Annotated in this window: 114 protein-coding genes and 1 riboswitch (1 of these 115 running past the window's edge); of the genes, 48 read left to right on the top strand and 66 right to left on the bottom strand. The window is 66.9% G+C overall.

The window, feature by feature from the left end:
• Window positions 1-13: 13 nt before the first annotated feature.
• On the bottom strand, window positions 14-1714 hold the full coding sequence (locus tag C507_RS22695; RefSeq protein ID WP_169508947.1) for a DUF262 domain-containing protein: 1701 nt from the start codon (window positions 1712-1714) through the stop codon (window positions 14-16).
• A 354-nt stretch (window positions 1715-2068) separates the two neighbouring features.
• Between C507_RS22695 and C507_RS23010 the strand changes: the two genes are divergently transcribed.
• From C507_RS23010 to C507_RS0105140, 3 genes are all read left to right on the top strand, one after another.
• Window positions 2069-2215, top strand: a complete 147-nt coding sequence (locus C507_RS23010) for a hypothetical protein (protein WP_018698598.1) — start codon at window positions 2069-2071, stop codon at window positions 2213-2215.
• Between the two features lie 890 nt (window positions 2216-3105).
• Window positions 3106-4086, top strand: a complete 981-nt coding sequence (locus tag C507_RS0105145; RefSeq protein ID WP_018698597.1) for a magnesium transporter CorA family protein — start codon at window positions 3106-3108, stop codon at window positions 4084-4086.
• A gap of 397 nt (window positions 4087-4483) precedes the next feature.
• Window positions 4484-4768 (top strand): GIY-YIG nuclease family protein, encoded by a 285-nt coding sequence (locus C507_RS0105140; protein WP_018698596.1) that lies wholly within the window; start codon window positions 4484-4486, stop codon window positions 4766-4768.
• 144 nt (window positions 4769-4912) lie between these two features.
• Here the strand turns inward: C507_RS0105140 and C507_RS0105135 are convergent, their stop codons facing one another.
• Window positions 4913-5539: a class I SAM-dependent methyltransferase gene (locus C507_RS0105135; protein ID WP_018698595.1), complete on the bottom strand. Its 627-nt coding sequence runs from the start codon at window positions 5537-5539 to the stop codon at window positions 4913-4915.
• A 211-nt stretch (window positions 5540-5750) separates the two neighbouring features.
• Window positions 5751-6371 carry a pyridoxamine 5'-phosphate oxidase gene (gene pdxH / locus C507_RS0105130; protein WP_026318861.1) on the bottom strand — a complete coding sequence of 207 codons (621 nt, stop codon included), beginning with the start codon at window positions 6369-6371 and terminating at the stop codon, window positions 5751-5753.
• Between the two features lie 30 nt (window positions 6372-6401).
• On the opposite strand from pdxH, the gene C507_RS0105125 reads away from it, so the two are divergent.
• Together C507_RS0105125 and C507_RS0105120 are read left to right on the top strand one after the other, a co-directional pair.
• On the top strand, window positions 6402-6890 hold the full coding sequence (locus C507_RS0105125) for an RT0821/Lpp0805 family surface protein (RefSeq protein WP_018698593.1): 489 nt from the start codon (window positions 6402-6404) through the stop codon (window positions 6888-6890).
• Window positions 6891-7005: 115 nt separating this feature from the next.
• A complete protein-coding gene (locus C507_RS0105120; RefSeq protein ID WP_026318860.1) occupies window positions 7006-7971 on the top strand; it encodes a DnaJ C-terminal domain-containing protein in 966 nt (321 codons plus the stop codon).
• Here C507_RS0105120 and C507_RS20395 read toward each other — a convergent pair.
• From C507_RS20395 to C507_RS20390, 4 genes are all read right to left on the bottom strand, one after another.
• On the bottom strand, window positions 7964-8656 hold the full coding sequence (locus tag C507_RS20395) for a pyroglutamyl-peptidase I family protein (protein WP_018698591.1): 693 nt from the start codon (window positions 8654-8656) through the stop codon (window positions 7964-7966). The genes C507_RS0105120 and C507_RS20395 overlap by 8 nt on opposite strands.
• Before the next feature lie 68 nt (window positions 8657-8724).
• Window positions 8725-9747 (bottom strand): methylmalonyl Co-A mutase-associated GTPase MeaB, encoded by a 1023-nt coding sequence (gene meaB / locus C507_RS0105110; protein WP_018698590.1) that lies wholly within the window; start codon window positions 9745-9747, stop codon window positions 8725-8727.
• Between the two features lie 58 nt (window positions 9748-9805).
• Window positions 9806-10354: a DUF1131 family protein gene (locus C507_RS0105105; RefSeq protein WP_018698589.1), complete on the bottom strand. Its 549-nt coding sequence runs from the start codon at window positions 10352-10354 to the stop codon at window positions 9806-9808.
• 92 nt (window positions 10355-10446) lie between these two features.
• Entirely contained in the window at window positions 10447-10857 is a 411-nt protein-coding gene (locus tag C507_RS20390; protein ID WP_051089700.1) for a DUF3574 domain-containing protein, read from the bottom strand.
• A 270-nt stretch (window positions 10858-11127) separates the two neighbouring features.
• Here C507_RS20390 and C507_RS0105095 point away from each other — a divergent pair, with 270 nt between their 5' ends.
• Entirely contained in the window at window positions 11128-11676 is a 549-nt protein-coding gene (locus C507_RS0105095) for a glyoxalase superfamily protein (protein WP_018698587.1), read from the top strand.
• 20 nt (window positions 11677-11696) lie between these two features.
• Here C507_RS0105095 and cdd read toward each other — a convergent pair whose 3' ends face one another.
• The 5 genes from cdd to C507_RS0105070 form a co-directional block, all read right to left on the bottom strand.
• Window positions 11697-12179, bottom strand: a complete 483-nt coding sequence (gene cdd / locus C507_RS0105090) for a cytidine deaminase (RefSeq protein ID WP_018698586.1) — start codon at window positions 12177-12179, stop codon at window positions 11697-11699.
• A 4-nt stretch (window positions 12180-12183) separates the two neighbouring features.
• Window positions 12184-14346, bottom strand: coding sequence for a methylmalonyl-CoA mutase (scpA, locus tag C507_RS0105085; RefSeq protein ID WP_018698585.1), 2163 nt, complete (start codon window positions 14344-14346; stop codon window positions 12184-12186).
• 85 nt (window positions 14347-14431) lie between these two features.
• Entirely contained in the window at window positions 14432-16396 is a 1965-nt protein-coding gene (locus C507_RS0105080; RefSeq protein WP_018698584.1) for a methylmalonyl-CoA mutase family protein, read from the bottom strand.
• A gap of 169 nt (window positions 16397-16565) precedes the next feature.
• On the bottom strand, window positions 16566-16976 hold the full coding sequence (locus tag C507_RS0105075; RefSeq protein ID WP_018698583.1) for a DUF4332 domain-containing protein: 411 nt from the start codon (window positions 16974-16976) through the stop codon (window positions 16566-16568).
• A 124-nt stretch (window positions 16977-17100) separates the two neighbouring features.
• Complete coding sequence (locus tag C507_RS0105070; RefSeq protein ID WP_018698582.1) at window positions 17101-17484, bottom strand: DUF2267 domain-containing protein; 384 nt, start codon at window positions 17482-17484, stop codon at window positions 17101-17103.
• Between the two features lie 179 nt (window positions 17485-17663).
• Between C507_RS0105070 and C507_RS0105065 the strand changes: the two genes are divergently transcribed.
• The 5 genes from C507_RS0105065 (at window position 17664) to C507_RS0105045 (ending at window position 22906) form a co-directional block, all read left to right on the top strand.
• Window positions 17664-19271 (top strand): helicase HerA-like domain-containing protein, encoded by a 1608-nt coding sequence (locus tag C507_RS0105065; protein WP_018698581.1) that lies wholly within the window; start codon window positions 17664-17666, stop codon window positions 19269-19271.
• 84 nt (window positions 19272-19355) lie between these two features.
• Window positions 19356-19565, top strand: a complete 210-nt coding sequence (locus C507_RS0105060; protein ID WP_018698580.1) for a hypothetical protein — start codon at window positions 19356-19358, stop codon at window positions 19563-19565.
• 116 nt (window positions 19566-19681) lie between these two features.
• Window positions 19682-21064, top strand: a complete 1383-nt coding sequence (locus C507_RS0105055; protein WP_018698579.1) for a M20/M25/M40 family metallo-hydrolase — start codon at window positions 19682-19684, stop codon at window positions 21062-21064.
• Window positions 21065-21136: 72 nt separating this feature from the next.
• The gene (locus C507_RS0105050; RefSeq protein ID WP_018698578.1) at window positions 21137-21727 is read left to right on the top strand and encodes an HdeD family acid-resistance protein; all 591 of its coding nucleotides are present in this window, start codon (window positions 21137-21139) and stop codon (window positions 21725-21727) included.
• A gap of 102 nt (window positions 21728-21829) precedes the next feature.
• A complete protein-coding gene (locus tag C507_RS0105045) occupies window positions 21830-22906 on the top strand; it encodes an NAD(P)H-dependent flavin oxidoreductase (RefSeq protein WP_156829166.1) in 1077 nt (358 codons plus the stop codon).
• A gap of 14 nt (window positions 22907-22920) precedes the next feature.
• Here the strand turns inward: C507_RS0105045 and C507_RS0105040 are convergent, their stop codons facing one another.
• Window positions 22921-23583 (bottom strand): haloacid dehalogenase type II, encoded by a 663-nt coding sequence (locus C507_RS0105040; protein WP_018698576.1) that lies wholly within the window; start codon window positions 23581-23583, stop codon window positions 22921-22923.
• A gap of 295 nt (window positions 23584-23878) precedes the next feature.
• On the opposite strand from C507_RS0105040, the gene C507_RS0105035 reads away from it, so the two are divergent.
• Together C507_RS0105035 and C507_RS0105030 are read left to right on the top strand one after the other, a co-directional pair.
• A complete protein-coding gene (locus tag C507_RS0105035; protein ID WP_018698575.1) occupies window positions 23879-24733 on the top strand; it encodes a branched-chain amino acid aminotransferase in 855 nt (284 codons plus the stop codon).
• Between the two features lie 176 nt (window positions 24734-24909).
• Entirely contained in the window at window positions 24910-25509 is a 600-nt protein-coding gene (locus C507_RS0105030) for a superoxide dismutase (protein WP_018698574.1), read from the top strand.
• 263 nt (window positions 25510-25772) lie between these two features.
• On the opposite strand, the gene C507_RS0105025 is transcribed toward C507_RS0105030, so the two are convergent.
• The 6 genes from C507_RS0105025 to msrB all read right to left on the bottom strand — a co-directional run bounded on the left by C507_RS0105025 (window position 25773) and on the right by msrB (window position 30765).
• The gene (locus C507_RS0105025) at window positions 25773-26090 is read right to left on the bottom strand and encodes a hypothetical protein (protein WP_018698573.1); all 318 of its coding nucleotides are present in this window, start codon (window positions 26088-26090) and stop codon (window positions 25773-25775) included.
• Window positions 26091-26239: 149 nt separating this feature from the next.
• The gene (locus tag C507_RS0105020; protein WP_018698572.1) at window positions 26240-26599 is read right to left on the bottom strand and encodes a hypothetical protein; all 360 of its coding nucleotides are present in this window, start codon (window positions 26597-26599) and stop codon (window positions 26240-26242) included.
• Window positions 26600-26899: 300 nt separating this feature from the next.
• Window positions 26900-27205, bottom strand: a complete 306-nt coding sequence (locus tag C507_RS0105015) for a hypothetical protein (RefSeq protein ID WP_156829165.1) — start codon at window positions 27203-27205, stop codon at window positions 26900-26902.
• 77 nt (window positions 27206-27282) lie between these two features.
• Window positions 27283-28020, bottom strand: coding sequence for a DUF1194 domain-containing protein (locus C507_RS0105010; RefSeq protein WP_018698570.1), 738 nt, complete (start codon window positions 28018-28020; stop codon window positions 27283-27285).
• Window positions 28021-28222: 202 nt separating this feature from the next.
• Window positions 28223-30343 carry a S9 family peptidase gene (locus tag C507_RS0105005; RefSeq protein WP_018698569.1) on the bottom strand — a complete coding sequence of 707 codons (2121 nt, stop codon included), beginning with the start codon at window positions 30341-30343 and terminating at the stop codon, window positions 28223-28225.
• Complete coding sequence (gene msrB, locus C507_RS0105000; protein ID WP_018698568.1) at window positions 30340-30765, bottom strand: peptide-methionine (R)-S-oxide reductase MsrB; 426 nt, start codon at window positions 30763-30765, stop codon at window positions 30340-30342. Before msrB ends, C507_RS0105005 begins: the two co-directional genes overlap by 4 nt.
• 292 nt (window positions 30766-31057) lie before the next feature.
• On the opposite strand from msrB, the gene C507_RS0104995 reads away from it, so the two are divergent.
• The 8 genes from C507_RS0104995 to C507_RS0104960 all read left to right on the top strand — a co-directional run bounded on the left by C507_RS0104995 (window position 31058) and on the right by C507_RS0104960 (window position 37740).
• Window positions 31058-33448 carry a putative monovalent cation/H+ antiporter subunit A gene (locus C507_RS0104995; protein WP_018698567.1) on the top strand — a complete coding sequence of 797 codons (2391 nt, stop codon included), beginning with the start codon at window positions 31058-31060 and terminating at the stop codon, window positions 33446-33448.
• The gene (locus C507_RS0104990) at window positions 33445-33864 is read left to right on the top strand and encodes a Na(+)/H(+) antiporter subunit B (RefSeq protein ID WP_018698566.1); all 420 of its coding nucleotides are present in this window, start codon (window positions 33445-33447) and stop codon (window positions 33862-33864) included. Before C507_RS0104995 ends, C507_RS0104990 begins: the two co-directional genes overlap by 4 nt.
• Entirely contained in the window at window positions 33864-34241 is a 378-nt protein-coding gene (locus C507_RS0104985) for a Na+/H+ antiporter subunit C (RefSeq protein ID WP_018698565.1), read from the top strand. Before C507_RS0104990 ends, C507_RS0104985 begins: the two co-directional genes overlap by 1 nt.
• A 40-nt stretch (window positions 34242-34281) precedes the next feature.
• Window positions 34282-35811, top strand: coding sequence for a Na+/H+ antiporter subunit D (locus C507_RS0104980; protein WP_156829201.1), 1530 nt, complete (start codon window positions 34282-34284; stop codon window positions 35809-35811).
• Window positions 35811-36284, top strand: coding sequence for a Na+/H+ antiporter subunit E (locus C507_RS0104975; protein ID WP_018698563.1), 474 nt, complete (start codon window positions 35811-35813; stop codon window positions 36282-36284). Before C507_RS0104980 ends, C507_RS0104975 begins: the two co-directional genes overlap by 1 nt.
• Entirely contained in the window at window positions 36281-36607 is a 327-nt protein-coding gene (locus C507_RS0104970) for a cation:proton antiporter (RefSeq protein WP_018698562.1), read from the top strand. Before C507_RS0104975 ends, C507_RS0104970 begins: the two co-directional genes overlap by 4 nt.
• Window positions 36604-37008, top strand: a complete 405-nt coding sequence (mnhG, locus tag C507_RS0104965) for a monovalent cation/H(+) antiporter subunit G (protein ID WP_018698561.1) — start codon at window positions 36604-36606, stop codon at window positions 37006-37008. The genes C507_RS0104970 and mnhG overlap by 4 nt, the downstream gene beginning before the upstream one ends.
• A 297-nt stretch (window positions 37009-37305) precedes the next feature.
• Entirely contained in the window at window positions 37306-37740 is a 435-nt protein-coding gene (locus C507_RS0104960; protein ID WP_018698560.1) for a Ros/MucR family transcriptional regulator, read from the top strand.
• A gap of 110 nt (window positions 37741-37850) precedes the next feature.
• Here the strand turns inward: C507_RS0104960 and C507_RS0104955 are convergent, their stop codons facing one another.
• Complete coding sequence (locus C507_RS0104955) at window positions 37851-38138, bottom strand: hypothetical protein (protein WP_245559650.1); 288 nt, start codon at window positions 38136-38138, stop codon at window positions 37851-37853.
• A gap of 261 nt (window positions 38139-38399) precedes the next feature.
• On the opposite strand from C507_RS0104955, the gene C507_RS20385 reads away from it, so the two are divergent.
• Window positions 38400-38810, top strand: a complete 411-nt coding sequence (locus C507_RS20385; RefSeq protein WP_018698558.1) for a helix-turn-helix domain-containing protein — start codon at window positions 38400-38402, stop codon at window positions 38808-38810.
• Window positions 38807-39367, top strand: a complete 561-nt coding sequence (locus C507_RS0104945; RefSeq protein ID WP_018698557.1) for a DUF6456 domain-containing protein — start codon at window positions 38807-38809, stop codon at window positions 39365-39367. The genes C507_RS20385 and C507_RS0104945 overlap by 4 nt, the downstream gene beginning before the upstream one ends.
• A gap of 13 nt (window positions 39368-39380) precedes the next feature.
• On the opposite strand, the gene C507_RS0104940 is transcribed toward C507_RS0104945, so the two are convergent.
• Both C507_RS0104940 and C507_RS20380 read right to left on the bottom strand, forming a co-directional pair.
• Window positions 39381-39818, bottom strand: a complete 438-nt coding sequence (locus C507_RS0104940; protein ID WP_018698556.1) for a SufE family protein — start codon at window positions 39816-39818, stop codon at window positions 39381-39383.
• A gap of 62 nt (window positions 39819-39880) precedes the next feature.
• Window positions 39881-40315: a DUF5330 domain-containing protein gene (locus tag C507_RS20380; protein WP_018698555.1), complete on the bottom strand. Its 435-nt coding sequence runs from the start codon at window positions 40313-40315 to the stop codon at window positions 39881-39883.
• Between the two features lie 299 nt (window positions 40316-40614).
• Between C507_RS20380 and C507_RS0104930 the strand changes: the two genes are divergently transcribed.
• Both C507_RS0104930 and C507_RS0104925 read left to right on the top strand, forming a co-directional pair.
• Window positions 40615-41349 (top strand): peptidoglycan-binding domain-containing protein, encoded by a 735-nt coding sequence (locus C507_RS0104930; protein WP_018698554.1) that lies wholly within the window; start codon window positions 40615-40617, stop codon window positions 41347-41349.
• Window positions 41350-41393: 44 nt separating this feature from the next.
• Window positions 41394-41729 (top strand): DUF1491 family protein, encoded by a 336-nt coding sequence (locus tag C507_RS0104925; protein WP_018698553.1) that lies wholly within the window; start codon window positions 41394-41396, stop codon window positions 41727-41729.
• A gap of 69 nt (window positions 41730-41798) precedes the next feature.
• Here the strand turns inward: C507_RS0104925 and C507_RS0104920 are convergent, their stop codons facing one another.
• The gene (locus tag C507_RS0104920; RefSeq protein WP_156829164.1) at window positions 41799-42557 is read right to left on the bottom strand and encodes an EAL domain-containing protein; all 759 of its coding nucleotides are present in this window, start codon (window positions 42555-42557) and stop codon (window positions 41799-41801) included.
• A 153-nt stretch (window positions 42558-42710) separates the two neighbouring features.
• Here C507_RS0104920 and C507_RS0104915 point away from each other — a divergent pair, with 153 nt between their 5' ends.
• Complete coding sequence (locus C507_RS0104915) at window positions 42711-43190, top strand: YcgN family cysteine cluster protein (protein ID WP_018698551.1); 480 nt, start codon at window positions 42711-42713, stop codon at window positions 43188-43190.
• A 10-nt stretch (window positions 43191-43200) separates the two neighbouring features.
• On the opposite strand, the gene C507_RS0104910 is transcribed toward C507_RS0104915, so the two are convergent.
• Entirely contained in the window at window positions 43201-43674 is a 474-nt protein-coding gene (locus tag C507_RS0104910) for an Lrp/AsnC family transcriptional regulator (RefSeq protein ID WP_018698550.1), read from the bottom strand.
• 150 nt (window positions 43675-43824) lie between these two features.
• Here C507_RS0104910 and ald point away from each other — a divergent pair, with 150 nt between their 5' ends.
• Both ald and C507_RS0104900 read left to right on the top strand, forming a co-directional pair.
• Window positions 43825-44961 (top strand): alanine dehydrogenase, encoded by a 1137-nt coding sequence (gene ald / locus C507_RS0104905; protein ID WP_018698549.1) that lies wholly within the window; start codon window positions 43825-43827, stop codon window positions 44959-44961.
• Window positions 44962-45521: 560 nt separating this feature from the next.
• Window positions 45522-45986 (top strand): PaaI family thioesterase, encoded by a 465-nt coding sequence (locus tag C507_RS0104900; protein WP_018698548.1) that lies wholly within the window; start codon window positions 45522-45524, stop codon window positions 45984-45986.
• 63 nt (window positions 45987-46049) lie between these two features.
• Here C507_RS0104900 and C507_RS0104895 read toward each other — a convergent pair whose 3' ends face one another.
• From C507_RS0104895 to ampH, 3 genes are all read right to left on the bottom strand, one after another.
• Window positions 46050-46685 carry a LysE family translocator gene (locus C507_RS0104895; protein ID WP_018698547.1) on the bottom strand — a complete coding sequence of 212 codons (636 nt, stop codon included), beginning with the start codon at window positions 46683-46685 and terminating at the stop codon, window positions 46050-46052.
• Window positions 46686-46815: 130 nt separating this feature from the next.
• Window positions 46816-47976, bottom strand: a complete 1161-nt coding sequence (locus C507_RS0104890) for an iron-containing alcohol dehydrogenase (protein ID WP_018698546.1) — start codon at window positions 47974-47976, stop codon at window positions 46816-46818.
• A gap of 211 nt (window positions 47977-48187) precedes the next feature.
• Entirely contained in the window at window positions 48188-49318 is a 1131-nt protein-coding gene (gene ampH, locus C507_RS0104885; protein ID WP_026318856.1) for a D-alanyl-D-alanine-carboxypeptidase/endopeptidase AmpH, read from the bottom strand.
• 246 nt (window positions 49319-49564) lie between these two features.
• Between ampH and C507_RS0104880 the strand changes: the two genes are divergently transcribed.
• From C507_RS0104880 to C507_RS0104865, 4 genes are all read left to right on the top strand, one after another.
• Window positions 49565-51262, top strand: a complete 1698-nt coding sequence (locus C507_RS0104880) for a ShlB/FhaC/HecB family hemolysin secretion/activation protein (RefSeq protein WP_018698544.1) — start codon at window positions 49565-49567, stop codon at window positions 51260-51262.
• Between the two features lie 160 nt (window positions 51263-51422).
• Window positions 51423-53006, top strand: coding sequence for a serine hydrolase (locus C507_RS0104875; RefSeq protein ID WP_018698543.1), 1584 nt, complete (start codon window positions 51423-51425; stop codon window positions 53004-53006).
• 107 nt (window positions 53007-53113) lie between these two features.
• Window positions 53114-54709: a serine hydrolase gene (locus C507_RS0104870; protein ID WP_018698542.1), complete on the top strand. Its 1596-nt coding sequence runs from the start codon at window positions 53114-53116 to the stop codon at window positions 54707-54709.
• Between the two features lie 45 nt (window positions 54710-54754).
• The gene (locus tag C507_RS0104865) at window positions 54755-55957 is read left to right on the top strand and encodes a serine hydrolase domain-containing protein (protein WP_083923368.1); all 1203 of its coding nucleotides are present in this window, start codon (window positions 54755-54757) and stop codon (window positions 55955-55957) included.
• Window positions 55958-56075: 118 nt separating this feature from the next.
• Here C507_RS0104865 and C507_RS0104860 read toward each other — a convergent pair whose 3' ends face one another.
• Window positions 56076-56594 carry a copper chaperone PCu(A)C gene (locus C507_RS0104860; protein ID WP_018698540.1) on the bottom strand — a complete coding sequence of 173 codons (519 nt, stop codon included), beginning with the start codon at window positions 56592-56594 and terminating at the stop codon, window positions 56076-56078.
• Between the two features lie 663 nt (window positions 56595-57257).
• Between C507_RS0104860 and C507_RS0104850 the strand changes: the two genes are divergently transcribed.
• Together C507_RS0104850 and C507_RS0104845 are read left to right on the top strand one after the other, a co-directional pair.
• Window positions 57258-59615, top strand: coding sequence for a mechanosensitive ion channel domain-containing protein (locus C507_RS0104850; RefSeq protein ID WP_018698538.1), 2358 nt, complete (start codon window positions 57258-57260; stop codon window positions 59613-59615).
• Between the two features lie 33 nt (window positions 59616-59648).
• Window positions 59649-60161 carry a P-loop nucleotide/nucleoside kinase family protein gene (locus C507_RS0104845; RefSeq protein ID WP_018698537.1) on the top strand — a complete coding sequence of 171 codons (513 nt, stop codon included), beginning with the start codon at window positions 59649-59651 and terminating at the stop codon, window positions 60159-60161.
• 55 nt (window positions 60162-60216) lie between these two features.
• On the opposite strand, the gene C507_RS0104840 is transcribed toward C507_RS0104845, so the two are convergent.
• A complete protein-coding gene (locus C507_RS0104840) occupies window positions 60217-61047 on the bottom strand; it encodes a sulfite exporter TauE/SafE family protein (RefSeq protein ID WP_026318854.1) in 831 nt (276 codons plus the stop codon).
• A 356-nt stretch (window positions 61048-61403) separates the two neighbouring features.
• Between C507_RS0104840 and C507_RS0104835 the strand changes: the two genes are divergently transcribed.
• The 5 genes from C507_RS0104835 (at window position 61404) to C507_RS0104815 (ending at window position 65930) form a co-directional block, all read left to right on the top strand.
• A complete protein-coding gene (locus tag C507_RS0104835; RefSeq protein ID WP_018698535.1) occupies window positions 61404-62132 on the top strand; it encodes a PIG-L deacetylase family protein in 729 nt (242 codons plus the stop codon).
• Window positions 62132-62824, top strand: coding sequence for a 4-carboxy-4-hydroxy-2-oxoadipate aldolase/oxaloacetate decarboxylase (locus tag C507_RS0104830; RefSeq protein WP_018698534.1), 693 nt, complete (start codon window positions 62132-62134; stop codon window positions 62822-62824). Before C507_RS0104835 ends, C507_RS0104830 begins: the two co-directional genes overlap by 1 nt.
• A 7-nt stretch (window positions 62825-62831) precedes the next feature.
• Window positions 62832-63890, top strand: coding sequence for a 4-oxalomesaconate tautomerase (locus C507_RS0104825; RefSeq protein WP_018698533.1), 1059 nt, complete (start codon window positions 62832-62834; stop codon window positions 63888-63890).
• Window positions 63891-64060: 170 nt separating this feature from the next.
• Entirely contained in the window at window positions 64061-65308 is a 1248-nt protein-coding gene (locus C507_RS0104820) for a LysR family transcriptional regulator (protein WP_018698532.1), read from the top strand.
• Window positions 65301-65930, top strand: coding sequence for a class I SAM-dependent DNA methyltransferase (locus C507_RS0104815; RefSeq protein ID WP_018698531.1), 630 nt, complete (start codon window positions 65301-65303; stop codon window positions 65928-65930). The genes C507_RS0104820 and C507_RS0104815 overlap by 8 nt, the downstream gene beginning before the upstream one ends.
• A 10-nt stretch (window positions 65931-65940) precedes the next feature.
• Here C507_RS0104815 and C507_RS0104810 read toward each other — a convergent pair whose 3' ends face one another.
• The 4 genes from C507_RS0104810 to C507_RS0104795 form a co-directional block, all read right to left on the bottom strand.
• Window positions 65941-66621, bottom strand: coding sequence for a dienelactone hydrolase family protein (locus tag C507_RS0104810; RefSeq protein ID WP_018698530.1), 681 nt, complete (start codon window positions 66619-66621; stop codon window positions 65941-65943).
• Window positions 66622-66674: 53 nt separating this feature from the next.
• Window positions 66675-67571 carry an amidohydrolase family protein gene (locus tag C507_RS0104805; RefSeq protein ID WP_018698529.1) on the bottom strand — a complete coding sequence of 299 codons (897 nt, stop codon included), beginning with the start codon at window positions 67569-67571 and terminating at the stop codon, window positions 66675-66677.
• A complete protein-coding gene (locus tag C507_RS20375) occupies window positions 67568-69295 on the bottom strand; it encodes a thiamine pyrophosphate-requiring protein (RefSeq protein WP_018698528.1) in 1728 nt (575 codons plus the stop codon). The genes C507_RS0104805 and C507_RS20375 overlap by 4 nt, the downstream gene beginning before the upstream one ends.
• A gap of 121 nt (window positions 69296-69416) precedes the next feature.
• A complete protein-coding gene (locus C507_RS0104795) occupies window positions 69417-70406 on the bottom strand; it encodes a DODA-type extradiol aromatic ring-opening family dioxygenase (RefSeq protein WP_018698527.1) in 990 nt (329 codons plus the stop codon).
• Window positions 70407-70617: 211 nt separating this feature from the next.
• On the opposite strand from C507_RS0104795, the gene C507_RS0104790 reads away from it, so the two are divergent.
• Complete coding sequence (locus C507_RS0104790; RefSeq protein WP_018698526.1) at window positions 70618-71391, top strand: siderophore-interacting protein; 774 nt, start codon at window positions 70618-70620, stop codon at window positions 71389-71391.
• Between the two features lie 178 nt (window positions 71392-71569).
• Here C507_RS0104790 and C507_RS0104785 read toward each other — a convergent pair whose 3' ends face one another.
• The 8 genes from C507_RS0104785 to C507_RS0104750 form a co-directional block, all read right to left on the bottom strand.
• Window positions 71570-72115 (bottom strand): methylated-DNA--[protein]-cysteine S-methyltransferase, encoded by a 546-nt coding sequence (locus C507_RS0104785; protein ID WP_018698525.1) that lies wholly within the window; start codon window positions 72113-72115, stop codon window positions 71570-71572.
• 99 nt (window positions 72116-72214) lie between these two features.
• Window positions 72215-73282 (bottom strand): ABC transporter ATP-binding protein, encoded by a 1068-nt coding sequence (locus tag C507_RS0104780; protein WP_018698524.1) that lies wholly within the window; start codon window positions 73280-73282, stop codon window positions 72215-72217.
• 116 nt (window positions 73283-73398) lie between these two features.
• Window positions 73399-75003, bottom strand: coding sequence for an SDR family oxidoreductase (locus tag C507_RS23585; protein WP_018698523.1), 1605 nt, complete (start codon window positions 75001-75003; stop codon window positions 73399-73401).
• Window positions 75000-75878, bottom strand: a complete 879-nt coding sequence (locus tag C507_RS0104770) for an ABC transporter ATP-binding protein (RefSeq protein WP_018698522.1) — start codon at window positions 75876-75878, stop codon at window positions 75000-75002. The genes C507_RS23585 and C507_RS0104770 overlap by 4 nt, the downstream gene beginning before the upstream one ends.
• The gene (locus C507_RS0104765) at window positions 75875-76750 is read right to left on the bottom strand and encodes an ABC transporter permease (protein WP_018698521.1); all 876 of its coding nucleotides are present in this window, start codon (window positions 76748-76750) and stop codon (window positions 75875-75877) included. Before C507_RS0104765 ends, C507_RS0104770 begins: the two co-directional genes overlap by 4 nt.
• Entirely contained in the window at window positions 76743-77750 is a 1008-nt protein-coding gene (locus C507_RS0104760; RefSeq protein ID WP_018698520.1) for an ABC transporter permease, read from the bottom strand. The genes C507_RS0104765 and C507_RS0104760 overlap by 8 nt, the downstream gene beginning before the upstream one ends.
• Before the next feature lie 156 nt (window positions 77751-77906).
• Window positions 77907-79457 (bottom strand): ABC transporter substrate-binding protein, encoded by a 1551-nt coding sequence (locus C507_RS0104755; protein WP_018698519.1) that lies wholly within the window; start codon window positions 79455-79457, stop codon window positions 77907-77909.
• A 131-nt stretch (window positions 79458-79588) separates the two neighbouring features.
• Window positions 79589-80824 (bottom strand): dienelactone hydrolase family protein, encoded by a 1236-nt coding sequence (locus tag C507_RS0104750; RefSeq protein WP_018698518.1) that lies wholly within the window; start codon window positions 80822-80824, stop codon window positions 79589-79591.
• A gap of 130 nt (window positions 80825-80954) precedes the next feature.
• Between C507_RS0104750 and C507_RS0104745 the strand changes: the two genes are divergently transcribed.
• Window positions 80955-81509, top strand: coding sequence for a helix-turn-helix domain-containing protein (locus tag C507_RS0104745; protein ID WP_156829163.1), 555 nt, complete (start codon window positions 80955-80957; stop codon window positions 81507-81509).
• 57 nt (window positions 81510-81566) lie between these two features.
• On the opposite strand, the gene C507_RS0104740 is transcribed toward C507_RS0104745, so the two are convergent.
• Complete coding sequence (locus C507_RS0104740; protein ID WP_018698516.1) at window positions 81567-82001, bottom strand: 6,7-dimethyl-8-ribityllumazine synthase; 435 nt, start codon at window positions 81999-82001, stop codon at window positions 81567-81569.
• Window positions 82002-82177: 176 nt separating this feature from the next.
• Window positions 82178-82357, bottom strand: a riboswitch (FMN riboswitch).
• A gap of 46 nt (window positions 82358-82403) precedes the next feature.
• Window positions 82404-83546 (bottom strand): FAD-dependent monooxygenase, encoded by a 1143-nt coding sequence (locus tag C507_RS0104735; protein ID WP_018698515.1) that lies wholly within the window; start codon window positions 83544-83546, stop codon window positions 82404-82406.
• A gap of 252 nt (window positions 83547-83798) precedes the next feature.
• Here C507_RS0104735 and C507_RS0104730 point away from each other — a divergent pair, with 252 nt between their 5' ends.
• Window positions 83799-84641: an IclR family transcriptional regulator gene (locus C507_RS0104730; protein ID WP_051089711.1), complete on the top strand. Its 843-nt coding sequence runs from the start codon at window positions 83799-83801 to the stop codon at window positions 84639-84641.
• A gap of 5 nt (window positions 84642-84646) precedes the next feature.
• On the opposite strand, the gene C507_RS0104725 is transcribed toward C507_RS0104730, so the two are convergent.
• Entirely contained in the window at window positions 84647-85471 is an 825-nt protein-coding gene (locus tag C507_RS0104725) for an IclR family transcriptional regulator (protein ID WP_018698513.1), read from the bottom strand.
• A gap of 106 nt (window positions 85472-85577) precedes the next feature.
• Here C507_RS0104725 and C507_RS0104720 point away from each other — a divergent pair, with 106 nt between their 5' ends.
• Complete coding sequence (locus C507_RS0104720) at window positions 85578-86528, top strand: cupin domain-containing protein (RefSeq protein ID WP_018698512.1); 951 nt, start codon at window positions 85578-85580, stop codon at window positions 86526-86528.
• Window positions 86529-86609: 81 nt separating this feature from the next.
• Here the strand turns inward: C507_RS0104720 and C507_RS0104715 are convergent, their stop codons facing one another.
• The 16 genes from C507_RS0104715 to C507_RS20355 form a co-directional block, all read right to left on the bottom strand.
• Window positions 86610-87398: an IclR family transcriptional regulator gene (locus tag C507_RS0104715; RefSeq protein ID WP_018698511.1), complete on the bottom strand. Its 789-nt coding sequence runs from the start codon at window positions 87396-87398 to the stop codon at window positions 86610-86612.
• Window positions 87399-87468: 70 nt separating this feature from the next.
• Entirely contained in the window at window positions 87469-87930 is a 462-nt protein-coding gene (locus C507_RS0104710; RefSeq protein WP_018698510.1) for a flavodoxin domain-containing protein, read from the bottom strand.
• A gap of 2 nt (window positions 87931-87932) precedes the next feature.
• A complete protein-coding gene (locus C507_RS0104705; RefSeq protein ID WP_018698509.1) occupies window positions 87933-89204 on the bottom strand; it encodes an FAD-dependent oxidoreductase in 1272 nt (423 codons plus the stop codon).
• A 20-nt stretch (window positions 89205-89224) separates the two neighbouring features.
• On the bottom strand, window positions 89225-89998 hold the full coding sequence (locus C507_RS0104700; protein ID WP_245559649.1) for an SDR family oxidoreductase: 774 nt from the start codon (window positions 89996-89998) through the stop codon (window positions 89225-89227).
• 23 nt (window positions 89999-90021) lie between these two features.
• Entirely contained in the window at window positions 90022-91515 is a 1494-nt protein-coding gene (locus tag C507_RS0104695; protein WP_018698507.1) for an aldehyde dehydrogenase, read from the bottom strand.
• A 7-nt stretch (window positions 91516-91522) separates the two neighbouring features.
• Window positions 91523-92353, bottom strand: coding sequence for an aspartate dehydrogenase (locus C507_RS0104690; protein WP_018698506.1), 831 nt, complete (start codon window positions 92351-92353; stop codon window positions 91523-91525).
• Complete coding sequence (locus tag C507_RS0104685; RefSeq protein ID WP_018698505.1) at window positions 92350-94059, bottom strand: thiamine pyrophosphate-binding protein; 1710 nt, start codon at window positions 94057-94059, stop codon at window positions 92350-92352. Before C507_RS0104685 ends, C507_RS0104690 begins: the two co-directional genes overlap by 4 nt.
• Window positions 94025-94816 carry an SDR family oxidoreductase gene (locus C507_RS0104680; protein ID WP_018698504.1) on the bottom strand — a complete coding sequence of 264 codons (792 nt, stop codon included), beginning with the start codon at window positions 94814-94816 and terminating at the stop codon, window positions 94025-94027. Before C507_RS0104680 ends, C507_RS0104685 begins: the two co-directional genes overlap by 35 nt.
• A 4-nt stretch (window positions 94817-94820) precedes the next feature.
• A complete protein-coding gene (locus C507_RS0104675; protein WP_026318852.1) occupies window positions 94821-95735 on the bottom strand; it encodes a VOC family protein in 915 nt (304 codons plus the stop codon).
• Window positions 95736-95768: 33 nt separating this feature from the next.
• Window positions 95769-96632: an alpha/beta fold hydrolase gene (locus tag C507_RS20365; RefSeq protein ID WP_018698502.1), complete on the bottom strand. Its 864-nt coding sequence runs from the start codon at window positions 96630-96632 to the stop codon at window positions 95769-95771.
• Between the two features lie 158 nt (window positions 96633-96790).
• Window positions 96791-97591: an ABC transporter permease gene (locus tag C507_RS0104665; RefSeq protein ID WP_018698501.1), complete on the bottom strand. Its 801-nt coding sequence runs from the start codon at window positions 97589-97591 to the stop codon at window positions 96791-96793.
• Window positions 97592-97662: 71 nt separating this feature from the next.
• Window positions 97663-98655, bottom strand: a complete 993-nt coding sequence (locus C507_RS0104660; protein ID WP_018698500.1) for an ABC transporter substrate-binding protein — start codon at window positions 98653-98655, stop codon at window positions 97663-97665.
• 31 nt (window positions 98656-98686) lie between these two features.
• Window positions 98687-99466 (bottom strand): ABC transporter ATP-binding protein, encoded by a 780-nt coding sequence (locus C507_RS0104655; protein WP_018698499.1) that lies wholly within the window; start codon window positions 99464-99466, stop codon window positions 98687-98689.
• 38 nt (window positions 99467-99504) lie between these two features.
• A complete protein-coding gene (locus C507_RS20360; RefSeq protein ID WP_018698498.1) occupies window positions 99505-100134 on the bottom strand; it encodes a pentapeptide repeat-containing protein in 630 nt (209 codons plus the stop codon).
• A gap of 13 nt (window positions 100135-100147) precedes the next feature.
• Entirely contained in the window at window positions 100148-101197 is a 1050-nt protein-coding gene (locus C507_RS0104645; protein ID WP_018698497.1) for a Rieske 2Fe-2S domain-containing protein, read from the bottom strand.
• Window positions 101198-101224: 27 nt separating this feature from the next.
• Window positions 101225-101485, bottom strand: a complete 261-nt coding sequence (locus tag C507_RS20355) for a recombinase-like helix-turn-helix domain-containing protein (protein ID WP_018698496.1) — start codon at window positions 101483-101485, stop codon at window positions 101225-101227.
• Window positions 101486-101610: 125 nt separating this feature from the next.
• Between C507_RS20355 and C507_RS23005 the strand changes: the two genes are divergently transcribed.
• The 3 genes from C507_RS23005 (at window position 101611) to C507_RS0104625 (ending at window position 103264) form a co-directional block, all read left to right on the top strand.
• Window positions 101611-101934 carry a hypothetical protein gene (locus tag C507_RS23005; RefSeq protein WP_018698495.1) on the top strand — a complete coding sequence of 108 codons (324 nt, stop codon included), beginning with the start codon at window positions 101611-101613 and terminating at the stop codon, window positions 101932-101934.
• Window positions 101931-102326 (top strand): RidA family protein, encoded by a 396-nt coding sequence (locus C507_RS23000; protein WP_018698494.1) that lies wholly within the window; start codon window positions 101931-101933, stop codon window positions 102324-102326. The genes C507_RS23005 and C507_RS23000 overlap by 4 nt, the downstream gene beginning before the upstream one ends.
• Window positions 102327-102565: 239 nt before the next feature.
• Window positions 102566-103264, top strand: a complete 699-nt coding sequence (locus tag C507_RS0104625) for a TIGR00266 family protein (RefSeq protein ID WP_018698493.1) — start codon at window positions 102566-102568, stop codon at window positions 103262-103264.
• A gap of 83 nt (window positions 103265-103347) precedes the next feature.
• On the opposite strand, the gene C507_RS22995 is transcribed toward C507_RS0104625, so the two are convergent.
• The 6 genes from C507_RS22995 to C507_RS0104595 form a co-directional block, all read right to left on the bottom strand.
• Window positions 103348-103518 carry a hypothetical protein gene (locus tag C507_RS22995; protein WP_018698492.1) on the bottom strand — a complete coding sequence of 57 codons (171 nt, stop codon included), beginning with the start codon at window positions 103516-103518 and terminating at the stop codon, window positions 103348-103350.
• A gap of 78 nt (window positions 103519-103596) precedes the next feature.
• Window positions 103597-104574 carry an aldo/keto reductase gene (locus C507_RS0104615; protein WP_018698491.1) on the bottom strand — a complete coding sequence of 326 codons (978 nt, stop codon included), beginning with the start codon at window positions 104572-104574 and terminating at the stop codon, window positions 103597-103599.
• A 40-nt stretch (window positions 104575-104614) separates the two neighbouring features.
• Complete coding sequence (locus C507_RS0104610; protein WP_018698490.1) at window positions 104615-105925, bottom strand: TRAP transporter large permease; 1311 nt, start codon at window positions 105923-105925, stop codon at window positions 104615-104617.
• Window positions 105926-105927: 2 nt separating this feature from the next.
• Entirely contained in the window at window positions 105928-106437 is a 510-nt protein-coding gene (locus C507_RS20350) for a TRAP transporter small permease (protein WP_018698489.1), read from the bottom strand.
• 88 nt (window positions 106438-106525) lie between these two features.
• Complete coding sequence (gene dctP / locus C507_RS20345) at window positions 106526-107533, bottom strand: TRAP transporter substrate-binding protein DctP (protein ID WP_018698488.1); 1008 nt, start codon at window positions 107531-107533, stop codon at window positions 106526-106528.
• Window positions 107534-107612: 79 nt separating this feature from the next.
• Window positions 107613-108503, bottom strand: a complete 891-nt coding sequence (locus C507_RS0104595) for a fumarylacetoacetate hydrolase family protein (protein ID WP_245559648.1) — start codon at window positions 108501-108503, stop codon at window positions 107613-107615.
• 60 nt (window positions 108504-108563) lie between these two features.
• Here C507_RS0104595 and C507_RS20340 point away from each other — a divergent pair, with 60 nt between their 5' ends.
• Window positions 108564-109346: an FCD domain-containing protein gene (locus tag C507_RS20340; RefSeq protein ID WP_245559647.1), complete on the top strand. Its 783-nt coding sequence runs from the start codon at window positions 108564-108566 to the stop codon at window positions 109344-109346.
• On the top strand, window positions 109346-109728 hold the 5' portion of the coding sequence (locus tag C507_RS0104585) for a sulfite exporter TauE/SafE family protein (protein WP_026318848.1). The gene runs 364 nt beyond the window's last position; only the first 383 of its 747 coding nucleotides appear in the window; its start codon is at window positions 109346-109348; the stop codon falls past the right edge of the window. The genes C507_RS20340 and C507_RS0104585 overlap by 1 nt, the downstream gene beginning before the upstream one ends.

Genomic DNA, 109728 nt, shown 5'->3' with positions numbered 1-109728 from the left:
AATCACTAGCCAACTAGGGCTCTCTCTGGAGATTCCAAATCTGTTTGTATCCAACTTCTGCGAGTTCAACGCCTCGATCCGCAATCGATTGGTCGTTCCAGGTTGTCGCCGCTTTTAAGAAATCGTCTAGATATACATGATTATTTGTGGAAAACAATTCTTTCTTCTTTGAGAATTCCTTATCTCCCAACTTTCCATTTAGTTTTTCTCCCACAAGTAATAAATTTCCAATCGCCCCATAGTCGAATTCATCATTGGTCTCTTCTCCTTTTGATTGCGGAAGGATGTGCTCTATCGTAAGCAATGATGAATCAATTACGTTGGGCATGCCGTAATGTTTGGCAATTTTGATTAGAACGTATTTTACAAGGTTTCTTTCTCTGGTATAGTTTGTTCTATAAGTAAGGCGAGAGAACGGGACGGAGAATTCAGTTCTATCAGGTATGCGCTCTGTGAATTTCTCTTTCATATCCCCTAGTAAGTTTGCGAATTCTTGCGAATCTCTGCACGACATGGTGGTTTGGGCGAGTTTGGCATACATATTCGAGACTCCGCCCCCGCCGCGAGATTGAGTGAGGGCGTTAAACTGGAAGGTAAACTTTTCAATCAACTCAAATGCTGCTCGGGTCGTTTTCATGGATATAGTTTGTTTATTGTATTGGGTCATGATTGCCAGCATAAGTGGCGCGGCCTGAGCGACCCCAAATATTCTAATCGCATTTAGGGATTCTTGTATCTGTTTTTCCTGTTTGCTGAATGTCACTTCATTCGGAGCGACGCACTTTATATAAATAGACGATGCGTCTTTGATATCAGAGAGCCAGGCCTTGGCATTTGTTTTCTTGATTGATTTCTTAAAGCTAGAAAAAAGCTTTGCCTTCGAGACTGAAGATTGTCGTGAAAGCCAATAGTGAAGAAGGAATGAGTCGGGATCGATTGATGTCGTCACGCTATTGAGATTCTCGATTATATAATGCCAATCGTCTTTTGCTAAATCAAGGCTTTTCACCGATGGCGTCATTAACCGCATAAAATGATTCTTCAACAAATCAGAAACTCTTAGATCTTTCCCTCTTGTGTTGAGTGTCTCAAAAATTATGTATGCGTCATCTTCGTTGTCTAGTTCGATTGAGATAAAATGCATCTGAAGAATGCAGTCACGAAGATGTTTTAGATAGCTAACAATATCAGTTTTCCGAGATTCGTATTCCGATTTTAGGTGCTGTTGAAGGGCGTTTTGCAGAAAGCGATGTGCGGCCGAAATGCTTTCTTGCTGGGGACCGTCTGGAATTATCGAATCATCAGTTCGTTTCGATTGAATCGCTGATTGCATGTAGCGATCTGGTGGGTCGTGCTCGAGGACAAACCTTTTCTTATTGTCCAAACCTCTTGATTCAATAAGTTCATTAATGGCCTCAGACGGGCCGAATTCGCTATAATCTGCCAGCTTGTCGCGAATTATAGACAGCATAATTGTTATTGTTGTTATTCTTTGTTGGCCATCCACGATTAGTAGGAGGTTCTTTTCCTTTTTGTCTGCGAACACAACTAAGGACCCCATAAAGTATTCAGGATCTGAGCGGTCTTTGAGGTCGTTCCAAAATTCGGTCAGATTGTCTCGATCCCAGTCGTAGGGTCGCTGGAAACGGGGAATCTTGAGAAAATGGCCCCGTAAAACTTCGGAAAGGGTTTTGGAGACGGGAGTAATTTTCATGAAAAGTTGTTCCACTGAATCGGCCGCGCTCATCCGTGTGGAGTATTGCGCGCGTCCCTTCCCCCCTCAACCCTCCCTTAACCCTCCCCTGCTATCCGGGAGTATCGGGTTGATGCCCGGTGTGCCGGCCGCGGGTCCGGGCCGTAACAAAGTGCGGTTGTTCGTGAACAGAAAAGGCGGGGTTCGCGCAAGGCACGTCCCCGATCCTGCCGCAATTGGAACCGAAGCCGGTTGTGCGCGTAGGTCCTTCTGGCGGTTCGTCCGACCGGGCCGTCGCGGATGCAGGAGTAGGGGCCTGGTGCCGACCGGCGAGACAGAGACCGGCGGCGGGTCCCAGTTCAGGGAAGACGACCGATGGCCAGCACCCAAAGCCCCCAGACCGGGACTGCCAAGCCAAACCTTTGCGATCACTACAAGCCGGTGGGCATCCAGGCGGTTTCCGCCGCCGCGTCCTGCCGGGCGCCGGCCCAGCCGGTGAAGACCAGCTCCTGGGTGAAATAAGGGGGAGTATTCTCCCTTTTTTGCCCCTCACGCGGAGCGCGGCTTTTTTCTCGCTCACGCCAGTTCGCTTGCGCTCACGGCTGCGCGGGCGCGGCCTGGCTTCTTGAGCCGCAAAGCCGGACGGAAAACCGCAAGGGCACTTTCCCTGGCTTTGCTCAGGCGGCCCGCGGTCGCGGGCTGGTTGGTGCCATAGCGCCAGGCTGCGCAAAGCGGAGTGCGGGGCTTGTTCCGGCCCTCTTCAGCCTCGCCGTATCCCTCTGCCAGCGGACGACCGTCCGCCGCCCGGTCAGGGCGCGCCCGCGCAGCGGCGAACGAAGTGAGCTCGCGTGAGCGAGAAGCAAACCAGCCCCATCCTCCGCTCATCCCCGCGAAGGCGGGGATCCATAGGGCCTTTCGGCAGGCCCGGGCGGAGTGCTGGTTCACTCCGCCATCAGCCTTATCCTCCGCTCCTTCCAGCTGAAGGCTGGAATCCAGTTGCTGAATCCGCCGCAAGCCGGACGCGGGATGAAGCGCGGGGCGGGTGGCTGCGCCCGTCCATTTCCAGCGTCGCCCCGGTCGATTGCCGTAGCTGGATCCCAGCCTTCGCTGGAACGAGCGGAGAGAGGGGCGGAGGCACCCGTCCCGATCTCCCGAAGGCGCAAGCAGACACGCCCCATGGATCCCCGCCTTCGCGGGGATGAGCGGAGTGTGGGGTTGGCTTCCGGGTGAAACAGCTCCCGCCTCTCCGGACCGCACCAACCAGCCCGCTCCGCGTGAGGGGCAAACAAACCAGCCTCTCCGCCTTCCCCCCATAACCCTCCCCCCACACCCCAATTTCCCCGGTCACAAAAAGCCTTTAAGCAGGTGGGGTTGGCCGGTTCGCCGGCGGGGGCTCATCCGGGGGACTGGTCTTGCTTACCTATTTCGTTCCAGACGGTACCGCGCTGGCGCGCCATGACGGCGCCGAGCACAAGGGGCCGCTGCCGCGCGATGCCATGTGGGTGGACCTGGAAAACCCGACGCCGGCCGACGTGGCCCGGGTGGAGGCCATGGTCGGCGTGTCGCTGCCCTCGCGCCAGGACATGGAAGAGATCGAGAGCTCCAGCCGCTTCTATGTGTCCGACGACACGCTGTTCCTCACCGCGATGCTGGTGCGCATCGTGGAGGGCGGCCAGCCGGCCATCGCGCCGGTCACCTTCATCGTCCGCAAGAAGCGGCTGGTGACGATCCGCTTCGAGGGGCCGCGCGCCTTCGGGCTGGTGGCGGCCAAGGTGCAGCGGCCGAACTGCGGCTGCCATTCCGGCTGTGACGTGATGTTCGAGCTGCTCAACACCGCCGTCGACCGCACCGCCGACATCCAGGAGGTGGTGGCCTCCAGGCTGGAGGAGATCGCCCGCACCGTGTTCGAGACCGGCGTGCGCGAGCGCCGGGGCGATCCGGACGTGCCGGAGGCGATCAAGTCCATCGGCCGGCTCGGCGTCGTCACCCTGCGCATCCAGGACAGCCTGATGAGCCTGGAGCGGATGACGGTGTTCATCAGCCACCACCTCAACGTGGCGGGCCTGTCCGAGCACGACCGCGACGTGGTCGACACCATCCTGCGCGACGTGCGCTCGCTGGCCGAACACGCCGACGCGCTGGATTCCAAGGCGAACTTCCTGCTCGACGCGACGCTCGGCCTGGTCAGCCTGCACCAGAACCAGATCGCCAAGATCTTCTCCGTCATGGCCGTCCTGTTCCTGCCGCCGACGCTGATCGCGTCCGCCTACGGCATGAACTTCGTCGACATGCCGGCCCTGTCGTGGAAGCTCGGCTTTCCCTTCTCGCTGCTGATGATGGTCTCCTCCGCCCTCGCCTCCTGGGCGGTCTTCCGCTGGCGGAAGTGGCTTTAACCTCCTGAACTGGATTTGGCTGCGGAGCCCGCCCCATCCTCCGCTCATTCCAGCGAAGGCTGGAATCCAGTTGCCGAGTCTGCGGCAGGTGGCCGTGTCGGATGAGGCCCGTTGCCGGCGGCTGTGGATATCCTCTCGAGCCCCGGTTCCTGGCTTCCGCCGTTTCTGGATTCCAGCCTTCGCTGGAATGAGCGGAGTCAGGGTTTAATCGGGGCGTTTCAACAACGGTCTCAGACACACCCCGGGACAGGAGGCCTTAAGGCTGAGTCGGCAGATCCGATCGACGGGTCCGGTTTCTCATGCCTCGCCCCACCCGCCGCCCATTCCAGCGAAGGCTGGAATCCAGTCTTTTCTTTCTCGTGCCAGAGGGGATGATGGAGGCGAAGCGGGGTCGAACATGGCCTTCTACGTATATCTTCTTGCAAACCGAAGAAACGGCACCCTTTACCTCGGGATGACCGACGATCTTGCGCGTCGCGTTCACGAGCACCGGGAAGCGATCAACAGGGGTTTCAGCCAGCGCTACGGCGTGAAACAGCTTGTCTGGTACGAGGTGCACGACAGCCGGGAGGCCGCATTCACCCGTGAAAGGCAAATGAAGGCCTGGAAGCGCGGCTGGAAGCTTCGGGCCATCGAAGAGATGAACCCGGATTGGGCCGATCTTTACGAAACGCTCCAGTAGTCGATCTCGTGCGCCGTCCTGTCCCCAACCTCCGCTCATTCCAGCGAAGGCTGGAGTCCAGGGTGTCTTTCGGCAGGCTCCCAGCGCAATGATGGCTTACTCCGAAGCCCGGCGCGGAAGGCTGCTCCTTCCGCCGAAGGCATCTCACCCCGGCTTGCGGGCGACGACGAAGCGGGCGGGGGGCGATTTCGGAAACACCCCCGTCTCGACGATCTCCAGCCCGGCGGCCGAGATCTGCCGGTCCAGCTCCTCGATGGAGACGAACGTCACCTTCGGCGCCTTGCCCACCAGCCCCATGGCCGCGACGAGCACGCCGATCAGCGGCTTGCCGGCCAGGCACGCGGTCTTGGAGATCAGGTGGCCGCCCGGCTTCACCAGGCTGGCGGCGGCGGCCAGGCTCTCCGGCAGGTCTTCGGTCAGGTGGAAGAGGTTGAAGGCGAGCACCGCGTCGTAGGTGGCGCCCGCGGCCGCCGCCTTGTGGATGTCGGCGTGCAGGAAGTCGACGGTGTCCGCGCCGGCCTCGGCCGCCTTGCGCGCGCCGATGGCGAGCATCTCGGAGGAAATGTCACTGGCGGTGATGTGGGCGACGTCGCCGGCGAGCTTCAGCGCCGTCGTGCCGGTGCCGCAGCCGAGCTCCAGCACCCGGTCATCGGCGGAGAGATAGGCGCGGGTGCGCTCCAGCGTGTGCTCGTAGCTGGCCGGGTCGGAGACCGGCCGGGCGGCGTATTTTGCCGAAACCTTGTCCCAGAACGCCTCGGAGTCGCGTGGCATGGTTCCCCCCTCTGCCCGTCACGTGTGTCTGGCCCCAAACCCCTCACGGATCAAGCCATACCTCCTCCACCAGCGCACGACCGTGCGCCGGCCGAGCGAGCGCAGGAAAAGTGGCAACCGGTTTTCCGTTCGCGCTCGCGACGCAGAAAGTCAGGCCGCCCTCGCGGAGCCGGCGAGCGCGAGCGAGCTCGGCGTGAGCGGAATGCCCCCCTCAGGGATAAAGCCGGTCCTTCGTCCAGTCCGCGCCGTCGTCGGCCCGCGAGAACACGATCCGGTCGTGCAGGCGGAACGGCCGGTCGTGCCAGAACTCGATCTGCAGCGGCGTGATGCGGAAGCCCGACCAGTGCGGCGGGCGGGGGATCTCGCCGATGCCGAACTTCGCCGTGTAGCGCGCCACCGCCTTTTCCAGCGCGAAGCGGCCCTCCATCGGGCGCGACTGCTGCGAGGCCCAGGCGCCGATGCGGCTGCCGCGCGGGCGCGAGGCGTAGTAGGCGTCGGCCTCGGCCTCCGACACGGTGGAGACGGGGCCGCGGATGCGCACCTGGCGGCGCAGGCTCTTCCAGTGGAACAGCAGCGCCGCCTTGCCGGAGGCGGTGAGCTCGCGGCCCTTGGCGCTCTCGAAGTTGGTGTAGAAGACGAAGCCCGCCGCGTCGAAGCCCTTCAGGAGCACCATGCGCACGTTGGGCATGCCGTCGGGGTCGACGGTGGCCACCGCCATGGCTGTGGGGTCGTTGATCTCGCTCTCGGTGGCCTCCGACAGCCACGCGCCGAACAGCGCGAACGGGTCGTCGACCTCGGAGAAGTCACCCGCCGTTAACTCCTCGGCCGGCACAGTGTCGAAATCGGTCATGAGGACGGCTCCGTGTACGGTGGCAATGCTTTCGCCCGTTATATAGCGCTGCGGCGTCCGCGCCATCCGGCTGCGGCGATGGCGGTGGCGGTGTGCGTCGCGCTCGGCGGCTGCGGCATGTTCGGGCCGCGAACTGCCATGCTCGCCGGCAACGACGTGACCGGGTCCGTGGAGCCCCAGGTGGAGCAGCTGGCCGAATCGTCGGGCCTCAAGGAGGGCGATCTCGCGGCCCTGGCGCTGGCGCTGGGCGAGGATGCGGCCGGGCCGGACACCGGCCGGACCTGGAACAACGCCGCCCAGGGCACTGGCGGACGCCTCGTCGACGTCACCGACGTGCCGGGACCGGACGGCCATCTCTGCCGCACCTTCACCACCACCGTGAACGCCCCCACCGGCCTGTCGCTTCTCTCCGGCATCGGCTGCCGGCGGGCGGGCGGCGTCTGGGTCATCGACGGCCTGGCCACCGGTCCGGGGTCGGTACCGGAGGCGGCAGAGGGCTGATGCCCTTTCTGGCGAAAGCCGGCGCAATCCCCTATATCGGAAGGCAAGGCGGGCCGCGCCGCGTGGCGCCGGTCGCGCATCCGTTTTTCCAGACCTGGTTTGATCCGAAGCAGCGATGAGAGATCCGTATCACGTCTTGGGGCTCTCCAAGACGGCGAGCGAGGCCGAGATCAAGTCGGCCTATCGCCGGCTTGCGAAGACCTACCATCCCGATCACAACGCCGACGATCCGCGCGCCAAGGAGCGTTTCGCCGAGATCGGTCAGGCCTACGAGATCCTGGGCGACAAGGACAAGCGCGCCCAGTTCGACCGCGGCGAGATCGACGCGGAAGGACGGCCGAAGGGCCATGCCTTCTCCGGTGCCGGCGGCTTCGATCCGTTCGGCGGGGGCGGCGGCTTCGGCGGGTTCGGTGGCGGTCGCGCCCGCAGCGCGCGCTTCGGCGGCGGCGCCGGTCCGGACATCGACGACATCCTGCGCGAGTTCATGAGTGGCGGCGGCGCGGGTCGCGGTGGCGCCGGCGCGGGCCGCACGTGGAAGTCGGCCAGCGAGCCGGGCCGGGACGCCGAGGCCTCGGTGTCGGTCACGCTCGAAGAGCTGGTGCGCGGCGACAAGGTCCGCGTGGAACTGCCCACCGGCAAGAGCCTGGCGATCTCGGTTCCCGTCGGTGTGACGCCGGGCCAGCAGGTGCGCCTGCGCGGCCAGGGCTATCCGAGCCCGACCGGCGCCAAGGCGGGCGATGCGCTGGTCACCATCGCCATCGCGCCGCACCGGCTGTTCACGGTGGCCGGCTCCGACCTGAAGCTCGACCTGCCGGTCTCCCTCGACGAGGCGGTGCTGGGTGCCAAGGTGCGGGCGCCGACGCTGGAAGGCGCGGTGGACCTGACGGTGCCGGCCAACACCTCGGGCGGCAAGGTGCTGCGGTTGCGCGGCAAGGGCCTGCCGAAGACGCTGGGCGGTCGCGGCGACCTGCTGATCACGCTCAGGATCGCGCTGCCGGACGACGGCGACGAGGAGCTCGAGGCGCTCATGCGGCGCTGGCGCGAGCGCGGCGGCCCCGATCCCCGCAAGGACCTCAAATAGGCCGCACCGCCCCGCGCCTCAGGGGCTCGTGGGCGAGCGTGGCGGCGGTCCGCGCGACGAGCTCCACCAGGTCGTGCTCGCGCGCTCCCGGCCGCAGGCCCGGCTCCGGCACGTGGATAAACACCACCGGCGGGCGCGGCGCCTGCGTGCGCGACCAGTCGAGCGCGGTCAGGTAAGCCGCGTTGCACAGATAGGCGCCGGGATCGTCGGACTGCGCAACATTGCGCAGATTCGCGCGCGATAGCGCAGTTCTGAGCCGGTCCACGTCCACCTCGGTGTGCCGGGCTGCGCGGTGTGCGTAGAGGCCTAATTTCCTTTTGAGTTTCGCGCCCAGCGCGTCGGCGAGGCCGGTTTCTGCGCGGGCGTGCGCAGTCCGCTCGAACCGCGCACTGCGCGCCCGAACGGCGACGCCGGTCATCACCACGACATCGGGTCGGTGCCGCGCAAGCAGGGTCGGCAGGCGCGCCAGCATGCCCCATTCGGTCGGCAGGATTTCGGTGGCGACGACGCCATGCCCGGGCATCCGCGCGAGCCGGCTCGCGGCGGCGGCCATGATGCGCTGGGTGGGGTTGATCGGAACGCCGGGGAAGGGGCCGAAGCCGGTCAGCAGGATGCGCGGCGGTCGGGCCGGACGGATCCGGCCGAGCGGTTTGTTGCTACCAAGGGCGTTGCGGGGCTGCTTCATGGCGGATGGGTTGGTCTGTCCTCGCGATCCCGGACGGAATGCCGGTTCCGGCTGGGTCCGAAACCGATTCAGACCTCGCCCAGACCGAGCATCCGGGTGATCTCGTCGGCCGCCACGGTGGCGGCGACGTCGCCGCCGGCGACCGCCGTTTCAAGCTCGCCGACCCGCGCCCGGACATCGGTCCGGTGCTGGATCGCCGCCATCATCTGCTCGCGGATCATGGTCCACATCCAGGCCACCTGCTGACGGCGGCGCTTGTCGTCGAAGGCGCCGGACTGCTCGCCGTTGAGCCGATGGTTGAGCACCTCGGTCCACAGAAGGTCCAGCCCGTCGCCGGTGAGGCCGCTGATGGTCACCACCGGCGGCCGCCAGGAGGCATCGGGCGAGGTCAGGATCTGCAGGGCGCTGCGATACTCCGCCGCCGCCTGCCGGGCACGGGGCGCGTTGTCGCCGTCGGCCTTGTTGACGGCGATGATGTCGGCGATCTCGATAACGCCCTTCTTGATGCCCTGCAGCTCGTCGCCGGCGCCTGGCAGGCCGAGCACCAGAAAGGTGTCGACCATTTCGGCGACGGCGGTCTCCGACTGGCCGATGCCGACCGTCTCGACGATGACCACGTCGTAGCCGGCCGCCTCGCAGAGAAGCATGGTCTCGCGGGTTCGCGCCGCCACGCCGCCCAGGGTTCCCGCCGAGGGGGAGGGGCGGATGAAGGCGTTGGCGTCGACGGCAAGCCGCTCCATGCGGGTCTTGTCGCCGAGAATGGAGCCCCCGGTGCGGGTGGAGGACGGGTCGACGGCAAGCACTGCGACCCGGTGACCCTTCTCCGTCAGCAGGGTGCCGAGCGCGTCGATGGTGGTCGACTTGCCGACGCCGGGCACGCCGGTGATGCCCAGCCGGACGGCCTTGCCCGTGTCGGGCAGCAGGGCCTGCAGGATCGCACGGGCGCGCCGGCGATGATCGACCTTCTTCGATTCCACCGTGGTGATGGCGCGCGCCAGCGCGGCGCGCTGACCGGAGCGGATGCCATCCAGAAGCCGGTCCGTTTCCGGATCTTCGCCGGAGGAAGGGGGCGTGTCGCGATCGCTTGTCATGGGCAGGAACCAGTCTCCCGGATTCGGCCGGACCGCGACACCCCGCGTCTGCCGCGGATCAGGGTTTCCAGACGATGCGCTGCAGCTCGGCCTTCTTCAGGTCGCTCGCGCTCGGCAACGAGTCGAACGGGCCGCGGTAGCCGGGGATCGCGAACACCAGCGTCACGTTGTCCGCGCCACGCGCCGGGCAGACGGCCATGCCGCGCCACAGGTTGCGGCCAACGCGGCAGGACGAGCGGCTGACGCCGGCCTGGGCGAGCGACATGCCGATGCGCTCGCCGTTCGGGCCGGTAAGGTGCTGGGTCACGCCGTGGATCTCGCCGATCTTTCCGCCCGATCCCTTGTAGAGCTGGATCACCATGATGCCGTCGCGATAGGCGGCCAGCGTCCAGGCCGTGCTGTTCTCGCGGGCTGCCGTGATGCCGCGCACTTCGGCCCAGGGCAGGGCCTCCTTGATGGCGGCCTCGGAATATCGCGTCGAGCCGTTCACGGGGCCGGCGCCACTCTCGGTGATGGTGAGGTAGGTTTCGGTGGAGTAGGTCGGGCCACCGCCGGACACACAGCCGGTGAGCACGAAAGCCAGGGCGGCGATCAACGCGATCCGCATGGAAACTCCTGATACGATGTCATTCGTGGTTGCCCGTGCCGACGGGGCCGGGCGACGCCGCGATCGGGAAGCGGCGGGCGGGAACTGAACCGTCAATCCGTCACGATTTCAATGGGCTGGCGCGTGTGGAAGACGCCCGTCTCGGCAAAGCGTTCCTTGTAGAGCGCCTTCAGCGTGCCAAGCTTCTCCGCAGCCTCGGGCGTGTCCGGGTGCACGAGGATGAGGACCTTCGTGGTCTCGCCGAGCATCGGTAGGGGCTTCGTCGAGGCGCCCTGCCCGTAGGCGGACAGCACCGTCAGACCGTCGGGGAAGCGCGGCGCGATTTCGTCCGCGACGAAGGTCGCCCATTGCTGCTCGCTCACCCCGCCATCGGGGCTTTCCAGCCCGAAATAGACCGTCGACTGGACCATCGGACTATCCGACTGGGCGAGCGCGACACGGGGGGCAAGGGGCGAGAGAAGAAGAGCGCCGGCAAGCGCGGCGGCAAACATCAAACGGGACATGACACCCTCCGAGGCAGCGGCTTCATGCCCGTTCCATTAACATTCTTTCACGCGGTTGCGGAACGGCCCAGCGCAAACGCGGGCTGGAACCGTCGTTGCGGCAGAGCTATCCTTGGGACGACGGCCCGGGGATGGCCGGCAGCTCGCGTCCGGCTTGGACATGGCGAACATCTCCCATCCTTCTGACGCTGCCGTTTTCGACCCATGGGCGAAGACGTTGGCAACGCGAGCACCGACGATTTCCTTCGCCGTGGACCGAGGAAAACGGACATGCGTGACTATTTGGACGCCAAGGCGATGGCGAAGGCCATGCGCGAGCGGCTGGCCGAGCAGAATCTGCAAATTTCACACTCGGAGGCTCTGGAGATCGTCGCCCACCAGTTCGGCCTTCAGAGCTGGAACGTGCTGTCGGCTCGGATTGAGCGGGAGAAGGAGGGTCGCCCGGCCGGGGCGATCTCCTTTCAGCGGGTGGTGCCGATCATCCGCATCTTCGATGTCGCCAAGGCGCACGAGTTCTATCTCGGATTTCTGGGGTTCAGCATCGACTGGGAGCATCGGTTCGGCGACGATCTTCCGCTCTACACCCAGGTCTCGCGGTCCGGACTTGCGCTGCATCTTTCCGAGCATTCCGGGGATGCATCGCCGGGCGGGAACAGCTGCATCTACATGACCGGGATCCGGGCCTTCCACCGGGAGCTCACCGACAAGGCCTATCGCTACATGAAGCCGGGGCTGGAGGAGATCGGGGGCCGGCTGGAAATGCAGGTCACCGACCCGTTCAACAACCGTCTCCGCTTCATGGAGGTCAGGCCGGCCTGACAACCAAGTCGCTGTCCGCCTCAGCTGGCAGACAGCGACGCCCGCCCGAAGGCGTGCGGCAAGAGAGCGTCGATGGAGGTGGAGAGAACCCGGGACAGGTCACCGGCGCAGCACAGGACGCGGATGTCGGTGTCCGACAGGGCGGCGAACTCGGCGATCATCTGCCGGCAGCGGCCGCAGGGCGTGACGATCGCCGTGGGATCGCGGCGGGAGCTGGCGGAATGGCCGGTGACGGCAATGGCGGTCACCGCGCGGTCGGCCGCGTTGTTGGCGGCGACGAGGGCGGCAGCCTCGGCGCAGATGGAGAGACCGTAGGAGGCGTTTTCCAGATTCGCGCCCCGGAAGACCGTGCCGGAGGCGGTGACCAGCGCCGCCCCGACGGAGAAGCGCGAGTAGGGGGCGTGGGCGTTGGCCGTCGCCGCGAAGGCGGCGCGGCAGAGCGCCTGGTCCTCGGCGGACAGCTCGGCAAGCGGGTGCGGCCGATCGGTCGGCTGGTCGCCCACGGCCTTACTCGGCCGCCTGGCGGGGCTCGTAGCCGAGCTTGCGATTGAGGGCGCCGATCAGGTCGACGGCGGCGTCCGCGATGACCGTGCCCGGCGGATAGATGGCGGTGGCGCCCTCTCGGTAGAGGGCATCGTAGTCCTGGGGCGGCACGACACCGCCGACGACGATGAGGATGTCCTCGCGGCCTTCGTCGGCGAGCGCCTTCTTCAGCGCCGGGACCAGCGACAGGTGGCCGGCGGCGAGCGACGAGACGCCGACTACGTGGACGTCGTTTTCCACCGCCTGGCGGGCGCACTCTTCCGGCGTCGCGAAAAGGGGGCCGATGTCGACGTCGAAGCCGAGATCGGCGAAGGCCGAGGCGATGACCTTCTGGCCGCGGTCGTGGCCGTCCTGGCCCATCTTGGCGACCAGGAGGCGCGGCCGCCGGCCGTCATTCTCCTCGAAGGTCTCGACCAGCTCCTGCACCGTCCGGATCTTGTCGGCCATGGATCCGCTCTCCCGCTTGTAGACGCCCGAGATGGTCTTGATCTCGGCCTTGTGGCGGCCGAACACGGCTTCCATGGCGTCGGAGATCTCACCCACGGTGGCCTTGGCCCGTGCCGCCTCGATGGACAGCGCCAGCAGGTTCTCGCCGGCCCCGGCGCCCTGGGTCAGGCGCTCCAGGGCGGCCTTCGCCGCCGCCTCGTCGCGCTCGGCGCGCAGGCGCTCAAGCTTGTCCACCTGGCTGGCGCGGACGGCCGCGTTGTCGACCTTGAGGACCTCGATCTGGGCTTCCTCGTCGGCCTTGTAGCGGTTCACGCCGACCACGGTCTGGGCGCCGGAATCGATGCGCGCCTGGGTCTTTGCGGCCGCTTCCTCGATCCTGAGTTTCGGGATGCCTGCCTCGATGGCCTTGGCCATGCCACCAAGGCTTTCGACTTCCTCGATGTGGGCCATTGCACGGGAGGCGAGGTCGGCCGTCAGGCGCTCCACATAGTAGGACCCGCCCCACGGATCGATCGGCGTCGTGGTGCCGGATTCCGTCGCCAGCAGGATCTGGGTGTTGCGGGCGATGCGGGCGGAGAAGTCGGTCGGCAGAGCCAGCGCCTCGTCGAGCGCGTTGGTGTGGAGCGACTGGGTGTGACCCTGGGTGGCGGCCATCGCCTCCAGACAGGTGCGGACGACGTTGTTGTAGACGTCCTGGGCGGTGAGCGACCAGCCGGAGGTCTGGCAGTGGGTGCGCAGCGACAGCGATTTTTCCGATTCGGGCGCGAAATTGTCGCGCATCAGCCTGGCCCACAGGAGCCGCCCGGCGCGCAGCTTGGCGATCTCCATGAAGACGTTCATGCCGATCGCCCAGAAGAAGGACAGGCGCGGCGCGAAGGCGTCGATGGACATGCCGGCGGCGACACCGGCGCGGGCGTACTCGATGCCGTCGGCGAGCGTGTAGGCAAGCTCCAGGTCCGCCGTCGCCCCGGCTTCCTGCATGTGGTAGCCGGAAATCGAGATGGAGTTGAACTTCGGCATGTGCGCCGAGGTGTAGGCGAAGATGTCGGAGATGATCCGCATCGACGGCTTCGGCGGGTAGATGAAGGTGTTGCGGACCATGAACTCCTTCAGGATGTCGTTCTGGATGGTCCCGGCGAGCTTCTCCTGAGGCACGCCCTGTTCTTCCGCCGCGACGATGAACAGCGCCAGCACCGGCAGCACCGCGCCGTTCATGGTCATCGACACGCTCATCCGATCGAGCGGGATGCCCTGGAACAGGGTGCGCATGTCGAGGATGGAATCGATCGCGACGCCCGCCATGCCGACATCGCCCGACACGCGCGGATGGTCGGAATCGTAGCCGCGGTGGGTCGGCAGGTCGAAGGCAACGGAGAGGCCCTTCTGGCCGGCGGCGAGGTTGCGCCGGTAGAAGGCGTTGGACTCCTCCGCGGTGGAGAAGCCGGCATACTGGCGGATGGTCCAGGGGCGCTGGACGTACATGGTCGGGTAGGGGCCGCGCACGAAGGGTGGCAGGCCCGGATAGCTGTCGACGAAGCCGAGGCCGGCGCGATCCTCGGGGCCGTAGACCGGCCTGACCGCGATGTCCTCCGGCGTGACCCAGGTCTCGCCGGCACCGGTTTCGGCGGAGACGGTCGGCGCCTTCCAGGCGATCTCGGAGAAGTCGGGTACGGCCGTCATGGGCGCGATCCTTCCTGCGTCACCCGGCGATTCTATCATGGCGCCGGGAAAATCCGATGGGCGGCGTGTCCCGCCCCTGAGTGTCTCAGCCGCCGATGCCGAGACGGGCGTGGACGGCGGCGAGCGTGTCCACCAGATCCTGGCCGGCGAAGACGAAGCCGTCGATGCCGGCGTGGCTGAAGTCGGCCTCGTTCTGGCCGGGCTTGCCGGCGAGGTAGACGGTGGCGATGCCCGCGGCCTTGAGGGCACGGGCGGTGTCGGCCGCCATCTCCGCGTAGCGCTCGTCGGAGCCGGCGAGGCAGACCGCCTTCACCCCGGCTGTCGACGCGGCCTCGGCGACGGCCTCCGCCGTGTCATGCGTAGCGGCGGCGGAGATCATCAGCCCGCCGGCCTCGAACACGGCCTTCACCCAGGCGGCACGGGCGGAGTTCTCCGCGAGCGGGCCGAGACCGGCGATCAGCACGGTGCGGTCGATGGGATCCTCCACCGTCTCCGCCGCGTCGCGCAGGGCCTCGAACGGGGCGGCAAGACGGATGGGGGGCAGCGGCTCGACGGTGGTGACGGGCGCGCCGGCCGCACCGGCACCGATATCGGCCAGAGACGCGCCGTCCGCGGCGGCCGCGATGAGCGCGGTGAAGCCAGCGCCACCGCCCTCTGCCGGAAGATCGAGGCTGCGGGTGGCGGCGGGTGTGGCGGGCGCGTCCGGCATCGCCAGCACGTCGACGGCGCGATCCGGCAGAAGCGGGAACTCCGAGGTGCCGACGATGGCCAGCGCGCGCTTGCGCACGGCGGTCTCGCGCTGTGCGCGCTTCTGCGCGATCTCCCCCTGCCACCAGCCTGAGGCGAGGGCCCCCGGAAGACCGTGCTTCGCCTCGATGGCGCGAAAGAGATCCCAGGCGGTTTCCGCGAGCGCCTCGGTGCGCGCCTCCACACCGCCGGAGCCGGCGGCGGGATCGACGACGTGGTCGACGTGGCTCTCCTCCACCAGCATGGAATTGGTGTTGCGGGCGAGGCGGCGGGCGAAGCGGTCGGGGAGGCCGAGACCTTGCGTGAACGGCAGGACGGAGATGGAGTCGGCTCCGCCGACACCGGCGGCAAAGGCGGCGATCGTGGTGCGCAGGACGTTGGTGTAGGGGTCGAAGCGGGTCATCATCCGCCACGAGGTCTCGGCATGGACGTGCGGGCGGACGTCCGGCGCGCCGCATTCGGCCGCAAGCTTCGCCCAGAGGCGGCGCAGGGCCCGCAGCTTGGCAATGGTGGCGAACTGGTCCTGGTCGGCGGCCACCGCGAGACCGATGAGCGGCAGCGCATCGGCGACGGAAAGCCCGCCCTCCACATAGGCGCGCAGGTAGGCGACGGCGGAGCCCAGCACCGAGGCGAGCTCCTGGGCGTCGCTGGCGCCGCCATTGTGGAAGGGACGCCCGTCGGCGAGAAAATAGGGGGCGCGGAAGCCGCGCGCATGTAGCGCCATCGCGGTGTCGCCGGTCCGCGCCGCGACATCGGCCCAGGAGGCGGAAAGCTTGCCGGCCACGGCCGTGCCGCCGAGCGGGTCGAGGCCGAAATGGATCTCGGTGGTGGCCGGGTCGATGCCGCGGCGGTCCACCAGCGCTGCAGCGAGGGCGGCAAGACCGCGACCGGCGCCGCCGGCCTCCAGCCGGATCGGACACATGGATAGTTCCACGCCTTCCAGCGCGCGGTCGAGATCGTCGAGTGTGGAAATCCGCACGCCCGCGCCATAGGCGGTGGGGGCGCCGGGCAGCACCAGCGCCAGGCCGGAGGCGCCGGCTTCCAGGTCGCGCAGGGCGATCTCGTTGGATGCCCCGGGAGCCGGCAGGTCGGTGCGGGCAATCGCTGCCCAGGCGCCTGCGCCGGAGCGGCCCATCGGGACGGAGCCGCGGGCGGGGGCGTAGAGCGGTTCGAGCGCGATGCCGTCGTCGGTGGTCCGCACGAGGCTCTCGAAGGAGCGCCCCTTGAGCGCGATCTCAACCGCCGCGCGCCAGGCGGCTTCCGTCGCGGTGCCGTCGTCGCCGAAGAGGGTCGTCTCGTCCACGGGCTTCTTCCGTCCTTGGAGGTGGGCTTCGCGCCGTTATGGCGGCTTCGCGCGGCCGAGCGCAAGCGCGCGACCGGAGGGCGCGCCCTCCGGCAGTTCGGACCCGACAGCCAGGTTCCGCCTTGACCTGGCTCAAGCGCCTGAAGGGGCGCGCCGACGGCGGTTGCCGTCAGTAGGTCATCATCGGCGTGAGGGATTTGGCGTGATCGACCCAGGATTCCACCCGCTTGGTGGTGGGAACGAGGCGGACCAGCTTCTTCTTGCCGTTCACCTCGGCCATCTTCTCCGCGAGATTGTCCGCCCTGCGGTTGCGGAGTTCCTTGACCGTGTCGACGCCGGCGGCCTCAAGCAGCTCGGAATATTCCTCGCCGACGCCGCGCACCCGCATCAGGTCGGCCATGTTGGCCCATTTCAGGATCTGCTTTTCATCGAGACCGGTTTCCGAGGCGACCGCCTTGCGACCCTTGGGGTCCTTGGCACGGGTCAGAAGCGTGCGCGTCGTCTTGATGCCGGCAGCCGCCAGCTTCTCGGTGTAGACCGGTCCAATCCCCTCGATCCGGGCAATCGAATAGTTCGACATTGCGGCTGGTCCTCCTCGTTTCATGCCCCCACCCGGTGCGCATCATGCCGCCCTTTTGCTAGGGCGGCCAGACGATATGCAGCACCGGGAAAGAATAAATGTGACGGGAGGAGGCCGGCTCCGCTCAGACGAACTGTGAAAGGCCGGGGATCTTCTGGATGACCTCGTCGACGACTTCGTCGCCGGCCTGCTCGCGGGCGAAGGCCACCAGCTCCTTCACCACCGTCTGCACCTGGCCCATGTTAAGGCCGGCCGCGGTGAGATCGTTGAAGGCCCCCATGGCGCCGCCGCCCATCAGCCCGGCAACGCCGCCGAGAAGGCCGGCCCGGCCGGCCTCGCCGCGCTCCTTGATCATGTGCTCGGCGCCGGGCAACTGGTCGATCAGCTTGCTGGTCTCCTCCGGTGGGCCCTCCCGGTTGAGGAAATTGACGATGATCGAGATGGCCTTCTCCGCCGTGCCGCGATCGAGGCCGGTGCGCTCCGTGATGCGATTCACCAACGCGTCCATGTCGTTCTTCCCCCTTGGGCGCCTGTCATTGATCCGTCCGGCGACATAGCCACAAAGCCGGGACACCGAACAAGGCCGTGACGGAGATTTCGCGGAGCTTGCATTGCCGGACCGGTCGCGATTGAGCCGCCCCGTCGGCGTGCCTATAAGGGCAGAAAGCACCGGCGAGGGGGCGAGCGATGCTGCTGAAAGACGATGCCATCTTCCTGGGCGCCAGCGGCGCACCGGAATATCTGGTTCTGAAGCGCGCCAACCGGCACGGTCTGGTGACCGGTGCGACGGGCACCGGCAAGACGGTGACCCTGCAGATCCTGGCGGAGGGCTTCTCCCGGGCGGGCGTTCCGGTCTTCTGCGCTGACATCAAGGGCGACCTCTCCGGCATCGCGGAGACCGGCGAGCCCAAGGACTTCCTGGCCAAGCGGGCCAGCCAGATCGGCTTTGCCGACGAGTACGCGTTTGCTTCGTCCCCCACGACCTTCTGGGACCTGTTCGGTGAGCAGGGCCACCCGATCCGGACCACGGTGTCGGAGATGGGGCCGCTTCTGCTGGCCCGGCTGATGAACCTGAATGACACTCAGGAGGGCGTGCTCAACATCGTCTTCCGGCTGGCCGACGACCAGGGGCTGCTGCTTCTCGACCTGAAGGATTTGAGGGCGCTGATCGCCCATGTCGGGGAGCGTGCCTCGGAGCTGTCGCGCCTCTACGGCAACGTTTCCGCCGGCTCCATCGGCGCGATCCAGCGCCAGCTGCTGGTGCTGGAAGAGCAGGGGGGCGACCGCTTCTTCGGCGAGCCGGCGCTGTCCATCGCCGACCTGATGAAGACCGACCCGGCCAGCGGACAGGGCATCGTCAACGTGCTGGCGGCCGACAAGCTGATAACCAGCCCGCGCCTCTACGCGACCTTTCTCCTGTGGCTTCTCTCCGAACTGTTCGAGGAACTGCCGGAAGTGGGCGACCCGGAGAAGCCGAAGCTGGTGTTCTTCTTCGACGAGGCGCATCTGCTGTTCGACGAGGCGCCCAAGGCGCTGCTGGAGAAAGTGGAGCAGGTGGTCCGGCTGATCCGCTCCAAGGGGGTTGGTGTCTACTTCGTCACGCAGAGCCCGCTCGACGTGCCGGAAGCGGTGCTTGGGCAACTCGGCAACCGGGTCCAGCACGCGCTGCGCGCCTTCACGCCGAAGGACCAGAAGGCGGTGAAGGCGGCGGCCGACACTTTCCGGCCCAACCCCGATCTCGACACGGCCCAGGCGATCACCGAGCTGGGCGTGGGCGAGGCGCTGGTCTCGACCCTCGACCTGAAGGGCGTTCCCTCGGTGGTCCAGCGCACCCTGATCCGTCCCCCCGTCGGCCGGCTCGGCCCGCTGACGCCGGACGAGCGTGCAGCGATCCTCGCGGCGAGCCCGATGAAGGCCGCGTACGACTCGCCGGTGGACCGAGAATCCGCCTACGAGATCCTCACCAAGAAGGCAGAAGCGAAGGTCAAGACGGCGGAAGAGGGAACCGTCGCGCCCGAACCGGATCAGCCGAAAGCCGCTCAGCAGGCAGAAGCGCCGGATCGACGGGAAGAGACGTCGGGCGGCGGGATCGGAGGGTTCATCGCCGGTATTTTCGGGGTGGGGTCCGGCCGGAGCCGGCGCCTGACGGCCTCGCAGCGTACCGCCCGCAGCGTGGCGCGGAGCCTCTCCAACCAGGTGGCAGGCGAGATCGGTCGGCAGATCGGCGGTCGACAGGGGTCGACTGTGTCGAAAGCGGTGGTTCGCGGCGTGCTCGGGAGCCTGCTGCGGCGCTGAGAAGTCCCTTCGCCCAGGCGTTGGAACCGCCAGCGCCGGTCACGGGTTGTGTGAAGCATATCCGGTTCGTGAGGGCGAGAAACTATGCGCGGAATTGTCATTCTGTTCATCGCGGTGGCGGCCCTGTTCGGCGCGGCGATGCTGTTCCTGGCCGTTCGCGACGGCGGGTTCGAGCAAGCGGGACGCATCGTTGACCAGCAGGTTGGCGAGGCCGGCCAGGACGCGCGGCAGGCGGTCGAGCAGGCCGGGGATGCCGTCGAGCGCGCCACGGACCGGGCGGCGGGCGAGAACTGAGCGCCGCCCACGTCCGTGCGACGGTCGTGGTTGCAGTCGACCGTCAACCTGCGTCATAGGTTCGGAGAAGGCGGGCCTTGTCTGGCCCCGCTCCAGTCTGGCGCAGCGAGGCATGCATGAGCATCGACGCGGTACTCGCCCGGATCGACCGGGACCTGGATCAAAGCCTCGAACGGCTGTTTGCCCTTCTCCGAATTCCCTCCATCTCCACCGACCCGGCCTATCGCGAGCCCTGTCGCGAAGCCGCGCAACTCCTTGTGGATGAGTTGAACGGGCTCGGCTTCCAGGCGAGCGTGCGGCCGACGGACGGCCAGCCGATGGTAGTCGCCCACTATCCGGGCGAGGGTCTCGATCCGGACAAGCGCGTCCTCTTCTACGGCCACTATGACGTGCAGCCGGTGGACCCGCTGGAGCTCTGGGACTCCGACCCGTTCGAGCCGCGGATCGTCACCCGCGAGGACGGCTCGAAGATGATCGTTGCCCGTGGCGCGGCCGACGACAAGGGCCAGCTGATGACGTTCGTGGAGGCGGCCCGCGCCTGGATCGCCGAGACGGGCAGCTTGCCGGTACCGGTCACTATCCTGTTCGAGGGCGAGGAAGAGTCCGGCAGCCCGAGCCTGGCGCCGTTTCTCAATGCCCATGCCGACGAGTTGAAGGCGGGCGCCGCCCTCGTCTGCGACACCGGCATGTGGGATAAGGACACCCCGGCGATTTCCGTGTCGCTGCGCGGCCTCGTCACCCAGGAATTCACCGTCACGGCTGCCGACAAGGATCTGCACTCCGGCTTGTTCGGGGGCGCGGCGCGCAATCCCAATCACGTCCTCGCGCGGATCATCGCCGACCTGCACGACGCGGACGGGCGGGTGCAGATCCCGGGCTTCTACGAGGGCGTGGCCGAAACGCCGGCCGATGTTCGCGCCCAGTGGGACGGGCTGGAATTCTCCGAGGAGGAGTTTCTCGGACAGGTCGGTCTGAAGCTGCCGGCCGGCGAGCGCGGGCGCAGCGTGCTTGAGCAGATCTGGGCCCGGCCGACGGTGGAAGTGAACGGCATGATCGGCGGCTACACGGGGGCGGGCTTCAAGACCGTGATCCCGTCCCAGGCATCCGCCAAGGTGTCCTTCCGCCTCGTCGGCGAGCAGGATCCGCAGGCGCTGATGGAAGCCTTCCAGGCTTTCGTGCGCGCGCGCATTCCGGAAGACTGCACCGTCTCCTTTACCAACCATGGCGCCAGCCCGGCGCTGCGCATTCCCCTCGACAGCCCGATCCTGAAGACCGGCCGAGAGGCGCTGGAAGCGGAGTGGGATACCGAGCCGCTGATGATCGGCATGGGCGGTTCGATTCCCATCGTCGGCGCCTTCAAGACCAAGCTGGGCATGGACACGCTGCTGGTCGGCTTCGGACTCGACGACGATCGCATCCATTCGCCCAACGAGAAGTACGAGATGTCGAGCTTCCACAAAGGCATGCGATCATGGGCACGCATGCTCGGGATGATGTAGCGTCAGTCGGAATTCGGCTTTCAGGCGAATCGGCGCGCACCGCGCCCAGCGGACGAACAAGGGGACGGGGACATGGCTAATCTGGACGTGGAAAAGACGGCTCGGTCGGTATTCGGCGACCTGCACGCGAAGTGGGGCTGGCTGCTGGGGCTGGGCATCCTCATGGTGGTGCTGGGCATGGTCGGCCTCGGCATGACCTACTGGCTCACCGTGTTTGCCGTCATCTGGTTCGGTATCCTCGCCTTCATCGGCGGCATCGCCCAGCTCTTCGACGCCTTCAAGCACAAGGGCTGGGGCTCCACCGCCTGGCACGTGCTGATCGCCCTGGTCTACCTGGCGGCTGGCGTGGTGATGGTGGCGCTGCCGATGGCATCGGCCGTCTGGCTGACCCTGTTCGTTGCCGCGGCGCTGATCGCGGTGGGCCTGATCCGCATCGTCATGGCCTTCCAGATGAAGGGCGGTGCCGCGATCTGGCTCGGCCTGGCTGGCGCCGTCTCGATCCTGCTCGGCGCCATGGTGTTCGCCGACTGGCCGGTCTCCGGCGCCTGGGTGATCGGCCTGTTCGTGGCCATCGACCTGATCTTCCACGGCGTGGCGCTGATCTCGGTGGCGCTGGCGGCCCGGTCGATGCCAGGCAATCCGCCGTCGGGCACCGCCGCGTAACAGCGGGCGACGCGACCCGCTCCTCGATGGTAGGATCGGGACCGGTCAAGCGTGCCGGCGGGATGTGCCGGCACGCACCTCACGATGACGGACGAGGGCGCCATGTGGCCTGATCGTCGTGCGCTCGACTTGTTCGAGATCGAGCTTCCCATCCTTCAGGCTCCGATGGCGGGCGCCAATGGCGCGGCAATGGCCGCGGCGGTGTCTGCGGCGGGCGGGCTCGGCAGCCTGCCGTGCGCAATGCTCTCGGCGGACAGGATCCGAGAGGAGGCCGCCGCGATCCGGGCCGAGACCGACCGGCCCTTCAATCTCAATTTCTTCTGCCACGCGCCCGAAGAGCCGGACGAGGCCACGCTGGAGGCGTGGAAGGCGCGTCTTGCCGCCTACTACGACGAGTTCGACATCGACCCGGCCACGCCGGTGACGGCGCCGAACCGGGCGCCTTTCGATGCGGCCATGGCCGACCTCGTCGACGAGCTGGCGCCCGCGGTGGTCAGTTTCCATTTCGGTCTGCCCGCCGAGGATCTTCTGGAGCGGGTGAAGGCGACCGGGGCGGTGGTGATGTCGTCGGCGACCACGGTTGCCGAGGCCCGCTGGCTGGAGGACCGGGGCGCCGACGCGGTGATCGCCCAGGGCTCGGAGGCGGGCGGCCATCGAGGCATGTTCCTGACGAATGCGGTGGCGTCCCAGGTCGGCACCTTCGCGCTGGTGCCCCAGATTGCCGATGCGGTGTCCATTCCGGTGATCGCTGCGGGCGGGATCGCCGACGGGCGCGGCGTGGCGGCCGCCTTCATGCTCGGGGCGGCAGCGGCGCAGGTGGGGACGGCCTACCTGTTCACGCCGGAAGCCACGATTTCCGAGCTTCACCGGGCGGCGCTTGCCCATGGCAGTGCCGACGAGACGGCGCTGACCAACGTCTTCACCGGGCGCCCGGCGCGGGGGCTCGTGAACCGGGTGATGCGCGAGGTGGGCCCGCTCTCCGATGCCGCACCGCCGTTCCCGACCGCAGGCGGCGCGCTGGCACCGCTCAAGGCCAAGGCCGAGGCGGTGGCATCGCCCGACTTCTCCTCGCTGTGGTCCGGCCAGGCCATGACGCTGGGCCGCCGGCAGGACTCCGGCGCGCTGACGCGGCGGCTGGCGTCCGAGGGCTTGGCTCGGCTGGGCGGTTCGCCGGGCTGACGCCCGGCAGTGCCTCAGTCGAGGGCCAGCAGTCCGTCGAGCGAGGTCAGCACGGCGGCTGGCGGCAGGTCCTGGTATTCGTCGGGCTGCTCGGAGCGGTTCACCCAGACCGTGCGGAATCCGAAGGCACTGGCGCCAGCGACGTCCCAACGGTTGGACGACTGGAACGACACGGCTTCCGGGTAGACGCGGAAGCGGGTGGTGATCAGCTCGTACACGGCCTCGTCGGTCTTGTAGGTGCGGATCTCGTCGACGGAGATGATCTCCTCGAAGAGATCGGCGATGCCGGCGGACCGGGCGGCGCTCTCCAGCATGGCGGGCGAACCGTTGGAGAGGATGGCGAGCCGCGCCCCCTTGTCGCGCAGCGCGGTGAGCACCTTCGGGATCTCCGGATAGCAGTCCAGGCCGCGATAGGCCTCCAGGAGCTGATCCCGAAGGGCCGGATCGGCGGACGGCACCTTGCGCAGGGCGAAGTCGAGGGCCTGCTCGGTGAGGGTCCAGAAATCCTCGTAGCGGCCCATCAGGGCGCGCACCCAGGAATATTCGAGCTGCTTCTGGCGCCAGATGTCGGACAGAAGCTGGGCGTCGGCGCCGATGCCGCCGGAATAGCGGCGCACGGCGGCATGGACATCGAACAGCGTGCCATAGGCGTCGAAGGCGTAGACGGCGTGGGCCATCGTTCTCGGCTCCCGTGAGATCGTGAGCCCGTTGTCCCACGCCAAGCGCGGCCGGTTCAAGGGCGTTGCTGCAGCGCAAAAGCGGCGGGGCGGCAGCGGAAAACGGACGGGGCTGGAACATTCGTCCGGTCTCCGCCGGACCGGGAAGAAGCATGATTGCGCAAGCGCAACGCATGGCGAGATCTCACCCGATAAGGTGCGATCATGGGAACAATCTTCTCACGCGGATCGGTCAGGTTGACGCGGGTTCGGGATCGGCCTTCGATCCCTGCAGTGACAGTGAGGGAACGGTCAGATGACGCAATGGTCGCGGACGTGGACGTGGCTCGACGGGGAGTGGCACGAGGGCAACCCGGCGATCTTGGGGCCCCGGACCCATGCGGCCTGGCTCGGCTCAAGCGTGTTCGACGGGGCGCGGCGGTTCGAAGGCGTGATGCCGGATCTCGACCTGCACTGCGCTCGGGTGAACCGGTCCGCCGAGGCGCTCGGCCTCAAGCCGACCATGTCGGCGGGCGCGATCATGGAGCTGGCGCGGGAGGGCGCGGCGAAGTTCGATGCTGACGCGGCCCTCTATATCCGGCCGATGTACTGGGCAGAGGACGGCGGCTTCATGGCGGTGGCGCCGGACCCGGAGACGACGCGCTTCTGCCTGTGCCTCTACGAGACGCCGATGCCGGGGCCCTCGGGGATCGCGGTCACGGTGTCGCGTTTCCGCCGGCCGTCGCTGGAGACCATGCCCACCAACGCGAAGGCCGGCTGCCTCTATCCCAACAACGCCCGGGCGCTGAGCGAGGCGCGAGCCAACGGCTTCGACAACGCGCTGGTGCTGGACATGCTGGGCAACGTGGCCGAACTCGCCACGTCCAACGTGTTCCTGGTGAAGGACGGCAAGGTGGCCACGCCGGCCGCGAACGGCACCTTCCTGGCCGGGGTGACGCGCAGCCGGGTGATGGACCTTCTCGCGCGCGACGGCTTCGAGGTGCATGCGACGGCGCTGACGGTGGCCGACTTCGTCGATGCCGACGAGATCTTCACCACCGGCAACTACTCCAAGGTGGCGCCGGTGATCCGCATCGGGGACCGCAACCTGGAGGCCGGCCCGGTGGCGGCGCGGGCGCGGGCGCTCTACTGGGACTGGGCGCACGCCTGACTGGCGCACGCTGTGCGTCATGCGGGCGGTGCGACCCTGCCGCTCGAAACTCTCGGTCGCCGTTCGGCGTTGTCCCGGCAACGCGAGCCCCTTATGGTCTCGCCCGACGGCGGCGCCGGGTCCGACACGCGTCGGGGCGACGGCCGCCAGAACCCCGCTTTGCACGGAGGAACACGATGGCGTTCGAACTTCCCGATCTTCCCTATGACTACGAGGCCCTCCAGCCCTACATGTCCAAGGAGACGCTGGAGTACCACCACGACAAGCACCACAACGCCTACGTCACCACCGGCAACAAGCTGATCGAGGGCACGGGGCTCGAGGGCAAGTCGCTCGAGGACATCGTGAAGGAGAGCTACGGCTCCAACCCCGGTCTCTTCAACCAGGTCGGCCAGCACTACAACCATCTGCACTTCTGGAACTGGATGAAGCCGAACGGTGGCGGCTCATCGCTGCCTGGCAAGCTGGCCGAGCGCGTCGACGCCGACCTGGGCGGTTACGACAAGTTCCGCGAGGCGTTCATCAACGCCGGCACGTCGCAGTTCGGTTCGGGCTGGGCCTGGCTGGCGCTGCGCGACGGCAAGTTCGAGGTGATGAAGACCCCGAACGGCGAGAACCCGCTGGTGCACGGCGCGACGCCGCTGCTCGGTTGCGACGTGTGGGAGCACTCCTACTACATCGACTATCGCAACGCCCGCCCGAAGTATCTGGAAGCCTGGTTCGACAACCTGGTGAACTGGGACTACGTGCTGGAACTGTACGAGAAGGCCGCCTGATCGGGCGCCTCTTCCGCAGCCCGCGACCAGCGCGGGCCGTCCACGATCATGCGCTGTCGCCGGGCTCCGGCGGCAGCGTTCTTCGTTTGTGGAGACAGAAAACCGGTTCGTGCTTCGCTTGCTCTTGTTCTTACCAGCCCGCGACCGCGCACCGGCCGGTCAGGCCGCCCATCCGGAGCCGGTGAGCGCAGCGAACTCGGCGCGAGGGGTTTTCAGATCGCAATCGCGGACAGAAAACCGGTTCCCACTTTTCCTGCGATTGCTCAGCGCGGCTTGCACTCGTTGTAGATGAGCCGGCCGGTAACGAAGGGCAGCGCCGTCTTGCGCCAGGCCTCGCATTCCGCCTGGGTCGGGAAGCAGCCGACGAAGGAGACCGGAATGGAGCGGCTGTCGGCCTCGCGATTGCCGGACACCCGGCCCTGCCAGCCATAGGTCGGGTTCCTGCGGCAATTGGGGGCCGCGCGCTGAACCTGGCTGATCATGTACTCAACGGTCTGGGCGGCAGCGGGGGCGACCGGCAGCGTCAGGCCGGCGGCCGCGACGGAGGCCGAGACGAGCGCAGCGCGAGCGAGCGCGATCATGGCAATGAGCCTCTTTTGAGAAACACGTGCAGGGCAAAATCTAGAGCCATGAGCGGCGATCGGCGAGAGCGCGTGCGCGCCAGATCTGCTGCTTCACGCAGATGTGTCGGGGACGCGGTGTCCCCGCCAGCAGCGTCCGGCTGGGGCCGTCAGCGCTCGCGGCACTCGTTGTAGAGGATGCGGCCCTGCATGGAGCCGGTCATGCGCATGCGCCAGAGGGTGCAGTCCTGCAGCGTCGGAAAGCAGCCGACCAGCGAGACTGCCTGGGCGGCGTCGTTGTAGGTGCCTTCCGAATTGCCGGAGACGCGTCCCCTCCAGGCCGCCGACGGATCGTCGCCGCAGCGAGGGGTAAGCCGATGCATCTCCAGGATCGAAAGCGGCGGCGGACCGAGCCAGTGCTTCAGGAAGCCCAGGTCGACGTCGATTGCCGCTGCCGGCGACGGCACGGCAACAAAGGCGGATACGGCAAGCAGGCCCGCGAAAGCAGGGCGGAGCACGGAGCGGATCATCTGAACCTTCCGACGGCATCGGGACGCAACGTTCGAGATGTCCCACGATGTCGGGGCGAGAGCAAGGCCGCGGGGCGAGGCCTTGCGGCGCGTCTCCCGCTTGCGACCACCGGATGAAGCGGGGGTGGCGCCCATGCCTTGGAACGGTCTTGCATAGCGAGCCGCTATGCGCCCGCCTGGAAACCGAAGAGACCTTCCGGCGTGGCACCGGACGGAAAACCGGTCCCTGCTCTTCCTAGAAACTTGCTTTCCTGCGCGATTTCGGACGGAAAACCGGTGCCCACTTTTCCTGAAATCGCTTTAGCGCGGCTTGCAGGTGGCGAAGATGAGGCGGCCGGAGACGAAGCCGGAGGCCGGGCCGAGCCAGTCCTGGCATGCGCGCTCGGTGGGGAAGCAGCCGAGGAACGATACCGGAATTGAGCGGTCGTTGCCGGGGTCGATGGCGTTTCCGGAAACGCGGCCTTCCCACCGGTAGTCGGGATGCTCATGGCAGAGGGGCACGTTGCTCTGGATCTTGATCGCCTGCTCGAAGGCCGACTGCGCCGTAGCCGCGCCCGTCATCAGCGCCATCGCCGCGATCGTCGCGCAAAGCCTCGTACCAACCATTCCATCCCCCAACTCGATCAATCCCAAGCCCGGGAGACTGTTCGTCGCCAGCTGCCTGCGCGTCAAGGGTGTCGCGCTCAATCAGGCGGCGAGGCCGCAGGCGGCTCCTGCAGCAGCGCGATCTCAAGGATCATCTTGCGGCGCACCGCGTCGGCGAACGTGGTCGTGCCGTCCGCCACCATGACAAAGGCGCCCGGCCCACCGGTAACGTCGCGCTCATAGTGGAGGCGGAGCTCGGGTGCGGGCATCGCCATGGACATGCCGCCCGGCCGGTCGATCAGGAGCGCGTTGACGACGATGCCGCGCGAAACGGCGTCGTCCCGGGCCTCAGTGACCGGGCGGCCGCCGATATTGGGGCCATCGCCGGAGACATCGATCACCCGGCGAATGCTGTCAATGTCGTTGGTCTCGATCTTGTGAACCGAATAGTCGATGGCCGCAGAGATGGAGTTGTAGCCCCAGGCGGCGCGCGGCGCGGCGACAAGGGCGTCGGCGAATCGCTGCGCCGACGGAGAGTCCTCGACGATCATCCAGTCGACGATGGTGTGCTGGGAGGTGGGCCCGCCCCACTCCACGTAGGCGATGGCGATGCGCCCGTGGATGCCGGTGACGATGGTGCGCAGGACCTCGGCACTGGTGATGGCCTCGGCATAGCCCTGGCGCTGCAGGCGGAGTTCGTCGTCATCGATGGAGCCGGAGCCGTCGGCGGCCAGCACCAGCTCGACGTCCACGGCCTCGCGCGCCGACTGGGCGTGTGCGGCAGCCGGCAGAAGCGCGACGACGGTGGCAAACAATGCTGTGACGAACCGGGTCATGCGCCCTCCCTCGCAAGAGCCGGGCCGATCGGCCCGCCTTCCTTGAACTGGTGCGGAAAGGGAGGGTGGCAAGTCAGGCAAGGCGGACCGGACGGGCTTGCCGGCTCTTGGACAGACGGTGTGCCCGTGCATGAAGAAAGGGGCGAGGCCATCAGCTGGCCCCGCCCCGGAACGGTTGGTGAGGTGTGGCAAGAACCCGCGATCAGCTCCCGAGCCGCTCGTCCACCGCGCCGGTGACGGCAAGCGCGAAGGCCTGCACGAGGGCGACCTCCTCAAGCCGCTTGAAGCGGCCCGAAGCCCCGCCGTGACCGGCATCCATGTTGGTCTTGAACAGGATCATCGGGTCGTTGGTCGCCGTGGCGCGCAGGCGCGCGACCCACTTGGCCGGTTCCCAGTAGGTGACGCGCGGATCGGAAACGCCGGCCAGAACCAGCATGTCCGGGTAGGCCTGATCGGTGACGTTGTCATAGGGGCTGTAGGCGTGCATCCGGTCGAAGGCCTCGACATCCTCGATCGGATTGCCCCATTCGGGCCATTCCGGCGGGGTGAGGGGGAGCGTTTCGTCGAGCATGGTGTTGAGTACGTCGACGAACGGCACCTCCGCGACGATGCCACGGAAGCGGGCCGGCGCCATGTTGGCGATGGCGCCCATGAGCATGCCGCCCGCCGAGCCGCCCTGCGCAACGATCCTGTCTGGCGCGGCCCAGCCATCCGCCACGAGGCCTTCCGCCACCGCGATGAAGTCGGTGAAGGTGTGGGTCTTCTTTTCGCGCCGGCCATCCCGGTACCAGTGATAGCCCTTGTCCCGGCCGCCCCGAATGTGGGCGATGGCGTAGACAAAGCCGCGGTCCACCAACGACAGGAAGTTGGTGTTGAAGCTCGCCGGAATGGTGATGCCGTAGGAGCCGTAGCCATAGAGCAGGCACGGTGCGGTGCCGTCGATGGGGGTGTCACGCCGATAAAGGATCGATACCGGCACCTCGGCGCCGTCGGGCGCGGTGAAGTGCAGGCGGCGCGTGGCGTAGAGGGCCGGGTCGTGGCCGGAGGGCACCTCCTGCTGCTTGCGCAGCGTCCGCTCACGCGTGGTCATGTCGTAATCGTAGACCCGGCCCGGCGTCGTCATCGACGAATAGGAGAAGCGGAGGTTGGTGGTGTCGTATTCGTAGCCGCCGACCAGTCCGAGCGAGTAGGCCTCCTCGTCGAAGGCGATGGCGTGCTCGGTGCCGGAGGCCAACTCCCGGATGACGATCCGGGGCAGGCCGTCCTCGCGCTCCAGGCGCACGAGGTGGCGCTTGTAGACCGTCATGGAGAGGATCAGCCGGCCGGGCACATGCGGCACCAGCTCGCGCCAGTTCTCGCGACCGAGCGCGTCGAATGGAGCGGTGACGATCTTGAAGTCCTCCGCGCCATCGGCGTTGGTGAGGATGTAGAGCCGGTCGTCGCCGTCCTCCACGTCGTATTCCTGCTCGACCAGGCGCGGCGCAACCTTCTGCGGCGTCGCCTCGGGCGACAGCGCGTCGATCAGATAGACCTCGGACGTCTCGTGGTCGTGGGTGTCGATGACGATGAACCGGTCGGACTGGGTCCGGCCGACGCCCACGAAGAAGCCCGGATCCGGCTCCTCGTAGACGAGGACGTCGTCGGCGGACGACGTGCCGAGCGTATGGCGCAGCACTTTCGCCGGACGATGGTTTTCGTCCAGCTGGATGTAGAAAAGGCTCTTGCCGTCAGCCGCCCAGACGAGGCTGCCGGCGGTGTTCTCGATGGTCTCCGCGCTGTCGGTGCCGGTGGCGAGGTCGCGCAGCCTGATCGTGAAGAGTTCGCCGCCGGTCTCGTCGGCGGACCAGGCCAGGATCGAATGGTCGAAGGAGTGTTCGACACCGCCGAGCCGGAAATAACTTTTCCCTTCGGCCTCGACATTGGCGTCCAGCAGAACGGCCTCCTCGCCGCCTTCGCGCGGCGTGCGGACGATCAGCGGATGCTCGGCTCCTTCCACGAACCGGATGCCGTAGGCGTAGGGGCCGTCCGGCGAGGGGACGGTGGAATCGTCTTCCTTGATGCGCCCCTTGAGTTCGGCAAACAGCGCCTCCTGCAGCCCGGTCGTGCCGGCCGACATGGCTTCCGCGTAGGCGTTCTCGGCCTCCAGGTAGTCGCGGATGTCCGGCGCGAGCACGCTGGGATCGCGCATGACATCGCGCCAGTTGTCGGCGCGGAGCCATGCGTAGGGATCAACCAGTTCGCGGTCGTGAACCGTGCGGCGAACGGGGGAGGCGGCGGCCGTCGGCGCCGCCGGTGCGGACACCGTCTCCGAAGCGCTTGTCATTCGCCGGCTGCTCCACCCTGGTCGGGTTCGAAGTCGAGCGCAACGCCGTTCATGCAATAGCGCTCACCGGTCGGCTGGGGGCCGTCCGGGAAAACGTGGCCGAGATGGGCGTCGCAGGAGGAGCAGCGCACCTCGACGCGCAGCATTCCGTGCGAGCGATCCTCGAAACGCGTCACCGCATCGGGCGTGATCGGCTCGCAGAAGCTTGGCCAGCCGCTGCCGGATTCGTACTTGGTGGCGGTGCGATAAAGCGGCGCACCGCAGCACACGCAGTGGAAGATCCCCGGCCGCTTCTCGTCGAGGTGCGGGCCGGTGAAGGCGCGCTCGGTCCCGTGGTTGCGGGTGATCTCGTACTGTTCGCGCGTCAGCTGTTCGCGCCACTCGGCATCGGATTTGCTGACTTTCTCGTTGGTTCCGGACATCGGAGGTCTCCTTGCCGCGGAGCGCGTCGCTCCACGCAATCGTGCTGGACTGGGGCAGACTTAGGCAGTGCGACCGGTCGCGGCAAGGCATCGCCCCCGGCGGCGGGGGCGCCCTTCGGGGGGCAGGCCTCAGGCACGTGCTGGCGGAAATTTGTCCACCGCGCCGCTTGCTCGCCAAACTGGTGGAATATATGTCACGTTTCCGAGGGGGACGCAGTCCCAGTGTGCCGGCCGCTCGCGGCCATCGATTTCGTCCGGCGACGAACGCCGGCCTTCCAGGAGGCGCCTGCGCATGCCGCCGAGTGCGATCGACGGAACGCTGTTATTCGCACTTGCGCCGTTCGTTGCCGCCGCACTCGGCCCATGGTTGACCGGCCTCATCGGGAGCCGGGCAGGCTGGATCCTGGCGATCGTCCCGGCGCTTCTGTTCGCGCACTTCACCACGATGATCCCGGCGGTCGCGCACGGCGATGTCCTGGCGGCATCGGTGCCCTGGGTTTCGGCGTTCGGCGTCGATTACTCGATTCGCGTGGACGGCCTGTCCCTGGTCTTCGCGCTCCTGATCACCGGGATCGGGGCGCTGATCGTCATCTACGCCGGCGGCTATCTGAAGGGCCACGCCCACCAGGGCCGGTTCTTCTCGTTCATTCTGATGTTCATGGGGGCGATGCTCGGCCTGGTGCTGGCCGACGATCTGATCTCCCTCTTCATCTTCTGGGAACTGACGTCGATCACGTCGTTCCTGCTGATCGGGTTCGACCACACGCGAGCCGCGGCACGGCGCGCGGCCCTGCAGGCGCTGGTCATCACCGGCGGCGGTGGGCTGGCGCTGCTTGCCGGCTTCCTTGTGCTGATGAGCGCGACCGGCGCATCGAGCATGTCCGAGGTGCTGGCGCTGGGCGACGCGGTGCGCGACAGCGGCCTGTACGTGCCGATCCTGATCCTGGTGTTGGCCGGTGCCTTCAGCAAGTCGGCGCAGGTGCCGCTGCATTCGTGGTTGCCGAACGCCATGGAGGCACCGACGCCGGTATCGGCGTACCTGCATTCCGCCACCATGGTGAAGGCCGGCGTCTACCTGCTGATGCGGATGAACCCGGCGCTGGGCGACACGGCGCTGTGGACGACGATCCTGCCAATCTTTGGCGGCGCGACCTTCCTGGTCGGCATGATCCTGGCGGTGAAGAACACCGACCTGAAGCAGATCCTGGCCTACACCACCGTCGCCTCGCTCGGCCTCCTGGTGATGCTGACCGGCATCGGCACCAAGCTCGCCATCGAGGGCGCGGTCCTCTACCTGATCGCCCATGCGCTCTTCAAGGGCGGCCTGTTCATGGTGGCCGGCACCATCGACCACGAGACGGGGACGCGCGAGATCACCGGTCTCGGTGGCCTGCGCAGGGCGATGCCCGTGACCTTCGCGGCCGCCGCGCTCGCCTGCCTGTCCATGGCCGGGCTGCCGCCGATGATCGGTTTCGTCGCCAAGGAAGTGCTCTATGACGGCGTCTGGCAGGCGGGCGGACTGTCCATCGCGCTTCTGGTGGGGCTGGTCGGCAACACGCTCATGTTCGCCGTCGCGGCGATCCTGATCATCAAGCCGTTCTTCGGCCGCAAGACGGAAACGCCGAAACATGCCCACGAAGGTCCGCCCTCGCTGTGGCTCGGCCCGCTGACCCTGTCGGTGCTGGCGCTGGCCTCCGCGCTTCTGCTGCACGACACGACGCACTATTTCGTCGTCCCGATGGCGAGCGCGGTCTACGGCGCGCCGCTGTCCATCGACCTGCACCTGATCCCGACCAAGATCTCCGCGCCGGTGGTGCTCACGGTCATCACGATCGCGTCGGGCATCGGGCTGGTGATGGTGTTCTCCGCGCTGCGCGCCGCCTTCGCCGGACTGGTGAACGGCATCGGCTGGGGCCCGGACCGCGGCTTCGACCAGGTCCTGCGGAGCCTTGTCTTCCTGGCAAGCGGGCTCAGCGACATCCTGCAGCCGGGTCGCATGAAGGGCTACGTGATGATCACCTTCGTGGTGACCGCCGCAACGCTCCTCATCCCGATGTGGGTGTTCGGCGAATGGCCGCGCTTCACGTTCACCTGGCCCGACGCGCCGTTCTATTTCTGGGTGGTGTTTGCCATCGCGGCCGTCAGCCTCTGGGCCGTGCTCGTGTCCGCTACGCGCCTGATCGCCATCGTCACGCTCGGCATCCAGGGCACGATGGTGGCCATCATCTTCATGCTCTACGGCGCCCCGGACCTCTCCTTCACCCAGTTCATGGTGGAGGTGCTGTCGGTCATCATCCTGGCGCTGGTCATGACCCGCCTGAACCTCAGCCCGAGCGATCACCGCAGCTGGGGCACGCGGCTGCGCGACGGCACGGTGGCGATCGCCTGCGGCGCCGGCTTCGCACTGCTGCTGATCGCGGTCGTGGAACAGCCCTTCGATCCGCGCCTGTCGGACTTCTTCGCGGAATATTCCCGCGTGATCGCCCACGGCCGCAACATCGTGAACGTCATCATCGTGGACTTCCGCGCCCTCGACACGCTGGGCGAGATCTCGGTGGTGATGACCGCGGGCCTCGCGATCCTTGCGCTGATCCGGCTCAGGAGCCGGCACCGCCGGTTCGACCCCACCCGGCCAGACCTCGATGACGGGGAATCGCTGAAGGAGGCCGCGCGCGACGCATGAACACGATCATCTTTCGCACCATCGCGCCGTTCCTCGCGGCGCTGGCGGGTCTGTTCTCCGTCTTCGTGCTCCTGCGCGGCCACAACGAGCCGGGCGGCGGCTTCATCGGCGGCCTGATCGCGGCCTCGGCGCTCGCGATCTACGGCATTGCCTGGGGCGTTGCGCCGGTTCGCCGCGCCATTGTCGTGCACCCGATCACGCTCGCCGGCTTCGGTGTGTTCTTGGCGTCGGTGTCGGGCTTCCTGTCCTTTTTCGCCGGGAGCGCTTTCCTGCGCGGGCTGTGGATCAGCGTGCCCTTCTTCGGCACCGAACTCGACCTGTCATCGGTGCTGCTGTTCGACATCGGCGTCTACTTCACCGTCGTCGGCACCATCTCCACCATCGGTCTCACCCTCGAGGAGCCGGAGGTCGACTGATGGAAACGGTGTTCGCAGTCCTCGTCGGGATCTTCTTCGCCTCCGGCATCTACCTGATGCTGTCGCGGCGGACGGTGCGCATCCTGCTCGGCATCGTCATCCTGTCCAACGGCGTGAACCTCTTGATCTTCACGGCCGGCCGGCTGACGGTGGCGGTGCCGCCAGTGATTCCGCAGCACCTGCCCACGCCCGAGAACATCGTGGCGAACCCGCTGCCGCAGGCGTTGATCCTCACCGCCATCGTGATCTCGTTCTCGCTGTTCGCCTTCCTGCTGGTGCTGAGCTACCGCGCTTTCCAGGATCTGGGCACGGACGACGTCGACGAGATGCGCGACGCCGAACCCGCAGAGCGGCGCCTGCCGCCCATGGAGTACTGACGTGGCGGGACCGTCCTATTCCGTCGATCTCGCGCAGGCGATGGTCGTCGACACCTACACCCCGCTGGAATGGCTTGCGGTCGCGCCCGTGGCCCTGCCGATGGCGGCCGGTGCGCTGTGCCTGATGTTCCGCTCGCGCGGCGACCTCGCCGCGCGCATCACGGTACTGACGCTGGGCCTGCTCGTCCTGCTGAATGTCGGCCTGGTGCACACCGTGGTCCAGCAGGGCACGCTGATCATGGCGATGGGCAACTGGCTGCCGCCCTTCGGCATCGTCTTCGCCATCGACATCCTCGGTGCGGTGCTGGCGCTGACCACCTCGGTGGTTGGCCTCATCGGTGCGATCTACGCCAGCGGCGACATCGATATCGGGCGCAGGCGCTTCGGCTTCTACACGTTCTACCTGCTGCTCATCACGGGCGTGTCCGGCGCGTTCCTGACCGGCGACATCTTCAACCTCTATGTCTGGTTCGAGGTCCTGCTGATCGCGTCGTTCGGCCTGATCATCCTCGGCGGAGAACGTGCCCAGCTCGACGGCGCCGTGAAGTACGGCGTCCTGAACCTGCTGGCGACGACGCTGTTCCTGGTGGCGGTGGGCTATCTCTACGGCCTGGTGGGAACGCTCAACATGGCGGACATCGCGCTCGCCGTTCCGCAGCTTCCCGCAGCCGCGCCGATCGGGGTGGTCACGGCGCTGTTCATCGTCGCCTTCTCGATGAAGGCGGCGGCTTTTCCGCTGAATTTCTGGCTGCCGGCCTCCTACCACACCCCCCGGATCGTGGTGGCGGCGATCTTTGCGGGCCTTCTGACCAAGGTCGGCGCCTATTCGCTCATGCGCATCGTCGTGATGCTGCTGCCGGAGACCCGGGATCTCCTGGCCGATGTCATCCTGTGGGTGGCGGTGCTGACGATGCTGGTCGGCGCGTTCGGGGCGCTTGCCCAGGGCGAGGTCCGGCGGCTCCTGGGCTTCGTGGTGATCTCCGGTATCGGCAACATCTTCGTCGGCGTTGCGGTCGGCTCGAGCGAAGCCCTGGCCGGCTCGATCTTCTATGCCGTCCACTCCATCATCGTGATGTTCGGGCTCTATCTGGCCGCCGGCGCGGTCGAGCGCATCGCGGGAACATCGTCCCTGCACACGGCAAGTGGCCTCTACCGGCTGGAGCCTGCACTGGCGACGCTGTTCCTGGTCCTCGCCTTCGCCGTCTCAGGCCTGCCGCCCTTTTCCGGCTTCTGGCCGAAGGTCATGCTGGTGCAGGCGACCATCGGCGCCGGACTTGGCTGGGTGGCGGCAGCCATTCTCGTGACGGGATTCCTCACCACCATCGCGATGGGTCGGGTGTGGCTGCTGGTCTTCTGGCGCGACGCCGTGAACGGTGCGCCGCTCCGCTCGCAGGCGACGCCCGATGCCTCGCGGGCCAGCTGGATGGTGCCGATCGCGCTGGTGGTGGTGATTGTGGCCGGCATCGGCCTGATGCCGGACGGGCTGATGCAGGCCTCGCTTGCTAGTGCGCAGTCGTTGCTGGATCCTCAGGCTTACGTGAACAGTGTGCTGGGTGAGGGAGGCAACTGATGTCGGTTCTTCTCGCCAACGTCGTGCTCGCGCTCGCATGGGGCGCAGTGACCGGAAGCTTCGACTTCCTGAACCTGCTGTTCGGCTTCCTGCTTGCCTCGCTCGCGCTCTGGCTGATCCGAGAGCAGGTGGGCACCTCGGGCGTGGTGACGCGCGTCTGGCTGGCTCTCACGCTGGCCCTCCTGTTCGTCTACGAGCTCGTGAAGTCGTCGGTGCGGGTGGCGATCATCGTGCTGTCGCCCAAGCGGGAGCTCAACCCTGCCATCATCGCGTACCCGCTCCAGGTCGACCGGGATTTCGAGATCACGCTCCTGGCGAACCTGATCACCCTGACCCCGGGCACGCTGTCGGTCGACGTGTCGGAGGATCGGGAGACGCTGTTCATCCACTGCATCGATGTTCCCGATGTCGATGCGGTCATCGCGGACATCCAGAACGGCTTCGAGCGCAAGATCATGGAGACGTTCCGATGATCGACATGAGCCTGTTCCTTGAGGTCTGCGTCGACATCGCGTTCGCGCTCCTGTCGATTTCCTTCATCATCATCGTCTACCGGATCGCCACCGGCCCGACGCTGCCCGATCGCATTCTCGCGCTGGACATGATGGTGGCGGTCGCCATCGGCTTCATTGCGACGTTCGGAGTTCGCAGCGGCTTCTATCTTTATGTCGACATCGCCATCGCGCTTGGTCTGGTCGGCTTCCTCTCAACGGTCGCCTTCGCCCGCTTCGTTCTGGCGCGCGGATCCACCGAGGACAGCGCTATCGGGCGCAAGGACGGAGGGGCCGACAGATGATGGAAGGCGTGATGGACCTGGTGGTCGGCGTGCTGCTCGTCGTCGGCGCCTTTTTCGCCCTGGTTGCGGCCATCGGTCTGGTGCGGCTGGACGACGTCTACATGCGCATGCACGCCGCAAGTAAGGCCGGGACGCTTGGATCCGGCGTGCTGCTGCTTGCGCTGGCGGTGGACTCCCAGGAGCTCGACGTGGTCACCCGCGCGATCGCCGGCCTGGTTTTTTTCATGCTGACGGCGCCCATTTCGGCGCATCTGCTCGCCCGCGCCGCCTATCTCGTCGGGTATCGTCCCTGTAAAGCGACGTATCGGGATGCCCTGGCCGATACGATCGTCAAACCGGAAGGCCTCGGTCAGCCCGAAACACAGGCCGACGACGGCGAGGATGCCAAGTACACCCACTGAATGACGGCATTTTGTTCTCGGTTCGTCTGCGGACAGAGATCCCGTCAATCTGTGGTGAGGCGATGTAAGGCTCCCCTAAACTTCAACAAAATCGTGCTTTTTCGATGAGTGGCGGTACAAGCCCACTTGTCTTTTGAAAATTCGCACTTATACACTCGCTCATCGAAGCATTGCGATGAATCACTTTTCGAGATCGATGCTGCGGAAGTCTGCATTGATGCGCTGCGTGTATGTGGCGAAAAGAAGACTTCCTCCCGCCGGCATTCTCGAGCGAGCCCAACAAAAAGCGAGTAAGACATGAGCGAAATGACGCAGGATCCGAACTTGATCGACCTTACGGCCGATATCGTGTCCGCCTATGTCAGCAACAACACCGTGTCGGCTCAGGATCTTCCCACCCTGATCCACGAGGTATACGGCGCCCTGCTGAAGACCAGCGGCGAGGCTGCCGAGCCGGAGCCGGAGCCGCTGAAGCCGGCGGTGCCGATCAAGAAGTCCGTCACGCCGGATTACATCATCTGTCTCGAAGACGGAAAGAAGTTCAAGTCGCTGAAGCGTCACCTGCGCACCCACTACAATCTCTCTCCGGAAGACTACCGGGAGAAGTGGGGTCTTGCCGCCGACTATCCGATGGTTGCCCCGAACTACGCCGCGGCCCGCTCCGAGCTGGCCAAGCGGATGGGTCTCGGCCAGCAGCGCAGCCGCGCCACCGGCAAGGGTCGCAAGTCCTGATCGGCTCGCCTGACCGGACGTGAGGTCGGGCGACCGGGCGACAACCTGACGCCCAGATGATCGAAAGCCCGCGGATGGCATCCGCGGGCTTTTGTCGTTGCGCCTGGTGGTCAGCGTGCGAGGCCGGCCCGTTCGGCCGCGAGCGCCTGCTTGAGAGCCAGGTGCCGATTGAGGTCATAGGACCAGTGGCCGGCCCGGCCGCGCCTGCGCTCCGCCCTCAGCGCCCGTTCCAGGTGACGGGTGATCGCCCGGCGTCCCTGCGGTGAGACATCGGCGAGGTCGTCCTCGGTCACGGGGAGCAGGCCGGCGAGGCGATGGCGAGGAAGCGGTTTGTCGGGCATCCCGCCGGCCGCTCGTGTGCCGGGCAGGTCATCGGGGGAGGGCGGCCAGTGGGTCATGTGGATCTCCGGTCTGGTGACCCGGCGCGGGTCGCCGGTATCTCGCAGGCCAGTTTGCGCCGCCCGCTCCGGGCGGGGACAACGCCCTGTCGGGTTTGCGTCTTCGGTGCATCCTTCGGGGCCTTTCCGGATTGGATGTAATCAGAAGCTGAAAATTATCCCCGCGAAAGCGCGGCCGTCGTACAACTCGAGAATAGGGATAAAATCCTATTTCGGGAGGCGCCATTCCGGTTCCTCCGCCGGGTACGGAGGTGGGTCGCAATGTGGGGTCCTTATCGGGCAGCGGAAATCGCCGAGGCAGCACGGGGGCTCGATGCCGCCGAAAGGCTTGCCGCGCGGCGCGTGATCGAGGCAACGGTGGCGGCGAGTTTCGACCTGCCGGTCGCCGAGCTGGGAGCGGCGACCCGCCGCCAGGCTCCGGTCGCCTTTGCGCGGCAGGTGGCCATGTATATCGCCCATGTCGGGCTTGGCCTGTCACTGACCGACACGGGGGCGCTGTTCGGTCGCGATCGCACCACCGCCGCCCACGCCTGCCGGGTGGTGGAGGACCGTCGGGACGATCATGAACTCGACCGTCTTCTCGATGCGATCGAGACGGTGGTCGTGTCATGGAAGATGACGCTCGACTGGTGCCGCGCGACGAGCCGGCCCGCCGGGGAGCGCGTAGCGTGAAGGGACGATCTGCCCGGGGCCGTGCGGGCCCGGCACCGCAGATCAATGCGGAGGAAAGCCCGCTCGGCTGGCTGGCTAAACGACGGGACAAGGCGGGCCGACCCATCCTCAGCGACATCCAATTCGCCGCCGGCGAGAGGTTGCGGGCCGATTTCACCCGCGGTCAGATGATGCCGCGCATGTCTGTCGATCTCAGTCTCGGGCTTCCGTCGGGAGGGCGCAGCGGCCGGTCTGGCGGCGCGCAGGACATTTCCGATTCGGCGCTCTCGGCCCGAGATCGGGTGAACCGGGCACTCGGAGCCGTCGGCCCGGATCTGTCTGGCGTGCTGATCGACGTCTGCTGCTTCCTGAAGGGGCTGGAGCTCGTCGAGCGTGAGCGTGGCTGGCCGGCACGCTCGGGAAAAGTGGTGCTTCTGATCGCGCTCTCGCGGTTGGCCGAGCACTATGGCTACCGATCCGTGGCACGCGGGCCGGAGCGGTCGGGCGGGCCGAAACACTGGGGTTCGGAAGACTATCGGCCGTGCATTTCCACGCCGAACGCGGAACCCGGCGCCTGAGCCATCCAATCGGTCAGGCGTTTTCCAGCGCGGCCTCGGCATCGCGGCGGATGCGGCCGACCATGGCGCTCAGACCGTTGGAGCGCTGCGGGGTCAGGTGCTCGCGAAGACCCAGCTCGCCGAGCGTAGCCTCGGCATCGGTTGCGAGGATCTGGGTGGCGGTTCGGCCGGAATAGAGTGACAGCAGGATCGCGACGAGCCCGCGCACGATGTGGGCATCGCTGTCGCCCTGAAAGGAGAGGTGCGGACCGTCCGCCTCGTTCGATACCGCCGTCTCCAGCCAGACCTGAGACACGCAGCCGCGCACCTTGTTCTCCTCGGTGCGGGCGTCCTCGGGGAAAGGCGGCAGGTCCTTGCCGAGCTCGATCACGTAGCGGTAGCGCTCCTCCCAGTCGTCGATGAGCTCGAAGGCCTCGACGATGGTGGCAATATCCTGGGGGGCTTGGGTCATCGGAACTCCCTGTACGCTGTGCCCTCCATATAGGGGGGAACGCGCCGGGAGGAAACGGCTGCTCAGACCGGCGGGCGCTGCTGGCCGCTGCCGACCTGCCAGTCGGGGCTGCGGTCTTCCGGCGTCAGGGTGCCGGGCGTGGCAGGTGCACCGGCCGGGGCCGCGTCCTCACCGTCCAGGGCCTCGTCGAGAATGTAGGCAAGTGTCGCCGCACCATCCCGCAGACGGGCGCCGAGCGCCGAGATCACCGAGCGCCCCGCATCGCAGGCGTCCGCCTGGCGGTCGCAGAAACCCGACACGTCGCTGACCGCACCCTGCAGGGCGGTCACCGCCTCACGCGAAGAGACCTCGGTCTCGGGACGGGCGGGGGCGATGGCCTGCGTCTGCGTCTCTGAGCCGGCCGGGCTGGCGGACGGTTCCGGTCCCGACTGCGTGAAGGGCAGCACGAGCAGAACGATCGTGAACCAGAACGCGGCGCGAATGAGGAATCCGATCATGTGTCTCGTCCGTCGTAAAGGCACGGGTCGGTCGCAGCACCCGAGTGGGGTGCCGGCGGTTCCGGACCCTCGCACGGGCGGTTTGAAGGTTCGGTTGTCCCGATCGCGACAATTCGATCGATTTCGGCCATCAGCGGAGAAAGCGCCTCCGACGGATGGATCGTGGCGAGACCGGGGCAGGTTCAGCGTTCCTTAAGGGGCGTCCGGCAACACTCCGGCGCATCGGGGAGGCCGACCGGCGTCTCCGTCCGTTCGATACCGACCGAGACAGATCCGGAAGACGACACCTCGTGAGTGCGATGAAGGCAGACCGGACCCGACGGCGCGAGCAGCCCGAGGAGGAGGAAGCGCCGGGCTTCGCCGGCCAGGTGAAGGCGTCGCTGCGCGCGCATCCGAAAGCCGTGCTCCTGACCGTCGGCGCTCTCGTCTCCGTCGTGACCATTTCGGTGAACGCACTCTACCTGCAGCCTGGAAAGCACCCGGCTCCGCTGTTCGCCGGCGGAAGCGGGGCCAGTACGCCCGCGCCCGCGGCCAATGCCGGCGGCGCCGATGCGATCGACGAACTGGCCCGGTCCGCACAGCAGCGGGAGCGCGAGCCCGCCGCGGCACCCGACAACCTCGTGTCCGCAATCCAGACAGCCCTCAAGTCGCGTGGCATCTACGATGATCCCGTGGACGGCGCCATGGGACCGGCGACGCGAGCGGCGATCGCCGCCTACGAAGAGCAGGCCGGGCTGGAGGTGACGGGCGCCCCGAGTGTCGGTTTGCTCGCCAGCCTCTCGACGCCCGGTACGACGCAGGCGCAGACCCAGGCGCGAAAGGTGCCGACCCCGTCCAAGGCGACGGTGGCGCGCCTCCAGGAGGCGCTGGTCTCCGCCGGCTACGGGCCGATCACGGTGGACGGGATCTACGGGTCGGAAACGGCCGGAGCCATCCGCCGCTACCAGCTCGACCACGGGCTTGCGGTGACGGGATCGGTGTCGGAGCCGCTCCTGGCGCGCTTTGGCCTGGCGGCCGCGGTGCCCGAGGGGTAGCGGTCTGCCTCGTTCACTCGGCGAACAACGGACCGATATCACCCATGCGTCTCACGTCCTCCATGTGGGTTTCCGCCTATCTCCGGCGCTGCCAGGGGGAAGGCGCGTTCGGCACGGTGGTTCGCAAGGGCGCGGAGGGCGCCGGTGCGATCTTCCTCAAGATCAACCGGCTTGACCGCACTTGCGATCTCTACGGGCCGGCGCCGCAGGCCATGTCCGATGCGGACGACGAAGGCTGGGGCGGCCGGCGCTTCGAGTGCCTGATGGCAGGTTGTGAGGAGCACGAGGCGGACGCGAGGATCGCGAAAGAGCGTGGATTTGATCCCGATCTCTGGCTGGTGGAGATCGAGGACCGGCAGGGACGGGCCTTCCTGGACTAGCGGCTGGTCACGCGCGTCCGGGAGTGCCGGACCCCGACCGTCTGCGGGCGCGGCGATCCGGCAGGCTGCCTAGGTCGGGAAGCGGGGCGTGGTGAGCTGCTCCAGCATCGGTCGCGCAAAGAAGAACCCCTGGACGAGCCTAACCCCCAGACCCACCACAGCCTCGAATTCGCCGTAGGTCTCCACGCCGCCACAGATCGGCTGAATGCCGAGATCGCGGAGATAGCGGAGCGCGAAGGCCAACACTTTTTGCTTGATGGGATCGGTATCGACATTGCGCACCATCGCCATGTCGAGCTTGACGAAGTTGGGTTGAAAGCGCGGCAGCAGCTTGAGGCTCGCCTCCGTCGGACCGAAATTGTCGAGCGCGGTCCGGAAGCCCAGCGCCCGATATCCCTCGAAAACGTTGATCGTGTGCTCGACGTCGAGCCAGTGGGTGTCGCGGCATTCGAAGATGATGCGATTCAGCTCCAGGGAAGACGCCTCGGCATCGGCCAACACTTTGGCCAGGCTGTCGGCGAATTCACCGGTCACGCAGGGAATGAAGTTGATCGCGAGGCTGGACCCGGTGTCCGCCAGCCGCAATTGCTGGGCTAGTTCGAACGCGGTCTTGCGGCACTGCTGATCGAAATCGGAGCCAAGTCCGGGACTGACACTCAGAAGAACCGAGGCCGCCGACTCGCCATGCACGCCGCGCACCAGCGCCTCGTGGGCAAACACGCTCTTGTCAATCACGTCGACGATGGGTTGAAAGGCCATCGTCAGGCCCGATTGAAACGCTAAGCCCATGCTGACGCTACTTTGAAAATCGTCCTCTTCCCAGGTCACAGGCTTAAATTCCGTTTTTGAGAAAGTCTAGCGAAGGTGGTCGTATCCTCATGTGCTCGAACGAGTGCATCACTGCCGGATCGAAAGATGGATCGACGAGAAACAAACCGATCAAACACCCTGTTGCTTGCGGCTGGCTTGCAGAGCGCGGCCTTGGAAACTGCGACCGGGCATGAAGACGTGCAAAGCGAGCGTCCGTTCTGGGAGACGAAGACGCTCGACCAGATGACCGCGCAGGAATGGGAATCGCTCTGCGACGGCTGCGCGCGCTGCTGCCTCAACAAGCTGGAGGACTGGGACAGCGGCGAGATCTACTGGACCAACGTCGCCTGCCGTCTGCTGGACGACGGCACCTGCCGCTGCCGCGACTACGAGAACCGAACCGAAACCGTGCCGGACTGCATCCCGCTCGATCCCGAGGCGATCCGCGAACTCACCTGGCTGCCGCCCACGTGCGGCTACCGGCTGGTGGGCGAGGGCAAGCCGCTCTACTGGTGGCATCCGCTCGTGTCCGGCGATCCGGAAACGGTTCACCAGGCCGGCATCTCGGTGCGCGGTCGCACGGTGTCGGAGGACGGGCTGGAGCTGGAGGACCTGGAGAAGTTCCTCGTCGCCTGGCCGGGCGAGGACTGACGCGGGCGTTTCAGCGCAGACGCGTCGCGCCCATGGGCACCGGCCGGTCGACCACTTCCCGCAGAGCGAAACTGGACTGGATGCGGGCCACATGCGGCAGCCGGGACAACTGGCTTTTGTGGATGTGCTCGTAGTCCTCGATGTCGCGTGCCATCACGATGACGAGATAGTCGTCGCCGCCAGCCATCAGGAAACAGCGCACCACCGACGGGCAGGTGACGATCGCTGCCTCGAAGGCCGACAGCGCGTCCTCCGACTGGCTGTCGAGGGTGATGCGGACGATCACGGTGGCCGCCAGACCCAGCTCGCGGACGCCGAGAACGGCCCTGTATCCGGCGATCACGCCGGCATCCTCCAGTGTTCGCTGCCGCCGCGCGACGGCGGTGGGAGAGAGGCCGACACGTTCCGCCAGCTCGACATGGCTGGCCCGCCCGGCCTGCGCCAGGGCGTCGATCAGCTTGAGGTCGAGCCGGTCCAGAGACATGCGTCGGTGGAATCCTTCACTTCGCTCCAGTTTCGCGACGCTATCATGCGATAATCACGGGCGCGAGCCTGTAGAAAGCTCGGATCGACACGCTGGAACTCACTATCTCTCTTCCATCGCAGGACAACCGCGAGAACAGGGGAGAGCGTCATGCGTGTGGGTGTGCCGAAGGAAATCAAGCCGCAGGAATATCGCGTCGGCCTGACGCCGTCGTCCGTGCGGGAGTACGTGGCGGCGGGACACGAGGTGATCGTCGAGGCGGGAGCCGGCGACGGCATCCACGCCGAGGATGCGGCCTACGAAGCGACCGGAGCCCGGATCGTTCCCGACGCCGATACCGTTTTCGCCGAGGCGGACATGATCGTGAAGGTGAAGGAGCCGCAGCCGGTCGAATGGGCCAAGCTGCGGGGCGACCAGATCCTCTACACCTATCTTCATCTTGCGCCCGATCCGGAGCAGACCAAGGGGCTGATCGCCTCCGGCGTGTCGGCCATCGCGTATGAGACGGTGACGGACCGCACCGGTGGCCAGCCGCTCCTGGCGCCGATGAGCGAGGTCGCGGGTCGGCTGTCCATCGAGGCGGCATGTTCGTCGCTTCGCCGCAACAAGGGCGGCCGTGGTCTTCTCATGGGCGGTGTGCCCGGCGTTGCGCCGGCCCGCGTGGTGGTGATCGGCGGCGGTGTCGTCGGCACCCATGCCGCGCGCATGGCGGTGGGGCTCGGTGCGGAGGTGACCATTCTCGACCGGTCGCTGCCGCGTCTCCGCTTCCTCGATGAGTTGTTCCAGGGACGCGTGCGCACGGTCTATTCCACCACGGATGCGCTGGAGAGCGAGGTGATCGCGGCCGACGTGGTGATCGGTGCCGTTCTCGTTCCCGGCGCCGCCGCTCCGAAACTCGTCACCCGGGCGATGCTCAAGGGGATGAAGAAGGGCTCGGTGATCGTCGACGTGGCAATCGACCAGGGCGGCTGCTTCGAAACCTCGCACGCCACCACCCACGAGGACCCGACCTACGAGGTCGAGGGCGTCATCCACTATTGCGTGGCGAACATGCCTGGCGCCGTGCCGATGACCTCGGCCTCCGCCCTCAACCACGCGACGTTGCCATTCGGGCTGGCACTCGCCAACAAGGGCCTCGCTGCCCTTCTTGACGACCCGCACCTGCTTGCCGGCCTGAACGTGCATCGCGGACAGGTCACCAACCGGGCGGTCGCGGCCAGCCTGGATCTTCCCTACGTGGCGCCCGAGGACGCCCTCGCCGCTGACGGGATCGGCAAGGCCGCGTAAGCGTCGCACGCCGGCTGGAAACGGTCGTCCAAACTGCCAAGAGGGAGGGGCCTGCGCCCCTCCCTTTTTTGTTGCACTATGTCGAGACTGGTTTTCGATCTTTGCAGAGGAGCTTCGACTCAGCATGGTATTCCGAGCGCTTCTGATTGCTGCTGTTTTTGCGACGCCAGTTCAGGCAACTGAAATTTTTGGAAGTTTCACGGTCGGACCAAACTGTCAGGGCGAGCGGATCGATATCTCCGAGGAGGATGTTCGGATCGCGGATACTTTTTGTTCGGTTGCTGAGATTGGTCAGAACAGTCTTGGGAATTTTACTGTTAGGGTAGTTAAATGCACTGATGAAGGTCAGCCATCAGGCGAGGGGACGCTCCATGGCCTTGTTAGAGGTGGTGAGCCAGTCGGACTTTCTTGGAACGGTCCGATTATTCCGCTGTACCGGTGCGCTGAGTGAGACTGAGTGAGCAGCTCGTGGTAATTGGACCGGCGGAACGGTTCGTGCGATTGCTTGCAGCCAGTTCTGCGCGGCCCGATCGAGGCCGACCTCAGCGACCCGGATGCCCATGAGTTCCACAGAAGACGCGCCTGGGCGCGCTCCCTTCGACCCGGCTGCCCACGGCTGGGAGCCCTACTCGGACGATGGCTTTATCGGCCTGGTGGGGCCGCTGTGGACCCGACCGGGAGATCCGGCGCCGGACTATGCCTTCCTCGCTGCCGACAAGCACCACAACCGGCGCGGCGTCGTGCAGGGCGGCATGCTGATGACCTTCGCCGACCGGGCGATGGGCATGACCTGCTGGTACAACAACGACCGCAAGCCTCAGGCGACCATCCAGCTCAACGTCCACTTCGTCGATGCCGTGCAGGTCGGCGAGTTCGTCGAGGCGCACTGCCAGGTGGTGCGGCGGACGAAGTCGCTCATCTTCATGCGCGGCACGCTGGTGGTCGGGGATCGCGTCGTGGCCACTCTCGACGGCATATGGAAGGCGGTTGGCAGCGCATCGGGTGTCGCGGCGCCAGCCACCTAGGGCAGGGCGCGATCCGCGCGAGGGTCGCCGGCGTCCGGTGTCGATCAGGCCGGTCGGCTACAGTCAGGCCGGCCGGAATGTCGCCAGCTTGTAGCCGAAGCCGAGGAAAACGGTCCCGGTGACGCCCTTGATCCAGCGCTGGACGCGCTGGCCCCTGGCCACCACCGACAGTCTTGAGAACAGCATCACGATGGCGCTGAACCAGACGACGTTGATCATGGAATGCACGAAGACGAGTACGAAGGCCGACAGGCCCGAGTGATCGTTCAGCGGCATGAAGTGGGGAAACACCGCCAGGTAGAACATCGAGACCTTGGGGTTCAGGCCGTTGGTCAGCAGGCCTTCGACAAACGCCTTGCGCAGGGTGCGCTGGCGCCGTGCAGGCGCTACGTCGTTCGGGAGTTCCACGCCGCGGACGGCGGCGACGATCGCCTTGAGGCCGACCCAGCACAGATAGGCGGCGCCCAGATACTTGACGATCGTGAACGCGGTGGCGGACTGCACGAGAAGGATCGAGATGCCCAGCACCGACAGGGCGCCGTGCACATAGAACGCGGCGAAGAAGCCGGCGATGGTGGCGAACCCGGCGGCGCGGCCGGAGGTGGGCACGGTCCTGGCGATCAACACGCCGTTGGGCCCCGGCGATGTCACGAGCAGCGCCGCGGCGACCCCGAAGGCGAGAATTTCCGACCAGCCCATCGCGTTGCGCTCCCTCGTCCAGTGCCGGCGCCGTCTGTCGGCACGGCTCCACTATCGCACGGAGCGCAGGCGCCGCGAACGGACGCTCGCGCATGGCCGGGCGGATACGCGCCCCGTTGGGCGCATGGCCTCACCAGGCCGCGCGGTAGATCGCCTGCGCATCGGCTCGAGTGACAGGGCGCGGATTGTTCACCAGAAGCCGCGTCTGCTTCATGGCGTCGTCGGCCATCATCTCCAGCGCCTCTTCGGGAATGTCGACGTCGCGCAGCCGGGGCGGCAGGCCGCAGCGGATCGACAGCGCCTGCAGCTCGTCGGCGAAGGCCGCGGCGCGGCCCTGGGTGCCGATCTCGGCAAGCTTCGGGAAGACCAGCGGCGCGATGCCGGCATAGGCCGCTCCGGCCGTCTCGGCGTTGAAGCGCAGGACGTGCGGCAGCACCAGCGCGTTCGAAAGGCCGTGCGGAATGTGGAAGTGGCCGCCGATCGGGTAGGCCAGCGCGTGCACGGCGGCGACCGGAGAATTGGCGAAGGCCTGGCCGGCGAGCATGGAGCCGAGCAGCATGTCGGCGCGGGCGCCGGCGTCGGAACCGGTGTGGACAGCGCGCTCGAGGGCGCCGCCCATCAGCCGCAGCGCCTCGCAGGCGAGCGCCCGGGACACGGGGTTGTTGTTGGCGCTCGCCGAGGCATGGGCCTCGATGGCGTGAACCATGGCATCCACGCCGGTCGCGGCCGTGACGGCCGGGGGCAGCCCGTAGGTCAGTTCTGGGTCCAGCAGCGCCACGTCGGGCACGAGCAGAGGCGAAACCACGCCCAACTTTTCGCTGGTTCCGGTCGTGACGATGGAGATCGGGGTGACCTCTGAGCCGGTGCCGGCCGTGGTCGGGACCAGCATCAGCGGCAGGCGCGGGCCTTTCGCGTTCCCGATGCCGTAGGCCTCTGAGAGGGGCTCGCCGCTTCGGGCGAGCAGCGCCACCAGCTTGGCCGTGTCCAGCGACGAGCCGCCGCCGAACCCGATCACGGCATCCGCACCATGGGCGCGGGCCGCTTCCGTCGCCGCCTGCACCACGGGCTCCGGCGGATCGGCAACCACGTCGGAAAAAATCGTCACCTCGATGCTGGCGGCGGTCAGCGACGCCGCGCAGGAATCGACCAGCCCAACGGTGATCAGCCCCGGATCGGTCACCAGCAACAGGCGCCGCCAGCCGCGCGCTTCCGCAAGCGTGCCGATTTCGGCTGCCTTGCCTGCGCCAAAGACGATCGACCCGACCGTGTTGAAGATGAATGGCGCCGTCATGCTGTTTCCCCACCCGTGCCTGCCGGTTCCCCGATGTCCGGCTTTGCGCGGAGTGTATGGCCAGAACACTGCGGGTATCCAGATGAGAGGGCCCGACGGCTCAGCTTTTCGGGCCATCCGGCAGCCGACATGACCGGCGCAGGCGACCCGGACCGCACCGACAGTGAGCCGGCCGGCGGGAGCCGATTGCCCCCGCCGGTCTGTCGTTCCGCTACTGGGAAGCGAGCACGCCGATCATGTCGTTGACCGCTTTACCCATGCTCATTGCTGCGGCGAAGTCGTAGGTGTTGATGCCCACGAACATTCCGACATCGTGGGCCGGGGCGAACGCCATGTAGACGAACACGCCTTGGGCACCACCGGCCTTCTGAAGGATGGTCGGCCGGTCTGCGGTGCGCTCCATCACGATCCAGCCGAGGCCGACAGCGTCCATTTCGCCGGACTCGTCATAGCCCGCAGCAACCTCGAGCGCGTCGCGCGGGACATAGGCTGCGTGATCGAGAAGCCGCATCTCCGCGTCTTCCGGCGAGAACCGGTCCAGATGCCACTGCATCCAGCGGAGGATGTCGTTGGCGGTTGAGTAAAGCCCGCCCGAACCTTGGGCCAGCTTGCCCGTCGGAATGTCGGGAAGCGGCTCTCCGCCGAATCCATGACCCTGCATGGCGGTAGAGATGTCGTCCGGCAGCGCGAAGCCGGTGTCGGTAAGGCCGGCCGGATCGAGCACGCGCTCCTTCAGGAGTTCCTCGAAGGGTTTGCCACCGGCATTTTCCAGCGCCGCAGCCAGGAGGTCGTAGGCGAAGTTGGAGTAGAGCCCGCTCGTCCCCGGCGCGAACAGCAGTGGCTCGTTCTCCAGACTCGCGATCATCGCTTCCGGGGTTATCGTGGCGTGCGGGTTATCGGCCGGCCCATCTTCGCGCGGCACCTCGCGCGGCAGGCCGCTCGTGTGGGTGGCGATATCGATGAGGCGGATTTCCTTGCCGTCGTGCGAGGGCACGGTGACGTCCCAGTCGAGGTGCGACTGCAGCGTATCCGTCAGCTTCACCGTGCCGTCGGCGGTCATGCTGGCGAGCAGCGCGCCCGTGAAAACCTTTGAAATGGAGCCGATCCGCAGCGGCGTGTCGCCGGTTGGCTCCATGCCGCTGCCCTCGCGGAGTTCGCCGAAGCCGGCCACGGCCGTTTCGCCATTGCGCACGGCGCCAAGAACGAGGCCGGGAACGCCCATTTCCAGGTACATCACCGCGCCGGTGAAATCGACGATCTCCGACAGGAACGGGTCCTCGGCTTTTGCCGGAGCCGATGCTGCCAGCATTGCAGCGGCTGTTGCCCAGATTAACGGTTTCATCGCGATGCACATCCTCTCTGCGCTGGCCCGGGCGACTGTCGGTGTTATGAAGAGAAGGCTTCGGTCAGCCGTATTCGGGCGAGGTCTGAAAGGACTTGGTGGGATCAGGTTTCGGCAGTCAAGGAAGACACGTTGATTAGTCGTTCTTTTCCATTCATTTCCAAGTTTGGATGTTTCGAATCGCCGCGGCGCAACGACAATGTGCCGGCGATACAGCGTGGATTGCAGAAAGATTGGATTCGCACCGTGACCGGACAGACGGATTCTAGGGGACGGCTCCTGGCTGCTGTCGGTCTCTCCGTCGTTGCCCTGGCCGGTGCCACTCCCGCCGACGCGCAGGTCGCGGCCGAGATCGAGCGGGCCCTCAGCACGCCCAACACCGTAATCGAACGGTTTACCCCTGCGCCTAAGCGCGGCTCGTTCAATGCCGTCGTGCGGGACGAACGCCAGCTGGTTCCCATCGAAAAGGCTCGGCAGATCCGGTTTACGCTTCGCTCGGTCACGGTGGAGGGGGCATTTATCCTCACGCCCGAGCAACTCGCCGCGACCTGGAGCGATCAACTCGGCGACATTGTCAGCCTTGCCGACCTCTATGACATTGCCGATGCGATGGAGGCGATGTTCCTCGACGCCGGCTATTACGCCCAGGTGGTGGTGCCGGAGCAGGAGCTGTCATCCGGCAACATTCGCATCTTCATCTACGAATCCTACATTCGTGACCTGACAGTTCGGTCCGACGTTCCGGGCATGCGGGAGCGGCTGGCGCCCTATATCGACCGGATCACGGCCATGCGGCCGATCCGCGTCAAGGACCTGGAACGCCAGCTTCTTCTGATGAGCGACCTTGCCGGCATCACCATCAACGGCGTCGTGACGCGGCCGAAGGAAGCCAACGGCGGCGGCAGCCTGGACCTGGAAATCACCTTCACGCGGGCGTCGGGCAAGATCACGCTCGATAACCTTGGCGACGACAGTGCCGGGCCGCTGGAACTATCCGGGCAACTGACGTTCAACGACGTCTTCGGGCTCTTCGAGTCGACTAACATGGTTGGGCTCACCATTCCCGACCAGCCGAAGGAGCTGCTTTTCTTCCAGATCGGACAGGACATCCCGGTCGGTACCCACGGCCTGCACGTGGGCTATACGCTGACGGCCCTGACGTCAGAGCCCAACGATCCGCAGCCGATCGACATCGATGTCGGGGTCACCCAGTTGTCCCTGTTCGGGCGCTACCCGCTGATACGAACCATCGACCGCAGCCTGTTTGCCGGGGTGGGCTTCGAGGCGCGCGACAACGACGTCGATATCATGGGGCAGCCAATCCTGCGCAGCCGTGCCCGCTGGATCTCGGCTTCGCTCGATCTGGAGCAGGCGCTGCCGCGTGGTGTTGCCAAGGTCGGAGCCGCGTTCAACCAGGGTATAAACGGTCTTGGTTCCGATGGCGGCAATGATCCGCTTTCCGGTCGTCCCGGTGTACCCCAGGACTACCGGTTCGTGTCCGGTACTCTCGACGTGTCCCAGGCGCTCTGGGAGCGTGCGGCGCTCAGGCTGCGGGGATTGGGCCAGTACACCGCCGATCCGCTGCCGGCGGCTGCCCAGATGAGTCTCGGCGGTGATCCCTTCGGTCAGGCATTCGACGGCTCGAGCCTTTCCGGCGACAGCGGAGTGGCTGGCATCGTGGAGATCAACCAGGGGGTCGATCTCAAGGTCGACTGGATCGACAGCTCCGCGCTTTTCGTCTTCGCCGACTACGGCCAACTCTGGAACCACGACGTGGCGGTGGACTACACGGAGGCGGATCTGGGATCGGCCGGGTTCGGCGTGCGAGGACGGGTGGGGGATACGCTGCAAGGGCAACTCCTGCTCGCCATCCCCTGGAAGGTCGATGACGACATTGACGACCCGGGCACGCGCGTCTTCTTCAAGCTTGCCGCGGACTTCTGACCGTCAAACCGGGGCTTCGGACGCGCACGTGCAAAGTCCGCCTTCCAGTCTTTTCCAATGTCTCCGATTGGGGGGCGGAAAGGGCAGCGCTAGGGTTCGCTCACACTGGGGCGGCGGGATGCCACGCGACGGTGCGTCAGGACAACGAAGGAGTAGCGCCATGCGGATCGATCGGCTTGGAGTGACGATTGCGGGGGGCGTCCTGCTGGCCACCGGACTGCTTTCGGGCGGATTTTCCGGCTCGCGCGCGATGGCGGAGGATCTTCTGCCACCTCCCATGCAGCCGGGAACGGTCATCTCGGAGGGGCAGATCGAGGATGCGATCGCCGCAGTCGACGGGATAGCCCAGGACATCATGCGCCGGTCCGGCATTCCCGGCATGGCGGTGGTGGTCGTCCGGGATGGGGAGACCGTGTTCGCCAAGGGCTACGGCGTGCGCAAGGTCGGCGAGGAAGCGGCGGTCGATGCCGACACCGTCTTCCAGCTCGCCTCGCTCTCCAAGTCGGTCAGCGGCACGGTGGTGGCGCACGCGGTCGGCGAGGGCCTGGTCACCTGGGACACCCCGCTGGTCGAACACCTGCCCTGGTTCGAGCTTTCCGAGCCGTGGGTCGGCGACCACGTCACGATCGGTGACATGTTCTCTCACCGCTCGGGCCTGCCGGCCCATGCCGGCGACCATCTTGAGGATATCGGCTTCGATCGCCAGGAAATCCTGGAACGGCTGCGCTTCGTGCCGCTCAACAGCTTCCGCAACACCTACGCCTATACCAATTTCGGCCTGACCGCTGGCGGCGAGGCGGTTGCGGCGGCGGCAGGCACGGACTGGGCGAGCCTGGCGGAGGAGACGGTCTTCAAGCCGCTGGGCATGAACGCGACCAGCTACCGGTTCGACGATTTCGTCGCGCGTGAGAACCGCGCCCTCGGCCATTCCAAGGTCGGTGACGCGTGGCAGCCAAAGTATGTGCGTCAGCCCGACGCCCAGGCCCCGGCCGGCGGCGTCAGCGCATCGGCCAACGACTTCGGTAAATGGCTCGCGATGGTCGTGGCGGAAGGCGGCGATCTCATCCCGCAGGAGGCGCTTCTGCCGGCGATCCAGTCGCAGATGATCTCGGGGGCCATGCCGTCGCCCGCGGCCCGTCCGGGCCTCTACGGCTTCGGGTTCGGCACCGGTGTCGACGCCTCCGGCCGGGTCTCGATCAGCCACTCCGGGGCCTTCGCCATGGGGACCGGCACCCACTTCGCGCTGCTGCCGCTGGACGGCGTGGCCATCGGCGTTCTCACGAACGCCTCGCCGGTCGGGGCGGCGGAGGCCGTCGGCCACACGTTCATCGATCTGGTCGAGTTCGGTGAGCAGGAGAGGGACTGGTACGCGGCTTATGCTCCGCGGATGGAAGCGCTTTCCGCGCCGGTGGGTGAGCTTGTCGGTGCAACGCCGCCGACCGACCCGAGCGGGCCGGGCATGGACGATCAGCTGCTCGGCACCTTCGAGAACGACTATTACGGGCCCATCGAGATCGCCGATGACGGCAACAGCCTTGTGGTCAAGCTCGGCCCGAAGCCGATGGTCTATCCGCTGACCCACTGGGATGGACGCACCTACGTCTTCGAGCCGCGCGACGAGAACAATCCCGACGGATCGATCTCCAAGCTCACCTTCTCACCGGCGGAGCCTCGCGCGTTGGCGACCGAGGTCACCGTCGAGTTTCTGAACAGCAACGGTCTGGGAACCTTCACGCGGAACTGAACCGGTCCGGCTGCGCACGCGCCCGGCCGGAAGGTGCCCGAGGCTTCCCATCCATGGGCGACGGGACCGGCCCGACGTCCGGTGCCCCCGCAGTTGGAGACGATGTCATGACGGTCGAACTTGCAGCGAACTGGATCGGGCGGAGCGTGGTAGCCGCCGGCTGTGTCGCCGGGCTCCTGGCGCTGGCACCCGCGACGCCGGCGCGGGCCTTCAATGTCGGTCCCCCGGATACCAGCTCGATCGGCACCATCACCGACGAGCAGATCGACACGGCCATCGGCCGGCTGGACGAGATCGTTGCCGATGTCATGGAGCGATCCGGCGTGCCGGGCATCGCCGTGGCGGTCGTCCGGGACGGAGCGACGGTCTTCGCCAAGGGATACGGGGTGCGCCGCGCGGACGGCACCGCGCCGGTCGATGCCGATACGGTGTTCCAGCTCGCCTCGATATCAAAGTCGATCAGTGCAAGCGTGGTGGCGCACGAGATCGGCGAGGGGCGGGTGGCCTGGGACACTCCCATCGTCGAGCATCTGCCCTGGTTCGAGCTCTCCAGCCCGTCCGTCACGGCCGATGTCACCGTCGGCGACATGTTCGCCCATCGCTCCGGCCTTCCCGGACAGGCTGGCGATCTGCTGGAATCGATCGGCTTCGATCGGCGCGAGATTATCGAACGGCTTCGGCTGCTGCCGCTGTCCAGCTTCCGGGACACCTATGCCTATGCCAATTTCGGACTGACGACGGGTGGCGAGGCGGTCGCCGAAGCGGCCGGCATGGAGTGGGCCAATCTGGCAGAGGCGGTGATCTTCGAGCCGCTCGGCATGACGTCCACGAGCGCCCGGTTCGCCGATTTCGAGGCTCGCGAAAACCGGGCTGATGGTCACATCCTGCTCGATGGCGCCTATCGGCCCGAGCTTGTCCGCCATCCGGATCCCCAGGCGCCGGCCGGAGGCGTGTCGTCGTCCGTCAATGATATGGCGCGGTGGATGGCAATGCTCCTCCAGGGCGGGGAGTTTGACGGACGGCAGATCGTTGCGTCCGAGCCGCTGACCCAAGCCATGCAGCCCCAGATCGTCAGCGCGCCGGCTCCCACCATCGAGGGCCGGCCGCGCTTCTACGGCTTCGGCTTCAGCCAGTCGATCTCGTCGAGCGGGCGAATTCTGATCGGCCATTCCGGCGCTTTTTCCACAGGGGCGGGTACTACCTTCTCGATCATTCCGTCGGCCAATGTCGGCATCGTCGTGCTCGCCAACACCGCGCCCAACGGGGCGTCAGAAGCGGTCGTCCGACAGTTCGAGGACCTGGTTCAGACCGGAGAGGTCGAACGCGACTGGTACGCGCTGTTCAACGGCCTGTTCGATCGGATGCTGAGCCCCGAGGGTTCGCTGGTGGGCGAGGCGCCGCCGTCGGATCCGGCGCCGTCCGCTGGTGCGGCCGTGCTCGCCGGAACCTACAATAACCCCTACTACGGACCTGCGGAGGTCGTGGAAAAGGATGGCGGGCTGGTGCTGACGATCGGTCCGGCCGCGGTCCCGTTCCCCCTCGATCACTGGGAGGGGAATGTCTTCGCGGTCGACCCCGACGTGTACCAGGGACCGCCCGGCTCGCGCTCGCCGGTCGCGTTCACAGTCGAAGACGGGCGCGCGCGGTCGATGACCATCGAGGCCTACGACCGGCTGGGCTTCGGCACCTTCACTCGGAACTGAGCCGGCGGGCCGGCGAGAAATCGGCCAGGGGGCGGAGAAACGGCCATGTCGACTTTCGCTGAAACCGGGCGCACGTCCAGACTGGCACGGTCCGTTGCAATGGGCGCGGTCCTGCTCGCCGTGGCCGTGAGCCCGGCGATCGCCGCGAGCGGAGAGCGGGCCTGCGGCAGCGGCGAAGCCCCCATCGGCGGCAACTGCCGGCCGGTTGCCGAGATCGCCGATGAGGTTCGCGCCATCGTTGAAGAGGGAGTTGCCGACCTGGCCCTCTCGGCCGCGCTGATCGAGGTGCGGATCGGCGACGTCGAGGTGATCAGCGAAGCCTTCGGCACGTCGATGACGGGCATCCCCGCCACCACCGACATGCACTTCCGCAATGGCGCCGTTGCCATCGCCTATCTGTCGACGGTGCTGCTGCGCATGCAGGAAGACGGGCTGCTCACGCTCGAAGACCGGTTGTCCAAGTGGTTCCCGGACTACCCGAAGGCCGACGAGATCACGCTGGAAATGCTGATCACCTCGACGTCGGGCTACGCCGATTACGTGAACCTCGACTACCTGCCGCTCTACGAAGATCCGTTTCGCCAGTTCAGTCCGGACGACCTCATCGCCATCGCGTTCGGCCGGGACATGGCCTGCGATCCGGGCCGCTGCTTCAACTATGCCCACACCAACTTCGTGATCCTCGGCGAAGTGTTGAGCCAGGTCGCAGGCGAGCCGCTCGAGGCGTTGATCGCCGACTATGTTCTCGAACCGCTCGGTCTGGAGAATACGCGGAGCGAGCACACGGCGGTCATCCAGGAGCCAGTGTTGCACGCCTTCACCACCGAGCGCGGCGTGTTCGAGGATTCCACCTACTGGAATCCGTCCTGGACGCTGGCGCGGGGCGCCGTGATGACCACCGACCTGGCCGACCTCATGGCCTCGGCCATTGCAATCGGCACGGGAAGCCTGTTGAGCAATCAGTCGTTTGCCGCTCTGATCGCCCCGGGCAAGGACGACATCCGGCAGCTGGCGGACGGGGTGCATTACGGCATGGGCGTCGTCGTCGTCCACCGATGGATCCTGCAGACGCCATCCTTCGCCGGCTACGCGGCTACCATGGCCTACCATCCAGACAGCAACATCGCCCTCGGGCTCGTCACGACAGACGGGGCTGGCACGCCGGAAGCGCCCCGGCCGACAGACGCGCTCTTCGCTGAGCTCAGCGCCTATCTCGTGCCTGGCGAAGAGACCGGCCTGCGCCAGTAACCTGCGCCGTATTCCCTTATGCAGGGCAAGGAAAAGGCCGCGTCCCGTCTCGGGAACGCGGCCTCCGGGTTGCGAGGATCCCCGGTGCACCGCTTGGCACTCGGGCAGCGCCGCGCCCTTAGTTGTGGTCGTGCGTCTCGTGCCCGTGCGAGCCGTTGCCGTGGCCATTCATCTTCGGGCCGGGCGCGCCGGGAGGCGACACCGCAAGATCGATGTCCACCGAGCCGGCCTTTTCGAAGGTCAGCGTGAGCGGAACGGTCTTGCCGGTAACGATCTGCTCCTTGAGATCCATCAGCATCACGTGGTTGCCGCCAGGCGCGAGCGTTGCCGTGTCACCGGGGCTGATCTCGATGCCGCCCTTGATCTGGCGCATCTTCATCACGCCGTCGTCCATGGTCATGGTGTGCAGTTCGACCCGTCCGGCAACCGGCGAGGCCGCGCCGATCAGAGTGTCGGCCTCGGTCCCCTCGTTGACGATGATCAGGAAGGCGCCGCCAGCGGCCGCGCCCGGCGGCGTTGCCCGGGTCCAGGGATGCTCGATTTCCAGCGCACCGACCTTGTAGTCGTGAGCGTGGGCAGACAACGGGGCAAGGGCGAGGGTGAGAGCTGCGGCAGTGGCCGCCATGAAGGTGCGCATGGGAATCTCCTCTGAGCGCTGAATGGCATTCGGCCACCACGCGGAGTGCGGACAGCCGATCGGTGTCAGGCAGGCGCAGCAAAGCGAGGAGGAGCACGGGCTTCCGGGATCAGGCGCGAAAGGCGCGGAATGGCGCGGGGCGCGGGCGCCGTGACAACCCGGCTGCCGATTTGCCCGCCAGGAGACCCTAACCAGGATGCGGACGGCACGAGGGCGCCCGCTCCGAAGCAGGCGAGGCGGCAGGGTACCGTGCAGCAGGACTGGTGCCTGTCCTCCGTGCGGTCATCGGAGACCGGCAGCGAATTGCCCGAACACAGCAGCACCGCATCCGGTCCGGCATCTGCCATCGACGCGTTGGCAACGGAGCCGCTCAGGGCCTGCAGGACGACGAAATAGGTGAGCAGGGCGGCAATCGCCCTGCCCAGTCCCCGGTCCGCCATCAGCAGTCTTATCGTCCGCATGGTGCCTTGTTAGCGCAGACATCCGGTCGAGACCATCGGTCCATGCTGCGCCATCGTGTCCGGCCGGCCGGTTGCCCCGGAGTGGCTAGTCTGCCAGAAATCGGAGCAATGGGGGTGCAATCCGCCCGCTGCTGCAGGGCAGGTGGATACGGCTCGCCACACGATCTCTCGTGCTTTCCCGTTCCTGGATGTCGATCTTCCCATGCGCAGTTTTCTTGTTGCCTTCCTTGTCGCCCTTTTCCTGTCGGCGGGCAGTGCGTCCGCCCAGCTCGGCATACCGCTTCCCAGCGGTTCGAGCGGAGACACGGCGGAAAGCAGCCAGGACGGCTCGGCGGAGACCGGCTCCGCTGAAGGGGGCGGAGAGGAAGCCGGCGGTACTGTCGACACCCTCATCCGCATTCTCGAGGACGACCAGGCGCGGGCGGAGCTGATCGCGCGTCTTAAGGAGAATGCGGGAGAGGCTGCCGCGGCGGCGCCGGCTGCGGCGGAGGCCACCAAGGAAGACTTCGGGCCCGCCCGGCTGGCGGCCGAATATACGCGCTCCCTCGCCAAGCAAGCCACGACCGTGGTCTCCGCCTTTGGCAAGGCCGGTTCCGATCTCAGAGCAGCTCTCAGTGATGCGGAGACCATCGATCTGGCCCGCGTCGGTAAGACGGTGCTCAATCTCTGTCTGTCGATCGCCGTGGTCTTCGGGACGTTCTTCGTGTTGCGGCTCTTCGCCCGGGGGGTTCTCGGGATGCTGGCGCGGCGCGCCGCGGGCAAGGGCTGGCTATCGCGGATGATGTCCGTGATTCCGGCGTTCTTGATTGAGGCCATCACCGTTCTGCTTGCCTGGGTGGCCGGCTACGTCTTCTCGCTGATCATCGGCGCCCGCGGCGAGATGAGCATCTACCAGACGCTGTTCCTGAACGCTTTCGTTGTCATCGAGGCGATCAAGCTGGTGGCCCGGCTTCTGCTGTCGCCCAGCCATCCGCCGCTGCGGTTCATTCCGTTCGGCGACACGGGTGCCGCCTACTGGTATTTTTGGCTGTCACGGGTGATTAGCCTGGTCGGCTACGGTCTCCTGTTCGTTGTGCCCGTCTCGGCTGCCGAACTCACTCCGCGCTTCGCCGAACTGATCAAGGATCTGGTGGTCCTGACCGCGGTGGTCATGACGATCCTGATCATCCTGCAGAACAAGACCCGGGTCCGCTCCTTCCTGCATCGGCGCCTGGACGCCGGGAAGACGGACGTTCTTGGCCGGGTGTTCGCCTTCGTCGGCAACCACTGGCACCAGATCTCGATCCTCTATCTCGTTGTCTTCTTCGTCCTGTGGGTCGTGAACCCGGTCGAGGCGCTGCCGTTCATGCTGGGCGCTACGGCAGACTCCCTGATCGCCATCGTGATTGGCGTTCTGGTCATCGCCTTCATTTCCAAGGCCATCGCCCTGGGTCTGAAGTTGCCGGATGACGTGAAGGAACGGCTGCCGCTGCTTGAAACGCGGCTGAACGCCTTCGTGCCGACCGTTCTCAAGGTCGTGCGCATCGTCGTGCTGGTTGGCGTGCTGCTGGCCATCGCGGATGCCTGGGACCTGCTGGAGGTCTTCGACTGGATCATTTCCGAGGACGGTCAGGGCTTCATCGGGACCATCCTGTCCGTGGCCATCGTGCTGGCGATCGGTGGCGGCATCTATCTCGCCGTGACCTCGTGGATCGAGTACCGGCTCAATCCGTCCTACGGCAAGGCGCCGACGGCCCGCGAGACGACGCTCCTGTCGCTGCTCAAGAACGCCTTCACCATCATCCTCTCGGTGATCGTGTTCATGCTGGTCCTGTCGGAGATCGGCGTGAACATCGGCCCGCTCCTGGCCTCCGTCGGTGTGCTCTCGCTGGCCTTCTCCTTCGGTGCGCAGAAGATGGTGCAGGACGTGGTCACCGGCGTGTTCATCCAGTTCGAGAACGCGATGAACACCGGCGACGTGGTCTCGGCCGGCGGAATCACCGGCGTGGTGGAAAAGCTGTCGATCCGGTCGGTGTCGCTGCGCTCGCTCGACGGCACGCTGCACATCGTGCCGTTCTCGTCGGTCGACGCCGTCTCGAACTTCATGAAGGGCTTCTCCTTCCACGTCGCCGAGGTGGGCGTCGCCTATCGGGAGTCCATCCCGGAAGTGAAGCAGGCCATGTTCGAGGCCTTCGAGAAGCTGAAGGAGACCGAGCACGCGGCCTCCATCATCGGCGAGCTGGAGATGCACGGCGTGACCCAGTTCGCGGATTCCTCCATCGTCGTGCGCGCGCGCATCAAGACCCCGCCCGGCAGCCAGTGGGCGGTGGGCCGCGCCTACAACGAGATCATCAAGGAGGTCTTCGACGCGCACGGCATCGAGATCCCGTTCCCGCACGTTACGCTCTACATGGGCGAAGACAAGCAGGGCAACGCGCCGCCGATGCGGGTGATCAACGAGAAGGACGGCGACCAGAAGAGGGTCGAGGCGCCGAAGCCCGCACTGAGCGAGGCGTCGGAGCCCGATACAACTCCGCCGGCGCAGGACGCCCCGCTCGACGACGGCGGCGACGGGCGCTGAACCTGCGGGTCGCCGCGACGGAGAGAGGCGGGCATGGTCCACCTTGTCGCCCTCTCCGGCCTGCCTGGCGTCGGAAAGACGACGATCGCCCGCGCGCTCGCTGGGGCTATCGGTGGCGCCCACCTGCGCATCGACAGCCTGGAAACCGCGCTGAAGCGGTCGAGCCTGAGGATCGATCCGGCCGAGGACGCGGGCTACGTGGCGGCCGCGGCGATCGCGCGGGACAATCTCGGCATCGGCCTTGATGTGGTGGCCGATGCGGTGAACCCGGTTGGCCGGTCCCGACAGCTTTGGGCCGACACGGCCGCCGCCACCGGGGCGGTCCTCCTCAACGTGGAGATCGTCTGTTCGGACCCGGGCGAGCATCGTCGCCGGGTGGAGGCGCCCCGTTCCGATCTGCCTGGGCTTGAAGTGCCCGACTGGGGAGCCGTGTGCTCAAGGCACTATGAGGCATGGGAAAGCGAGCCAGTCACCCTGGACACCGCACATCTGACGGTCGAGGCGTGCGTCGCAGCCCTGCGTGACGCGATGGGCCACCGGGGCTGAACCCGGCGACCGATCATCACGTGCAAAAAGCACGCGCAGCCCCTGACCCGGTGGCTCAGAACGCCGAGCTCAGCATCTTGACCGCGGTGATTGCCAGGAAGACGGCAAAGGCCAGCTTCAGGTAGCGCTGGTTCAGGCTGTGAGCCAGGCCGGCTCCGATCGGCGCGCAGAGGAAGGTGACCGGGAAGATGACGATGGCGGCCGGTACGCTGACATAGCCGAGCGACAGGGGCGGCCGTCCGTCAACCTCCATTCCCGACCAGATGAAGCCCAGCACGCCTGGCACGGCGATCAGGAGGCCGATGGCCGCCGCCGTTCCGACCGCCTTGTGAATCGGGAAGGAGAAGGCCGACAGGGTGGGGACCGACAGCGTGCCGCCGCCGATGCCCATCAGCGAGGAGAAGAAGCCGATCACCAAGGCGATGGCGCGGTTGACCAGGGAGCTCTTCGGCAGGGCGTCGCTGATCACCAGCGTCTTCGGAATGGCCATGTTGATGGACACCGCAAGCGCGATGAAGCCGAAGATCAGCAATAGGCCTTCGCCGTCGATGACCTTCGACAGGATGCCGCCCACCAGCGCGCCGACGGCCACGGCGGGCCCCCAGAGCTTCAGCAGAGACTTGTCGACGGCGCCGCGCTTGTTGTGGGCGCGCATGGACGAGATCGAGGTGGGAATGATGGTGATCAGAGAGGTCGCCACCGCGATCGGCATGGCGATCTCCGGTGCGAAGTGCAGCGTCGTCATGATCCAGAACAGCACCGGCACGATGACGATGCCACCGCCGACGCCGAGCAGTCCGGCCAGGATGCCGGCCACCACGCCGGTGGCGATCAGACCGAGCGCGAGCTGGATCAGGAGGCTGGTGGAATATCCGTCGAACGTCATGGTGGCCTTCTGGTCTGGGTCCGCCGGTCGGCGGGCGCCGCCAAGCATCCGCGAAAGTTCGGTGCATCGCCTGGGCGGGAGGAAACGGGTCGCGACAGGCGGGCATCGCGGCCAATGAGGAAGCGGCGGCCGAGCAAGCCGCCCGCCTTCAGCTAGCAAGAATCGATATTTCGGGAAAGGGCGCAGCAACGTCGGGCCCACGTCGCCGGCCTGTGCGCAAAACTTATGCCCCGGTGCGCGCTTCGAATTTGGGGGGGTGCCCGGGCAGCCCGTATGGTCTGCCGGGGTCGGGAAAGCCGGTGTCGCCCGGACTGTGTCCGGCGTTCACGACCCGGTCGCCAACCAGGAGTTTCCCGATGAGCAAAACCGCGCTTGTGGTTAGCGCCCACTCCGCCGATTTCGTTTGGCGGTGCGGTGGCGCGATCGCCCTTCACCAGACCCAGGGCTACGACGTCACGGTGGTCTGCCTCTCCTACGGTGAGCGCGGCGAGAGCGCGAAACTGTGGAAGCAGGAGGGGATGACGCTCGGCAAGGTGAAGGCCGAGCGGCAGCGCGAAGCGGAGAACGCGGCGAAGGCGCTGGACGCGCACGACATCCGCTTCTTCGATGTCGGCGACTACCCGCTCGACCTGGGGCGTGAGACCCAGGAGCGGATGGTCGACGTCATCCGGAAGGTCCAGCCGGCCTTCATGATGAGCCACTCCAAGTGGGACCCGTACAACACGGACCACATGTACACGACGGACTTCACGCTCACCTGCCGGATGATCGCCCAGGCCTGGGGTCACAAGCCCGGAGAGAAGGTGCTCGGCGCCCCGCAGCTCTACCTGTTCGAGCCGCACCAGACCGAGCAGATGGAATGGAAGCCCGACACGATCCTCGACATCACCGATGTCTGGGAGAAGAAGTGGGCGGCGATCCAGTGCATGCAGGGCCAGGAGCATCTCTGGCACTTCTACAAGAACGTTGCCGAGAACCGCGCCAACCACTTCCGCCGCAACTCCGGTGGCCAGGCGGGCGGGCGCGCGGCGCAGTATGCCGAGGCCTTCCAGTCGGTCTTCCCGCGTACCGTGGACACGCTGTGATGGCCGGCTCGACGACACACGCGGGTATCATCGTCCAGTCCATCGAACGCGCCGACCAGGCGGCGATCGACGGGCTTGGCGAATGCGGCGTGGCGACCGTCCACGAGGCGCAGGGCCGCAAGGGCCTGCTCGCTGCCTACATGCGCCCGATCTATTCCGGAGCGCGGCTCGCTGCCTCCGCCGTGACGATCTCGGCGCCGCCCTGTGACAACTGGATGGTCCACGTCGCCATCGAGCAGCTCAAGGCCGGCGACATCCTTGTCCTCGCGCCGACGTCGCCGTCCGATGCCGGATATTTCGGTGACCTGCTGGCGACATCGGCCAAGGTGCGCGGCTGCAGAGGGCTGGTGATCGATGCCGGCGTGCGCGACACCCGCGACCTGACCGAAATGGAGTTTCCGGTCTGGTCGAAGGCGGTCTTTGCTCAGGGGACGGTCAAGGAGACGCTCGGTTCGGTCAATGTGCCCGTCGTCTGCGCTGGCGAACTGGTCAATCCGGGCGACGTGATCGTTGCCGACGACGACGGCGTCTGCGTGGTTCGCCGCGAAGAGGCGGCCGAGGTGCTTGAGAAGGCGAAAGCACGCGAGGCGAACGAGGCCGAGAAGCGGGCCCGTTTCGAAGCTGGCGAGCTTGGCCTCGATATCTACGGCATGCGGGAGAAGCTCGCCGCCAAGGGCCTGAAATACATCTGAGGCAACGATGACCGAGACCGGCGTGGCCTGCATGTGGATGCGGGGCGGAACCTCCAAGGGCGGCTACTTCCTGAAGGACGACCTGCCGGTCGATCCCGCGGAGCGCGACCGGTTTTTGCTGCGGGCGATGGGCTCGCCGGACGACCGGCAGATCGACGGGATGGGCGGCGCCGATCCGCTCACCTCCAAGGTTGCGGTGGTCTCGAAGTCGGAGCGCGACGGCGTCGACGTGGACTATCTGTTCCTGCAGGTGTTCGTGGATCAGGCGCTGGTGTCCGACAGCCAGAATTGCGGCAACATCCTCGCCGGCGTCGGGCCGTTTGCCATCGAGCGCGGCCTGGTCGAGGCGGGCAACGGGCGAACCGACGTCCGCATCTTCATGGAGAACACCGGACAGATCGCGGTCGCCACGGTGGAAACGCCGGTCGGCCGCGTCCGCTACGACGGCGAGTCCCGCATCGACGGCGTTCCGGGCACCGCGGCGCCGATCCCCATCGTCTTCCAGGATACGGCCGGCTCCACCTGCGGGGCGCTGCTGCCCACCGGCAATGCGGTGGACACGGTCGAGGGCGTCGAGGTGACGCTCATCGACAACGGCATGCCGTGCGTCATCCTCGCCGCCGCTGATTTCGGCCTTTCCGGCGACGAGACGCCGACCGAACTGGAGGCCAACGCCGATCTCCGCGCCCGTGTGGAAAAGATCCGGCTGGCGGTCGGCCCGATGATGAACCTGGGCGACGTCACGGAGAAGTCAGTGCCGAAGATGACGCTGGTCTCGCCGGCGAAGGACGGCGGTTGCATCTCCACCCGCACCTTCATTCCGCATCGCGCCCACAAGGCGATCGGCGTGCTCGGCGCGGTATCGGTCGGTACAGCCTGCCTGCTGGACGACGGTGCCGCCGCGCGCATCACCAGCGTGCCGGACGGCCGGGAAAAGGCGCTCTCCATCGAGCACCCGACCGGCGAGTTCACCGTGATCGCGACGCTGGACGATGCCGGCCAGGTCAAGTCCGCCGGCGTGCTGCGCACCGCTCGCAAGCTCATGGACGGGGTGGTGTTTGGCTAAGCGACCGCAGGAAAAGTGGGAACCGGTTTTCCGGTCGCGAGTGCGGCTGGAAAATCACTCTTCGCTCACACCAGGTGCGCTGCCGCGCGCGCCGGATCTACATGCCACGCGACAGAATCGGCGAGCGCCACTAGGCTGCAGCGCTTCCGCTTGCTGCGACCGTCGAGGCCATGCGCGACTATCCCAACATCCGCCATATCCGGCTGATCGATGCCGCAGTTCGCCTCGGCTCGCTGTCGCGGGCAGCCGATGCCGTGGGAATTTCGCAGCCGGCGGCTTCCCAGGCGCTGGCGCGGCTGGAGCGGCTTTTCGGTGGCAAGCTCCTGGAGCGTGATGGGGCGGGGGCGAAGGCAACACCGCGGGGGGCGGTGGTGGCGCGGCGCTCGAAGCGGGCGCTTTCGCTGCTGAAGTCGGGCCATGCCCGGCTCGCCCGTCTGGCGAAGGGCGGTAGCAGGGCGGCTGATCTTGCCGAGCCACAGACCTCCATGACCCATCTCAGGGCGCTTTCGGCCTTTGCGGAGACCGGCAGCTTTTCCGCTGCTTCGCGCCGACTCGGGCTGACGGAGCCCTCGGTGCAGCGGGCGGCTCGGGAGCTGGAGCAGATCGCTGCCGTGGCGCTGTTCGACGGGGCGGGGCGGCATCTCGTTCTGTCGCCGGCGGGGCGGCTCCTGGGGCGCCATGCCCACCTTGTCCTCAAGGAGATCGACGCCGCCTGGGATGAGATCCGCGAGCTCGAGGGCGCCTATGACGGGCGGGTGATGGTGGCGACGCTGCCGCTGGTGCGCACCCGGATCATTCCGACGGCCGTGGTGGCGCTCACGGAGAAACGGCCCCAGGCCGACATCGAGATCGTCGACGGTCCCTACGACACACTGGTCCAGGATCTCGCCAATGGCCGGGTCGACATGCTCGTCGGGGCGCTGCGCGAGGATCTTCCCCGGCGCGATCTCGCCCAGGAGCCGCTCTTCACCGACGATCTTTCGGTGGTCGCCCGAGCCGGGCATCCACTGGCCCGCAAACGGCTGACTCCGGCCATGCTCGGCCGCTTTCCCTGGGTGTTGCCGCGGGAAGGCACGCCGAGCCGGACGATGTTCGAGCGGCTTGCGAAGGGGTTCGATGCCGGTTGGAACGGGGTCGGGATCGTGGAAACCGGGTCGCTGGTGGCGCTGCGCGGCATCCTCATGCAGTCGGACCGGCTGACCATCCTGTCGCGCCGGCAGATTCTCTTCGAGGAGGAGGCGGGCTTCCTGACGGTATTGCCGTTTCGACTGTACGAGACCGGTCGGCCGATCGGGATCACCACGCGCGCCGACTGGGAACCGACGGCGCTGCAGGCCGACTTTCTGTCCGCACTGCGCCACGCGGTGGCCGAGGAGGGCGGGGGGTCGCGGGGGCGGAAAGGCGGCCGGGATGGCTGACGATCTAACTGCCCTCGCGGCCCGCACCCAGGAGATCTACGAGAAGAACGCCGCCCGCTTCGATGCCGAACGCCCACGCGGCCTGATCGAGCGCGCCTGGCTTGACCGGTTCCTGGACGGTCTGCCGCTGGGCGCCGCAATCCTCGACCTGGGCTGCGGCACCGGCGATCCCATCGCCCATTTCATCGCCGCGCGCGGATACGGGGTGGTCGGCGTCGATGCTTCGGAAGCGATGATCGGGCTTGCCCGCCAGAAGCGCCCGAAGGGCGACTGGCGTGTTGCCGACATGCGGTCCCTCGACCTGACGGAGCGCTTCGACGGGATCCTCGGCTGGGACTCCTTCTTCCACCTGACCCGCAACGAGCAGCGGGCGGTGCTGCCGCGCCTCGCGGCGCACCTGAAGCCCGGAGGCCGCCTGATGCTGACGGTGGGGCCAAGTGACGGCGAGGTGGCGGGTCATGTCGGCGACGACCCGATCTACCATTCGAGCCTGTCGCCGGAGGCCTACCGTACGCTGCTCGCCGAGCACGGTGTCCTCGTGACGGAGTTCGTCGCCGAGGATCCGGGCTGTGACTTCCACACGGTGCTTCTCGCGCAAAAACGCGGCGGTGAGCCGCGCTGATGCGCGGGCGTCAGACCTCGTAGCGGCCCATGTGCTCCTCGAGGAAGGCGAGGGTGCGCTCCCCGGCGACGCGGGCGGCATCGGCGTCGAAGGACGGGCGGTGATCGCAGTTGAAGCCGTGGCCCGCCGCGTAGACGTGGATCTCGACGTCCGGGCGCTTGACCTTGATCTCCTCGACGTCGGCCATCGGGATGGTGTGGTCGGTCTCGCCGAAGTGAAGCATGGTCGGGCACAGCGGCGTCGCATCGGCCATCTTCACGATCATCCCGCCATAGTAGCCGACCGCGGCAGCGAGGCCGTGCCAGCGGGTGGCGGCGGCGAACGCCACCGAGCCGCCGAGACAGTAGCCGACCACGGCGACGGGGCCGTGCTCGCCGAGCCAGTTCTTGGCCGCTTCGGTATCGCGCATGAAGGCGTCGAAGTCGGGGTTCTGGATGAAGGTTCGGGCCTTGGCGACCTCTTCCTCGCTATAGCCGGACTCAAAGCCCGGCTGCGTACGATCGAAGAGTGCTGGCGCGAGCGCGGTGTAGCCGGCATCGGCGAACCAGTCGCACACCTCGCGAATGTGCCGGTTCACACCAAAGATCTCCTGAACGACGACGACGCCGCCCTTCGAGGGCTCGCCCGGACGGGCAAGGTAGGCGGACAGCGTGTGGCCGTCGCTGGCGGTCAGGTCGATCGTCTCACCCATGGGGTCGTCTCCAGATCGCGAAAAGGAGGTTCAAATTGGATCGCAGATTGCGTTCAGGCCGTCCAGTAGAGCCGGGCCGGATTGTCGACCAGCAGACTCTGCATCAGGGACGGAGTAGGCGCCATCAGCGGAAGCAGGTCCACCAGGTCACCATCGTTAGGCATGAAGCGCTTCACGTTGGGATGCGGGAAGTCCGTGCCCCAGAGGACCCGGTCCGGAAAGGTCTCCACCAGTGCGCGCGCGAACGGGATCGCGTCGTGGAAGGGCGGACCGGCCCGTGAGATCCGCTCCGAACCGGAGACTTTCACCCAGAAGCGCTCGTCCTGCATGAGATTGAGGAGAAGGCGGAAGGCCAGCTGGTCAAGGCCCTGGCTGGCGTCGACGCGGCCCATATGGTCGATGACCATGGTCAGCGGGATGCGGTCCAGAACCGGGGCCAGCGTCTCCAGCCGGTCGGCGTCGAAATGGACGACGAGATGCCAGCCGAGCGGGCCGATCTTGTCGACCACCCTGAGCACGCCGTCGATATCGGCGTCAGCGCCCAGGTGACGGACGAAGTTGAAGCGCACACCCTTGATGCCGCCGGCGTCCAGACGCTGCAACTCGTCGGTGGACACGTCGGCATCGACCATGGCGATGCCCTTGTAGCGGCCTTCGCCGGCGGCAATGGCGTCCAGCATCGCCGTGTTGTCCCGGCCGTGACAGCTCGCCTGGACGATCACCGAGCGGTCGATGCCGAGGTGGCGGTGCAGGGCGAACAGCGTTTCCTTGCCGGCATCGACGGGCGTGTAGGTGCGGCCCGGCGCATAGGGAAACACATCGCCGGGACCGAACACGTGGCAGTGGGCGTCGCAGGCGCCCGTGGGCAGCTTCGTCTCGGGCGTCTTGGGCGCCGTGTCGTAAGGTAGGCCGCCGGTTGCCGGTTTGCTGCCCACGCTGCTGTCGCTCATTGTTTTGCGTCGGTTCGCGCTTCGTCGTCGGAATAGGCGGTGATCACGTTGAGCACCGCCGGTCGGCCTTCGTTCTCGATCACGTCGAGGGCGCGGGCAAGCGCGGCCGGCAGGGCGTCTGCCGTCTCCACCTTCTCGCCGTAGCCGCCGGAGGCTTCCACCACCTTCTCGTAGTCCGGCGACGGCTCCAGGTAGGTCATCGGCGCCTGGTTCGAGTGGGCCGCGGCCCCATCGGGATAGACGCCGAGGGTCGCCCGACGCACCGCTGCCCACATCCGGTTGTTGCAGACGATGGTCAAGGTCGGGATGTCCATCGCCCGCGACATGAAGTGCGCCGGCGTCGGGTTGCCGAACATGTAGCTGCCGTCGCCCACCACGGCGATGACCCGGCGCGAGGGATCCGCCAGCTTGATGCCGAGCGAAGTGCCAAGGCCCCAGCCGAGACCGCCCGCGGAAGGGGTGGAGAAGAAGGTGCCGGGCTCGGAGAAATTCATGTGTACGATGGGGAACGGCGTTTCTACCACGACCGTGTCGCTCGGGCGCTGGATGTCGGCGAGGCACTTGGCGATCCAGGCATTCGACGAGGGGCCGGCACCGGCCTTCGGCGCGCGGGCAGCAAGGGCAGCGCGCTTCGTCTCATGCTTCGCTTCCAGCTCCCGGCGGCGTTCGGCCAGCACGGCATCGGGCGTCGGGGCAGTTGCCAGCGCGGCAAGGATCGTGGCGCCATCGCCAGCGACGGATGCATCAACGGGGAAGCTGCGGATCGGATAGCGGGAGAACAGCGGATCGATGCCCAGGTGCAGCACCTTCGCGCCTTCGGCCAGCTTGTGGTTGGCCGGGATCCAAGGCACGTCGCTCTCCGCCACGATGACCAGATCGGCGTCGCCGATCTGCTGGGTGACGTCGAAGCCCATGTGGCACGGATGGGCGTTCGGCAGCGCCATGTAGCGGGTCCGGTAGGGCACTACCGCAACGCTCTGGGCTTCCGCGAAGGCGGTCAGGGCGGCCACTTCGTCTGCCGTCTTGCCGAGGCTGGAGCACACGAGGAGCGGTTTCTTCGCATCCGCCAGCATGGCGGCCGCGGTCTCCAGCGCCTGCGGATCCGGGCGCGGCGTCGGCGAGGCCGGCGTCATCGGTGTGGGAGCCGCGGCCGACGCCTCGCCGGCCAGCACCTCGCGCGGCAGGGTCATGTAGATCGGCCCCTTCGGCTCGCTCATGGAGATTGCGAGGGCCCGGTCGACGGCCAGCGCCGCCTGGTCGGGATAGCGGAGCTCATAGTCCCACTTCACGACCTCTCGCAGCATGGCGCCCTGGTCGAACATCTCCTGGCCCCAGTGGATGAAGGCGGTTCGCGAGCCCGGCATGCCATCCTCCAAGACCGGCGTGCGGCCTGCGGCGAGGAAGACCGGAGTGCGCTCGCGGCCCGCGTTGATCAGGCCACAGATCGCGTTGGCGGTGCCGACATTGACGTGCAGGATCACCGCCTGCGGACGCCCGGTCACGAGATAGACGCCCTGGGCCATGCACACCGCGACATTCTCGTGAGGCACGGTCACCGGCAGCGGCATCTCGACGCCGGAGGCGGCGGAGTTGGCAAAGGCCTCGATGATCGGCGGGAAGTCGGTGCCGGCGTTGCCGAAGACGTAGTCGACGCCGTGGGTCGCCAGCGCGTTCAGAAACAACTCGGCGCCGGTGGCTGCGGACGTGGGCGTGGTCTCGGTCATGTGGCGTTCTCTCCCGCTGCGACCCTGTGGCCGGTTGTGCGGACGCGTGGCGGCGTCCATTCTGTCAGGGACCCTGACATAAGGAGGCGCTGCTGCCAAATACAGAAGAGTGGGGAGACGCCTAATTCCAAACCGCGAACCCCATGCCGCAGCCGGTTCCCGCCTCGGAGCGGTAGCAGGGAATGTACTCCTGCCAGGCGGTTTCAAGGTGCTCGCAGGCGCCGGCGACCGTGATCCAGTTGCGGATCTCCGAGGTGCCGGAGTTGAGCCGGTTGACGTCGATGGTCTTGAGAGCCTCGGCATCCTTTGTGCGGCAGGCTTCAAGCACCATCCGGTCGAGTTCCTCGTCCACGGCGAAATGGCTGAGCCCACCGGACCCCAGAATGCCCACCCGGTCGCTGCCGGGGAAGGCGCGGACAGCCCTGGCGATCGCGCGGCCGAGTTCGTAGCAGCGCGCCGGGCGCGGCTGGTTGGGTGGAAAATAGGTGTTGAGCGCCACCGGGACGATGGGCACGATTGTCTGCGTCATCAGGCGCTGGTGGACATAGCCGAAGGCGTGGCCCTCGCCGTGCGCCTTGCCGAGACGCTTGGCCTGGGAGATGTCGAACGCATTGTCCATGAGCGCGCCGATCAAGTGCTCGGCGAGGACGTGCGCCACCGGATACTCGATCGGCGCGTCTTTCACGTGGAACTGGGAGCGCGCGTGGCGCCAGAACTGCGGGGCCTCGTCCGGCATGTTCAGCGGATTGTTGACGATGGTTTCGCCGCGGTAGATCAGGATCGCCGGCAGATTGTCATCGCCGTACTGCTCGTTCTGATCGTCGCCGATGATGATGAGGGCGTCGAGATCGGCGGCGGCGATCTCGCGGTCGAGACGGGCGATGGTGTCGGTACAGGCCTGGGCGCGCTGCTCCAGCACCTCCGGCCTGATCTGGTCGCGGATCGACGGATCGGCCCGTGCCAGAAGGTCCCCGTAGGTTACCGCGCGACCATTCTGGTCGAGAAGCTTTCGTCCGGCGGCGTCGATTTCGGCGTGCTTGGGATAATCCTCTGCGGGACTGTTGAGGAGCGGGCTGTGCGACGCTCCAATGCCCATCACGATCTCTGCCATTGATCTCTCTCTCCCTCCCTGCAGGGACTTCGTCCCCGTCTTGCGGCTGCCGGAAGGGGTGGTCTTGGATCGAATTGGCGAAATGCCTGTTTCTCTCCGAACCCCTCGATCATCCGGTGCCGGTTTGTTAGACAAGTGTCTAAATGAATTCACCGAACAGGGAAAGAGACCTTTTCCGCGTTCAGTTTCCGTCGTTTCGCAAGGAGACACCATGACCGATCAGACCACGCTTTCGCCGTCCAGCGACCCCGCGCCCGCGCCGATTGCCCGCGCCAAGGGACCCACGCGGCAGCTGACCGTCGTCGAAGCGCACAATGTCACTCCGTCGATGCGCCGGGTGAGTTTCGTTTTCAGTGGCGTGGAAACCTTCGCCTACCAGCCCGGCCAGGCGCTGGTCTTCGCAATTCCCACCGCGGACGGTGGATTGGGCCGGCGCGACTACACCATCCGCTCGCTCGACCGGAACACTGGCCGGCTGGACGTCGATTTCGTGCTGCATGGCGATGCGCCGGGTGCCAGCTGGGCCCGGAACGCAAAGCCGGGTGACATGCTGGAAGCGCGCGGCCCGCGCGGTGCCACGGTGTTCGACGCGGAGGCCGGCTGGCACCTGCTCGTGGGCGACGAGACCTGTATCCCGGCGCTCTTCCACATTCTCGAAGACATGCCGGAGGGCACACCGGCTGCCGTCTTCATCGAAGTCGGCGGACCGGAGGACGAGCAGCCGGTCGAGACGGTTGCGAACCTCGCGCTGACATGGGTGCACCGGACCGCGGATCGGGCCGAGAACGACACCGGTCTGATCGAGGCGCTAGACGGCTTTGCTTTCCCGGACGGGCGGGGCCACGCCTACGTGATCGGCGAGACCGGCAAGGTCCGGCAGATGCGGCGTCGGCTCATCGAGCGCGGCCTGGGGAAGGACCAGGTCTCGGCGGAGGGGTACTGGCGGCCCGGCCGCATCGGCGGGCACGACCATGTGAAGGACTGAGCAATCCCAGGAAAAGTGCTCTTGCGGTTTTCCGTCCGGGATTGCGACTAAGGGAATCTCTTTCCCCTCACGCCGAGTTCGCTTCGCTCACCGGCTTCGGGTGGGCGGCCTGACCGGCCGGCGCGCGGTCGCGTGCTGGCTTCGCTGCGCTCGGCGAAAGTGGTCCGACGACCGCAGACTAGCCGAACAGGTCCGGCTGATCCTCGATGGCGCCCTCGAGCGCCAGAAGCCGGCGCTTGAGGGCGATGCCGCCGGTGGCGGAGAAGCCGACCATGCGGCCGTCGGCGCCCATCACCCGGTGGCAGGGAACGATGGGGGGGAACGGGTTCTTGCCCAGCGACACGCCGACGGCCCGCGACAGCGCCACATCGCCGAGACGGAAGGCAACGTCGCCATAGGTAAGGGCGCGGCCGCGTGGGATGGAGCGGCAGACGTCGTACACACGCCTGTCGAAGTCGGCGATGGCCGTCATGTCGAGCGGCGCGCGGGAGAGATCGGCCTCGCCGCCGTCCATGAGGGAGGCAATGCCGTCCGCCACTGGCTTGAGAGAAATGGGCAGGGGCGCCCGCCCGATGGGGCCGTGGCTGTGCTCCAGCCGCCGCCAGGCCGCGTTCGCATCGGCCTCGGGCAGGCACACGCCGACGATGCCGGCGTCGCCCCAGACGAGGCCGCACACGCCGAGTGGCGTGTCGAAGACGGCTCCTTGAAGGCTGGCATCGGTCATCGGTCGGCTCCAGAGGACGAAGTTTGCGCCCGACGCGTGCGAGTCACCAGAGTCAAAGATGTTGGCAGAGGAGAGTGCCCGCCGCGCTGACGGGGTCCATCAGGCCGCCAGAGCAGCACCCGAACCGGAGGCCGGCAGGAGCCAGGCGTCGCGGACGTGAACATGGATCGTGTCGCCAATGGAGGCGCGGTCCGAAAGATTGAGAAGGAGCGGCTCGTCCAGACCGTCCGGCCGGGCGTGCACTTCCCAGAAACCGCCCCGATAGGTCGCGCGCTCGACAGTTGCTGCGAGCCCCCGGTCTGTGAGGTCCACATCCTCCGGCCGGATCATGATCCGGGCGGCCCCCGGAGCGGCGCCGGAAGGAGCGGCGACCTCGATTTCGGTGCCGGCGAGCAGAACCTGGGCGCGGCCGGTGGAAGTGGCCGTGACGGTGACGGGGGCCACGGCGCTGCGCCCGATGAAGCGGGCGACGCGCTCGTCGGACGGGCGGCGATAGACGTCCTCGGGACTGGCAGCCTGGAGGATGCGGCCTTCCCACATGATCGCGACCCGGTCGGCAAGCGCCATTGCCTCGCGCTGGTCGTGGGTGATGTAGAGGGTGGTCGCGCCGCTGGAGCTATGGAAGCGGGCCAGTTCCTCTTCCATGGCATGGCGCAGGTGCGGGTCCAGATTGGCCAGCGGCTCGTCCATCAGGATGGTGTCGGCGCGCTGGGCAAGGCAGCGCGCGAGTGCCACGCGCTGGCGTTGGCCACCGGACAGGTCGGCGGGCTTGCGGCCGGCGAAGGGGGTGAGTTCGACCGTGGCGAGACAGTCGGCCGTGCGGCGCTCCCGATCCGCCCGGGAAACCCCTTCGCTGCGGATCGGGAAGGCGACGTTCTCCGCGACGCTCATGTGCGGCCACAGGGCATAGGACTGGAAGACGACGCCGACGCTGCGCTCTTCCGGCGCGAGGCTGAGGCCCGGGCCGGCGACCGCGCGGCCGGCAATGGCGATCTCGCCCGCGTCGAGCTTTTCCAGGCCGGCAATCAGGCGCAGCAGCGTGGACTTGCCGCAGCCCGAGGGGCCGAGAACGACGAAGAACTCGCCGGCGGCGATATCGAGCGTGACCCGGTCAACGGCCGGTTCCGCTCCGAACGACTTGGTGACGTCGGTGAGGGCGATGGACATGGGCCGACACAGCCTCGCGTGCCGGTCTCCGTCAAGCCTGAAAAGCACGCTTTTTCGCCGCCGCCGCCGGGCGAACTCGTGGCGAGCGCACCCGGTGCAGCCGGAGGATCGCCGCGCTACAGGATTGCGCCCATCTGCGCCTCGACGCCCTTCGGATCGGCAGCGAGCCCGGCCGCGATGTCCTTGGCGAAGGCGCCGGGATAGAGGTCGCCCTCTGCGCCCTTCTCCACCTCGTCGAGGATCTCCTTGACGGCCTCGGCCGGCGGCATCTTCGGCGGCGGGAAGTCTGCCGTCATGCGGGTGTCTATGGCGCCCGGCATGACGCCGATGACGCGCGTTCCCTGGCCCTTCAGCTCGGCCCTGAGCGCCTGGGTCATGGAGAGGGACGCGGCCTTGGAGGCGCACAGCGATCCCATCAGCGGCAGGTTCACGCGCGCCAGGATCGACAGCATGTTGACGATGGCGCCGCCGCCGTTCGCGGCGAGGACAGGCGCGAAGGCCCGGGCAACGGAAAGGGTGCCAAAATAGTTCACCTCCATTTCCTCCCGCGCGATGACGAGATCGGGCGCCCGGAAATAGGAGGTGTTGTGGTTCACGCCGGCGTTGTTGATCAGGAGCGTGACGTCGCTGGCGTGCTTCGCCGCCGTGGCAACCGCCGCCGGATCGGTGATGTCGAGGGCAAGAGGCTCGACCGGGCCGTCAAAGGCTGGGAGACGGCTCGGGTCACGAGCCGCGGCATAGACTTTGGCGGCACCGCGCGCGACCAGCTCGTTGACGAATTCCGTGCCGATGCCGCCGGAGGCGCCGGTAACGAGGACAACCTGCCCCTTGATCGAAGTGCTCATCGATGGATCCTCTCGCTTCTTGTCGCTGACATCGTGTGGGGTGCCCGGGGCGGTCGTCCCGAGCCAGCCGGGATCGATTTCCGGCAGAGGGACGGCGTCCAGAAGGGTGCGGGTGTAGTCGGCCCTGGGGGAGGCAAAGACCTCGGAGCAGGGACCCTGTTCCACCACCTCGCCATGATAAAGCACCACCAGCCGGTCGCAGAGGGCACGGACGACGGACAGGTCGTGGCTGATGAAAACGAGCGTCAGGCCCATGCGGGCTTGCAGTTCCCTCAGCAGGATCAGGATCTGCGCCTGGGTGGAGACGTCGAGGCCGGAGACGATCTCGTCGGCGACGATGAAATCGGGCTCCAGCGCGATGGCGCGGGCGATGCCGACGCGCTGGCGCTGGCCACCGGAAAGCTCGTGCGGATAGCGCTCGGCGAAGGCGGTCGGCAGACCGACGAGATCCAGCAGGCGCTCAGCGGTGGCGCGCCGCGAGCCGTCGGGGAAGGGCACGCCGAACGCCTCGAACGGTCGCGTCAGGATGGTCGCCAGATTCAGCCGCGGATTGAGCGACGACATCGGATCCTGGAAGATCATCTGCATCTTTGGCCGCAGCGGGCGAAGCGTCGCCTCGGGCGCTTTCGCGATGTCGTTGCCCTCGAAGAGGAGCGATCCGCCGGAGACCGGCAGGAGCCGGATCATCGCCCGGCCGAGGGTGGTCTTGCCGGAACCGGATTCACCCACCAGCCCGACGGCTGATCCGCGCGGCACGTCGAGATCGATGCCCATTACCACCGTGATCTCGGGCGGGGGGCCGAAGACGCGGGATTTCGTGCGGTCCGGAAGCGAAACGGTGAGCTTTCGCGCGGAGAGGATCGGATCGCCGTTCACAGCGTGCCTCCCGGATGGCGCCTGTCCCACTCGGACGCGTCCTTCCAGAGCGAGGCGGCCAGGGACGCCGGCACCGGCGACAGCACGTCCGCCGGGCGGTCGAAGCGCGGCGTCGCGGCCTGGAGCGCCTGGGTGTAGGGGTGCTGGGGATGCTCGATCACCTGGGCGCAGGATCCCTGTTCGAGCACCCGTCCGGCGTGCAGCACGGTGACCCGGTCGCAGATCTTGGCGACCACGCCGAGATCGTGGGTGACGAACAGGACGGCGGCCTCGTGGCGGGCCTGAAGGTCGCGGATCAGCGCGAGGATCTGGCGCTGCACCGTCACGTCGAGGGCCGTGGTCGGCTCGTCCGCGATGATCAGGCGCGGCGTGGTCTGGAAGGCCATGGCGATAAGGACGCGTTGCCGCATGCCGCCGGAGAGCTCGTGCGGATAGCGATCCAGCACGGCCTCGGCATCGTGGATCGCCACCTCCTCAAGCCCGGCGAGCGCGCGGGCACGGGCCTCTTTCCGCGACAGACCCAAGTGCCGGGTGAGCGGCGCGATCATCTGGACGCCGATGCGTTTCACGGGGTTCAGTGCCGTCATCGGGTCCTGCGGAATCAGCGCGATCTCCTTGGCGAGGAGGCGCCGCCGACGGGCCTCCGCCATGCCGGGAAGATCGACGCCGTCGACCATAACGAAGCCATGCGTGATTTTCGCCGACCGCGGCAGCAGCCCGAGCACGGCCTTGCCTATGGTGGACTTGCCTGCGCCGGACTCGCCGACCAGGCCGTGAACCTCTCCCGGTGCGACGGAAAGCGAAACGTCGCGCAGGACCGGCTGGCCGGCGATGGTGACGACGAGGTCCTCGACCTTGAGAAGGGGCGTGCTCATCGCCGGTGCACCGGGTCGAGCGCGTGGCGGAGGCCGTCACCCATCAGGTTGAACCCCAGGACGGCGACGACAATGGCGGCGATGGGCAGGCCGAGCAGCCACGGCGTCTGGTAAACCACCTGCCGGCCCTCGGCGATCATCCCGCCCCAGGTCGGGAAGTCGGTGGAGATCGACAGGCCGACGAAGGAGAGGATCGCCTCGACCACGATGGCGATGCCCATCTCCACGGACACGAGCGTGATGATCAGCGGAGCCACGTTCGGCAGGACCTCCTTCCATAGGATGAAGACGCCGGAGAGGCCGAGGGTGCGGGCGGAGGCGACGTATTCCATCTCGCGCTCCACCATGGTTTCGGACCGCACCACGCGGGCAAACCGCGTCCAGTCGACCACCACGATGGCGACGATGACGGAGGACAGGCCGGCGCCGAGCACGGCGGCGAGCACGATGGCCAGGAGCACCGGCGGGAACGCCATCCAGACCTCGATGAGCCGCGACACGGCCTGGTCCACGGCGCCGCCGAAATAGCCGGCCAGAAGCCCGAGGAGCGACCCGATCGCGGCGGCCAGAAGGGCGGCGATCAGCGCCACCGTCAGGGCCACGCGGGTCGCGTAGATCAGCCGGGAGAGGATATCGCGGCCCAGGCTGTCGGTGCCGAACAGGTAGCCCGGCTCGCCGCCGGCCTGCCAGGATGGCGGCAGCATGGAATAGAGCAGGTCCTGCTCCAGCGGATCGTGAGGCGCGATCAGCGGCGCGAACAGCGCCACCAGCACCAGCGCGCCAATGACGACGGCGCCGGCGACAAGCCTTGCGTCGATCGGATGCGACGCACGCCGCGGCGCGGGCGCGGCCGGGGTTGCCGGTTCAGCCACGGCGAAGCCTCGGGTTCAGGAAGGTGACGAGGATGTCGATCAGGAGATTGATCGCGATGAACAGCACCGCGAAGGTCAGCACGATCCCCTGAATCAGCGGCAGGTCGCGGTTGATGACGGCGTCGACGGCCATGTTGCCGATCCCCTCGTAGGAGAAGATCCGCTCGATCAGCACCGTGCCGCCGACCAGGAAGGTGAACTGCACGCCGGTCAGGGTGACCGTCGGAATGGCGGCGTTCGGCAGCGCCTCGTTCAGGAGCACGGCTCGCCGGGAAAACCCGCGGGCCTTCGCCATCTGCGCGTAGTCGGCGCTTTCGGCCACCGCCAGCGAGGCCTTGAGCACCCGGGCGATGATGGCGGAGAGAGGCAGGGCGAGCGCCAGCGCCGGCATCAGCATGTGGGAGAGGAGCACCCGGGCCACCGAGAGCTGTCCGGTGACCAGCGCTTCCACCAGGTAGAACTGGGTGGTGAACTCCACCGGCAGGCGCGGGTCCAGGCGCCCGGAGATTGGCAGGACGGGGTAGAGGACGCCGAAGACCAGGATGAAGATCAGCCCCCAGAGGAAGTCCGGAATGGCAACGACGATGCCGATGATCCCGTCCACCGCCCATTCGCCGGCGCGGCGGCGGTAGAAGGCGCCGATCAGCGCCAGCGCCGTGCCCAGCACGATGGCGATGAGGGTGGCGAGCGCCACCAGTTCCAGCGTGGCGGGAAGCCGTCCGAGAATCAGGCTGCCGACATTCTGGCGCAGACTGATGGACGTGCCGAGGTGGCCGGTCGCCAGGTCGCGGAACCAGGCAAGCATCTGGACGGCGATCGACTGGTCGAGCCCGTAGGCGGCCCGCAGGCGGTCGATGTCCTCGGTGCTCGCGCCCGGCGGGATCATCATGGCGATCGGATCGCCCGGCACCACGCGCAGCAGCACGAAAACGACGATCGCCACACCGACGAGGGTCGGCGGCACCAGGAGAAGGCGGCGGAGGAGGGCGGTCCGGCCCATGCGTCAGGTGATCCCCTTCAACGCAAAGCTCGACACTGACCGGCACGCGCCGGGCGACAAGCCCCGGCGTCGTGGCGGTCGGCGGATGGAGAGAGCGTGCATGGCGGACGGCGGCGGGACCGAGCGGTCGGCCGCCGTCCTCCAAGGCGGCCGGGATCAGCCTTCCGGCGTCATCTTCTGCGGCAGGAGCATGCCGTTCGCCTGCGGCACCACGGCGACGCTGTCGATGTGCACGATGGGCTGGACGAACTGCAGCAGCGGGATCACCGCGCCGGTGTCGGCAATCAGCTTGTCGACCTTCTTCCAGCCCTCGATGCGCTTGGCCTCGTCCTTCTCCGCCCAGAGCGGCGCAATGGCGTCGAACACCTCCTGGCCGTCCCAGACGGAGTGCGGCGAGGGGCCGAACATGGCGTGGCCGGTGGAGGTCGCCGGGTCACCGATGGCGTTGCCCCAGTTGTAGAAGGCGGCCTCGGCCAGCTCGTCGCGGGCGCGCAGCTCGTAGTGCTTGGCGATCTCGTAGACCTCGATGGTCGCCTCGATGCCGACCTTGCGCCACATGCCGACGATGGCCTGCACCATCTCGTAGTCCTTCGGCTTAAAGCCGCGGGTGGTCTGGATGGTGAACTTCACCGGGTTGTCGGTGGAGTAGCCGCTCTTCTCCAGAAGAGCCTTGGCGCCGTCGGGGTCGTAGCCGACGGTGATGGAGGGATCGTAGGCGTCGTATTCCGGCGTCTGCAGGGTGTCGATGGGTACGCCGTAGCCGCGCAGGAGCCGGTCCACGATCGCCTTCTTGTTGATCGACATGGCGGCCGCCCGCCGGACGTTTTCGTCCTTCATGACGCCCACATCGTTGATGAAGATCATCGCGATGTCGGAGATCGGGATCGTCTCGCCGACGATGCCGGGCTTGTCCTTCAGCCGGTCGAACTCCTCGTAGGGGATCTCGAGCGTCACGTCGGCCGCGCCGGATTCGATCTCCGCCACGCGGCTGGTCGAGTCGGGCACGAATTTGAAGATCACCGTCTCGAAGGCCGGCTTGCCGCCCCAGTAATCCGGGTTGGCCTTGAGCCGCAGGAAGGCGTTGCGCTCGAAGGTATCGACCATGTACGGGCCGGAGCCCACCGGCTTCGCCTCGAAGCCTTCCGCGCCGACCTCCTCGTAGTAGTTCTTCGGCATGACGTAGCCGGTGAGGAACGCCATCCACTTGAACAGGTCCGGCTGGTACTCCTTCACGTCGGCCGTGATGACGTTGCCGTCGATGGAGAAGTTGCCGATCTTCGACCAGACGAACTGGATCGGATTGCCACTCTCGGGATTGCCGGCGCGCTCGAGCGACCAGACCACGTCTTCCGGGGTGACCTTGTCGCCGTTGTGCCAGACGGCGTCGTCGCGCACCGTCAGCATGACCTTGGTCTTGTCGTCGTTGTACTCCCACTTCGTCAGCAGGCCCGGCTCGAAGGAAAGGTCGGGTGCCTGGCGGATGTAGGGGTCGAAGATCGCCTGGTAGATGGTCTGGATGGTCGGATTCACCGCCGAGGCGCCGACCGTCGGGTCGAACGAGGGCAGGTTCACGTTGTAGGCGATGGTGACGGTCTTGCCCGCCTCCTGCGCCTCCACGTGGGCCGCGCCGAGCGGCAGGGACAGGGTTACGGCTCCGGCAACGGCGAGTTGCAGGAGAGTGCGGCGGGAGAATACTGGTCCGTTCATGGCGGCCTCGCGTCGATGAAGGCGATCTGGAAGGGTTTGGTGCTTGTTGTGTTTCGGGCCCGGTCGTTGCCGGACCCGCAGGTCGTATCCGGCGCCGGCGTTCCCCGCGCCGGCGCAGTCTGTCGGGGCGATCAGCCCTTGGGCGCGCTCTCGGCCCAGCGTGTCATGAGCGTGTTGGACGGCAGGGTCTCGTCGACCAGCTTGTCGGCGGTCTCCTTGCCGGCAACGGGCAGGCCGGTCGGGTCAAGCACGCCGATCTGGACCAGGACGGAGGCCTGATCCCAGTAGATGTGCTCGTTGTAGAGCTTGTCGCCGCGGAAACGGACGATGGCCACCAGCGGGATCTCGACATATTTGCCGGTCGGCGCGAGCCCCGGCAGCATCCAGTCGATCTCGATGTCGTGGGTGAAGCAGAACAGCATCTCGTCGACGACACGGTCGGCGCCGATGGTCCGCGAGATCGGGATCAGCTTCGTGTCCGCCGGCGTCTTCGGGATGAAGTGGTTCTTGTAGAACCGGTGCAGGTCCTTGTAGCCGACGCCGCCCGTCAGGGTCGGGATGTGGTTGACGTAGGGCTCCGCCACCATTGTCTGCATGGTGAGGTCGACGTCGCGGGTTGCGAACTCGTACTCGCAGTGCTTGTCCCACAGCATCGACAGGTCGTAGTGCGGCCCCATCACCTCGCGGAAGAGCGCGATGGAGCGCGAGTGCGCCATCAGCGCAGCCGGCTTGTCGTAGGACTCGCGCTCGACGGCGGCAAAGGCGTGGTCGCAGCCCGGGTAGAGGTAGAACTGGACGTCCTGCCGGTCGGCGAAGGCCTCCATGATCTGCTTGCGGGCTTCTTCCGGCGCAAACTTGTCCAGCTCGGCGAAGTGGAACACCAGCGGGCAGGTGGCGTCCTTCACCTCGTCCAGCGCGGCTTCCAGGCCGACGCCGTAGTAGCAGACCGCTGCATCGACATCGGTGCGCGCCGCGGTGAGGAAGGCCAGCTTGCCGCCGAGGCAGAAGCCCAGCGCGCCTACCTTGCCGACCTGCTCGGGACGGGCCCGCAGCGCCTCGATGGCATCCGCGGTGTCACGGATCGCCTGATCCTCGTCGAACTTCTGATAGTAGCCGAAGGCCTTGCCGAAATCCTCTTCGTCGTAGCCGAGCTCGATATGCGGCTCGAAGCGCCAGAAGAGGTCCGGAATCAGGACGACGTAGCCTTCCTCCGCGTAGTAGTCGGCGACGTCGCGCATCGTGTGGTTTACACCGAAGATCTCCTGCAGGAGCACGATCCCCGGTCCGGAACCCGTTTCCGGAACAGCAAGATAACCCTGGAATGATTGTCCATCCGAGGTCGGGATGTCGATCCACGTACCGGCCATGTGTCCCCTCGATCTCTGGCGGTTATTCGTCCCGCCGCTCTGGAACGACGAGACGCTTGTTTGGATTTATAATAGACTTTGCCGTTAAAAATCGAATATGGCAACCGGTGACACGCGGTGGAGATGCGAAATGGCAGCATCGAGGAAATTGGTGGAGAACGCTTCCGCCGAGGCGGGCGCGAACGGCGGCTGGCATCTTGCGCGCACCCCGGACGAGGAGCGCCTTGCCGGGCTGGAGTTCGCGCTCGAGCGGGTGGCTCAGGCCTATTATCGCTGGAAGGCGGCGTGCTTTTCCCAGGTGGCCGAGCTCGGCATCTCCGGTGACGACGTCGCGATCCTGAACATGGTGCGCTACGAGGACCGGCCGAAGCGGCTGTCCGAGATTGGCCAGCTTCTCAACCGCACAGACGTGCCGAACATGCAGTACGCCATGCGCAAGTTCGTGAAGGCCGAGCTCGTCGAGGCGATCGGCAGCGGCTCGCGCCGCGACACCCGCTACCAGGTCACCGATGCCGGCCGCGAAGTGACCGACGCCTATGCCGAGCTGCGCCGCGACGTGCTCCTGCCACTGGCCGGCGATCTGGACCAGGGCGATGCCGCCTTCTCCACCATCGCTCGTGCGCTCGACGCTCTTGCGCTCGCCTATGGCAGCGCCGCCCAGTCCGCCCCGATCAAGGGGCGATAAAGCGGCACGCTGGGAGGCGGGGATCGGCTCGCCGTTTCGAGGCAGAGCCGCCCGATGTCACGCCGCGATCGCGGCGCGTGTTCTGGTGATCGCCAGCGCGGCGCGTCCTGCCTCGCGGCCCTTCTCGACGAAGTGGGCCTTGAAGATGCCGATGTGGTGGTCGGTCTCCTGGAAATGGTGCGGCGTGAGCGAGACGGAGAGCACCGGAACGCCGGTTTCCAGCCCTGCCCGCATCAGCCCGTCGACCACCGCCTGGGCCACGAAGTCGTGCCGGTAGATGCCGCCGTCGACCACGAGGGCAGCCGCGGCGATCGCCGCGTAGCGACCGGTGCGGGCGAGGTCCTGGGCAAGCAGCGGCATCTCGAAGGCGCCGGGCACATCGAACACGTCGATGTCGGCGGCTGGCACGATCTGCCGGAAACCCTCGAGCGCCTGGTCGACGATCTCGGAATGCCAGTTTGCCTTGATGAAAGCATAGCGGGCGGCTGTCATGTGAACTCCTCTTCGCGACGACACCGTCACCCGGAGCGATCACATGCGCGCTTCCGGGGAGGCGTGTCCGGCTCCGGCGAGGGTCGGCGCGAATGCGCGCGACGCCCGGATCCGGCCCTGCCTGCGGAAGGCCACCATCCACGGGCGCGGATGGCGTGCCGCCCTGCCAGGAGACCGCACGTTCTCTCTCATCCGGACTGTGACCGTCGGTTCAGGAGTCGCACCTGATCTGCTGACCCTTCCGGGCGGGCACGCGGGCCGCGAGGCGATCCCGATTTCCTGTCCGTGAAGGCGCTCGCGGACTCGCATTTCTGCTTACCGCCGGTGGGGAGTTTCACCCCGCCCCGAGAACGGCCGGAGTATTGCCGCTCGCGCGGTCAACGGCAATCGAAATGCGCGGGGTCAGGCGGCGGTGCGCTGAAGGTCCACGGTCCACGCGTGGTACCCGTAGACCCAGTCGGCGTTGCCCTGCTTCTTCATCCACTCGTTGGCCAGCGACGAACGCTGGATCTCGGCCGTACGGGCCTTGCGCGCCTCCTCGTAGGCAACAAGTGCAGCGGGCACGTCCACCTTGGCGGCGCCGTCCAGGGCGCGGGCGAGCACGATGGCGTCCTCAATCGCCATGCAGGCGCCCTGAGCCATGAACGGCACCATCGGGTGGGCGGCGTCGCCGAGAATGGTGATGCAGCCCTTCGACCAGGTCGGCAGGGGTTCGCGCACGTGGAGCGCCGAGCTCGTCACCTCGTCCAATGCGTTGAGGAGCGCGCGGGCCTCGGGGTGAAAATCCTTGTAGGCCTCGCGGAGAGCCGCGAGATCGCCGGGGATGGTCCAGCCTTCCTCCGTCCAGTCGGAGCGCGGCGTCGTGGAAAAGACGAAGATCTCCTGGCCGTGGCTGAGCGGGAAGGTGACGATCTGGTAATCGGACGTCGGACCCCACCACTTGGTGAAGGCGTCGAGGTTGGCAAGGTCGCCGGCGGCTGCGCGGGGGAAGACGCCGCGGTGCGAGACGATGCCTGTGAAGGTCGGATGATCGTCACCGAAGAGGGCATGTCGCACGACGGAATGGATGCCGTCGGCGCCGATGACGACATCGAAGGTCCGGCTGGAGCCGTCGGCGAAGGTGATCGTGGCCCCATCAGCGACCGGCTCGACGCCGGCGATACGGTGGCCGAAGGCGAGCGTATCTGCGCCGAGGGCCTCGGTGAGGATCGACAGGAGATCGGCCCGGTGGAGGGTGAGCTGCGGCGCGCCGTAGCGCTCTTCCGCCGCGGATGACAGCGGCAGACGCGAGGTTTCCTCGCCGGAGTCCCACATGCGGCTGATGCGATGGGTCGGGCGGGCGGCGGTTGCACGGGCGGCTTCGCCGACGCCGAGGCCGTCAAGCGCATGAACGGCGTTGGGCGTGAGGTTGATATCGGCGCCGACCCGGCCGAACCGGGCTGTCTGCTCGAAGATCGACACGCTGTGCCCGAGCCGCTGCAGCGCAATTCCGGCACACAGGCCGCCGACACCGCCACCGCAAATGCCGATCGAAAGCCCCGTCATCGTGCCCCTCCGCCTGAATGATCAATATTGAACATAATGTTCTATTTTGTCATTCTCGGTGGAGGTGGTCAATGCCGGCGGGGCTGCCCGCTGCGGTTGTCGAGGTGTTCACAAAATGACATGGTGTTCAGATTAGGGTCGCGCCGAAGCCGATCCGGCGACTCGATCCGGATCGATCCGTTCGTGCCGCCTGGCCCATTCAACGATGCCTTGCCGGTGCCGGACGCGCCGGCGTCTTTCGGATCTATCATCATGACCAGCAGAGATGACGCGCAGGACGGGGCTACGGCCGGTGCGACCTACACCGTACCGCCCGTGCAGCGTGCGCTTGCGCTTCTGCGCTACATCGCGGCCGGAAACCGCTGCCGCAACGTCTCCAGGGCGGCGAAGGAGCTGGGCATCAACCGGACGACCTTCATCCGGCTTATCGCGACCCTGGAAGCAGAGCGGCTGATCGAGGAGATCGACGACGCCGGCGGTTACCAGCTGGGACCAGGGTTTTTGGCTCTGGCCGCTGACGCGCTGAACGCGCGCGACGTGGTGCAACTGGCGCGACCCGTCCTGTGGAGCCTGGTGCGCGAGCTTGGCCTGTCCGCGCACTTCGCGGTCCTGGACGGGCGTGACATCGTCTATCTCGCCCGCCAGTCGCCGAATGCGCAGCTGGTCTCCAACGTTCGGGAGGGGACCCGTCTGCCAGCGCATGCGACCACAATGGGACGGATCCTGCTCGCGCAGCTGAGCACCGAGGAGCTGCATGCGCTCTATTCGGAGGCGGACCTGGCATCCTACACCTCCAAGACGCCGACGACGCTCGCCGAACTGGAAACACAACTTGCCGTCGACCGCGACCTGGGCCTGGCGCGCAGCGTCGCGAACTTCGAGCTCGGCATCGGATCGTGTGCCTGCGCCGTGTTCGACCATCTGGGCCGAGCCGCCGGGGCAATCAACGTCAGCGGTCCGGACGCGCTGTTCGCGCCGGCCGAGGGGCGGTCCGCCGCTATCGAGGAAGCGGTGCGCGCGGCCGCCGACCGGCTCAGCGCCTCGCTCGGCCATGTCCCCGCCGACCGGCGCCAGCCAGCGCTCAGCGACGCCTGATCCGATCAAGGCTGAGCGCGGCCCGGCGTTTCGCGATCGGAGTGCCCGCCGAGCAGGGTGGAGACGCGCGCCGCCGCGCGTCCGATCGCCTCGGACAGCCCGTCCTCCAGGGCCCCGATATTCTCCGGTGATGCGCTTGCCGTCAGGTTGATGGCCGCGACGACCCTGTCGGTCATGTCGCGCACCGGCGCGGCGATGCTGGCGATGCCGGCCTCGAAATCGCCGACGTGGGACACCCAGGCGCGACCGCGATCCTCGCGCCACTGGGCCAGCACGCCGGACAGCATCTCCGGCGCCGCAAGGCCGCCTGCCTGGGTGTCTGCCCGGTAGAGCGACAGCAGCGTTTCTTCCTCCAGGTCGGCGAGCAGGACGCGGCCCATGGTGGTGCTGCGGGCCGGCAGCCGGCTGCCCACGTGGACGATACCGGTGAGGCGCGCCGGGGCGGGGAGGCGCAGCACGTAAAGCACCGAGGTGCCGTCGAGGATGCCCATGTGGGCCGACCAGCCGGTCTCGTCGCGCAGCCGCTCGAGCTCGGGATAGGCCACCTCCACCAGTTCGCGGGTCGCCAGATAGCCGTAGCCGAGGCGCAGCACGGCCGGTCCGAGCGCATAGGTCTGGGTGCGCTTGTCGTGCAGGAGGCAACCCATGTGGGCGAGGGTGTAAACCGTGCGGAAGGCGGCCGAGCGGCTGGTGCCGAGGCACGCCGCGAGCTCGCTGAGCGTCAGGTTCGGACGCTCCGGGGTGAACGCCTTGAGGGCCTCCAGCCCCCTGATCAGCCCGGGCACGAGATAGCGGTCCTGGCTGTCGGTCGGCGGGACGGGATCGGTCATGCGGATGCTCGTGTGTTTTGTATGTAAAACATCGTATCGCATGCAAAACAGATTGGCGCTAGGGTCGTTTTCAAGTTGCCCGGCCCGACCACGAGGAGAGGACGCCATGAACATTCAGACCGCCGCCCAGCCCGCCGACCTCAAGCAGCGCCTGCTGCAGCACGTCGGCCGCTTCGTGGACAAGGAGTTCGACTGGAACGCCTTCCCGAGCAATTCCGGCTTTCCGGAGCTCGAGCGTGCCCAGATGCGCTATATCGGCGCCGGCGGTTCGCCGAAGGTTGGCGACACCACGACGCTGAAGCCCGACCACTTCACCGTCAGCCTGATCTACAAGGAGCCGGGCAAGTACGCCGCCTGCCACTCCCACGAGATCGAGGAATCCTTCCTCATCATCGACGGCGCGCTGATCGTCGGCTGGGAGAAGGACGGCGAGGTCGTCGAGGTCCGCCTTGGCCCGAAGGACATGATCCTGAACGCCCGGGAGATCGGCCACGGCTTCCGCAACGACGGCGTCGAGCCGGTGCTGATGTCCATTTCCGTGGACGTGGGCAAGCCGCTGCCGCCGGTCTACCACTACCATCCGAAGGAGCATCCGGCAGAGCTGGCCCGCTCGTTCGGCGCCGAGCCCGGCAAGACGCTGCCCTTCGACCGCAACGGCGAGCATCCGATCCAGAAGCTGATGGCGGAGTACGTGGTGCGCCACAACGAGCTGGAGACGCACTGGGAAGACGCCGGCTTCACCCGCAAGGTCTATGTCGGCCCGGGCGGCGTCGATCACGATACCTGCCGCAAGGAGATGCTGGGCGTGCCGTCCGGCGTGGGCGTCAAGCCGTTCACCCGCGAAGTCGAGGACGCCTTCCTGGTGCTCGAGGGCTCGCTGACCGTCGGCTGGGAAGAGAATGGCGAAACGGTCGAGGTCGAGCTCGGCCCGCGCGACCTGGTGAAGACCCCGGCCGGTCAGCCGCACTGGTTCCGCAACAACGGCGCCGGCGCCGCCACCGTCTGGTACATCGTCGGCGACGCCGAACCGGAGACCGTGGTCTACGAAAAGGCCTGATCCGCGCTTCGCAAAGGCTGTGAACTGACCAAGCCGCGTCTCCTGCCCGGAGGCGCGGCTTTCTGCTGTCGGGACGTCGGGTCAGGCGGGGCGGTGGCCGAGCCGCTCGGAGATCTCCCGCGCGGTGGCCTGCACGGCATCGCCGATCACGGCAAGCCTGGATTCGTCCTGGCGGAAGACGTGCTCGGGGCCGGACACGTTGATCGCCGCCACCGGCCGATCGCGGTGGTCGAACACGGCGCAGGCGCAGGAGCCGATCCCCGGCTCGAAGTTCGCCGCGCTCCAGGCGATCCCGGTCGCGCGGTCGGCGGCGATCTGCTCGGTCAAAGCCTCGAAGCTGGTGGCCGTACGATCGGTGAAACCCTCCATCGGCGCGTCCCGGTAAAGCGCCGCCAGCTCGTCTTCAGGCAGATAGGCGAGAATGATGCGCCCCATCGTGGTGGCATGGGCCGGCAGACGCGTCCCCTCGCGGACGTTGGAGACGAGGTGGGAGTTGGGGGATTCGCGCACCAGGTAGATCACCTCGTGGCCATCGAGCACCCCGAGATGGGCGGACAGGCCGATGGTGGTGGCGAGCGTCGCGAGACGGGGGCGCCCGACCTGGATGACGTCGCGCCCGTTCATGGATTCCGTCGCCAGTCCGATCAGACCGAGACCCAGCCGGTAGCCGGCATTCTCGTCGCGCTCCTCGATCATCCGTTCCTCCCGCAGCGTGTGCAGAAGCCGGATCAGGGTGGTGCGGTTGATGGAGAGATCCTTGGCGGCGCGCGAGATGTTGGCGCAGCTGTTGCCGGCGCCGACATATTTGAGGACGGCGATCGCCCGTTTGACCGGGGGCACCTCGTAGGCGGTCGGCTTGTCGCGGTCCATCTCGTCCCTCGCCGGAAACATGGTCGGCGAGGTGTAACCGCTGATTGCGCGGCGGTCGAGATGGCGCCGCTCAGGCCTCGACCAGGCCGGCCGCCTCGGCAACGCGGGCGTCGGCCCAGTCCATGGCGAGATCTTCCGCCAGGTCGGAGCTCGAGGCGTCGTGGGTGATCCGTTCGCCGACCTTCTTGGCGCCGTGGGCGGTCAACAGGTCCTCCATGCGCTTGGAGCCGTTGTTGAAGGTCTCTTCGTATTCCATGTCGCCCATCCCGAAGATGGCGAAATGGATGCCGGCGAGATCCGGCTTCGCGGCTTCCATCGCCTCTGCGAAAGGCTGGGCGGAGGCGGGAAGCTCGCCGTCGCCGTAGGTGGAGCACACGACGATGTAGAACCGGTTCTTGTCGAACGAGCCGGGATCGAAGTCGGAGAGGTTGGAGAGTTCAACGGAGTGGTCGCCTTCCAGGTGGGACTGGATGTCCTCCGACAGCATTTCCGCGTTGCCGGTCTCCGTCCCGTAGAGAATCGTGATGTCCATCGTCAGGTCTCCGTTTTGGCGCGGGCGGCGGCCAGCATGTCCTCGACGCGGGTGAGTTTGCGCCGGCAGCGTGCATCGGGAAGGTCGGCCGTCTCGGCGGCGTCGATCCTGAGCCAGCCCTCATAATCGGTAATGGTGTCGAAGCGCGAGCGCAGCGCCGTCGCACCCGGCCGGGTGCCGCTGGGCGGGGCGGCCTCGAGATCGGCCGCGATCCGCTTGGCAAGCGCCTGGGCGTCGGCCCGGTTCTCCGGAATCGTGCCGCGAGGCCCGCGCTTGAACCAGCCGGCAAGATAGAGGCCGGGCTCCACGACGCCGGCCTCCGCATCGCTGGCGCGACCGACCAGGCCGCTCCGGTTCATCGACGTGTCGTCCTCGAAGCCGATGGCGGTGATGACGCTGTCGCAGGCAAGGACCAGTTCCGCGCCGTCGCTCGCATTGTGGAAATGCATCTCCGTCACGCGGCCGTCCGTTCCGGCGGCGCGCTCCGGCGCCCAGCCGAAGCGGAAGGTGACGGTCTTTGCCGCGTCGGCCGCGCCGTGGCCATCGATTTCGCGCAGCGCGGCGAGCCGCTTGTCCTCGCCCTCCGTCGCGTCATCCAGGTCCTCAACCACGATCCGCACGCCCGAGAGCTTGCCGAGTTCGCGGATCATGACCGGATCGAACTTCGCGTGGGCCGCGGGCGAGCGGCCGACAATGTCGATGGTGCGTACCGCGGTCTGCTCGAGCCGGGTGGCGTGGTGGTCGCCGAAATCCGAGCCCTCGAATTCGTGGGTCTCCTTGGCGAGGATGCGCAGGATGTCGATGGCGACATTGCCGTTGCCGACGATCACCACCCGTTCGCCGAGGGCCGGGTTGTGGGCCGCCTCGTCGGGATGGTCGTTCCAGTGTCGGGTCAGCGTGCCGGCGCGGAACACCCCTTCGAGCTCTTCGCCGGGAACGCCGAGGGTCCGGTCGGCGGAGAGGCCAGTCGCAAGCACCACCACGTCGTAGAGGTCGCGCAGCTCGTCCAGGGTCAGGTCGGCACCGTGTTCCGGGTCTCCGATCCTGAGGTTGCCGACGAAGCCAACGCCTTCGCGCTCGAACAGCCGGGCAAACTGTCGGATGACGCCCTTGGTGCCCTGGTGATCGGGGGCGACTCCGTACCGGACCAGCCCGTAGGGCACCGGCATCCGGTCGATGATGTCGATTGCCAGGTCATCGCGCAGCTTGCCGAGCGCCTGGGCGAGGTAGCAGCCCGACGGTCCGGCGCCGACAATGGCGATGGTCACGCTCACGGTTGCCTCTCCTCTCGCGCTCAGTTGAAGACGAAGCCGTTGTTGACGGGCAGCGTCTGGCCGGTGAGCGTCAGCGCATCCTGCGACAGCAGGAACGAGATCGTGCCGACCACCTCGTCGGGGCTCTGCGGTCCGGGGACGGCGCGGCCGGTCTCGTACAGCGTGTGCCGATGCTCGGGCACATACTCCGTCGAGGCCGTCGTCAGGATGCCGGGCGCCACGGCCGTGACACCCACCCGGTCGGGACCGAGTTCACGGGCGAGCGACCGGGTCATCGCCATCACCGCCCCCTTCGAGGCCGTGTAGGAGATCAGATTCGGCGCGCCCCACAGCGCGGTGTCGGAGGCGAGGTTGACGATACGGCCGCTGCCCGAGGCGATAAGCAGCGGTGCCATCGCGCGGATCATCAGCCAGGTGCCGCGCACGTTGACGCGCTGCACCTTGTCGAAGGTCTCGATATCAACGTCGCGGAAGCCGATGCCGCCGATGCCGGTGGCGATGGCGCCGTTGTTGACGAGCCCGTGCAGCTGGTCGCGCTCGCCGGCGAGCGTGGTCGCGAAGCGGTCGATGGATGCAGGGTCGCCGAGATCGATGACGTGCGCCTCGCAGGAATGGCCTGCGGCGCCCACCGCGTCGGCCGTCTCCAGGCAGCGCGCCTCGTCGAGATCGGCGAGGATCACGTAGGCGCCGCGACGGGCACAGTCGAGGGCGATTTCACGCCCAAGGCCGCCGCCTGCGCCGGTGATGACGATCGACCGGCCTTCCAGCATGGCAATCGCTCCGCTCGTATCCATCGGTCCGCTGTCCCCGCGCGCGGTCATGACAGGCGCGCCCAGGGCAGGGGGCCATCGCCGAGGCCGTGGTAGATCGCCTTCTGGCGCTGGTAGACCCGCATGCCCTGGCGTCCCTTCTCGCGTCCGATGCCGCTCGCCCCGTCGCCGCCGAACGGCGTCGAGATGGAGAACTGCTTGTAGGTGTTGATCCAGACGGTCCCGGCGTCGATGGCGCGCGCCAGCCGCCAGGCCCGGGCAAAGTCCTTCGTCCAGATGCCGCAGGCCAGCCCGTAGTCGTTGTCGTTGGACTGCGCAATCACGTCGGCCTCGTCCTCGAAGGGCAGCACGACCAGGACCGGCCCGAAGATCTCCTCCCGGCAGGTGCGGCTGTCATTGGTCAGACCCTCGATGATGGTCGGCTTCAGGTAGGCTCCCTGGGCATAGGCGTCGCCTTCCGGGCGCTCGCCGCCGGTCAGCACGCGACCGCCTTCCTCGCGGGCGAGCGCGATGTAGGCCTCGACAGCCTCTCGATGCTCGAAGGTCACCAGCGGCGCGACCTGTGTCGCAGCTTCGAAGGGCGAGCCGACGACGAGCTTCTCCGTCGCCTCGACCAGGCGCGCGACGAACGTGTCGTAGATCTCGCGCGCGACGAACAGGCGCGAGCCGGCGATGCACGACTGGCCGCTGGACGAGAAGATACCGAACAGGACGCCGGCGATGGCCTGGTCCATGTCGGCATCGGAAAAGACGATGGTCGGCGACTTGCCGCCAAGCTCCAGCGACAGCGGCATGAGCTTGCGTCCGGCCTGCTCGCCGATGCGCCGGCCGGTTTCGGTGCCGCCGGTGAAGGAAATGCGGCCGATGTCCGGATGCTCCACAAGGAGGTTTCCGATTTCGCGGCCCGAGCCCGGCAGGACGGAGAAGAGGCCTTCGGGCAGGCCGGCCTCCTCGATGATGCGGGCCAGCTCCAGCGAGACCAGTGGCGACCAGCTCGACGGCTTCAGGAGCACGGCGTTCCCGGCGGCGAGCGCCGGGGCGACCTTCTGGGCGTCGGACGCGATCGGGGAATTCCACGGCGTGATCGCGCCGACGAGACCGATCGGCTCGTGAACCGACAGGGTGAGACAGTCGCCACGACGCGCGGTCAGGTCCTCGTCGGCGGTTTCCAGGACAGCCGCAAAGTAGCGGAAGGTCCCGGCCGCCGACATGGCGAGCGCGGTGGTCTCGGTCCGCGTCTTCCCGGTGTCGCGGGTCTGGATGTAGGAGATCCGGTCGACGTTCGCCTCGATGCCGTCGGCGATACGAGCCAGGTAGCGCGCCCGCTGGTGCGGCAGGAGATCGAGCCAGGCAGGATCGGACTGGGCGGCCTTGGCGCGCGCGATGGCGCGCAGCCCGTCCTCGACGGACGCGCCTGACAGGCGGCGGTTTTCCGAGCCGTCATGGGAAAAGGTCGAGACGATCTCGGCGCCCGATCCGGTCTCCCACTTGCCGCCCACGAAAAGGCGGCCGTCGGGAAGGTCGTAGGTTGTTTCGGACATCACTTCCTCAGATCGACAGCGGCGCGATGCGGTTCAGCACCTCGCGGGCCACGCTGTACACGGTCGAAACCGACGTCTTGGGATTGTCGGGGGAGGCCTTGCCCTCCAGCCGGATCGTGTAGTTCACCGACGCCGAGCGCACCTCGTATTCGTGCGTGTTGCCGGTGGCGGCCGGATCGGCGATCAGCCGCACGCGGGTCCGGTCGAAGCCGACCCCGGCGAGCGCCAGGGTCGCGGCGACGTTGGCGTTCTTCGGATACTGGGTGGCGGCAGCGCGAGCCGTACCGGAGAAGAACACCGCCTCTTCGGCGAGCGATGCAAGGTCGAGGATCTCTTCGGCCGGCGTGCCGGTCCAGGCGTGCGGCGGCTTGCGGCCGGTGTAGATGACCTCCTCGATGCCGGCGAGGCGCGCGGCGGCGAGCGCATCGATGCCGCCAATGGCACCGGAAACCAGCGCCACGCGGGTGCGTCCGGCGGCTGCGGCGTCTTGCAGCGCGGCGGTGGTGGCATCGTCGGCGAGCGCCCCGATGGAGACGATGATCGTCTCGCAGCCGGCCTTCAGGATTTCCGGGACCGTCTCGCGCACCACCTGATGGACCGCGCATTCGATGGTCAGGTCGGGGCTGGTGGCCAGATAGGCGTCGACGCTCTCGTGGAAGCTCACCTCGTCGGCGAGCGCGGCGGCCCGGTCCGCCAGCGCCGTCTTCGCCGCGTCCACCATGCCCGGCGGGCAGAGGACCGAGACCGCCTCGAAGCGCGCCCGCCCGTCACGGGCAAGCACGTCGAAGAGGGTCGAGGCGATGTTGCCGAAGCCGATGATGCCGAGGCGTGCGATCATGAGTTGGCCTTCCCTGCGGCGCCGGCGGGCGGGCCGGCGAAAGCTTCCGCGAACGGGCCGATGGCGACCATGTCGACTTCCAGCACGACGGGCCCGTCGGCCTTCAGCGCGGTATCGAACGCGTCCGGGAAGGCGTCGATCTCGCCAACGCGGACGTGCGGCATGTCGATGGCGTCGCACAGCTTGGCGAAGTTCGGCGTCTTCAGCGCCGAATAGTGGCGGCGACCCTCATACTGCGCATCCTGGATGTTCTGGATGACGCCGTAGGCCGCATCGTTCATCAGCACGTAGACGATCGGGGCGTTTTCATCGACGGCGGTGATCAGCTCCGCCATCCCGAGCATCGCGCCGCCGTCACCCACCAGGCAGACGGTCTTGGCGTCGGGCGAGGCGATCGCCGCTCCGATCCCCATGGCGATGCCCTGGCCGATGCCGCCGCCGGCGGCATGGACGCCGAGATTGGGCGCCGCCACCGTGACGTAGCGGTTGCCGAAGGTGGAGTTGGAGATGGTCACGTCGCGCACCCACGGGTGACGTCCGGCAATAACGCGGGCGAGCAGATGGTCGGCGATCACCTGGTAGGGGCCGAGGCGTCCGCGCAGCGCGCCCTCCGCCCGGGCACGGGCCGAGGCGATGTCGTGCGGGAAGGACGGGTCGGTGTCCAGTCGCGCCGGCAACCGGTCGAGCAGGCGGGCCAGCGTATCGGCCGCATCGCCGTGGATGAACTGCTCCACGGGATAGTTCTTGCCGCAGCGGCCCGCGTCGGCATCGATTTGCACGAGCTGTCCGGGAAGCGGCAGCTTGTTGTCGCGGGTCTCGTTGCCGCGCAGCTTCGAGCCAATGACGATCATCAGGTCGCAGGTGGTGTAGATCTGCGCGGCCTCGGGCGTCATGTTGAAGGCGCCGAGGCTGGCGGCGTTGTCCTCCGGCACGACGCCGCGACCGGTGGTGCTGGTCACCGCGCCGAACCCGCGATCCACCAGTTCAGTGGCCTCCTTCGAGGCGCCTCGGGCACCGCCGCCGAGCCAGATCATCGGCCGCTTGGCCGCCTTCACGCGCTCTGCGAGCTCGTCGATCGCCGCGTCCGCCGCAATCGGCCGGACGATCACCGGCGGGTAGGCGCGGGCGGCGGTGACCGGCTTGGCGCGCTGAACGTCGACGGGGACTTCCAGGCTCACCGGGCCGGTGGGCGCGCTGAGCGCGGCGGAGGCGGCTGCGGTGAGCGTACCGATGACGGAAGCGGCGTCCCAGATGCGGAAGGTGGCCTTGGAGATGCCCTTCAGCATCTCCGGCTGCTTCGGCACGTCGTGGATCGGTGCCCGGTCGCGGTCGGCGTGCGAGAGATCCACCTGGGTGGTGATGTGCAGCACGGGGCTGCCGACGGTGAGCGCTTCGGCCTGGCCGCCGGCGGCATTGCCTGCCGCGGTGCCGGTGGAGGTCAGCACGACGCCGAGCCCGCCGGAGACGCGCGCATAGGCGTCGGCCATGTTCATGGCGCCGGCCTCGCCGCGTGCCGGGACGAAACGGATCAGCCCCTGCTCGGCGATGCCGTCGAGGATCGGCATGTTGTGGATGGAAATGACGCCGAAGACGGTCGTCACGCCAAGATCCGCGAGCGCCCGCGCGATCTGGCCGCCGACCGTGTCGGGAACGAGCGCCCCGTGGGGCTCGTCAAACGAAGCGTGAGACGCCGCCAGAGATCTCAAGGTAGGCTCCTGTGATGTACGAGGCGGCGGGCGAGGCGAGGAAAACGAGCGCGCGCGCCGCTTCCTCGGCCTGGCCGAGCCGGCCGAGCGGGATGTTCTTCTTGGATGCGAGATCGGCGAACCACGCCTCGCGCGACTGGGACTGGTCGTCCCGGTTCTCGAAGCGGCGCTGCCACTGGTTGGAATCCACCAGGCCGATCAGGATCGAGTTGACCCGGATCGCCGGGGCGAGCTCGACGCTGAGCGACTTCAACAGGCTCTGGACGCCGGCACGGGCGGACGAGGTGCACACCATGTGCGCCTCAGGCTGGAAGGCGAGCAGCGAGTTGACCGCCACGATGGCGCCCTGGCCGCTGGCCTCGAGCGCCGCGCGGAAGGCCCGCACCGGATAGATCTGGCTGAAATATTTGAGCTCGAGCTCTTCCCGCCACGCCTCGTCGGTGGTGGACGCGAAGGTCGAGACCCGGCCCTGGCCGGCATTGTTGATCAGGGCGTCGACGCCACCGAAGCGCGCAAGCACGCGCTCCGCGAAGCCGCCGAAGGCGGCCTCGTCGAGCACGGACACTGCTTCGGCGAGGATGCGCTCCTCGCCGAAATCGGCGACGAGCCCGATCTTTGCCGCCTCGAGCCGCTCGGCGCCACGGGCGCAGAAGGCGACGTTGGCGCCTTCCTCCAGGAAGAGGCGCGCGGCCGCGAGCCCGATGCCGGAGCTGCCGCCGGTGACGACGACCGTCTTGCCGTTGAGCCGGAGATCCATCCGCTCAGCCCTGCTTCAGGGACGGGAAGCCGGGATCCGGCCGCCCCATCATCACCGCGCGCTGGGCGGGGGTGGGCGGGCCGGCGGTCATCCAGCGGTCCATGGAATCGGGATCCGTGCGCGACCAGACCTTGGCCTCGTGCGTCGCCTCGTCGATCTGCTGCAGCTCGGAGGTGAACTCGATGACGAAGCCCGACGGCGAGACGAAATAGGCGAACGGGTTGTTGCCGGGGCCGTGGCGGCCGGGACCCCAGCTCGGCACCTGCCCCTTCTGCTTCATCCGGCCGATGCCGCGCATGAAGGAATCCAGGTTCGGCATCTCGAACGCCACGTGGTTGACGCTGGCGTAGGGCGCGCGCACCAGGGCGATGGAGTGGTGGTCGGTGGAGCAGCGCAGGAACACCATCTGGTCGGCCGAGTAGTCGCTGACCCGGAAGCCGAGCACCTCGCAGTACCAATCGCGGACGCCCTCCATGTCGGGCGTGTTGAGCACCACGTGCGACACCTTACGGGGCAGGGCGAACTGGTCCTCCGACGGCTTCATCGCGAGGTCGGTGGTGAAGCGCAGGCGGCGGCAGTCCGGGTCGAGGATCTCGAAGCCGTAGCCGCCGATCTCGTCCTGGAACTCGGCGGGAGCCCCGAGCGCGGTGGCGCCGCGCTCCACGCTCTGCAGATAGAAGGCGTCCATCGCGGCCCGGTCGGGCATGCCGAAGTGAACATACTCGATACCGTAGCTGTCGCTGTCCTTGAGGCCGTAGAGGAACGGCTCTGGACCTGTGCCGGCCATGTAGGCGACGCCGTCGCCGCGCTTGGCCAGCGAAAGTCCCCAGGACTCGACGTAGAAGTCGACGGTCGCGGTCATCGCGGGGGCGCGCATCATGATGCCGCGCAGATGTCCGGCTCTCAAAGGCTCAGTCATCGCAACCTCCTGTCTCGATCGGTGTGCTGGCGGTCATGCCGTCTCTCCAGAAGCGGAGGCGGCGAGCGCGCCGGTGACGATGTTCGCGAAGGCTTCCGGCTGCTGCAGGTAGACCGCATGGCCGGCCGCCGGGATCTGGAGGTAGTGCGGCGCGGGCCCTCCCGCGGACCGGCGGGCCTCCAGCGCGGCGAGCGTCTGATCCTCGGGAGTGACCGTGTCGCCCTCGGCCCAGACGAAGGTGGTCGGGATGGTGACCGAGGCGAGGCTCTCCGATAGCCGGCCCGACGACAGCATCCGCACGGCCTGCCCGTAGCCCGGCAGGGTGACGGCAGCCATCGCCGTCTCCACGGCCGCAACGGCGTCCGGCGCGGTGTCGGCTTCATGGACCAGCTTCGGCGCCCGGGTTCGGGCGAACTCGACGCCGCCCAATGCCTGGAGGGCGTCAATCCGGGCGCGGGACTTCTCCGGCAGCTCGCTGCCGACGGGAATGCCGTAACCTGCCGCGCATTCCGAAAGCACCAGGCCGCTCAGCCGGGCGCGGTGCCCGGCGGCGAAGCGCGCCGCGATCAGGGTGCCCAGCGAATGGCCGACGAGCAGCGCCCGGTCGATCCCCAGCGCGTCGAGGAACCGCAACAGCGCCGCGGCATAGGCGTCCTCGGTCGGCCAGTCTTCGGCGAGCGGCGCGGAGCCGGCATAGCCGGGGGCATTCCAGAAGATCAGGTCGAGGTCGGGGTGCAGGTGGGGAACCAGCGGCAGGAAGGATTCGCCACGCGAGCCGATGCCGTGCAGGAACACCACCGCTTCGCCGGGCGCTGAACGGCGAAGGAAGTCGATGCCGGCCGACGTCGCGCGCAGAACGCGATCGCCGCCGTCCATCTCGTCCGACTTGTGGGGCATGGCCGCCTCCCAGCTTGCCGTGCGCAAGAATCGTTCTTTATTGAACATAGTGTTCACGATTATGGTTACGCCTGATGGCCGGGCCTGTCAACGGATCGACAGGGGCGGACACGGGTCAATGCGGGTCAGGGCCGGGCCGCCGACGCGGCCCGAGCCGGTCAGTGGTCCTCGCGCTCCAGGTAGTGCAGCACGCGCTTCTCGACGCCCGCGACGGCGAAGTACATGACGATGCCGATTACCGTGAGGAGGCCGATGGCGTTGAAGACCATCGCGGTGTTGGCCTGGCCCTCGCCATAGGTGATGAGGAAGCCCAGACCGGTGTTGCCGCCCACCAGTTCGCCGACGGTCACGCCGATGACGGCAAGCGTCGCGCCGATGCGCAGGCCCGCGAACAGCGACGGCATGGAGGAGGGGAACTCGATCTTCCGGAAGATCGTGAAGCGCGACATGTTGTAGACGCGTGCCAGGTTGATCAGGTCCCGGTCCACCGTCTTCATCGACTGCAGCACGTTCACAAGGATCGGGAAGAACACGATCAGGATCGTGACCAGCAGCTTGGGCAGGGCGTTGTAGCCGAACCACATGATGAACAGCGGCGCGAAGGCGACCTTCGGAGCGATCTGCAGCGCCAGGATGTAGGGCGACAGGACCCGCTCCCAGAGCTTCGACAGGCCGAGCAGGTAGCCGAACACGGCCCCCATCGCGCTGCCCAGCAGGAAGCCGACAACCGACGTCACCAGGGTCGACATGAAATTCTTGCCGAGCTCCTCGTACTGCAGCATCCGGAAGAATTCCGAGAGGCAGTCTGAGAAGGTCGGGATGATGTATTTCGGAACGTCGAAGAGCGGCGGGAGGAACTCCCAGGCCGCTATGACCGCGACGCCGACGGCGACCATGATGCCGAGCTCCGGCCCGGCCGGGTTCCAGCGGGAAAGCATGGTGGGAAGGAGCCGGGACATCCGGGGCCTCTCGGTTCCGGTTGCGCCCCCGAGATCGGGGGCGCTCCGAGTGTCGATGGTCGTGTGGTCGGTCACTCGACGAACTCGTTGGTGTACAGGTCGTCGAGCGGCGTCTCGGACGAGATGATGCCGGCGTCGAGGTAGAAGTCCTGAACCGCCTTGACGCGCTCGGGATCGAAGGCGCCGAGCTTGCTCATGTCCTCAGTCTCGTAGACGAGGGCGTCGTAGCGCTTCATCACCTCGACCAGGAACTCTTCCTTGCCGCCGAACTGCGGGACGGTCTCGGCGAGCAGCTTGGCGGAGCCTTCCGGATCCTCCATCACGTCGCGCATGCCCTTGAGCGTCGCCTGGACGAAGCCGCGCACCAGCTCCGGCTTGTCCTTGATCGTGTCGTCGGAGGACAGGATCGCCTGGGCCATGGCCGGGAACATGTCGTTGATCGGGATGACCGTCAGGTCGACGCCTGCGCCCTCGATGGAGGCCGCCCAGTCCGGGGTGCCGGAGATCGCGTCGAGGTCGCCGGAGATCATCAGCTGGACCATGCCGGCCGGGCCGACGGCCTGGATGTCGACGTCGTCCTTGGACAGACCGGCCGACTGCAGGGCAGCGAGCAGGTTGTAGTAGGTGGTGTCCTGGAAGGCCATGACGCCAACCTTCTTGCCCTTCAGGCTCGCCACGTCGGCCGCGCCGCTGTCGTCACGAATGACGAGCTGCGTCAGGGCCTTGCCGCCGAGAAGCGCGACGCCCTTCACCGGCAGGCCGTTGGCGCGAACGATGATCGGCGTGTCGCCGATGCCGCCACCGAGGTCGGCGTTGCCGACGGCAACCTGCTTGGCCACGTCCGCTCCGCCCTTGCCGATGCGGAACTCCACGTCGAGGCCGGCCTCGTCGTAGTAGCCCTTCTGCTTGGCCACCTGGAACGGCGTGAACGCCGGCAGGAAGTCGGGGGCCGGGAACAGGTACACCATCTTTTCCGCGGCCAGTGCGCCGGTGGTCATGACGGCGGAAACCGCGGCAACGGCAGCAACTTGCCGCATGGTGCGGGTCAAACGCTCGAACTTCATGGAAAGCTCCTTCCTCTGGTTGCCGCTTTGGTTACGCGGCTTGGTCTTCCAAGTGCAGGGTATCGAACAGGCGCTTCACGTAGTCCCGGGTGCCCGGCTCCATGGAGCGGGCCATCGGGTCGTCGCGATGGGGCAGGTCGATCGGGAACTCGTCGACCACCGTGCCGGGACGGCCGGACAGCACCACCACGCGGTCCGACATGATGACGGCCTCCTGCAGATCGTGGGTGATCAGCAGGCACGTCACGCCGGTCTCGGCGATCGTGGCGGAGAAGCTTTTCTGGAGGACCACCTTGGTCTGGGCATCGAGGGCGGAGAAGGGCTCGTCGAGGAGCACGATTTCCGGATCGATGGCCAGGGTGCGGGCGAGCGCCGCGCGCTGGCGCATGCCCCCTGACAGCTGGTGAGGATAGTGGAAGGCGAACTCCGACAGGCGCACCCGGTCGATCTCCGACAGCGCCCGATCGCGGCGCTCCTTGCGGGTGAGCTTCTTTTCCTCGAGCCCGAATTCCACGTTGGAGACGATGTTGCGCCAGGGAAGCAGCAGGTCCTTCTGCAGCATGAAGCCGACGTCGGACCGCGTCGAGCGCACCGGCTCGCCGTTGATCAGCACCTCGCCCTGGCTCGGCCCGTAGAGACCGGACACCATGTTGAGAATGGTGCTCTTGCCGCAGCCGGACGGGCCGACCACCGCAACGAGCTCGCCGGGTTTGACCGAGAAGGACATGCCGGTCACCGCGGTGATCTCGTGTCCCGTCTTCCGGTCGGGGAAGACCTTGGTGATGTCCTTGAGATCGAGGCTGGAAGTCATCGCGGTCCGTCCGGGTTAGAGGGTGTCGTGTGCCGTGATCAGGTCCACAGGTAGCCGTAGGTGCGGATCTGGCCGATGAGGCCGGCCATCCCGTTGCCACCGGCTGCCGGGCCGTCTGCGATGGTGGTCCCGCGCAGCCAGGTGCGGCCGTGGATCTCCATGCCTGCGGCGTTGCAGCGGCCGGAGAAGCGGGCGGCGTTAAGCCAGAGGCCGCCCATGATCTCGGCCTGCTCCATCGACGTCGGGCCGGCAATCTGGGCCCGGTCCATCGACAGGTTGCTCAGCACCTGCACGCCGTCGAGGAACAGGGCCTGGTCGAAGCGGGCCCGGTCCAGCACCAGCGTGCCGAAGAACTCGCCGCGCGAGAAGCTGGCGTCCCGGTCGAAGCGCGCCCCGTCGAAGCGGGCATCGTGCCAAAACTCGGCCCCGGAAAAGTCGGCCCCAGCCTCGAACACGCAGTCGCGGAACCAGGCCAGCCCGAGGAAGCGGGCGTTCAGGGCCACCACCGGAGCGCGGAAAACCGTGCCCGTGAAGTCGATGCTGGTCACGTCGACGCCCGTCAGATCCAGCGGCTCGTCGATGACCCGTCCGGTCAGGTCTTCGGCCCGGCCGGGCACGAAGGGTTGCCGGAGCAGATCGAGGAGCGGGTCGGTTTCCACGAGCGCCATCGGGGCCACTGGATCAGGCGGTCTTCTGATCGAGTGCGGCCTCCTGCGCCTTCAGATGATCCTTCGCCTTGCGGACGATCATCTGGCGCAGCCGCGACACACCGATGTCGTGCTGGTAGAGCATTTCGCGCCGGCGCGCGTCCGACGGAATGGATTCGAGCATCACGCGGTCCTGCTCCAGCACGTGCCAGTGCCGGTCTTCCAGGAAGGCGCGATACAGGAAGCGCCAGGATTCCGCGGCCACGCCCTGCACCTGCCGGCAGCGCCAGAAGAAGGAGTGGTGGGTCTCCTCGTCGATGGCGACGGCAAAGCCGATGATGCGGAACGGCCCGCCGGGGCCGGCACCGTCCGGGTAGGGGATGTCGAGCCGGAAGTAGATCATGCCCGGATCGACGACCAGTTCCGTCCAGTCGAAGTTGACGCCGCGCTGGTTCACCCGCTCGATGGTGAAGCCCTTGTCGGTGCGCTCCAGGCGCATCGTGTCCTGCTTCGAGCCATAGGCGAGGGTGAACGAGTCCGCATGCAGGTAGCTTGCGTGCATCGGGTCGGCGGCGTTGTCGAGGCTGGCCCGGTAGCTGCAGTCCCACCGGGTCATGCAGGGAAAGACTTCCCACTCGTCGCTGACGAACTCCTCGGGCGGCTCGAATTCCGGAGCTTCCGGCTGGTCGGCGCTCGGCAGGTAGACGAACACCGCGCCGGCGCAGTCGACGGCCTTGAAGCTCTTCAGCGGGCGGCGGCCTTCGAGTGCGCACTCCGGCATGGCGGGGACGCGCACGATGGTGCCGTCGCCGTCGACCGTCACGCCGTGATAGCGGCAGGCGACGTTGCCGTTCTGGACCTCGCCCAGCGACAGCTTGGCGCCGCGGTGGGGGCAGAAGTCCTCCACGCACTTCACCGCGCCGTCAGCATCACGCCAGAGAACCAGGTTCTCGCCGGCGATGCGGATGCCGTAGGGCGCACCTTCCTTCACCTGCACCGACTTGCAGACCGGCGCCCAGAGGCCGAGCAGGCCACGGTTGATATAGTCCTCGACGGCGTCGCGTCCGGAAACGTTGGCGGTCATGGCTGCAGATCCTCCGTTCGCCGGCGCTCAGGCGCCGATGCCGTGTTCCGCGTGGGCGGCGTCGTGGGAAGCGTTGATGGCCTTCAATTCGGCCTCGAAGACGGCGAGCGACCACGGCCCGGTCTCGCCGGACGGCCGCTTCGTGCCCTTGTCGTTCAACTCCGCGGCCACCTTCTCGAAATCGTGCACGCCACGAGCGTAGATCTCTTCCAGGTCGGCGGCGAGGGCGGTCTCCAGCTCGGTGAGGGGACGGCCCCGCGACTGGTTCCTGAGGGCGGGATCTTGCATCGGCTGCCTCCGGGAAGTTTGTTCATAATTGAACGATGCGTTCGTTATTTGCTAGTGTGGCGCAAGATTGGTATCCAAGCAACATCTTTTCCAAACTGCCCGCCAGGGCGCTCACGGGGGTTCGAATGACCGACACCATCATGTTGACCGTGTTCCTGCGGCACGACCAGTCGCAGAACCTGGAAGAGATCCAGGATCATCTGGCCGAGCAGGAGTGGTGGACCGGGTTTCCGCCGGAAGGCGTGGAGATCCTGTCCTGGAACGTGGTCATGGGGATCGGGCAGATCGTCACGCTCCGCATGCCGCCGGAATTGCTGCCCAAGGTGAATGTCGAGCTGGAGCGCCGCGCCTGGGGTGTCTTCTCCACCGAGTTCTTCCCGACCTACGACTTCCTTCCCGTTCGCGAACGGCTCACGCGCGAGTGGAAGGAAAAGGCGGGCAAGGAATGAGCGCCGACGGGATCCGGGCGGTCACCGCCGCCAGCGTTCCGCCACCGCCGCCAGGCGTCTTCTCCAATGCGATCGTGGCCGGTGGCGTGGTCTATGTCTCCGGCATGCACGCCGGCGGGCCGGACGGCATCGTCGGCGGAACGTCGATGCTGGAGCAGACGCGCGAGGCGCTCCGTCGCACGGTTGCACTCGTTGAGGCGGCAGGCGCGCGCAAGGAGCGCATCGTCAAGCTGACGCTCTACGTTACCGACATGGCGGCGCGCGCCGAGGTGAGCCAGGCCCGCAAGGAGGTGTTCACCACCGAGCCCTTGCCGGCCTCAACCTTCGTCGAGGTGTCCGGCTTCATCCAGGACGGCCTGCTGGTCGAGGTCGAGGCCATCGCGCACCTCTAGCTGCGCGGTGCCGATGGACGGCGGTTTTGCGTGTCATTGGCGCGGTTTGACCCCAAAATCGCGCAGGACTGCGCACCCGAGCGGCCTTTGCGCAGATTTGCGCAGTCCTGCGCGATCGTGCGCGGGGCCGTGCCGACCCTCGGCCAGGGGCGCGGCGATGCGCATGAGTCCTTATTGTCTGTGTCATGGGTTGCTGCTTTCCTGTCCCGTGCAACCGGCACTGATGGGAGGGCAGGGACATGCGCAGCGAAATCACCGGATCGACGCTTCCGGTTCTGACGATCACGCTTGAGGCTGGCGAGACCATGCTGGCTGAGCCCGATCGGCTCTCGTGGATGACGCCGAACGTCGGCATGCACACGACGGCCGCGACCGGCGGCTCTGGCGGGCTGTTCGGGGCGCTCGGCCGGGCGGTGGCCGGAGGCGGCCTGTTCATGACCGAGTTCACGGCGGAGCGCGGCGAGGCGCTGGTGGCCTTCGCCGCGACGGTGCCGGGCAACATCGTCGAGGCCGAGGTTGCGGAAGGACGCAGCTATCTCGTCCACCGCCACGGCTTCCTGGCCGGTGCCCACAGCCTGACGCTTTCCATCGGGGTGCAGCAGTCGCTGGGGTCGGGCCTGTTCGGCGGCGAGGGCTTCATCCTTCAACGGCTCGCCGGACACGGACCTGCCTTCGTCGAACTCGGTGGCGAGATCGTCTCCTACGATCTCGAGCAGGGCCAGGAGCTGCTGGTTCATCCCGCCCATGTCGGGATGATCGAGGAGGGCGTCTCCTTCGAGATCACCACCATCCGCGGCGTGAAGAACATGCTCTTCGGCGGCGACGGACTGTTCCTGGTGCGGCTCTCGGGGCCCGGCAAGGTCTGGCTGCAGTCCCTGACGCCGGCAAAGCTCGCCCACGCGCTCAGACCGTACCTGCCCTCCGGCGAGCATCGCTAAAGCGTTTCCAGGCGAAGTGGGCACCGGTTCGCCGTCCGGAAACGCGGTGAAGCCGGCTCCTCGCGCCGCGGGTTCGCCCCGCGTCAGGACTTCATCTTGCGTGTGACCCAGGCGAAGCCTGCGAGGATGGCGCTGCCGAGCCCGAAGCCGATGCCGAGGCCCCACGGGATGCCAGGATAGCCGGCCGCGAGGTGTCCGAGCAGGCCGCCCACGACGGCGAGGATGAGCGGGGCGAGGCATCCGATGGCGATCATGTCGGTCCTTCCGCGGCAGGCGATCGGGAGCCGTCTCGATGCGATGCTTCGGCGCCGGACGCAAGCCCGGAGAGCCGCTCAGACGCGCAGGCTCGCCATCTGCCCGGCGGGATAGCGGGTGCCGGCGGCGACGCCCGGCCGAAAGGCCTCCTCCAGCGCGGCCAGCGTCTCCGCCGAGGGCGTCAGCTCTTCAGCCGCCGCGTTGGCCTCCAGCCATTTGCGCTGCTTGGTGCCGGGCAGCGGCACAATGTGGTCGCCGCGCGAGAGAACCCAGGCGAGCGCCAGTTGTGCCGGTGTGCAGCCTTCCTTCGCCGCCAGCCCGGTCAGCGTGTCGAGGAGCCGGACATTCTGCGCCAGGTTTTCCTCGGCGAAGCGGGGATGCTGACGCCGCCGGTCGGTCTCCTCCAGCGCGTCGAGACCGGTGATGGTGCCGGTGAGGAAGCCGCGGCCCAACGGCGAGTAGGCGACATAGCCGACGCCGAGCTCGGCGCAGAGCGGCAGGAGGTCGTCCTCCGCGTCGCGGGTCCACAGCGAGTATTCGGTCTGGAGCGCCGCGACCGGATGGGTGGCGTGGGCGCGCTTCAGCGTCTCGGGCGACGCCTCCGACAGGCCGATATGACGGATCTTGCCCTCGGCCTTGAGGTCGGCGAGCGCACCGACGGTGTCTTCGATGGGGACAGCGGGGTCGATGCGGTGGACGTAGAAGAGGTCGATGGTGTCCACCCCGAGCCGCGCCAGGCTCGCCTCGCAACAGGCGCGGGCGTAATCGGGGTCGCCCTTGGCGCCCGGCTTGCCGTCGGGCAGGCGGATGTTGCCGAACTTGGTGGCGATTACCGCCTTGTCGCGGCGATCCTTCAGGGCGCGGCCGACGAGCTCCTCGTTCTTGCCCGCGTTGTAGGCGTCGGACGTGTCGATCAGATCGACGCCCAGCTCCAGCGCCCGGTGGATGGTGGCGATGGCCTCGCCCTCGTCCGGGGTGCCGTAGATCGGCGTCATGCTCATGCAGCCGAGCCCGATGGCGGAAACCTCGAGATCGCCAAGCCTGCGTCGGTTCATGTCGTCCCTCCCGTGACGCGCCGCTCGCGACGCACGGTCTCTACATCAGACCCGGCAAGAACAGCACGATACCGGGGAACAGGGCCATCAGCCCGATCAAGAGCAGGTCGCAGCCAAGGAACGGCGCGGCCGCGATGGCCACGTGGCGCAGGGTCGTGCCCTTCGGCGCGACGCCCAGCATGACGAACAGCAGCAGCCCGAAGGGCGGTGTGGTCTGGCTCATCTCGAGCGCGATCAGCATCAGGATGCCGAACCAGAGCGGGTTGATGTCCAGCGCCGCGATCAGCGGGAAGAAGATCGGGATGGTGATCAGCATGATGGACACCGGGTCCATGAACATGCCGAGCAGGAGCAGCGACAGGAAGATGGTCACCAGCACCAGCGCGATGGAGACGTCGAACGAGGTGGCGAAGTTCAGCATGCCGGAGCTTGCTCCGGAATAGGCGAGAAGCTGGCTGAAGATGGACGAGTTCAGGATGATGAAGAACACCATCCCGCTGACCTTCACCGTCGACAGCATCGACTGTTTGAGCACGGACAGCGAGAACAGGCGGAAGGCGACGGTGAGGATCAGCACGCCAACGACGCCGAAGGCGGCGGATTCCGTCGGCGTGGCAATGCCGAAGATGATCAGGCCGATCACCATGAACACGACCAGCGCCATCGGCACGATGTTGACGAGCGCCAGCTTCAGGCCGCGCCCCCACGACACCTCCTCGATGTCGTAGCTCGGCGTCAGCGACGGATTCACCCGGATCTGGACGGTGATCAGGATGGCGAAGAACAGCGCCAGCAGGACGCCCGGCACGATGCCGGCGATGAGGAAGCGGCCGACATCGATGCCGGCGAGCGAGGCGAGCAGCACGCCGAGCGTCGACGGCGGGATGATCATGGCCAATCCGCCGGTGCCCAGGATCGGGCCCAGCGACATCCGCCAGTGATAGCCGCGGCGCTGCATCTCCGGGACCATCAGCGACCCGAGCATGGCCGTGTTGGCCATGGACGAGCCGGTCAGGGTGGAGAAGATCGTGCCGCCGGCCACCGTCAGGTAGCAGAGGCGGCCCGGTATCCGGCCGAAGAACTTGTCGAGCGTGTCGAACACCCGGATCGCCAGGCCGGAATAAAAGAACAGCGATCCCATGAAGATGAAGAACGGGACCGGCGCCAGCTGGAAGCGGGTGATCAGCGACGTGGAGTTGTCGACCACCTGCAGGAGCGCGCCGGCGCCGCCGATGAACACCAGCGAGCCGATGATGTTCGTCGCCATGAAGGCGAAGGCCACCGGCACGGCGAAGAACATCAGGCCGATGACCATGGAGATCAGGAAGGCGAGGGCGAAGTACCATTCCATGGCTACATCGACTCCTGCGCTTCCTTGCGGTCGTACATGGAATCGAAGCCCAGCAGGTACCGCAGAAACTCGATGGCGATCATGGTGAAGCTGAGGGGAAAAAGCACGTAGAGCGCCCAGTAGGGGACGTCGACGGAGCGCTCGTCCATGTAGCCGTAGCGAATGGCCTCATCGAAGAGGACGCCACCCTGGTAGGCAAAGATCAGCGAGACCACGATGCAGATCGAATAGACGACCTTCTCGCACACGCGCTTCGAGGCCGGACCGAGCTGGGCGAACAGCACCTCGGCGGTCACGTGACCCTTCTCGCGCACCAGATAGGGGGCGGCGAGGAGCACGAAGTAGAGAAGGACGTACTCGACGAAGGCGACGGTGAAGCCGAACGGCTGGAAGCCGAGCGCGCGGATCGTCACGTCGACGACCACGACGAGAATGCCCGCGCCGATCAGCGTGCCGGCCAGCGCGACGCAGGCAATCAGGATGACGTTGTAGAGCCGCCAGAGCAGAACCATTGCAGCGCGATACCTTGCTGAGAGCCGGGTCGGGACGAAGAGGCCGCGGTCATGCCGCGGCCTCAGGAGCGCAGGTCGGGAACCGGCGTCAGTTCTGCTTGTCGAGCAGGCCGCGAAGTTCCTTCGCCTCGTCCTCGCCCACCTTGTCGGTGACGCGCGCCCACATGGCGTCGTTGGCGATGCCGAGATATTTCTCCCCGTCCGCGCCTTCCATCACGATGGCCTCGACGCCGGCCTTGTCGGCCGCAGCGATGTCGTCCTTGTTGCGGTCGATCATCTCCTGCACCGACGACAGCTCGTACTCGCGGGCGGTGTCGGTCAGGATCTGCTTCGCCTCGTCGGACAAGCCGTCCCAGGTGCGGTTGGAGACCAGAACGACGTTGGCGAGGTGATAGAAGGACGGCTCGATCCGGTAGTTCACCTGATTGGCGAGGCCGATGGAGGCGAGACCCACGGTCGGCCATCCGAACCCGTCGATGACGCCGCGCTCGAGGCCGGTCGGAACGTCGCCCGACGGGATCTGCACGGTGGTGGCGTTGAGCGCCTCCTGCAGCGGCCGGTAGGCGCCGGTGGTGCGCATGGACAGGCCGGTCAGGTCGACCACGCCGTCCTTCGTGGGCGGCTCCTTGGTCGTATAGAGATAGTAGCCCGAACCCGGCCCGGTCTCCGACCACGCCAGGAAGTGGGCGCCGAGCTTCTCGTCGAAGATTTCGGCGAAACGGTCGAAGCCGCCGTTTTCGTGCAGTTCCTCGACGCCGACGGTCTGCAGCATCATCGCCTGGGCCTGCGGCACCACGCCGGAGACGTAGGCGGCGGGGATGAACAGGACGTCGATGACGCCGCGCTGCAGGGCCTGCGGGGCGCGGTCGGCCGGGGTGACTTCCGGACCGCCGAGCAGGTCGAGCTGGACGACGCCTTCACCGGCCTCGTTCAGCGTGTCGACGAAGTGCTTGATGTAGCTCTGCGAGAGTGCGTGCTGGGTGGGCAGGGCGGTCTGGGTCTTCAGCGTCACCGCGTCGGCCGAGGCGGCCGTGGCGAAGCCGGCGGCGGCCAACGCCACGATGGCGCCCTTCGCCCAGGTCTGTGTGTGCAGCATGGTTGGTTTCCTCCCGTTGAGTGTTTGAGGTCTTGCCCCCGCTCTTCCGGCGGTGGGCTGGACGACGGCGTAGCGGCCGTCAGTCGATGGGGTTTTCCAGGTCGCCGAGACCGGTGATCGACACGCTGACCGTGTCCCCCTTCACCAGATATTTCGGCGGGTCGAAGCCGATACCGACGCCTGCCGGCGTGCCCGTGGCGATGATGTCGCCGGGCAGCAGCGTCATGGTCGCCGTCAGCGTCTCGATCAGCGTGGGAATGTCGAAGATCAGGTCGGCGACCTTGGCCTGCTGGCGCACCTCGCCGTTGACGCGGGTAACAAGCTCCAGCGCGTCGACGTCGGAGACCTCGTCGGCCGTGACCAGCCACGGGCCCATCGGGCAGAAGGTGTCGATGCCCTTGCCGATGACCCACTGGTTATGCCGGCGCTGCAGCTCGCGGGACGTCACGTCGTTGATGACCACGTAGCCGAAGACGCAGTCGTAGGCGTCGGCCTTGGAGACGTTGAACGCGCGCCGGTTGATCACCACGCCGAGCTCGCCCTCGTAATCGACCGTGTGGGTCGGATCGAGGGAAGCCTTCACCGCATCACCGGGACCCACGATGCTCGTGGTGGCCTTGGTGAAGATGATCGGGTGCGACGGGGCCGCTTCCTTGCCGGTGGAATCAAAGCCGCTGGAATGAAACTCCCGGGCGTGCTCGTAGTAGTTCTTTCCCACGCAGAAGATGTCGCGCAGCGGCGCCGGGATCGGTGCCGTCAGCCGGACGTCGGAGAGCGGAAGGCGGCGGCCGCCCCGCGTCTTCCAATCTGCCGCGCTGCCGCCGGTTTCCACCAGAGTGCGCACGGCGTTGCCGGCATCCTGCCCCTCGGCACAGACAACGACCTCGCTTCCATCCACGTAGCCCGCGGCGATGCCGCCGTTCGTTTCGAAGGTGACCAGTTTCATTATCTCGACAACGCTCAATTTCATCGATAATCTATGAATGCATATCGAAAATAGCGTGTCAAATATGAACTGGCGCGCAGGCGCATGGCCGCGATAGCATCGCGGCGGTGGATAGGAAGGACGGGATTCGTGGTTGAGGCTCCGATGCGCGTACAGGGCAGGGAGGCGCCGGTCGAACTGGTTCGCGACGAGTCGGAAACGCTGACTCAGTTCGCGTACCGTTCGATCCGCAACGACATCATTCGCGGGGTCAGGGAGCCGGGCGAGCGGCTGCGCATCGACCGGCTCAAGCAGATCTACGACATCGGTCCGACGCCGATCCGCGAGGCGCTGCAGAAGCTCAATGCCGAGCAACTGGTGCTGAGCGAGGGCAATCGCGGATTCACCGTCGCGCCGCTCGACGCGGAAGAGTTTCGCGATCTCAACGTGGCCAGGACGGAAGTGGAACTGGCGGCGTTGCGCCTGTCCATGGAGCATGGCGATTCCGCCTGGGAATCCCGCGTGGTCGCCGCCAGCTACATCATGAACAAGGAAGACGCGGCCATAGCCGCGCTGGACAGCGTGCCGGACTCCTGGGAGCGGGCGAACGCTGCCTTCCACACCGCGATGGTGGATGCGTGCGGCTCGAACTGGCTGCTGCGGACGCGCGAGACGTTGCAGGATCTGTGCGAACGCTACAGGCGGGCATCCGTGCGCAGCCATCGCGGCGAGCGCGACCTGGCGGGCGAGCACGCGGCGATTGCCGAGGCGGTGCTGGCGCGCGAGGTGGACCGGGCCTGCCAGCTGACGCGGTTCCATTTCGACCTGACCGCCCGCAACCTCGATGTTGCGATGCCGTCGGGTCGCAAGGCTTCGGCGCGCCGCTGATGCTCCAGGATATCCTCATGTACCTGGCCGTCGGCGTCGCCGGCGGCATCGTCAACTCGGCGGCGGGCGGCGCGAAACTGTTCGTCTTTCCGCTGCTTCTCGCCACCGGCCTGTCGCCGCTGGCCGCCAACGCCACCGGCACCGTGGCGCTGTGGCCGGCCACGCTGCCGCCGGCCTGGCAGTACCGGCGCGAGCTGGTCGCCGACTGGAAACGGCTGGTCTTCATTCTGGTGCCGTCGCTCGTCGGGGCGCTGGCCGGCGCGCTGGTTCTGGTGAACTCGCCGGAAAAGGCGTTCCTGACCGCCGTGCCGTTCCTGTTGATCGTCGCCGTCACGGCGATCCTGCTCGGCAAGCGCCTCGCGGTGATCGTCCAGAAGCTGCT

It is taken from the genome of Amorphus coralli DSM 19760, assembly GCF_000374525.1.
GTDB classification, from domain to species: domain Bacteria; phylum Pseudomonadota; class Alphaproteobacteria; order Rhizobiales; family Amorphaceae; genus Amorphus; species Amorphus coralli.
This window is presented reverse-complemented; position numbering and strand designations above follow the sequence as displayed.

Excerpts from the sequence above, each read along its gene's own strand:
- C507_RS22695 (WP_169508947.1), bottom strand. The coding sequence starts at position 1,714 with ATGAAAATTACTCCCGTCTCCAAAACCCTTTCCGAAGTTTTACGGGGC.
- C507_RS23010 (WP_018698598.1), top strand. The coding sequence starts at position 2,069 with ATGGCCAGCACCCAAAGCCCCCAGACCGGGACTGCCAAGCCAAACCTT.
- C507_RS0105140 (WP_018698596.1), top strand. The coding sequence starts at position 4,484 with ATGGCCTTCTACGTATATCTTCTTGCAAACCGAAGAAACGGCACCCTT.
- C507_RS0105135 (WP_018698595.1), bottom strand. The coding sequence starts at position 5,539 with ATGCCACGCGACTCCGAGGCGTTCTGGGACAAGGTTTCGGCAAAATAC.
- C507_RS0105120 (WP_026318860.1), top strand. The coding sequence starts at position 7,006 with ATGAGAGATCCGTATCACGTCTTGGGGCTCTCCAAGACGGCGAGCGAG.
- C507_RS20395 (WP_018698591.1), bottom strand. The coding sequence starts at position 8,656 with ATGAAGCAGCCCCGCAACGCCCTTGGTAGCAACAAACCGCTCGGCCGG.
- meaB (WP_018698590.1), bottom strand. The coding sequence starts at position 9,747 with ATGACAAGCGATCGCGACACGCCCCCTTCCTCCGGCGAAGATCCGGAA.
- C507_RS0105105 (WP_018698589.1), bottom strand. The coding sequence starts at position 10,354 with ATGCGGATCGCGTTGATCGCCGCCCTGGCTTTCGTGCTCACCGGCTGT.
- C507_RS20390 (WP_051089700.1), bottom strand. The coding sequence starts at position 10,857 with ATGTCCCGTTTGATGTTTGCCGCCGCGCTTGCCGGCGCTCTTCTTCTC.
- C507_RS0105095 (WP_018698587.1), top strand. The coding sequence starts at position 11,128 with ATGCGTGACTATTTGGACGCCAAGGCGATGGCGAAGGCCATGCGCGAG.
- scpA (WP_018698585.1), bottom strand. The coding sequence starts at position 14,346 with ATGACGGCCGTACCCGACTTCTCCGAGATCGCCTGGAAGGCGCCGACC.
- C507_RS0105075 (WP_018698583.1), bottom strand. The coding sequence starts at position 16,976 with ATGTCGAACTATTCGATTGCCCGGATCGAGGGGATTGGACCGGTCTAC.
- C507_RS0105070 (WP_018698582.1), bottom strand. The coding sequence starts at position 17,484 with ATGGACGCGTTGGTGAATCGCATCACGGAGCGCACCGGCCTCGATCGC.
- C507_RS0105065 (WP_018698581.1), top strand. The coding sequence starts at position 17,664 with ATGCTGCTGAAAGACGATGCCATCTTCCTGGGCGCCAGCGGCGCACCG.
- C507_RS0105060 (WP_018698580.1), top strand. The coding sequence starts at position 19,356 with ATGCGCGGAATTGTCATTCTGTTCATCGCGGTGGCGGCCCTGTTCGGC.
- C507_RS0105055 (WP_018698579.1), top strand. The coding sequence starts at position 19,682 with ATGAGCATCGACGCGGTACTCGCCCGGATCGACCGGGACCTGGATCAA.
- C507_RS0105050 (WP_018698578.1), top strand. The coding sequence starts at position 21,137 with ATGGCTAATCTGGACGTGGAAAAGACGGCTCGGTCGGTATTCGGCGAC.
- C507_RS0105045 (WP_156829166.1), top strand. The coding sequence starts at position 21,830 with ATGTGGCCTGATCGTCGTGCGCTCGACTTGTTCGAGATCGAGCTTCCC.
- C507_RS0105040 (WP_018698576.1), bottom strand. The coding sequence starts at position 23,583 with ATGGCCCACGCCGTCTACGCCTTCGACGCCTATGGCACGCTGTTCGAT.
- C507_RS0105035 (WP_018698575.1), top strand. The coding sequence starts at position 23,879 with ATGACGCAATGGTCGCGGACGTGGACGTGGCTCGACGGGGAGTGGCAC.
- C507_RS0105030 (WP_018698574.1), top strand. The coding sequence starts at position 24,910 with ATGGCGTTCGAACTTCCCGATCTTCCCTATGACTACGAGGCCCTCCAG.
- C507_RS0105025 (WP_018698573.1), bottom strand. The coding sequence starts at position 26,090 with ATGATCGCGCTCGCTCGCGCTGCGCTCGTCTCGGCCTCCGTCGCGGCC.
- C507_RS0105020 (WP_018698572.1), bottom strand. The coding sequence starts at position 26,599 with ATGATCCGCTCCGTGCTCCGCCCTGCTTTCGCGGGCCTGCTTGCCGTA.
- C507_RS0105015 (WP_156829165.1), bottom strand. The coding sequence starts at position 27,205 with ATGGTTGGTACGAGGCTTTGCGCGACGATCGCGGCGATGGCGCTGATG.
- C507_RS0105010 (WP_018698570.1), bottom strand. The coding sequence starts at position 28,020 with ATGACCCGGTTCGTCACAGCATTGTTTGCCACCGTCGTCGCGCTTCTG.
- C507_RS0105005 (WP_018698569.1), bottom strand. The coding sequence starts at position 30,343 with ATGACAAGCGCTTCGGAGACGGTGTCCGCACCGGCGGCGCCGACGGCC.
- msrB (WP_018698568.1), bottom strand. The coding sequence starts at position 30,765 with ATGTCCGGAACCAACGAGAAAGTCAGCAAATCCGATGCCGAGTGGCGC.
- C507_RS0104995 (WP_018698567.1), top strand. The coding sequence starts at position 31,058 with ATGCCGCCGAGTGCGATCGACGGAACGCTGTTATTCGCACTTGCGCCG.
- C507_RS0104990 (WP_018698566.1), top strand. The coding sequence starts at position 33,445 with ATGAACACGATCATCTTTCGCACCATCGCGCCGTTCCTCGCGGCGCTG.
- C507_RS0104985 (WP_018698565.1), top strand. The coding sequence starts at position 33,864 with ATGGAAACGGTGTTCGCAGTCCTCGTCGGGATCTTCTTCGCCTCCGGC.
- C507_RS0104980 (WP_156829201.1), top strand. The coding sequence starts at position 34,282 with ATGGTCGTCGACACCTACACCCCGCTGGAATGGCTTGCGGTCGCGCCC.
- C507_RS0104975 (WP_018698563.1), top strand. The coding sequence starts at position 35,811 with ATGTCGGTTCTTCTCGCCAACGTCGTGCTCGCGCTCGCATGGGGCGCA.
- C507_RS0104970 (WP_018698562.1), top strand. The coding sequence starts at position 36,281 with ATGATCGACATGAGCCTGTTCCTTGAGGTCTGCGTCGACATCGCGTTC.
- mnhG (WP_018698561.1), top strand. The coding sequence starts at position 36,604 with ATGATGGAAGGCGTGATGGACCTGGTGGTCGGCGTGCTGCTCGTCGTC.
- C507_RS0104960 (WP_018698560.1), top strand. The coding sequence starts at position 37,306 with ATGAGCGAAATGACGCAGGATCCGAACTTGATCGACCTTACGGCCGAT.
- C507_RS0104955 (WP_245559650.1), bottom strand. The coding sequence starts at position 38,138 with ATGACCCACTGGCCGCCCTCCCCCGATGACCTGCCCGGCACACGAGCG.
- C507_RS20385 (WP_018698558.1), top strand. The coding sequence starts at position 38,400 with ATGTGGGGTCCTTATCGGGCAGCGGAAATCGCCGAGGCAGCACGGGGG.
- C507_RS0104940 (WP_018698556.1), bottom strand. The coding sequence starts at position 39,818 with ATGACCCAAGCCCCCCAGGATATTGCCACCATCGTCGAGGCCTTCGAG.
- C507_RS20380 (WP_018698555.1), bottom strand. The coding sequence starts at position 40,315 with ATGATCGGATTCCTCATTCGCGCCGCGTTCTGGTTCACGATCGTTCTG.
- C507_RS0104930 (WP_018698554.1), top strand. The coding sequence starts at position 40,615 with ATGAAGGCAGACCGGACCCGACGGCGCGAGCAGCCCGAGGAGGAGGAA.
- C507_RS0104925 (WP_018698553.1), top strand. The coding sequence starts at position 41,394 with ATGCGTCTCACGTCCTCCATGTGGGTTTCCGCCTATCTCCGGCGCTGC.
- C507_RS0104910 (WP_018698550.1), bottom strand. The coding sequence starts at position 43,674 with ATGTCTCTGGACCGGCTCGACCTCAAGCTGATCGACGCCCTGGCGCAG.
- ald (WP_018698549.1), top strand. The coding sequence starts at position 43,825 with ATGCGTGTGGGTGTGCCGAAGGAAATCAAGCCGCAGGAATATCGCGTC.
- C507_RS0104900 (WP_018698548.1), top strand. The coding sequence starts at position 45,522 with ATGAGTTCCACAGAAGACGCGCCTGGGCGCGCTCCCTTCGACCCGGCT.
- C507_RS0104895 (WP_018698547.1), bottom strand. The coding sequence starts at position 46,685 with ATGGGCTGGTCGGAAATTCTCGCCTTCGGGGTCGCCGCGGCGCTGCTC.
- C507_RS0104890 (WP_018698546.1), bottom strand. The coding sequence starts at position 47,976 with ATGACGGCGCCATTCATCTTCAACACGGTCGGGTCGATCGTCTTTGGC.
- ampH (WP_026318856.1), bottom strand. The coding sequence starts at position 49,318 with ATGAAACCGTTAATCTGGGCAACAGCCGCTGCAATGCTGGCAGCATCG.
- C507_RS0104875 (WP_018698543.1), top strand. The coding sequence starts at position 51,423 with ATGCGGATCGATCGGCTTGGAGTGACGATTGCGGGGGGCGTCCTGCTG.
- C507_RS0104870 (WP_018698542.1), top strand. The coding sequence starts at position 53,114 with ATGACGGTCGAACTTGCAGCGAACTGGATCGGGCGGAGCGTGGTAGCC.
- C507_RS0104865 (WP_083923368.1), top strand. The coding sequence starts at position 54,755 with ATGTCGACTTTCGCTGAAACCGGGCGCACGTCCAGACTGGCACGGTCC.
- C507_RS0104860 (WP_018698540.1), bottom strand. The coding sequence starts at position 56,594 with ATGCGCACCTTCATGGCGGCCACTGCCGCAGCTCTCACCCTCGCCCTT.
- C507_RS0104850 (WP_018698538.1), top strand. The coding sequence starts at position 57,258 with ATGCGCAGTTTTCTTGTTGCCTTCCTTGTCGCCCTTTTCCTGTCGGCG.
- C507_RS0104845 (WP_018698537.1), top strand. The coding sequence starts at position 59,649 with ATGGTCCACCTTGTCGCCCTCTCCGGCCTGCCTGGCGTCGGAAAGACG.
- C507_RS0104840 (WP_026318854.1), bottom strand. The coding sequence starts at position 61,047 with ATGACGTTCGACGGATATTCCACCAGCCTCCTGATCCAGCTCGCGCTC.
- C507_RS0104835 (WP_018698535.1), top strand. The coding sequence starts at position 61,404 with ATGAGCAAAACCGCGCTTGTGGTTAGCGCCCACTCCGCCGATTTCGTT.
- C507_RS0104830 (WP_018698534.1), top strand. The coding sequence starts at position 62,132 with ATGGCCGGCTCGACGACACACGCGGGTATCATCGTCCAGTCCATCGAA.
- C507_RS0104825 (WP_018698533.1), top strand. The coding sequence starts at position 62,832 with ATGACCGAGACCGGCGTGGCCTGCATGTGGATGCGGGGCGGAACCTCC.
- C507_RS0104820 (WP_018698532.1), top strand. The coding sequence starts at position 64,061 with ATGCGCGACTATCCCAACATCCGCCATATCCGGCTGATCGATGCCGCA.
- C507_RS0104815 (WP_018698531.1), top strand. The coding sequence starts at position 65,301 with ATGGCTGACGATCTAACTGCCCTCGCGGCCCGCACCCAGGAGATCTAC.
- C507_RS0104810 (WP_018698530.1), bottom strand. The coding sequence starts at position 66,621 with ATGGGTGAGACGATCGACCTGACCGCCAGCGACGGCCACACGCTGTCC.
- C507_RS0104805 (WP_018698529.1), bottom strand. The coding sequence starts at position 67,571 with ATGAGCGACAGCAGCGTGGGCAGCAAACCGGCAACCGGCGGCCTACCT.
- C507_RS20375 (WP_018698528.1), bottom strand. The coding sequence starts at position 69,295 with ATGACCGAGACCACGCCCACGTCCGCAGCCACCGGCGCCGAGTTGTTT.
- C507_RS0104795 (WP_018698527.1), bottom strand. The coding sequence starts at position 70,406 with ATGGCAGAGATCGTGATGGGCATTGGAGCGTCGCACAGCCCGCTCCTC.
- C507_RS0104790 (WP_018698526.1), top strand. The coding sequence starts at position 70,618 with ATGACCGATCAGACCACGCTTTCGCCGTCCAGCGACCCCGCGCCCGCG.
- C507_RS0104785 (WP_018698525.1), bottom strand. The coding sequence starts at position 72,115 with ATGACCGATGCCAGCCTTCAAGGAGCCGTCTTCGACACGCCACTCGGC.
- C507_RS0104780 (WP_018698524.1), bottom strand. The coding sequence starts at position 73,282 with ATGTCCATCGCCCTCACCGACGTCACCAAGTCGTTCGGAGCGGAACCG.
- C507_RS0104770 (WP_018698522.1), bottom strand. The coding sequence starts at position 75,878 with ATGAGCACGCCCCTTCTCAAGGTCGAGGACCTCGTCGTCACCATCGCC.
- C507_RS0104760 (WP_018698520.1), bottom strand. The coding sequence starts at position 77,750 with ATGGGCCGGACCGCCCTCCTCCGCCGCCTTCTCCTGGTGCCGCCGACC.
- C507_RS0104755 (WP_018698519.1), bottom strand. The coding sequence starts at position 79,457 with ATGAACGGACCAGTATTCTCCCGCCGCACTCTCCTGCAACTCGCCGTT.
- C507_RS0104750 (WP_018698518.1), bottom strand. The coding sequence starts at position 80,824 with ATGGCCGGTACGTGGATCGACATCCCGACCTCGGATGGACAATCATTC.
- C507_RS0104745 (WP_156829163.1), top strand. The coding sequence starts at position 80,955 with ATGGCAGCATCGAGGAAATTGGTGGAGAACGCTTCCGCCGAGGCGGGC.
- C507_RS0104740 (WP_018698516.1), bottom strand. The coding sequence starts at position 82,001 with ATGACAGCCGCCCGCTATGCTTTCATCAAGGCAAACTGGCATTCCGAG.
- C507_RS0104735 (WP_018698515.1), bottom strand. The coding sequence starts at position 83,546 with ATGACGGGGCTTTCGATCGGCATTTGCGGTGGCGGTGTCGGCGGCCTG.
- C507_RS0104730 (WP_051089711.1), top strand. The coding sequence starts at position 83,799 with ATGACCAGCAGAGATGACGCGCAGGACGGGGCTACGGCCGGTGCGACC.
- C507_RS0104725 (WP_018698513.1), bottom strand. The coding sequence starts at position 85,471 with ATGACCGATCCCGTCCCGCCGACCGACAGCCAGGACCGCTATCTCGTG.
- C507_RS0104720 (WP_018698512.1), top strand. The coding sequence starts at position 85,578 with ATGAACATTCAGACCGCCGCCCAGCCCGCCGACCTCAAGCAGCGCCTG.
- C507_RS0104715 (WP_018698511.1), bottom strand. The coding sequence starts at position 87,398 with ATGGACCGCGACAAGCCGACCGCCTACGAGGTGCCCCCGGTCAAACGG.
- C507_RS0104710 (WP_018698510.1), bottom strand. The coding sequence starts at position 87,930 with ATGGACATCACGATTCTCTACGGGACGGAGACCGGCAACGCGGAAATG.
- C507_RS0104700 (WP_245559649.1), bottom strand. The coding sequence starts at position 89,998 with ATGGATACGAGCGGAGCGATTGCCATGCTGGAAGGCCGGTCGATCGTC.
- C507_RS0104695 (WP_018698507.1), bottom strand. The coding sequence starts at position 91,515 with ATGTCCGAAACAACCTACGACCTTCCCGACGGCCGCCTTTTCGTGGGC.
- C507_RS0104690 (WP_018698506.1), bottom strand. The coding sequence starts at position 92,353 with ATGATCGCACGCCTCGGCATCATCGGCTTCGGCAACATCGCCTCGACC.
- C507_RS0104680 (WP_018698504.1), bottom strand. The coding sequence starts at position 94,816 with ATGGATCTCCGGCTCAACGGCAAGACGGTCGTCGTCACCGGCGGCAGC.
- C507_RS0104675 (WP_026318852.1), bottom strand. The coding sequence starts at position 95,735 with ATGACTGAGCCTTTGAGAGCCGGACATCTGCGCGGCATCATGATGCGC.
- C507_RS20365 (WP_018698502.1), bottom strand. The coding sequence starts at position 96,632 with ATGCCCCACAAGTCGGACGAGATGGACGGCGGCGATCGCGTTCTGCGC.
- C507_RS0104665 (WP_018698501.1), bottom strand. The coding sequence starts at position 97,591 with ATGTCCCGGCTCCTTCCCACCATGCTTTCCCGCTGGAACCCGGCCGGG.
- C507_RS0104660 (WP_018698500.1), bottom strand. The coding sequence starts at position 98,655 with ATGAAGTTCGAGCGTTTGACCCGCACCATGCGGCAAGTTGCTGCCGTT.
- C507_RS0104655 (WP_018698499.1), bottom strand. The coding sequence starts at position 99,466 with ATGACTTCCAGCCTCGATCTCAAGGACATCACCAAGGTCTTCCCCGAC.
- C507_RS20360 (WP_018698498.1), bottom strand. The coding sequence starts at position 100,134 with ATGGCGCTCGTGGAAACCGACCCGCTCCTCGATCTGCTCCGGCAACCC.
- C507_RS0104645 (WP_018698497.1), bottom strand. The coding sequence starts at position 101,197 with ATGACCGCCAACGTTTCCGGACGCGACGCCGTCGAGGACTATATCAAC.
- C507_RS20355 (WP_018698496.1), bottom strand. The coding sequence starts at position 101,485 with ATGCAAGATCCCGCCCTCAGGAACCAGTCGCGGGGCCGTCCCCTCACC.
- C507_RS23005 (WP_018698495.1), top strand. The coding sequence starts at position 101,611 with ATGACCGACACCATCATGTTGACCGTGTTCCTGCGGCACGACCAGTCG.
- C507_RS23000 (WP_018698494.1), top strand. The coding sequence starts at position 101,931 with ATGAGCGCCGACGGGATCCGGGCGGTCACCGCCGCCAGCGTTCCGCCA.
- C507_RS0104625 (WP_018698493.1), top strand. The coding sequence starts at position 102,566 with ATGCGCAGCGAAATCACCGGATCGACGCTTCCGGTTCTGACGATCACG.
- C507_RS22995 (WP_018698492.1), bottom strand. The coding sequence starts at position 103,518 with ATGATCGCCATCGGATGCCTCGCCCCGCTCATCCTCGCCGTCGTGGGC.
- C507_RS0104615 (WP_018698491.1), bottom strand. The coding sequence starts at position 104,574 with ATGAACCGACGCAGGCTTGGCGATCTCGAGGTTTCCGCCATCGGGCTC.
- C507_RS0104610 (WP_018698490.1), bottom strand. The coding sequence starts at position 105,925 with ATGGAATGGTACTTCGCCCTCGCCTTCCTGATCTCCATGGTCATCGGC.
- C507_RS20350 (WP_018698489.1), bottom strand. The coding sequence starts at position 106,437 with ATGGTTCTGCTCTGGCGGCTCTACAACGTCATCCTGATTGCCTGCGTC.
- dctP (WP_018698488.1), bottom strand. The coding sequence starts at position 107,533 with ATGCTGCACACACAGACCTGGGCGAAGGGCGCCATCGTGGCGTTGGCC.
- C507_RS0104595 (WP_245559648.1), bottom strand. The coding sequence starts at position 108,503 with ATGAAATTGAGCGTTGTCGAGATAATGAAACTGGTCACCTTCGAAACG.
- C507_RS20340 (WP_245559647.1), top strand. The coding sequence starts at position 108,564 with ATGGCCGCGATAGCATCGCGGCGGTGGATAGGAAGGACGGGATTCGTG.